We start from the raw sequence: 115343 nt of genomic DNA on the forward strand, positions 1-115343 counted from the left end.
GTCAGCCTTTCAGTCTTGCAGTCTGTCCGGGCTCAGTGCTGGTAGCCGTAGACGCCGCGGGCCTGGTCGCGGACGAGACGGCCCTTCTCGAGCTCGATGACGCGCTTGCGCATCTGGTCGACGATGTTCTGGTCGTGCGTCGCCATGATCACGGTGGTGCCGGTGCGGTTGATCCTGTCGAGCAGCTTCATGATGCCGACGGAGGTCTGCGGGTCGAGATTTCCCGTCGGCTCGTCCGCGATGAGCAGCATGGGGCGGTTGACGAAGGCCCGGGCGATCGCCACCCGCTGCTGCTCACCACCGGAGAGCTCGCCGGGCATCCGGTCCTCCTTGCCTCCGAGGCCGACGAGGTCGAGCACCTGGGGCACGGCCTTGCGGATCTCACCACGCGGCTTGCCGATGACCTCCTGGGCGAACGCCACGTTCTCGGCGACGGTCTTGTTGGGCAGGAGGCGGAAGTCCTGGAAGACGGTGCCCAGCTGGCGGCGCATCTGCGGCACCTTCCAGTTGGAGAGCCGGGCCAGGTCCTTGCCGAGGACATGGACCATGCCCTGGCTCGCGCGCTCCTCGCGCAGGACCAGCCGCAGGAACGTCGACTTGCCCGAACCGGACGAGCCCACGAGAAAGACGAACTCGCCCTTCTCGATCTCGAGGGAGACGTCGCGCAGGGCAGGACGGTTCTGCCTGGGGTAGGTCTTGGAGACGTTGTCGAATCGGATCACGGGTGCACCACGGTCGGCCGGGAGTAGGTGAGCGTGACCTTACGCGACTGCGCCTCGACCGCGCAGTCCCCGTCCTGGCTTGCGCATTTTGTCCGTTCGCCAACCATGGGCAAATCCGGCGGCCCGCGCCGAAAAGCGCGCGAGCTGGCACAGTGGTAGGGGAACAGTCGCGTTTCCCTGGGCGTTGTCGGGAGAGAAATGTGCTTGCGGTCCGCGTACTCTGCGGCCCCGGCGCGCGGGAGGAGGAGAGCGCATGACCTATGACCGATTGGTGTGCGCCAGCTGCGCGGCACCCGTCGCCGAGGGCCGCTGCCCGGTCTGCCGGGCCAATCGTGAGCGGCTTCAGCAGGAGGGCCCGCTGGCCGGCCTGAGCCCGGCGGCGCTGCTGGTCCTCCTGGTGGCGCTGGTGGCCGCGGTGGCCCTCCTGGCGGCCTAGGCGCCGCAGGCGCGTTCCCGCGCGCGGGAACGTGGAAAAGCCCGGGGCCTCGAGGGCCCCGGGCTCTTCCTGTGTCAGTCCGTCACCGCACGTGTCGCCTAGGCGACGGTGCGGCCACCGCCCACGAGGCGCGGCAGCATACGGAAGCCGATGCCACCGGCGATCATCGTGGCGGCACCGACCAGCAGGAACGTGGTCTCGGCGGCGCCGGTCTCGGCCAGCTCACCGCCCTTGCCCGCACCGGCGTCGCCGGTCCCGGCCAGCTCTTCCTTGCCCTGGCCCTGCTCGACGGGCCGCGTGCCGGCGTTGTCGGTGTCGGTTCCGTCACCGTCACCGTCGATCACGCCGTCGTCGCCACCGTCGGTGTCGTTGTCGTTACCGCCGGCGCCGTTGCCGCCCGAGTCGCCGTTACCGCCCGAGTTGCCGTTGCCGCCCGAGTTGCCGTTGCCGCCAGTGGAGTCGTCGCCGCCGTTGCCACCGGTCTGCTCACCAGAGGTGCCCGTGCTGGTCTCGCCCGACGTACCGGTCGAGGTGCCCGTGCTGGTCTCACCGGACGTACCGGTCGAGGTGCCCGTGCTGGTCTCACCGGACGTACCGGTCGAGGTGCCCGTGCTGGTCTCACCGGACGTACCGGTCGAGGTGCCCGTGCTGGTCTCACCGGACGTACCGGTCGAGGTGCCCGTGCTGGTCTCACCGGACGTACCGGTCGAGGTGCCCGTGCTGGTCTCACCGGACGTACCGGTCGAGGTGCCCGTGCTGGTCTCACCGGACGTACCGGTCGAGGTGCCCGTGCTGGTCTCGCCCGACGTGCCCGTGCTCGTACCACCGGACTCGCAGAGCGTCGGAATGACCTCGCAGTCATCGTCGTCGTTGTTGATGCCGACCTCGGCCTCGACACCGATGCCGGCGACCTCGGCCCCACCGGTCAGGTCGAAGGCCTGAGCCGCGCCGGCGGCCGTCAGTGACGCACCCGCGGCGATCACTGCGCCGGCGGCGATACGCGCGACACGAACCCGCGTCTTCTTCGTCATGTACTTGCTACCCCCAGTAGCTCTCGTCATTGGAGCAGCGCCAGGGGCAGCGGACGAGGAGCCGTTACGCCGTGCCCCCGTTCACACGCGCCCCAGAAACACGCATGCCGCGCGCCACACTTCCCAGTTTTCGAAAGCGCGTCAAGGTCGTTAGCGGACGCGATGTCCGAAATACCGTCAGTTGCCTGACCTGCGGGCATGCAACTGTGACATAAAAGGGAACTGCCGCCCCATGGACGGCAGTTCCCTTGTCGACAAAACGCTTCGCTACTTCTCCTGCTGCTTGCGCCAGCGAATTCCCGCCTCCAGGAACCCGTCGATCTCACCGTCGAGCACGGACTGCGGGTTGCCCACCTCGAACTCGGTGCGCAGGTCCTTGACCATCTGGTACGGGTGCAGGACGTACGAACGCATCTGGTTTCCCCAGGAGTTGCCGCCGTCGCCCTTGAGGGCGTCCATCTTGGCCTGCTCCTCCTGGCGGCGGCGCTCGAGGAGCTTCGCCTGGAGGACGTTCATCGCGCTCGCCTTGTTCTGGATCTGGGAGCGCTCGTTCTGGCAGGAGACGACGATGCCCGTCGGGACGTGCGTGATGCGGACGGCGGAGTCCGTGGTGTTGACGCCCTGGCCGCCGGGGCCCGAGGCGCGGTAGACGTCGACGCGCAGCTCGGACTCGTCGATCTCCACGTGGTCGGACTGCTCGACGACCGGCAGCACCTCGACGCCCGCGAACGACGTCTGGCGGCGGCCCTGGTTGTCGAAGGGCGAGATGCGCACCAGCCGGTGCGTGCCCTGCTCGACGGAGAGCGTGCCGTACGCGTACGGCGCCTTGACGACGAAGGTGGTCGACTTGATGCCGGCCTCCTCCGCGTACGACGTCTCGTAGACCTCGGTGCCGTAGTTGTGCCGCTCGGCCCAGCGCAGGTACATGCGCTGGAGCTGCTCGGCGAAGTCGGCGGCGTCGACGCCGCCGGCCTCGGCGCGGATGTTGACGAGCGCCTCGCGCTCGTCGTACTCGCCGGACAGGAGGGTGCGGACCTCCATCTCGTCCAGCGCCTTCCGCACCGCTTCCAGCTCGGCCTCGGCCTCGACCCGGGTGTCCGGGTCGTCCTCGGCCTCGGCGAGCTCGAAGAGCACCTCGAGGTCGTCGATACGGGCCCGGAGCGCCTCGGTCTTGCGCACCTCGGCCTGCAGATGCGAAAGCTTGCTGGTGATCTTCTGCGCCGCGTCGGGGTCGTCCCACAGGGACGGTGCCGCCGCCTGCTCCTCGAGCACGGCGATGTCTGCCCTCATCCTGTCGAGGTCCAGAACGGCCTCGATCGACCCCATGGTCGAGGAAAGGGACTTCAGCTCTTCGGATACATCGACGACTGCCACGGGTCCAGCGTAACGGCTGAGCGGACGGACCAGTGCTGCCCCCGGCACCCGGGGTCCGGACGCCACCGGGCGGCGGCCTCCAGGGGCCGCCCCGCCCGGTTACGACGGCGCCGCGGGCCCTACGGCTCCGAGGGCGCCGACTGCTGGTTGTCCTGCGGCGGCGCCTGGCCGTCGTCGCCGCTGGTGGCCAGCCAGCCCCCGACGCCGACCGCCGCGGCCACGGCGAGAGCGACGACACCGACCGTGATGCGGCGCCTGCGCACCGCGGCGGCCCGGTTCCGGGCGGAGCCCGGCCTGCGCTGGCCGGGCGTGCGCGGGGCGCGCGCCGTGCCGTGGGCACCGCCCGCGAGCTCGTCGGGGGCGGGGACCCGCATCGAGGTGTGGGTGTCGCGGTTCGAGTCGGCCGGTGCGGCGCCCGGCACCAGCGGCACCGCGCCGCGGCGGCGCTGCTCGCCGGGTGCGGGCTGCGCGACGTCCTCGTACGGCTCGGCGGGTTGCTCCGCGTCGGGCTCGTCGACGTCGAGGGGCGGGATGCCCTCGAGCGTCGGCAGCAGGTCGTGCAGCCGGGACGCCACCTCGGAGGCGCGCAGCCGCGAGGCGGGCGCCTTCGCCAGGCACTGGACGACGAGCTGCCAGAGCTCGTCGGGGATGCCGGGCAGCGGCACCACGGTCTCGGTGACGTGGCGGCGCAGGACGGCGCCGGGGTGCCCGCCGCCGAAGGGGGTGAAGCCGGCCAGCAGCTCGTAGAGGACCGTGGCGAGGGCGTAGATGTCGACGGCCGCGCGGGGCGGCAGGCCCTCGACGATCTCGGGGGCGATGTAGTCGGGGGTGCCGATGATGCCCGAGGGGTTCGGCGCCGTGCCAACGGAGGGGCGCGGCGCCTTGGTGCGGCGCGGGGTGTCGATCAGCTTGGCGACACCGAAGTCGGTGAGGAGGGCGGGGTGGGAGCCGGCGGGCCCGAGAGGGCCTTCCATGTCGAGCAGGATGTTCTCCGGCTTGACGTCCCGGTGCACGACGCCCGACGCGTGGGCGGCCGCGAGGCCGTCGGCGACGTCCGCGATGATCGCGACCGCGGCCGCCGGTGCGAGCCGGCGCTCGCGCTCCAGGCGGGTGCGCAGATCGGTGCCGCGCACGAGCTGCATGACCAGGGCGAGGTCGTTGCCGTCGACGACGAGGTCGCGGACGCCGACGACCCTGGGGTGGTCGAGCCCGAGCAGGGCGGTGCGCTCCTGGACGAAGCGTCCGACCAGCTCCTGGTCGGAGGCCAGGTCCTCGCGAAGAAGCTTGATGGCGACGGGCCCTTCGGGTCCCTCGCCGAGCCACACCGTGCCGGCGCTGCCCCGCCCCAGGATCTGGTGGGCCGTGTACCGGCTGCCGATATTCCGTGCCAAGACTGCTCCCTCAGCGGCTGGCGTTGTCCCACAACGTACGCGGGCATCCGGGTGCTGTGTGGCCCGGATGGCGCCAACCTCCACTTCTGCGGGATAAGTCGGCCCACAGAAGTCGACAAAACGACAGGGTTACTGCTGGTTACCGACTTGGTCGGCGGTGTCCTTGGCCTCGCCGATCTGTGAGATCCAGTCCGTGACCGTCGACACGGTGTCACCGATCGCTTCCCAGTAGCCCTTGCCCTCCGCGACCCAGCCCTGGAGCGGGGTGAGCTCCCAGATCAGCCAGCCGGCCACGACGAACAGCAGCACCGTGAACAGGCAGCCCTTGAGGCAGCCCAGCCCCGGGATGCGCATCGGGTTCGCGCGCTGCCTCGGCTGCCGCGGCGGCCGCTGCGCGGGCGGCTGCGGGGGCGGCGGCGCCTGCGGAGGCGCGTACTGCTGCTGCTGGGGGGCGTACTGCTGGCGCTGCGGCTGGGGCGCCGGCGCGTACGGCTGCGGCTGGGGGCGCTGCGGCGATCGCTGCTGCTGCCGGTTCTGCGGCGGCTGCTGCGGTGCCTGGCGCTGCGGGCGGCGGCGCAGCGGGTCCTGGCTCGGGTCGAGGTACTGGACCTGCGTCTGCTCGTTGCGGTCCCGCGCGGCGCGGAGCTGGCTCTGCCAGGGGTGCGGCTCCTCCGGACCCGGCTGCCCCTGGGGCACGGGCGGCATGACGGCGGTCGGGTCGGCCGTACCGCCGGGCTGCCCCGTCTGCGGCATGACGCTGGTCGCGGCGGCGGGGTCGTACGCCGAGCTGCCGCTTCCGCCGCCGGTGTTCGGCAGGACCTGCGTCGGGTCGGAGGCTCCCGGCGTGCCGGGCACCGGCGCCGGCGCCGGGTCCGGCGCCAGCAGGGCGCCGACGCCGAGTGCGGCGTCGACCTGGGCGGCGTTCGCGTGCACGCCGATGCCGGCGGCGACCGTACGCAGACCACGGGCGAGGTTCTCGGCGCTGGGCCGCTCCGACGGCTCCTTGCGCAGACAGCGCTCTATGACGGTCCACAGGGGCTCGGGGACCGTGGTGGGCCGCCGGGGCTCCTCGCTGAGGTGGCGGTGCAGCACCTCGAGCGCAGTGCCGCCCGCGAACGGGGGGCGTCCGGTGACCAGCTCGTACAGCAGGATGCCCGCGCCGTAGATGTCGACCGCCGACGTCTGCGGGCGGCCCTCCGCGGACTCCGGCGCGACGTACGCGGGGGTGCCGACGAACTCGTGGGTCCTGGTCAGGCCCGGGGAGTCGGCGAGCCGCGCGATGCCGAAGTCGGTCAGCATCGGGTGCATCTGGCCGTCGGCATCCGTCTTGAGCAGCACGTTCGCCGGCTTCAGGTCGCGGTGGACGACGCCGTCGGCGTGGCTCGAGGCGAGCGCGTCCGCGATCTGGGCGGTCATCAGCGACGCCGCGACCGGGCTGAGCGGGCCGCTCTCGCGCAGGTAGCGGTGCAGGTCGGGGCCGTCGACCAGGTCCATCACCAGGGCGAGGAGATCGCCCTCGACGACGAGGTCGCGGGTGCGGACGATGTTCGGGTGGGTGAGACGGAGCAGGACGGAGCGTTCCCGGAGGAAACGCATCACCACGTCCGCGTCGTTCGCGAGCTCCTCCTTGAGGACCTTGATCGCGACGGTCTCACCGGGCTGTCCCGCGACGGCCGCCTCGGCGCCCGCGGTCTCCCGCTGGCGGGCTCGCCAGACGGTGCCCGTGGCGCCGCGCCCGAGGGGCTCCTCGAGCAGGTACTTGCTGCCTACCGGCCGCACGTCATGCGCTCCCTGCTGATCGTGGTCCTCACATGGCCCGGGTCCACCGGATGATTGTCGGTCCGCCGGGTTGCCCGACCCACTTTAGGGGGTCTCTTCACCGTCTCCCCTGTTCGAGAGACAGACGCGGGCATCGTACGGATGGTTGCCGGGTCCGCGTGCAGTGAACATCACGATCCCTTCCGTCCGTAGTTCCCACGATGACCTTTACGGGATACCACCAGGTGCTTTTCCGTCCGTATTCGTCCTCCGGGCCGACCGGTCAAGATCACTTACGGGTGGGCGGCGGGCGTGTTGTCGGCGACGGATGCGAGGATGCCTCCAGCACGGAGCCGTGGGAAGGGAGACCCCGGCCCGTGCCGACCTGCCGGGTGGGGGCGATCCGGGCGGCTTTGCCGTCGGGCACCCCGCGCAGAAGGGATGGCTGACGGCGATGCAGATCCGGCTGACTGTTCTCGCGCCGCGCGGCGGACAGTCCGCGCCCGCCGGACGTCCCTGCGACGTGATCGTTACCGCGCCCGCGGGCACGGCGCTCGCTGCCGTGGCCTCCGGCCTCGCCGCCGCCGTCTCCGGCCCGGACGTCTCCGGTACCGTCGTCCTCTACGCGGGCCAGGAGCGCCTCGACCTCCAGCGCCGCACCCTCGGCGAACCACCGCTGGTCGACGGCGCCGTGCTCGCCCTCCAGACACCGGCCGACGACGAGCCCCACGGGAGCGACGTCCCGGCCCAGCTGCAGGTCGTCGCCGGACCCGACGCGGGCGGCGTCCACCTCCTGCACGGCGGCCGGATCAGCATCGGCCGGTCCGCCGACGCCGATGTGCCGCTGGACGACCCCGACGTCTCCCGGCTGCACTGCGCGGTCACCGTCGAGGACGACGGCCGGGTCACGGTCACCGACCTCGGCTCCACGAACGGCACGACGGTCGACGGCGCGTCCGTGGGCAGCCGCCCGTTCCGCCTGCCGGCGGGCGCGCTGCTCCGCGTCGGCGAGTCGACTCTCCGGCTCTCCCCCGGGTCCCCGCCTCCGGCGCTCCCCACCACCCCTGACGGCGAGGGCCACCTCCGCGTCCCCGGCGGCGCGGCGGCCACGGACCCGGCTCCGGCCGCCGACGGCCGCGGCCTGCCGGATGCCGCCAGGTACCGGCCGATGACCGGCGCGTGCGGCGGCAGTCCGCCCGGACCCACGTGGGCGGATCCCGCCGCCGGTCCCCGGCCGGCCGGGGCCACGGGCGCCGGCGCCGCGCAGGACACGGCACGGTGGCCGGCCGCCGGGACGGGGGCCGGGTACGAGAGCGCGAACGGGACGGGACCGGGACCGGGGGACGGAAGCGCGAGCGCGGCCGAGACCGGGGCCGGGGCCGGTTACGGAAGCACGGGCGCGGCCGGGTCCGGGTACGGAAACGACAGAACGGCCGGCCCCGGCGGTGACGCCCGCGCGGCCACCCTCGGAGGGCCGGCGCCCGGCACGGGTGCGCAGGCCCACGGCGGGGCGCAGCCGCCCCCGCCCGGCGGTGACGCCTGGCCGCACGGGGCCACCGCCGCACAGGACGGCGTCCTGTCCGGCACCGCCGGCCGCCTCGCCCCCGGCAGGGTCAACGGGACCGGTACGGGGCGGACGCAGGACCGGTCCGAGCAGACGCATCACCTGCACGGCGCGGATGCCCGGGTGCCGGCGCAGGCTCCCGGCCGCGGAACGCCCGGCCCGGACACGGAACCAGGCACAGACACGGACGCAGACGCGCCGAGCCGGCGCAGGCGCGGCATAGGCGCCTGGGCGCGGCGGCTCGCCGGAGGGCGGGGCGGACCCGCACCGGAGGGGACCGGCACGACCGGGCCCGCGGCCGCCGCCGCGCCCGCCGTGGCGAGCTGGCCCGACCCCGCCGCCGTCCTGCTCACCGCGCTCGGCCCCGGCCCCAGGCTGTGGGAGCGGGGCCCGGACCATCCCGAGTCGCTCGTGCTGCGGCTCGGTACGGCCGACCGCGCCGAGCTGCCGTCCGTGGCCGTGACCGTCGCCCTGAAGGAAGCCGGTTCGCTCGGGCTCGCCGGCCCGCGCGCCCGCCTCGCGGGCCTCGCCCGGGCCGCGGTGGCCCAGCTCGCGGCGCTGCACTCCCCCGGCGACCTGGAGGTCGTCCTGATCAGCGCGGACCGCGCACGCACTCTCGAGGAGCGCAGGGCCGAGTGGGCCTGGCTGGGCTGGCTGCCGCATCTGCGCCCGGCGCACGGCCAGGACTGCCGGCTGCTGCTCGCGTACGACCGCGACCAGGCGACCGCCCGCGCCGCGGAGTTGACGCGCCGGCTGGACGACGGCCCTTTGGGCACCGGATGGCCGAGCGCCGACCTCCGGGCGGTCATGGAGGTGGCCGACCGGCACGACGGCCCGCGCACCGTGGTGATCGTCGACGGCGACCCCGGCTCCGCCGCGCTGCGGGAGACGACGGCCCGGCTCGCCGGTGCCGGCCGGGCCGCCGGTATCCATCTGATCTGTCTGGCGGAGACGGCCGCGGCCTCTCCGCTCTCCCCGGTGGCCGTGACCTACGAGTCGGCGTGCGCGGTGTCGCTGCCGTTCCGTGAATGCGGGGCCGTGGCGCTGCTGACCGGGGACGTGGCAACCGCACTGCGCCTGATGCGGGTGGCCGGCGGGCAGCCCGCGGGGCACGGCACCGTCGGTGTGGTGGACGCGGTGTCCGCCGCCTGGGCCGAACGCTTCGCCCGGGCGCTCGCCCCGCTGCGTACGGAGGGCGCCGGTGTGCACCCCGGCAGGGCGGCCGTGCTCCCGCAGTCCGCGCGCCTGCTGGACGAGCTGGAGCTGGCCCGGGCCACCCCCGCGTCGCTGATGGCACGCTGGGCGTCGGCCTGCGACGGCACCATGGTCCTCGGCGCCGGTCCGCGGGGGCCGCTGGCCGTCGACCTGGCGGAGGAGGGCCCGCACCTGCTGATCGACGGCCCGCCGGGCAGCGGCCGTACGGAGCTGCTCCGCTCGGTCGCCGCCTCCCTGGCGGCGGCGGGCCGTCCGGACCGGCTCGGGCTGCTGCTCGTCGACGGCGCGGGCGGGGAGCGCGGCGACGGGCTGACGGCCTGCACCGAACTGCCGCATGTGACCGAGCATCTGGTGGCGAGCGACCCGGTGCGGATGCGGGCGTTCGCGCAGGCTCTCGGCGCGGAGCTGAAGCGCCGTACGGCCGTGCTGGACGAGGCCGGCGTCGCGGACTTCGCCGAGTGGCGCACCCGGCGGGAGGTCGCCGAGCGGATGGTGGGCCAGCGCCCGCCGAGCGCCGCCGAGCAGCGCGGCAATCTGGACTCGCCCTCCTCCGGGACGCTCAGGCTCCGGCCCGGAGGGCGTACGAGGAGCCGGGAACCGGATCCGCTGCCGCGTCTGGTGGTGCTGGTGGACGACTTCGACGCGCTGGTGGCCCCGGCACTGGGCAGCCCCGGCCGGCCGGCGGCCGGTTCGGTCGTACGGGCGCTGGAGGCGGTGGCCAGGGACGGCGGGCGGCTCGGCATCCATCTCGTGGCCACGTCGTCGCGGCCCGACCGCACCGCGGACACGCAGCTGGCCGAAGGTGCGCGGCTGCGGGCCGTCCTGGAGGCGCCGCCGGTCTCCCCCGGTCCGGACGACCCGGCCCCCGGCCGGGGCAGGCTGGGGCATTCCGACGGGCGGGTGACCGCGTTCCAGAGCGGCCGGGTCACCGGACGCATACCGCGTACGGCGACGTCGCGGCCCACCGTGGTCCCGCTCGAGTGGGAGCGGATGGGCGATCCGCCCACCCGCCGTCCCCTCCGCGAGCTGGGCAACGGTCCGACCGACCTGGCGCTGCTGGCCAGTGCGCTGGAGCGGGCGGCGCGGTCGGTGGACGCGGCGCCCGTCCCTCCGCTGGCGCCGGCACATCCGTGACGGGCCGCGTTGCCGAGGCGCGCCGCCGCCATTTGACCTGACACCACGTCACGAGGCCATCACGAAAGAGTGTTAGTCGCCCAGGGCGGTATTGCGGCACCCGTAGTGCGGGCGTAGACCTGTCGCAAGGCTCGACTGGTCAGGAACAGGCAGCGCACAGGAGAGACGGGGCAGTGATGCGCAGAACTCTTCGTACGGGCAGGGCCGCAGTGGTGTTCGCCGCGATCGGCGCCCTCGCCCTCACCGGATGCGGCGGCGACGACGGCGGTGAGCCGGGGGACGCGGGTCCGACGCCGGGTGGGGCGTCTGACTCGTCGGTCACGCTGCCCAAGCTGAACGGCGAGAAGATCGAGGTCGCCGCGGTCTGGAGCGGCCCGGAGCAGGAGAACTTCACCAAGGTCCTCGACGAGTTCGAGAAGCGCACCGGCGCCACGGTCACCTTCGTCCCCGCGCAGGACCCGATCGTCAACTTCCTCGGTACGAAGATCGCCGGCGGCAGCCCGCCCGACGTGGCGATGCTGCCTCAGGTCGGCGCGATCCAGCAGGCGGTGGCCCGCAAGTGGGCCAAGCCCGTCGGACCGGAGGCCAGGGAGCAGCTGGCGAAGAACTACGCCAAGGGCTGGCAGGACCTCGGGGCCGTCGACGGCACGCAGTACGGCGTGTACTACAAGGCCGCCAACAAGTCCCTGATCTGGTACAACAACGCGGTCTTCGAGAACGCGGGAGCGAGCGAGCCGAAGACCTGGAAGGATTTCCTGTCCACGGCGGAGACGATCTCCGCGTCGGGTGTCACCCCGGTGTCCGTCGCGGGGGCCGACGGCTGGGTCCTCACCGACTGGTTCGAGAACGTCTACCTCTCACAGGCGGGTCCGGAGAAGTACGACCAGCTCGCCAAGCACGAGATCAAGTGGACCGACCCGTCCGTGAAGGACGCCCTGACCACGCTCGGCGAGCTGTTCGGCAAGCCGAACCTGATCGCGGGCGGCGCCGAGGGCGCGCTCCAGACCGAGTTCCCCGCGTCCGTGACCCAGACCTTCACCGGCGGTGACGCCCCCAAGAGCGCGATGGTGTTCGAGGGCGACTTCGTGACGGTCAACATCGCCCAGACCGACGCCGAGATCGGGACGGACGCGAAGGTGTTCCCGTTCCCGGCCGTCGGCGCCGAGTCGCCGGTGGTGACCGGCGGGGACGCGGCGGTGGCCCTGAAGGACAGCAAGGGCGCGCAGGCGCTGCTGACGTTCCTGGCGACCCCCGACGCCGCGGCGATCCAGGCGGCGGCCGGCGGTTTCATCTCGCCGAACAAGTCGCTGGACGTGGCCGCCTACCCGAACGACGTGCAGCGTGACATCGCGAAAGCACTGATCGCGGCGGGCGACGACTTCCGGTTCGACATGTCGGACCAGATGCCGCAGTCGTTCGGCGGGACGCCCGGCAAGGGCGAGTGGAAGATTCTCCAGGACTTCCTGAAGAACCCGAAGGATGTCGCGGGCACCCAGCAGAAGCTGGAGGCCGAGGCGGCCAAGGCGTTCAAGAGCTGACGCCGTGCCGCCCGTCACCGCGGGGGGCCCGGCCCGGCCGGTGCCCCCCGGCGACAAGCGCAAGGGCGTGACAGGCACACGTAAAATAGTCGCGGTCGGCTTTCTGCTGCCCGCGCTGGTGCTGCTGGGCGCGCTCGTGGTCTACCCGATCGGGTACTCCCTCTACCGGTCCTTCTTCGACCAGCCGGGCACCGGCTTCGCCGGCCTCGACAACTACGTGGAGATCTTCACCGACGACACGATCCTCACCGCGGTCAAGAACAACGCGATCTGGGTGGTCGTCGCGCCGACCGTGTCCACGGCACTGGGTCTGACCTTCGCGGTGCTCACCGAACGGGTCCGCTGGGGCACAGCGTTCAAGCTGATCGTCTTCATGCCGATGGCGATCTCGATGCTCGCGGCGGGCATCATCTTCCGTCTCGTGTACGAGCAGGACCCGGAGCGCGGAGTGGCCAACGCGGTCTGGGTGGGCGTGCACGACACGTTCGCCGAGTCGGCCGGTTTCCCCAGGGCCCGCCCGCTGCCCGTCCATCCGCTCGAGGCCGCCGGGGGCGGTGCGTTCGTCACCAAGGAGCCGGTCTCCGCCCAGGCTCCGGTGCAGGTGCCCCTGGTCGGTGTGGCCCCCGCGAAGATGCCGTCCGACGCCGAGCCGGCGAAGGCGGCGGAGCCCGGCGACGGGAAGATCCACGGCACGGCCTGGCTGGACTTCACCCGGGGCGGCGGCGGCAAGCCGAACGTCATCGACTCCGAGGAGCTCGGGCTCAAGGGCATCAAGGTGGAGGCGGTCAAGGACGGCAAGGTCGTGGCCGAGGCCCGGGCCGGGGCCGACGGCACGTTCACCCTCCCGGCATCCTCGGACGGCGCGCTGCTCAGGCTGCCGGCCGACAACTTCCGCGAGCCGTACAACGGCGTCAACTGGCTCGGCCCGAACCTGGTCACGCCCGCGATCATCGGCAGTTACGTGTGGATGTGGGCGGGCTTCGCGATGGTGCTGATCGCGGCCGGACTGGCGAGCGTGCCGCGCGAACTCCTGGAGGCGGCCCGCGTCGACGGGGCGAACGAGTGGCAGGTCTTCCGGCGGATCACGGTGCCGCTGCTGGCGCCGGTGCTCGCGGTCGTCCTGGTCACGCTGATGATCAATGTGCTGAAGATCTTCGACCTGGTCTTCATCATCGCGCCGGGCTCGTCCCAGGACGACGCGAACGTCCTCGCGCTCCAGCTGTACAGATCGTCGTTCGGCACGGACGCGGACCTCGGCCTCGGCAGTGCGATCGCGGTGCTGCTGCTTCTGCTGGTGCTGCCGGTGATGTTCTTCAACATCAGGCGGATGCGAAGGGAGACCCGGCGATGAGCTCCCGATGCCGCACGGCCGCCCCCTGCCGGGGGTCCGGGGGTCGCCCCACGGGCAGGCACAGCAACATCAGGCGGATGCGAAGGGAGACCCGGCGATGACCGCGACCGATGCCACAACGGGGGCCGGCGTCAAGGCCAAGCACTCCCTCGCGACGCGGATCGCAGCCCGCACCGGCGGCGGCGTGCTGCGTGTCTTCCTCATCCTCGCCGCCCTGTTCTGGCTGATGCCCACCATCGGCCTGCTGTTCTCGTCACTGCGCGACAGCGGTGACATCGCGGCGAGCGGCTGGTGGACGGTGTTCACGGCCCCGGCCCAGATCACCACGGAGAACTACTCACGGCTGCTGGAGAACGAGGCGATCACCGACTCCCTGTTCTCCACGGTGATGATCACCGTCCCGGCCACCGTGCTGGTCGTGGTCATCGGCGCGCTGGCCGGATATGCGTTCGCCTGGATGGAGTTCCCCGGCCGCGACTGGTGGTTCATGGTCGTCGTCGGTCTGCTGGTGGTCCCTGTGCAGGTCGCGCTCGTGCCCGTGTCCGAACTCTTCGGCATCGTCGGCATCTTCGAGACGACGATCGGTGTGGTCCTCTTCCACGTCGCTTTCGGTCTGCCCTTCGCGATCTTCCTGCTGCGGAACTTCTTCGCGGAGATCCCCCGCGAACTGCTGGAGGCGGCACGGCTCGACGGCGCGGGCGAGATCCGGCTCTTCACCCGGGTCGTCCTGCCGCTGGGCGGTCCGGCGATCGCCTCGCTGGGCATCTTCCAGTTCCTGTGGGTGTGGAACGACATGCTGGTCGCCCTGATCTTCGCCGACTCCGACAGCGCGCCGATCACCGTCGCGCTCCAGCGGCAGGTCAGGCAGTTCGGCAACAACATCGACGTGCTCGCGCCCGGCGCGTTCGTGTCGATGATCATTCCGCTGGCCGTGTTCTTCGCCTTCCAGCGGCAGTTCGTCTCGGGCGTGATGGCGGGTGCGGTCAAGTGACCACGACCAAGTGAGTACGGTCGAGTGACCGCCGTCGAGTGACCGACCGCGCGCCTGCCGGCAGGACGGGCGTGCGGACGCACGGGCGTACGGAAGGGCGGCCCTGGTTACCCGCGTAACCGGGCCGCCATTCCCTGTTGGTCCCCCGTATGCCACGTGCGGCGTAACCAAGTCACCCCTTTGGCCGTTCTCGGGCCATCCTGCCCGCGCGACCCATGGATGTGCCGTGCCCCGGTTCAGCGTCATCGTGCCCGCGTTCAAGGTCCAGGCCTATCTCCAGGAATGCCTGGATTCGGTGCTGACACAGACCTTCGCCGACTTCGAACTCATCGCGGTCGACGACTGCTCGCCCGACTCCTGCGGTGCGATCATCGACGAGTTCGCCGCGCGCGACCCGCGCGTGCGGGCCGTGCACCTCCCGAGGAACGCGGGTCTCGGCCAGGCGCGCAACGCCGGACTGGCCCGCGCGAGCGGCGAGTACATCCTCTTCCTGGACAGCGACGACAGCCTGGTCCCCGGCGCGCTGGAGGCCATCGCCGGACGGCTCGACGCGACCGGGGACCCCGACGTCCTCGTGTACGACTACGCCCGCACGTACTGGACCGGTGAGAGTGCCCGGAACAAGTTCGCCGCGCTGCTGAGCGAGCAGGGTCCGGCGCCGTTCGCCCTCCAGGACCGGCCCGGGCTGCTCAAGCTGCTGATGGTGGTCTGGAACAAGGCATACAAGCGGGAGTTCGTCGAACGGGAGGGCTTCACCTTCCCGCCCGGCTACTACGAGGACACCCCCTGGACCTATCCGGCGCTGCTGGCGGCCTCCACCATCGCCACGCTGGACCGGGTGTGCGTGCACTACCGCCAGCGCCGCCAGGGCGGCAACATCCTCGCCACCACCAGCCGCAAGCACTTCGACATCTTCGACCAGTACGACCGGGTGTTCACGTTCCTCGACGCCCGGCCGCCGCTCGCGCACTGGAAGCCGGTCATCTACCGGCGGATGGTCGACCACTTCTCGACGCTCGCCACCGCACGGGGGCGGCTGCCGCGCGGCAGCCGTGCCGAGTTCTTCCGCCGGGCCCGCGCGCACTGCCGCCGCTACCGCGCCCCCGGGGCGACGCCCGCCCTGCGCGGCCGGCTGCGCCATGCGCTGATCCGCAGTGGCGGCCACCGGGTCTACCGCGCGCTGTGGGCGGGCGACCGGCTGCGTTCACGCACCCGCGGCATCGCCGGGCGCGGCCGGCGCGTGCTGCGCGCCGTGGCCCTGCGGGTGCACTACCGCATCCAGCTGCGGCTGCCGGTCCGCTCCGACCTGGCGGTCTTCGCCGCGTACTGGAACCGCGGCTACTCCTGCAATCCGGCCGCCGTCGAGGAGAAGGTGCGCGAGCTCGCGCCGCACATCCGCACGGCGTGGATCGCGGACGAGGCGTACCACCACACGATCCCGGCCGGTACACGGCGGCTGCGGCCCGGGTCGTTCGCCCACTGGTCGGCGCTCGCCCGCGCCAAGTACCTCGTCAACAACGTCAATTTCGACCGCCGGTGGGTCAAGCGGCCCGGGCAGGTCATGCTCCAGACGCACCACGGCACGCCGCTGAAGACCATGGGCATCGATCTCCAGGAACGCCCGGCGGCCGCCCGCTCCATGGACTTCGCGCAGCTGCTCGCCAATGCCGACAAGTGGGACTACTCGCTCTCCGCCAATCGCCACTCCACCCTGGTGTGGGAACGGGCGTACCCGTCGGCGTGCACCGTGCTCGAGTACGGCCATCCCCGCAACGACGTCTACCAGCGCGCCGGCGCCGAGGACGTGGCCCGGCTGCGGGCCTCGCTCGGCATCCCGGAGGGCCGCGTCGCCGTCCTGTACGCGCCGACCCACCGCGACTACCGCCGCAGCCAGTCCCCGCCGATCGACGTCGAACGGTTCGCCGCGGCTCTCGGTCCCCGGTTCGTGCTGCTGACCCGCGCCCACTACTTCAGCGACGCCCCGCTGAGCGGCACCGCCGCGCACCGGATCATCGACGTCTCCGGCCACCCGTCGGTGGAGTCCCTGTGCCTGGCGTCCGACGCACTCGTCACGGACTACTCGTCGCTGATGTTCGACTACGCGGTCCTGGACCGGCCGATCGTCCTGCACACCGGCGACTGGGAGGCGTACCAGGCTGCCCGCGGCACGTACTTCGACGTACGGGAGTGCCCGCCGGGAGCGGTCGCCCGCACCGAGGAGGAGCTCGTCGACGTCTTCGTGACGGACCACTGGCGCGGCTCGCGCGCCGCGCGGCTGCGGGCCGCGTTCCGCGAGCGCTTCTGCCCGTACGACGACGGGCACGCGGCCGAACGCGTCGTGCGCCGCGTCTTCCTGGGCGAGAGCGGCGGCCTGCCGGTCGTCGTCCCGCAGGAGCAGCGCACCCCGGCGCCCGCGCCCGTCCCCTTCCCGGCACCGGTGGCCCACGCCGTGCCGGTGCCGCCGCAGCCGTCGGCCGGCCGGCTGCCCGCCCGGCAGAACCCCGGCAGCCTCGTGCCCAGCCGGCACGCCTGAGTCACAGAAGCCTGAGTCACAGAAGAACGCGAGAAAGAGTGTTCATGCCCCGTCTGAGCGTCGTCGTCCCCGTCCGTCGTGTGCGCGGAAGCCTGCGCGAGTGCCTGGAGTCGGTGCTTTCCCAGTCGTTCACCGACTTCGAGATCATCGGGGTCGCCGACGGCTGCCCGGACGGCTCCGGCCGGCTGCTCGACGAGATCGCGGGCGCCGACCCGCGGGTACGTGCCGTCCACCTCGCGGAACCGGCGGGCCCGGACGGCCGGCGCACGGCGGGGGCGGAGCACGCGAAGGGCGACTATCTGCTGTTCCTGGAGGGCACGCATGTGCTGCTGCCCGGTGCGCTGCGGCGCATCGCCGACCGGCTCACGGACGCGGCGGATCCGGACCTGCTGCTGTTCGGCCATCTCCGTACGCCGTTCCGCGGCGTCCCGCAGTCCAGCCGGTCCTTGTCGCTGCTGAAGGACATGGGCGGTACGGAGGTCTGTACGCTCGCGGACCGCCCGGAGCTGCTGGGTGTGGCCGCGGTGTGCTGGAACCGCGCGGTGCGCCGCGAGTTCCACGAGTCGGGGCCGATGTCGTTCGCGCCGGGTCAGTACGGCGACCGGCCGTACGCGCTGGGCACGCTCGCCGCCGCCGGCACGGTCGCCGCCCTGCCCGTGCCCTGCGTCGAGCACCGCCGGCAGCGTCATGTGCCGGGGCTCGCGGAGTCGCAGGACGCCGGCTCCCCCGGTGAACGGGCCGGGCAGAGCGAGCTCGTCGAGCAGTTCAGCGACCTGTTCTGCGCTCTGCGGGGCACACCGCGGTTCGACGCCGTGCACGGGCCACTGTTCGACCTGGCCTCCAGGGAGCTGCTGGAGACGTACGGCACGCTCCGGCGCCGCCGCCGTGCCTACGTCCGGGCGGTCGCGGCGTTCCACCGGGACCACCGGCCGGCCGGGCACCGCGCGGCGGATGGCCCGAGGGCGCTGCGCCTGCGGCTGCTGACCGGCGGCCGGTCCGGTGGGCTCCGGGCCCTCGACGGAGCCCTCGCCGTCCGCCGCGCGCTGCTCGCCGTCGCGCCCGCGGTGCGCAAGCGGATGGGGCGACGGCTCACGCCGCTGTACTACCGGCTCCAGCGGCTGCTGCCGCTGGACCGCGACCTCGCCGTCTACAGCGCGTACTGGAACCGCGGTGTGAGCTGCAACCCGGCGGCCGTGCACCGCAAGGCGGCGGAGCTGGCCCCCCGGGTGCGCGGGGTCTGGGTGGTGTCGCGGCAGGCCGCCGCTGGGCTGCCGCCCGGCATCGACCACGTCGTGCCCGGGTCACGGCGCTACTGGGCGGTGATGGCCCGTGCCACGTACTTCTTCAGCAACGTCAACTTCCCCAACCACGTGGTCAAGCGCCGGGGACAGGTGCACGTGATGACGCACCACGGCACACCGCTGAAGGTGATGGGCGTGGGCCAGGCCCGCTATCCGGCGGCGGCTCAGGGCATGAACTTCCCCGACCTGCTGCGCCGGGTGGACCGCTGGGACTTCAGCCTGTCGTCCAATCCGCACTCCACGGAGAGCTGGGCGAGCGCCTACCCGGGCGCCGTACGGCACCTGGAGACCGGCTACCCCCGCAACGACGTCCTCGTCGGCGCGGGCCCCGACCGGATCCGCGCCGTCCGGGAGTCGCTCGGCATCCGCCCCGGGCAGCGGGCCCTGCTGTACGCGCCGACGTTCCGCGACTACGAGCGGACCTTCACCTGCCGGCTCGATCTGGAACGGGTGGCGAAGGCGCTGGGCGAGGACACCGTGCTGCTGGTCCGGGCCCACTACTTCCACGAGGAGAGCGGTCTCGCCGAGCACCCCGGCATCGTCGACGTCTCAGGTCATCCCTGCGCCGAGGAGCTGTATCTGGCGGCGGACGCGCTCGTCACCGACTACTCGTCCGCGATGTTCGACTACGCCAACCTCGACCGGCCGATCGTGATCCACGCACCGGACTGGGAGACGTACCGGGCCGTGCGCGGCGTCTGCTTCGACCTGCTCTCGGGTGCGCCCGGTGACACGCCGGGGGCGGTGACCCGTACGACGGACGAACTGATCCGGGTCTTCTCCGACGGCACCTGGAACGGCGAGGCGGCACGCGTGTCGCGCGCCGCCTTCCGGGAGCGCTTCTGCGCCTTCGACGACGGACGGGCCGCGGAGCGCGTCGTACGCCATGTGCTGCTGGGCGAGCCCGGCCTGCTGCCCGTGACACCGCCCGCGGAGCGCCGCCCGGTGGCGGTGCCGCGCCAGGCACACGCCCCGGAGGGCGACGCGCTCAGCGCTGCTGGCCGGCCATCACGGTGATCAGACCGGCGATCACCATCAGGGAACCGGCCCAGGTCCACATCGAGGTCCGCTCGTGCAGCACCGTGGAACTGGCCAGCACGATCAGCAGATAGCCCAGCGCGTTGAACGGATAGGCGATGTTCAGCGGGACCTGGGCCAGGGTCGACATCCAGGCCACCGCGGAGACGCCGAAGACGACGAGGCCGACGACGACCCATGGGCTCGTCGCGGCCCGCACCAGCAGCGAACCTCCGCTGTGCTCCGCGACGGCGGCCGCGGAGCGCATGCCGTGCTTCAGCATGATCTGCCCGGCCGCCGACGAAAAAACCGCGAAGAGCAGCAGCAACAGGCTGGGCAGCGCCAAGGTGTTCCTCCTGGTGGGCGGTCGGTGCCGTGGGTCAGGTGCCGGCGCCCACGCGGCCGGCGAGGTCCGCCGGGACGTACTGGCGGCTGAGGATGTCCTGTACATCGACGTGCTCCCCCGCGATGATCGTCTGCGCCGCGTGCGGGGTGAGCACGGCGACGTACTGGTAGCCGAAGAGTGTCGGCCGCACACGGGTCAGGAGCCGGGAGACGCCGGCCAGAGCCTTGGCGGTGACGCCGGTGCCGAGTACGGCCCAGAAGGGGGCGCCGGTCGAGGTGAGTTCCAGCTGGTCGAAGCCGGCGGCCCGCACGGTGCGGCGCAGGCTGCCGCGGGTGAAGAAGCGCAGATGGGTCTCGTCGAGGATGCCGCGCCGGTCGTAGCCGAAGAGGCCGAGGGCGACGCGCAGGCGCGAGTACCAGTGGCCGAAGTTGGGGACGGACATCAGCATCCGGCCGCCGGGACGCAGCACGTCCCGCAGTTCCCGCAGCACCTGCTCGGGCCGGGACAGGTGCTCGATGACGTCACCGGCGACCACGTAGTCGTAGCCGTCGCCGGCCTCCGGCGGAAGGCCCTCCTCCAGGTCGGCCAGAAGGAACCGTGAGCAGCGCTCCCGTACGCCGGGAACCTCGACGAAATCCAGGCCGGTCACGGTGAACCCGAGCGCCTCGAGGCGCTCGGCGAACCGGCCGCCGGAGCAGCCGACGTCCAGCACGCGCCCCGGGGGAAGGGTGCGCATGATCTTCAGGATCGCGGAGTGCGAGGAACCGTCGCCCTCCTTGAAGGCGTACTCGACGGGTTTGGGGATCCAGGGGCAGGTGCCGAAGCCCTTGAGTGCGAGCCGGTATTCGAGGATGTCCTTGACGACGTCCTTGGCGTAGCGCAGGCCGTTGACGTAGCAGATCTCGTCGCCGTAGTAGGTCGGGACGGCGATCTCTTTGATGCGCATCCCGGCGTCGAGCAGCTGGACGATGATCTGGGTGTCGAAGTCGAAGGCGTCGGTGTTCCGTTCGATGGGGAGCCTGCGCAGCGCGGCGACGCTGTAGGCGCGGTAGCCGGAGTGGAACTCGGTCAGCTGCGATCCCAGTGACGCGTTCTCGAAGCGGGTGAGGATGCGGTTGCCCAGCCATTTGTAGAACGGCATGCCGCCGCCCAGCGCGCTGCCGGACTGCATCATCCGGGAGCCGAACACTGCTTCGCACTCGCCTCGTTCGATGGGCGCGACCATCTCGGGCAGCTGCTCGGGGGCGTACTGGCCGTCGCCGTGCAGCAGCACCACGATGTCCAGGCCACGCTCGGCGGCAAGTGCGTAACCCGCCTTCTGGTTGCCGCCGTAGCCGAGGTTCTTGGTGTGGCGCATGACGACGGTCGGCGGCATGCCCTCCAGTTGCGACCAGCGGCAGCCCGCGGTGAACGTCTCGTCGCTGCTCGCGTCGTCGAGGATGATGATCTCGGCGACGCGGGACCGGAAGCCCTTCGGGATGCGGTCGAGCGTCTTCTCCAGTGTGGACTCGGCGTTGTAGGCCACGACGAGAATGCCGATCCGCGGGCCGGGGCTTTCCTTCACTCGGTCTTCTCCGCTCTCCGTCGGTGGGGTCATCGGTGCGGTCGGTCGACGGGTGGTACGGGCGCGGCTCGGCGGCCGGTGCGCTGGGCCACCACCGGCAGGGGCACGCCCGGTGCGGGGCCGGGCCGGTCCGCGAGCGCCCTGCGGACGCCGGTCACGGTCGCGGCGGCGAGCAGCAGCCAGCCCGCCTCGCCGAGGTGCAGCGCCCAGTCGCTCCAGCGGGTGGCGGCGGCGCCCGAGTAGACGACAACGGTGAGGGCGCCGACGACGAGGCCGTAGCCGATGGCCTCCCGGGCACCGAGGACGCAGAGGGCGACGACGGGCCAGGCCAGGTACTGGACCGCGGAACCGGTGCTGAGCAGGAGCAGGAGCGTCAGGGACAGAGCGACGGCGCAGGCCGGGGCGGTCGGCCGCACCCACGCGAGCCAGGCGCCGGCGGCCATGCACAGCAGCACGAACACGAAGTGGAAGCCGCCCTGCAGGCTCGCGACGAACGAGTCGGACGCGCCGGCCAGGTCGGCGAACCGTACGACTCCCCAGAGCCGCCACCGTCCGCCCTCGTACTCGAGGACCTTCTCCCGCAGCGGCACCGGAACGGTCGCCAGCACCGGCCCCCACAGCGTCAGCAGCACGACTGCCAGGCCCGAGCAGAATCGGACGGCCGCCGGCCTGCCGGCCCGTACCGCGACCACCAGCAGGGCGGGCACGGCGACGACGGGGACGAGTTTGACGCTCACCGCGAGCGCGGCCGCGACGCCGGCGGCGAGCGGCGCACGGCGGTCGGAGAGCAGATACGCGGCCAGGAAGACGAACATGACGGCCGCCGAGTCCGTGTTCCCGTGATACGCCGAGGTGGCGAAAAGGACCGGACTGAAAGCGCAGGCGAGTGCACACGCCATGGCCGTCTTGAGCGAACGGCGGCGGCGGAGGATCTCGAACACCAGAAGGGCGGAGACGAAATCGGCGGCGCACGCGGGCAGCCGGATCAGGCTGGCGAACGGAATGCCCAGCGCTTGGAGTTCATGGAACGCGGACAGCATCCAGCTCGCGAGCGGCGGATGGTTGTAGACGGGCAGGCCCGGCATCGGATGTTCGTAGACGCGGACCGGCCCGACCCGGGCGATCGCAGTGGCGAAGGCGTCGAAGAAACGGACGTCCGCCGGTCCGCGCGACACGACCGCGAAAATCGTTTTGGCGGCGAAAGCGAGCGCGGAGGCGCCGATGACGAGAACCCTGGCTCGTCGCACGTCGAGCGTCCCCGTCGCGGTTCGCCTTCGCAGGTCCATGGCGGGCGAACGTAGCAATCGGAAACGTCAATATCCCGCATCCGATGAACATACTTAGGCCGGTGCACTGCACTGCGCTGCGGACTTCGGCGCCTCCCGGCGCGGGAATCACCCGTACGGCCGGGTCAGCCGATCGCCTCCAGCATCCGGTCGACGACCGCGGCCGCCGCTCCCGCGTCGTCGAGATCGCAGAACAGCCGGCGGAACGCCTCGTACGCCTCGGCGTACCGCGCCGTGGCGCCGGCCGGGTCGCGCAGCGCCTCGACGAGGAGCGCGCCGTCCGGGATCAGCGGCCCGGGGGCCCGCGTCTCGAAGTCGAAGTAGAAGCCGCGCAGGGTGTCGCGGTAGTGCTCCAGGTCGTACGTGTGGAACAGCATCGGGCGGCCGGTCTGGGCGAAGTCGAACATCAGCGACGAATAGTCGGTGACGAGTGCGTCGGCGACGAGCATCAGCTCGGCCACGTCCGGGTAGCGCGACACGTCCAGCGCGAAGCCGCCGGTGTCCGGTAGCCGGTCGCCGACGAGATAGTGCCTGCGGACCAGCAGGACATGGCTGTCCCCGAGCCGCGTCCGGGCGGCCTCGATATCGAGCCGCAGGTCCATGGCGTAGCGACCGCCGCCCATGGGACGGTCCTCGCGCCATGTCGGCGCGTACAGCACGACCTGCCTGCCGTCGGGGATGCCGAGGTGTTCACGGACGGCGGCGGCGACCTTGGCACGGTCCGGCGCGTGGAGCAGGGAGTTGCGCGGGTAGCCCGACTGGATCACCTCGCCCTCGTACCCGAAGGCGCGGCGCATGATCGGCGTGGAGAAGCGGTTGGGCGAGACCAGCAGGCTCCACTGGGCGGCGCGCATCGGCAGTGACTCGATGTACGGGCGGTTGGCCTGTGCGGTGCCGAGCAGGTCGCGGCCGATGCGCTTGAGGGGTGTGCCGTGCCAGGTCTGCACCACGAACTGGTCCGTGCCGCGCCGGAACCAGTCGGGCAGCTGGGTGTTGGTCACCACGGCCCGGCTGGTCGCCAGCGCCTCGTGCCATTCGGCGCCGCCGTACGCGACGGGCCGCACCCCCTCGGGCAGCCGCGCCTGCTGGTCGCGGACCACCCACAGCATCTCGAACGGGACGTCGCGGCGGAGCAGTTCCTCGTGGACGGCGCGCGGCGAGTCGGAGAACTGCCGGCCGTCGAAGCTGCTGAACAGCACGGCGTCCCGGCGCGGTCCGGTGCGCAGGCCGGCGGCCCGCTCGCGCATCAGCCGCTCGTTGAAGCCGCCGCGTTCGCGCGGCGGCAGCACCGGGCCGGATTCGAGGACCAGCTGGTCGTGGTAGCGGCGGTCGAGCGTGAAGTCCCTGCCGCCGGCGCGGCGCACGGCTGGTACGGAGGCGTGCCCGGCGAACGCCAGCCGGACGGGCGCGTACGCTTCCGGGTCGCTCACGCCGCGTTCGCGGAAGAACGGGAACCAGCGGCCTTCGGCGAGCGGCAGTTCGCCCCCGGGCCCTTCGACGGCCGCGGGTGTGACCGCGGCGCGGAAGCGGCCCTCGCCGTGCGTCTCGTGGGCGACGACGGTCTCCTCGTGCGTGGCGCTGTGCCGCAGCACCAGCTCGGCTCGGCAAAGCGCCTCCCCGGGCAGCCGCCCCTCGATCGTGAGCTCGCCCGAGTCGGCCCACGCGAAGGTGTCCACCAGAGGCTGCACGGGCCGGTCGGTGAGGACGAGGTTGCCGGACGCGTCGGCGGTCACAGCGATCTCGCGGGCGGCACCTCCGCTGCCGTCGAGCGGATGCGGATGCGGATGCGGATGCCCGCCGGTGGGTGCGTCGCCGCGTACGGCGAGGGGCACGCGGCTGCCGTCGGCACGCAGGAGGCGCACCCGCCACGACGCGCCGTCGAGCAGGGCCGCGTCCACCTCCGCGCCGAAGGCGCTGCCCCGCACCGTCACCGGGAGCCGGTGCCGGTCCTCGGTGCGCCGGTTCTCCAGCGAGAGCGCCTCGGGTGCCGGCCCGCCGGCACCGCCCAGCACGGCGCCCTCGATGCGCAGCAGCCCGTCGGGCGTGGCCGTGTGCCCGGTGAACAGCGCGGCGACGCGCTCCATCCGCAGGCGCAGCTTGTCACCGGCGAGCACCGGAACGGCCCGCAGGTCGTCGCGGACGTCGTGCACGGTGGGCGCGGTGCGGTTGCCGAGCATCCGCAGCGGGCCGCGGCGCAGAGCGCCGCCGCCGACGACCCCGACCTCCAGGTTCCAGGTGGTACCCGGCCCGCCGAGCCGCGCCGGGTCGACCACGGTCTCGAAACCGGCCCGGTCGTAACTGTGCAGTCCCTGCCGTGAGCCGGCGGTCGCCTCCGGCGCCTCGGCGGCCCGCATCCGCAGCGGCAGCACCCGCCGCCGGCCGGCCCTCAGCCAGCCCAGGGTCAGGGGCCGCCGCTCGCCCGCCGGGCAGTTGCGGATGTACGCGTAGCCCTTGAGGTGCAGCTTGCCGTCCCGCCACACCGCCTCGGTGATGTCGGACATCACCGGCAGGTCGGCGGGCGCCGGACGGTCGGCACCACGCGGCAGGGGTGCGGTGAGCGCGGGGTACTCGGCGCGACGTCCCCGGAGGCCCCGCAGAATGAACGCGTCACGGCCGTGCTTCTTCTCGAAGGCGAGCAGGTCGAGGAGTTCGGTCAGCCGACGCTCGCGAACGAGGTGCCACTTGACGCGGAAGTGCAGCGCCAGCCCTTCGAGGACGTCCGGTCCGACGGAGTCCGCGAACGCGCCGGCGTGCTCCAGGAAGGCCGCCTGGTACGCGTCGTCGCCGTCCGGCAGTGCCTCCATGAAAAGCCAGAGGTCGCTGCTGAGAACGCTGCTCTCGTAACGCCGCCTGCCCTCGGCCCACTCGGGCCGGGCGGCGAGGAAGTCCCGGGCGGCGGTGACCGATCCGGTACGGTCCCGCACCGCGTTCGGCCGCGCCCTGCGGGTGGTGATGGAACCGTCGCGGTCGCGCCACAGATAGACCGTGTCGTGCAGGACGTCCACGGAGCCGGCGAGGAAGTGGGCGGGCAGGATCACCGGAATGTCCTCGAACAGGACCCCTTCGGGAAACGCGAGCCCGTGCCGGTCCCAGAACGCCCTGCGGAACACCTTGTTGCACGCGATCCGGTCGTACAGCAGCGGCCAGTGCCGGGTCACGTGCGTGGCCGTACGGGACTTGGCCATCGGCTCGCGGAACATCGGCGACTGCTGGACCTTGCCGCCGGCCCGCAGCCGGCTCACGTTCCCGCTGACGAAGTCGGAACCGGACGCGTCGATCGACGCCAGCATCTTCTCGTACGCCTCGGGCGGCACGACGTCGTCACTGTCGACGAACGCCAGGAACTCGCCGCACGCTTCACGGGTCCCGGCGTTGCGGGCGGCGCCGAGGCCGGCGTTGGCCTGCGTGACGAGCCTGAACCGCTCGTCCCGCTCGGCGAATCGCCGGGCGATCGCGCCGCTTCCGTCCGTCGACCCGTCGTCCACCATGACGACCTCGAGGTCGCGCAGGCTCTGCTCGGCGAGTGAGCACAGGCAGGCGTCGAGAAAGTCCTCCACGTTGTGGACGGGAACGACGATGCTGAGCCGAAGCGCCATGGTGGCCACGTCCATTCTTCAAGCGCGGGTCGCTGCGGAGAACAACCCGCTGCCCCCTCTCGGGTCACCCCCATTCCCCCATCCGAGTGACGCCTGCCCCCTGCCCTCCCCACACCCTTCCGGCTTGGCGGCGTGGGGGGCAGACCGGCCCGGCAGCCGCGCGGAGCCCGGGGTGCGGGGGCGGGCGCGGACCGGCACATTTCAGCCGGCCCGGCGTGAGGGTCGGGGCGCAGGGCCCAGACGGACCGGCAGATTTCAGCCGGCCCGGCGCTTGAAGCCACCGCGCGGAGCGCGGTACGAGGGCCGAGGGTGGAGCCCCGGGAACGCCGCGCGGAGCGCGGTACGGGGGCCGGGGGCGGAGCCCCGACGGGACTGGCGGGTCGCCGCGCCCCGGGCATGGGAAGTCGGGCACAACCCCGGCAGGAGCCGAAGGCCCAGCCCCACCTCCGGCCTTGGGGCACGGGCTCGGGGCGGAGCCCCGACGCGACCGGCAGGTTCCAGCCCGGCCGGCGCTTGAGGTCACCACGCGCAGCACGGTACCGGGGGCCGGGGGCGGAGCCCCGCGAACGCCGCGCGGAGCGCGGTGGGCGGGTCCGGGCGGAGCCCGGTTTCGGAAAGGGGCGGGGTCGGGGAACGTCACGCCCGCAGCGCCGCCACCGCCCCCCTCGCCACCTCGTCCAGGTACCCCTCCGGCAGCCCGCCCCGCACCACCACCAGCCGCCAGTACAGCGGCCCCACGATCACGTCGAGCGCCCTGTCCGGGTCCGTCGATTCCGGCAGTTCGCCCCGCGCCACCGCCTCGCGCACGATCAGCGCCGCCACCCCCCGCTGCCCGTCCAGCAGCGCCGCCTTGATTGCGTCCGAGATCTCGGGGTTGCGCGCCGACTCGACCAGCAGGTCGGGGATGACCTGCGAGGCGACAGGGTGGCGCAGCGCACGCGCGGCGACCTCCAGCAGCGCCCGGACGTCCCCGTACAGGGATCCCGTCGCCGGCGCGGGCAGCCCTTGCGCCGCGAAGGCGGAGACCAGGTCCAGCACCAGGGACAGCTTGGACTTCCAGCGCCGGTAGACGGCCGTCTTCCCGACACCCGCCCGCCGCGCGATGCCCTCGATCGACATCCGGGCGAAGCCCACGGCCGCGAGTTCCTCGAAGACGGCGGCCCGGATGGCGTCGGTCACGTCCTCCCGGAGCACGGCGGCTCCTGCGGGTGCCCGGCGGGGGCTTCTGGGGTCCGTCGTCATGCACAGGAGCATACGCGGCGACGACGGAACGGTTGCGTTCCGACGTCGCACGACCTTACTCTCCCCGTAGCGACGAAACGGTACCGTTCCGTCGCACTTGCGCCCTGGCCCTTGCCCCCGCGCCCCACCGGAAAGCGAGCCCGCGTGACCACAGCCACCTCCACGTCCCCGCCGCCCACCGATCTCGCGGCGCTCGCCGCCCGCCACGGGCTGACGGTCAGCGGCGCGCGTCCCACCCTCCCCGCGTACCTCCGGCAGCTCTGGTCGCGCCGCGACTTCATCACCGCGTTCGCGACCGCCAAGCTCACCGCCCAGTACAGCCAGGCCCGCCTGGGCCAGCTGTGGCAGCTGATGACCCCGCTGCTCAACGCCGCGGTCTACTTCCTGATCTTCGGCGTGCTGCTCGGCACCGCCGACCATGTCCCGGACTTCGTCCCGTTCCTGGTCACGGGTGTGTTCATCTGGACCTTCACCGCGAACTCGATCATGTCCGGGACCCGCGCGATCTCCGGCAACATCGGCCTGGTCAGGGCCCTGCACTTCCCGCGCGCCGCGCTGCCCGTCGCCCTCGCCCTGCAGCAGCTCCAGCACCTGCTCTTCTCGCTCGGCGCGCTGATCGTGATCCTCGTCGGTTTCGGCCAGCTCCCCACCGCGTCCTGGCTGCTCGCGGTGCCCGCGCTCCTGCTGCAGGCCGTCTTCAACACCGGCCTGTCGATGGCCATGGCCCGTATCGCCGCCCGTACACCCGACGTCTCGCAGCTGATGCCGTTCCTGCTGCGCACCTGGATGTACGCGTCGGGCGTGATGTGGTCCATCGACAAGGTGATCGGCGACCGGGAGCTGCCTGGACCGGCGGCTCTCGCGCTCCAGTACAACCCGGCCGTGCTCTACATCGACCTGGTGCGCTTCGCGTTCATCGACTCGTTCACGGCGGACCGGCTGCCGCCGCACGTCTGGGCGGCGGCCCTGGCGTGGGCCGTGCTCTGCGGAGCCGGCGGATTCCTGTACTTCTGGAAGGCGGAGGAGCGGTACGGCCGTGGCTGAGAACAGGACCCGTGCGTCCGCGGAACCGACTCCGACCGTCGTCGTCGACGGCGTCCACATCACCTACAAGGTCAACGGCGCGCGCTCCGGCCGGGGCAGTGCCACGTCCGCCCTCAGCCGCATCGTCTCCCGCAGGGCCGCCCCCGGCGTGCGCGAGGTGCACGCCGTCAAGGGCGTCAGCTTCGCCGCGTACCGGGGCGAGGCGATCGGCCTGATCGGCTCCAACGGCTCGGGCAAGTCCACCCTGCTCAAGGCCGTCGCCGGCCTGCTGCCGACCGCACGGGGCCGGATCTACACCCAGGGGCAGCCCGCGCTCCTCGGCGTCAACGCGGCCCTGATGTCCGACCTGACCGGCGAACGCAACGTCGTTCTCGGCGGCCTGGCGATGGGCATGACCCGCGCGGAGATCCGCGACCGCTACGACGCCATCGTCGACTTCTCCGGCATCAACGAGAAGGGCGACTTCATCTCTCTGCCGATGCGTACGTACTCCTCCGGCATGGGGGCCCGGCTGCGGTTCTCCATCGCCGCCGCCAAGAGCCATGACGTACTGCTCATCGACGAGGCCCTCTCCACCGGCGACGCCCGCTTCCGCCGCCGCAGCCGCGAACGCATCGACGAGCTGCGGCAGGAGGCCGGCACCGTCTTCCTGGTCAGCCACAGCAACTCCACCATCACGGAGAGCTGCGACCGCGCACTCTGGCTGGAGGCGGGCACACTACGGATGGACGGGCCGGCAAAGGAAGTCGTCGCGGCCTACGAGGAGTTCACCAGGGCCGGGACCGGAGCCGGGACCGGCGGACGGACCGCGCGGTAGGCTCCCCTGCCGCGCGGCCGAGGGGGGTGGTCGGGATGAACGGTCGGGGGCCGGAACCGCTGCGGGACGACGATCCGCGCGAAATCGCCGGGTACACGCTGCGGGCGCGCATCGGCGAGGGCGGCATGGGAACCGTCTTCCTCACCCGCAGCCACGACGGCGCGCTGCCCGTCGCGCTGAAGCTGATCCGCCGCGAGCACGCGCGGAACGAGAACTTCCGCCGGCGGTTCGCCCGCGAGGTCGAGGCCGCGCGGCGGGTGAGCGGCGCCCACCTGGTGCAGGTCGTCGACCACGACGCCGACGCGGAACTGCCGTGGCTCGCCACCCGCTACGTACCGGGCCTGCCGCTCGGCGACGCGCTCGGCGGCCACGGGCCGCTGCCCCTGCCGTGCGTGCTGATGCTGACGGCCGGCGCGGCGCGCGCGCTGGACGCCGTGCACACCGCCGGACTGATCCACCGGGACGTGAAGCCCGGGAACCTGCTGCTGACCGCCGAGGGGCCTTGGCTGCTCGACTTCGGGATCGCCCGCGCCGCGGACGGCACCTCGGTGCTGACCACCGTCGGGCGCATGGTCGGCACACCGAAGTACATGTCGCCCGAGCACGCACTGGGCCGGCAACTGACGCCCGCGTCCGACGTGTTCACGCTGGGACTCGTGGCCGCGGAGGCGGCCGCCGGGCACCATCCGTACGGCGAGGGCGGTGGTCTCGTCGTAGCGACCCGTATCGCCGGCACCGACCGCGAGCCGCCGGACCTGTCCGCCCATCCGCCGGCCCTCCGCCGGATACTGGCCGCCACCCTGGCGGCCCGCCCGGAGGACCGCCCGACCGCGGCGGAGGTCGCGGAGCTGTGCGGTACTCCCGATTTCACGGCCTGGCTGCCGAAGCGCGTCGCGTCGGCCGTCGCCGAGACCGCCCGCGCGTCGGCGAAGGTCTCGGGTGGCGCCCAGGACCCGCGCACCGCAGGCTGGCTCACCCGCCTCCGCCGCTCGCCCTGACCACCCGTCCCAGCGGCGCCCCTGACCACCCGCACGCCGGAGTCACCGGCCGCTGAAGGCTCCGGCCGCCGGGCAACCCGCACGCCGGAGGACCCGCACGCCCCACACGCCGGAGGACCCGGCCGCGCGTGCGCGCGGCCGGGTCCTCCTGGTCCGGTCCATGGCCCGCCGGACAGTGGCCCGGCGGGGGCCGTCAGCTGTGGGTGCGCAGCAGCTGGCGCATCGTCCGCATCGCGACCGACAGGTTCGCCAGGTCGAACGTGTCCGAGCTCTGGATCTCCTCCAGCGTCGACCGGGCCCGCCCCAGGATCGCCGCGTTCTTCTGCTCCCAGGCCTTGAACCGCTCCTCCGGCGTCGAGGTCCCGTTGCCCACGGACAGCACGTCGGCCGTGAGCATGGCGTGCGCCGCGTACAGGTCCTCGCGGATGGACGCGCGGGCCATCGACTGCCAGCGGTCGGCCCGCGGCAGTTCGATGATCCGGTCCATCAGCTGCGTGATGGAGAGCCGGTCCGCCAGGTCGTAGTACACGTCGGCGACCGCCAGCGGGTCCTGGCCGTTGCGGTCCGAGATCGCGACGATGTCGAGCGTCGGGAACGCCGACGAGAAGCCGGCCACCCGCAGCGCCAGTGCCTCCGGGACACCCGCCCCGGTGAGCTCGTCGAGGATGCCCTGGTACCACTCCAGGTCCGCGCCGCGCAGCATCTTCGGCAGCGCCGCCCACACCTGCTCGACACGCTCGGCGAAGAACTCGATGGTCCCCTCGAGCTCCAGCGGCTGCGGCCGGTTGCCCAGCAGCCAGCGCGTGCCGCGCTCGACGAGCCGGCGCGAGTGCAGCCGGACGCGGGTCTGGACGTCCGCGGCGACCTCGTTGTCGAGCGCCTCGACGGCGTCCCACACCGCGCTGAGGCCGAAGATCTCGCGCGCGGCGGTCTGCGCCCGGACGATCTCCTCGATCGTCGCCCCGGTCTCCTCGCGCAGCCGGTGCAGGAAGGTCGAACCACCGGTGTTGACCGTGTCGTTGACCAGCACCGTGGTCACGATCTCGCGGCGCAGCGCGTGCGCGTCGATCGCGTCGCCGAACTTCTCCCGCAGGGGCTTGGGGAAGTAGGCGTGCAGCAGCCGGCGCAGGTACGGGTCGTCCGGCAGGTCCGTCCTGATCAGGTCCTCCGCCACCGTGATCTTCGTGTAGGCGAGGAGCACGGCCAGCTCGGGCTGGCTCAGGCCCTTGCCCGTGGCGAGCAGTTCCCGGATCTGGCGGTCGCTGGGCAGGAACTCCAGCGCCCGGTCCAGGTGGCCGTCCCGTCCGAGGCGCCGCATGAAGCGCTGGTGGGCGTGGAGCAGGGAGGGCGACTGGGCGACCGCGTTGGCGAGGGCCGTGTTCTGCGCGTAGTTGTTGCGCAGGACCAGCGCGCCGACCTCCTCGGTCATCTGCGCGAGCAGCTGGTTGCGCTGCTTGACGGTCATGTCGCCGTCGGCGACGAGACCGTTGAGCAGGATCTTGATGTTGACCTCGTGGTCGGAGGTGTCGACGCCGGCGCTGTTGTCGATGGCGTCGGTGTTGATCTTTCCGCCGTTGCGGTCGAACTCGATACGGCCGAGCTGGGTGCAGCCCAGGTTGCCGCCCTCGCCCACGACGCGGACCCGCAGATCGGCGCCGTTGACGCGGATGGCGTCGTTGGCCTTGTCGCCGACGTCGGCGTTCGACTCGGTGGCCGCCTTGACGTAGGTGCCGATGCCACCGTTCCACAGCAGGTCGACCGGTGCCTTGAGGATGGTCTGCATCAGCTCGGCCGGGGTCATCTTCGTGATGCCCGCCTCGATGCCGAGGGCCTCGCGCACCGCCGCGTTGACGGGGATCGACTTGGCGCTGCGCGGGTGGATGCCGCCGCCCTGGGACAGCAGTGCCTTGTTGTAGTCGGCCCAGGAGGAGCGGGACAGTTCGAAGAGCCTGCGGCGCTCGGCGTACGAGACGGCCGCGTCCGGGTTCGGGTCGATGAAGATGTGCCGGTGGTCGAAGGCCGCGACGAGACGGATGTGCTCGCTGAGCAGCATGCCGTTGCCGAACACGTCGCCGGACATGTCGCCGACGCCGACGACCGTGAAGTCCTCGGTCTGCGTGTCGTGTCCGAGCTCGCGGAAGTGCCGCTTGACCGACTCCCAGGCGCCGCGGGCCGTGATGCCCATGCCCTTGTGGTCGTAGCCGGCGGAGCCGCCGGACGCGAAGGCGTCGCCGAGCCAGAAGTTGTACGAGACCGCGACCTCGTTGGCGATGTCGGAGAACGACGCGGTGCCCTTGTCGGCGGCTACGACGAGGTAGGTGTCGTCCTCGTCGTGACGGACCACCTGGGCCGGCGGGACGACCTCACCCGCGACCATGTTGTCGGTGATGTCGAGCAGCGCCGAGATGAAGATCCGGTAGCAGGCGATGCCTTCGGCCAGCCAGGCGTCGCGGTCCGCGGACGGGTCCGGGAGCTGCTTGGCGACGAACCCGCCCTTCGCGCCGACGGGCACGATCACCGTGTTCTTGACCATCTGCGCCTTGACCAGGCCGAGGATCTCCGTACGGAAGTCCTCACGCCGGTCGGACCAGCGCAGACCGCCTCGGGCGACCTTGCCGAAGCGCAGGTGGACGCCCTCGACGCGCGGCGAGTACACCCAGATCTCGAACGCCGGGCGCGGTGCCGGCAGGTCCGGGATGGCCTGCGGGTCGAACTTCATCGACACATAGCCGTGCCGGACGCCGCCCGTGGCCTCCTGGAAGAAATTGGTCCGCAGCGTGGCCTTGATGACGGTGAGGAAGGCGCGCAGGATGCGGTCCTCGTCGAGGCTGGCGACCTGGTCGAGGGCGCCGTCGACCTCCTCGAGGAGCCCGTCGATCAGCTCGGTGCCCGCGCGCTGGCGGTCCGGGGACATCCGGGCCTCGAAGAGGGAGACCAGCAGCCGGGTGGTGTGGACGTTGTTGCGGAGGGTGTCCTCCATGTAGTCCTGGCTGAAGGTCGAACCGGCCTGGCGCAGGTACTTCGCGTACGCGCGCAGCACCATCGCCTCGCGCCAGTTGAGACCGGCGCCGAGGACCAGCGCGTTGAAGCCGTCGTTCTCTGCCTCGCCGGTCCACACGGCGGCGAAGGCGTCCTGGAAGCGTTCGCGGGCGTCGTCGGCGAGGTAGTCGCCGCCCGGACCGTTCTTCGGCATGCGCAGCCCGAAGTCGTAGATCCAGGCATGCGTACGGTCGGCGCAGCGGAGCTCGTACGGCCGCTCGTCGACGACCTCGCAGCCGAGGCGCTGCAGCACGGGCAGCACGGCGGACAGGGAGACCTGCTCACCGCTCCGGTAGATCTTGAAGCGCCGCTCGCCCGGGCCGGCGCCGACCGGCTCGTACAGCGAGAGGGCGAAGTCCTTCTCGGCGTGGCTGAGCTCTTCGAGGCGCACCAGGTCGGCCACGGCGGAGCGCGGCGAGTGGTCGGCCTTGTAGCCCTCGGGGAAGGCGCCCGCGTAGCGGCGGAGCAGCTCCGCGGCGCGCTCCTCGCCGAACTCGGCGTTCAGCGCCTCGCCGAAGCCGTCGGCCCAGGAGCGCGCGGCCTCCACCAGCCGGGCCTCGATCCGCTCGGTGTCGGCGTCGGTGAGGTGCGGCAGCTCCGTGCCGGACGGGACGCGCACCACGAAGTGGATACGGGAGAGGATCGACTCGGTGTTCCAGGCGGTGAAGTCGACGCTGGTGCCGCCGAGCTCCTCCTTGAGGATGTCGATCAGCCGCAGCCGCACCCCGGTGGTGTAGCGGTCGCGCGGCAGGTAGACGAGCGCGGAGTAGTAGCGCCCGTACTCGTCCTGGCGCAGGTACAGCCGCAGCCGGCGGCGCTCCTGCAGGTACAGGACGCTGGTGACGATCGCGCGCAGCTGGTCGGCGGGCGTCTGGAACAGTTCGTCGCGCGGGTACGTCTCGAGGATCTGCAGCAGGTCGCGGCCGTCGTGGCTGTTGGGCGAGAAGCCCGCGCCCTGCAGCACCTCGGCGACCTTGCGGCGCACGACGGGCACCCGGCGCACGGACTCGGTGTAGGCGGCGGACGAGAACAGTCCGAGGAAGCGGCGCTCACCGACGACGTTGCCCTCGGCGTCGAACTTCTTGACGCCGACGTAGTCCAGGTAGCTCGGGCGGTGCACGGTGGCGCGGCTGTTGGCCTTCGTCAGGACGAGCAGCCGGTGCTCGCGCGCCTTGGCGCGGGCGTCGGCGGGCAGCCTGCTGAACGACGGGCTGACCGGGTGGTCCTCGTCCTCGTCGTGCGGCGGGTCGGAGCGCAGGATTCCGAGGCCGGTGCCGGGCACCGCGGCCAGGGCGTCGGACGGGGTGAGCTCGTACTCCCGGTAGCCGAGGAAGGTGAAGTGGTCGCTCGCGAGCCAGCGCAGCAGCTCACGGGCCTCCTCCACCTCCTGCTCGGGCAGGTCGTCGGCCTTGGGCTCGGCCGGCAGGTTCTCCGCGATCCGCAGCGCGGCGTCGCGCATCTTCTCCCAGTCCTCGACGGCCTCACGGACGTCGGACAGGACGCGCAGCAGATCGGCGGTGATCTGCTTGAGGTCGGCGCGGTCGGTCTCGCGGTCGATCTCGACGTGGATCCAGGACTCGACGAGGGCGTCGTGCGGCAGGTCCTTGGCGTTCGCCCGGGCCGGCAGCACCTCGATGAGCCTGCCGGTCAGATCGCGGCGGGCGACGACCTGCGGGTGGATCACGACGTGGATGCCGCGGCCCTGGCGGGAGAGCTCGTTGGTGACCGAGTCGACGAGGAAGGGCATGTCGTCGGTGACGACTTCCACCACGGAGTGGCTGCAGGTCCAGCCGTTCTCCTCGACGGTCGGCGTGTGGACCCGGACGTTCGCCGTGCCCTGCGGTCGGTTCTCCGCGAGCCGGTAGTGGGAGAGTGCCGCGCCGAAGACGTCGACCGGGTCGCGGTCGGCGAGGTCCTCCGGAGCTGTGTGCAGGTAGTAGCGCTGGAGGTACGTGAGCAGGGTGTCCCGGTCAGGGCGCTTCCCCTGTTCTGTCCCAGTCGGAAGGTGCCCCCCGGCCGGGCTGTTCTCAGCTACCCGGGCGGCCCGTGCGAGCAGCTCGGCCTTGGCTTCGTCCAGCTTGGTCTGCATGTCCTCTGGCTCCTGTCGCGCGCCGTTGCGTGACGTAGGTGAAGGGTGCGACGCATCGCCGCGGCCCGGGGTGTCCGGCCGCAGTCGACGTTATGCCGCGATGAGAGTCGTCCGAGCCGTTGTCGGCCAATTCTGTCTGGCGGAGACAGTCCGGACGGGAGGGGTCAGCGATCGCCCGGACGCTGTGGCGCTCCGGGCGCAGGCCGGGGGCTTCGCTGCCCCCACGGCATATCGCGCTGATCACGCCCCCAGGCTATCCCGCCGCACCCCCGAACCGTCATGAGCCGTATGTGTACAAAAGCGGGGCCCGAAGTTTGACACTCTGGACAGCGACACAGGCCCTCTTGGCAACCAAGCAACCGGGAGCAGCCATGACCACGAAGATTCTCATCGTCACCGGGGACGCCGCGGAGTCCCTGGAAGTCCTCTACCCGTACCAGCGGCTGCTGGAGGAGGGGTACGAGGTGCACATCGCGGCCCCTGCGCGCAAGAAGCTGCAGTTCGTCGTGCACGACTTCGAGCCGGGCTTCGACACGTACACCGAGAAGCCGGGCTACACCTGGCAGGCCGACCTGGCCTTCTCGGAGGTGGACCCGGGGGCGTACGCCGCCATTGTGATCCCCGGCGGTCGCGCACCCGAGTATCTGCGCAACGACCTCGAGCTCCGCAAGATTCTCAAGGCGTTCTTCGACTCCGACAAACCCGTGGCACAAATCTGCCACGGACCGCTGCTGACGGCGGCGATCGGTGGCCTGGCGGGACGCCGCGTCACCTCCTACCCGGCGCTGGAGCTGGACATCCAGGCGGCCGGTGCGTCGTTTCAGGACGTGGAGGCGGTCGTCGACGGGCTGCTGGTCTCCTCACGGGCCTGGCCGGACCATCCGGCGTGGATGCGTGAGTTCCTCAAGGTGCTGCGGGCGACGGCACCGGCCACGTAGGGGCGGTGGCTCGGGGCGGGGCGCAGGCACGCAGGGCCGGCCTTGTCGGGCACCACCGGCCTTGCCTCGTCAGGAGGCGAGGCGCAGCGCCTCCCCCACCGCCTCGCCGAGGGTGTCCACCACGGGGACGCCCACCGACTCCAGGCTGGACCTGCTGTGCGAGCCGCCGGTGAACAGCACCGCCCGTGCGCCGACGTGCGCGGCCGCCAGCGCGTCGTCCACGGCGTCGCCGATGACCACGGTGCGCTCGGGGACGACCGACGCCGACAGCGCCCGGAGGTGGCGCTCCATGTGCAGGGCCTTGGTGCCCCCGGACGGCCCGGTCCGCCCGTCGACGCGGACGAACCGGCTCTCTATGCCGTACCCGCGGACCACGGGGACCAGCTGCTCGTGTCCGTACATGCTCAGCAGGGACTGGCTCCGGCCGGCGAGCTGCCACTCGCGCAGCAGCTCTTCGACGCCTTCGGTGAGCCCGCAGCCGACGCGGTGCTCGACATAGTGCCGGTGGAACGCCTCGTCCATGACGGTCCACTCGGCGTCCGACGGGAGGCGGCCCATCAGCCGCTCGTAGAAGCGCGGGATCGGGATGCAGTACAGCTCGCGGTAGCGGGCGAGGGTGATCGGCTCCAGGCCGATCTCCGCGAACGCGGCGTTCGTCGCCTCGACGACCGCGCTGATGTCGTCGAGCAGTGTGCCGTTCCAGTCCCAGACCAGATGTGCCTGTGTCCCCTGCTTCCCCATGCCGAGAACCGTACAGCCGGGTACGACACCGAGACGGGGGCCCGGAGGCGGCGGGGGCCGGTCAGCCGACGATGTTGGGGATCTCCTGCACACCGAACCAGAGCAGCTCGTGGTCGTCTGCTCCGTCGACGGTGAACTGCGCGTCGTCGTCGCCGTGGTCCGCCGCGCCGAGCGCCGTCACCGCGGCGGATACGTCGGCCTCCGCGTCGTCGGCGTCCACATGGACGGCCGCCGCCTTGCTCATCGGGACGGCGGCGGCGATCCGCACCTCGCCGAGCGAGTTCGCGTCGAGCACCCGGTCGGGATCGGCGACGGCGTCCTGGTCGGGCACGTCGACGGCCACCACGACCCGGCGCCGGGCCGCGTCGGGCGTGCCGGCCAGCAGGCGCAGGGACGCCGAGGCGGCGCGGCTCAGCGCGGCGTACTCCAGCTCCTCGATGTCGTCGGAGACGTACCACTCACGCAGACCGGGCGTGACGGCGTACGCGGCGAGCGGGCCGGGACCGAGTTCGCCCGCCTTGTGCGCCGCTGCGAGACCGGGGAGGGTCAGGGGGACGTACACGCGCATGACAGGCCGCTTTCGTAGTCGGAGAACGCCCTCAGGATACGTGCGGCGTACCCCTTCGGGGTGCCCTCGTGGACGTGCCCGCCGTCCATCCCGTACCCCCTCGACGCCGTCCGTGCCCCGCGCGGGCGCGGCCTCATCACCCTGATAGGTGACTTTCACGGGCGGGGCCGCCGGGGCACGGGTCCCTTTGCGGTGCAGGTCCGGACCCCCTAGAAGTTCCTCCGTCGAGGCTACTTCCCGGTACTGAGGCCGGGACCAGCGCATCGGGGGCGTTCCGTATGGACAGGACCAGGCCCGCAGGCCGGCACGACCAGCGCAGGCCCGCCGCACACGCGGCGGCGGCACTGACCCGCGCACGCGGCAGGCAGCACAAACCGCACTACTGGTTCGCCGACCGCCTGCTCGCGGTCCTGAGCGGCCGGCGACCCGTGCACTGGATGCTCGGGCACACGATCGGCGAGGCGTACGAACAGCTCGTCCGCCTCGCACCGGGCGCGCCGCTGCGCCCGGCGGACCGGATGATGCCGGTCGTACGCCACTGCGGCGAGTTCCAGCCGGGGCCGGGCGTGATCGAGGCGTTCGCCCGCATCGGCTCCGGGGACCGCGTGAGCGCGATGGCGTTCCGCCTGGAACAGGGCGCGGACCTCCGCTGGCGCTGCGCGGCGGTCGAACTCGGCGGCGAACGCAGCCGCCCCGAACCCCGATGAGTCCGCCTGGTGCCCGGTGGGGCCGTCGGGCAGGGAGCCGAGGGTGGTCGCCCTTCGGACCCGGCTGGACGGGCCGCAGGAGGCCGCCCAGCGGCCCGGTGGGACGCTTTCCCGCGACGGATCAGCCGGGCCAGGCGGCGCTGGGTGGTGAGTTCGCCGTACGCGGACCGTGCGTCCGCGTACGGTCGCCCCGTCCGCTGCGAGGAGTGGCACCACGGAGCTACCGGGCGGCGCTCGGTCGCCCGCCTGGATGCGCGGCGAGGGCTCCGCCGGCTGCCGAGCGGGCGGCTGACGACCACGGCAGCGGGTGAGGCGGGCCCGGGGCCGCCTGGCGGCGCAGTGGGACGCCCGCGCCGCCAGGCGGACCTCGGGCGGCACCCGTCGTCCCCGGGACCGATGGCCCGAGGGCGCCCGGACATGCGGCGGTGGCCCTGCTCCGCGCGGCCCGGGGACGCATGACCCGACGCAGACGCCGCCGGGCCGGACACCCCACGGTGTCCGGCCCGGCGGCCTCGGATACGACGTACCCGGTTACTTCTTGCGGCGACGCCCCGCGGTCTTCTGCGCCTTGCGGCGCTCCGCCCGCGTCATCCCGTCCGACTGCGACCGCGCCTGCCCGTCGCCGTTGTCGAAGTCTCCTTCGACGACGCCGCCCTCGCCGTCCACCGTGGGGGCGGAGAAGTGCAGGCGGTCGGGGCGCTGTGGTGCCTCGAGCCCCTTCGCGCGGATCTCGGGACGGCCCGCGCCCGCGGGCACGGCCTCTTCCTTGGCCAGCGAGGGCTTCTCGGCCGCCTCGACCGGGACCTCCTCGACCTGCTGCTCGACCTGGACCTCCAGGTTGAACAGGTAACCGACGGACTCCTCCTTGATGCCCTCCATCATGGCGGTGAACATGTCGAAGCCCTCGCGCTGGTACTCGACCAGGGGGTCCTTCTGGGCCATCGCGCGCAGGCCGATGCCCTCCTGGAGGTAGTCCATCTCGTAGAGGTGCTCGCGCCACTTGCGGTCGAGGACGGACAGCACCACGCGCCGCTCGAGCTCACGCATGATGTCCGAGCCGAGCTGCTTCTCGCGCTCGTCGTACTGCTCGTGGATGTCGTCCTTGATCGAGTCGGCGATGAACTCGGCGGTGATCCCGGCACGGTCGCCGGCCGCTTCCTCCAGCTCCTCGACCGTGATCTTCACGGGGTAGAGCTGCTTGAACGCGCCCCAGAGACGGTCCAGGTCCCACTCCTCGGCGAAGCCCTCGACGGTCTCCGCCTGAATGTAGGCGTCGATGGTGTCGTCCATGAAGTGGCGCACCTGCTCGTGCAGGTCCTCGCCCTCCAGGACGCGGCGGCGCTCGCCGTAGATGACCTCGCGCTGCCGGTTGAGCACCTCGTCGTACTTGAGGACGTTCTTACGGGTCTCGAAGTTCTGCTGCTCGACCTGGGACTGCGCCGAGGCGATCGCGCGCGTCACCATCTTGTTCTCGATCGGGACGTCGTCGGGCACGTTGGCCATCGACATGACGCGCTCGACCATCTGGGCCTTGAACAGCCGCATCAGGTCGTCGCCGAGCGAGAGGTAGAACCGGGACTCGCCCGGGTCACCCTGACGGCCGCTGCGGCCGCGCAGCTGGTTGTCGATACGGCGGGACTCGTGCCGCTCGGTGCCCAGCACGTAGAGGCCGCCGAGCTCCTTGACCTCGTCGTGCTCGGCCTTCACGGCCGCCTCGGCGCGCTCGAGCGCGGCGGGCAGGGCCGCGGCCCACTCCTCGACGTGCTCGACGGGGTCGAGGCCGCGCTGGCGCAGCTCCGCCTCCGCGAGGTCGTCGGGGTTGCCGCCGAGCTTGATGTCCGTACCGCGGCCGGCCATGTTGGTCGCGACCGTCACGGCACCCTTGCGGCCTGCCTGGGCGACGATCGTCGCCTCACGGTCGTGCTGCTTGGCGTTGAGGACCTCGTGCTGGATACCGCGCTTGTTCAGCTGCTGCGAGAGGTACTCGGACTTCTCGACCGAGGTGGTGCCGACCAGGATCGGCTGGCCCTTCTCGTGCTTCTCGGCGATGTCGTCGACGACGGCGGCGAACTTGGCGACCTCGGTCCGGTAGATCAGGTCGGACTGGTCGAGGCGGACCATGGGCCGGTTCGTCGGGATCGGGACGACGCCGAGCTTGTAGATCTGGTGGAACTCGGCGGCCTCGGTCATGGCCGTACCGGTCATGCCGGAGAGCTTGTCGTAGAGGCGGAAGAAGTTCTGGAGGGTGATGGTGGCGAGCGTCTGGTTCTCGTCCTTGATGTCCACCCCTTCCTTCGCCTCGATCGCCTGGTGCATGCCCTCGTTGTAGCGGCGGCCCGCGAGGATACGGCCGGTGTGCTCGTCGACGATCATGACTTCGCCGTCGATGACGACGTAGTCCTTGTCCTTCTTGAACAGTTCCTTGGCCTTGATGGCGTTGTTCAGATAACCGACGAGCGGGGTGTTCACCGACTCGTAGAGGTTGTCGATGCCCAGCCAGTCCTCGACCTTGGCGACGCCGGCCTCGTGGATCGCGACGGTGCGCTTCTTCTCGTCGACCTCGTAGTCGCCGGTCTCCTCGATGCCCTTGAGCTGGTTTCCGGCCTCGCCCTTCGTCAGGCGGGTGACCAGCTTGGCGAAGTCGCCGTACCACTTGGTGGCCTGGTCGGCCGGACCGGAGATGATCAGCGGCGTACGCGCCTCGTCGACGAGGATCGAGTCGACCTCGTCGACACAGGCGTAGTTGTGGCCGCGCTGGACGAGCTCTTCCTTGGACCACGCCATGTTGTCGCGCAGGTAGTCGAAGCCGAACTCGTTGTTCGTGCCGTACGTGATGTCGCGGTTGTACATCTCACGGCGCTGGGACGGCGACATGTTGGCCAGGATGCAGCCGACCTCGAGGCCCAGGAACTTGTGGACCCGGCCCATCATCTCGGAGTCGCGCTCGGCCAGGTAGTCGTTGACCGTGATGATGTGGACGCCCTTGCCGGACAGGGCGTTGAGATAGGCGGGGAGCGTGCCGACGAGGGTCTTGCCCTCACCGGTCTTCATCTCGGCGACGTAGCCGAGGTGCAGCGCGGCGCCGCCCATCAGCTGAACGTCGTAGTGGCGCTGGCCGAGCACCCGCTTGGCCGCCTCACGGACGGTCGCGAACGCCTCGGGCATCAGGTCGTCCAGGCTCTCACCGTCTCGGTACCGCTGCTTGTACTCGTCGGTGAGCGCCCGCAACTCGGCGTCGGAGAGGTTGACGAAGTCCTCTTCGATGGAGTTGACCTGGTCCGCGATGCGGTGCAGTTTGCGCAGGATCTTGCCTTCGCCTGCACGCATGAGCTTGTTGAAGACGGACACTGAGGTTGGTCTCCTTGCCGGTCGGGCCTGGCACTGGGTCTGTGATGGACACTGGCGCGGGCACGGCAGGTGGGCCCCACCGCATCGGCCATCGTAAGCGAGGACCCCGCCGCGTCGGGAGGTCCATGGCCACTGAGGCCTGCTGTCCGCCACCAGATGAACGCGCGGGAGGCGCGGAAGGTGCCGGGAACGCGGCAAAAGTACTCGCATCGGCCTGCCGCGCTGACCAGAATCCCTGTATGGAGCCGATCACACTCACCACCGGACGCCTGCTGCTGCGGACCTTCACCCCCGAGGACACGGAGGCGGTCCACCAGGCCTGCCAGGATCCGGACATCCAGCGGTGGACCACGGTTCCTTCTCCGTACGGGTGGCAGCACGCGGCCGAGTTCACCGAGCGCATGGTCCCGGACGGCTGGCGCAACGGCACCATGTGCACCTTCGCCGTGCTGCCGCGCGAGGGCGGCCCGCTGATGGCCTCGGTCGCCGTGACCATGCGCACCTTCTCGGGTACGTGGGAGATCGGCTTCTGGACTGGCAAGGAGCACCGGGGCCGGGGCGTGATGGCGGAGAGCATCACCGCCGTGTCCCACTGGGCCTTCGCCAGGCTGGGTGCCACCCGCATGGAATGGCGGGCGGAGGTCGGCAACACCGCCTCCCGGGCCGTCGCGGAGAAAGCCGGTTTCCGTATGGAGGGGGAGCTTCGGGCGGCGCTGCTCAACAAGGACACCCTGCGTGACGCGTGGATCGGCGGGCTGCTCCCGTCCGATCTGGGCCTGCCGTGCGACGTCGCCTATCTCCCCGCCCGCTCCTGACGACGGCGGACCGCACCGGCGGTGTCCCCGCCGCCGGGGAGCCGGACGGGCCGGCCGCAACGGCTGCGTTGGCCGCATTGTCAGTGACCCCCTCTATCGTGCGGGACATGACGACGCCGCCGCCGACTCTCGAACTCTCCGCCGACGAGGCCCGCCGCATCGCGCTGCGCGCCCAGGGATTCCTGGGCGCGCCGGACCGGCGCGCCGGAGTCCGGGGTGTCCTGCGCCACCTCGGCGCCGTGCAGCTGGACACGATCTCGGTGCTGGCGCGTTCGCACGAGCTGATTCCCTACGCGCGGCTCGGCGCCGTCGGCCGCCGCACGGTCGAGGACGCGTACTGGACGGAGGGACACAGCTTCGAGTACTGGTCCCACGCGGCGTGCATACTGCCCGTCGAGGAGTGGCCGCACTTCGCCTTCCGGCGCCGCGCGTACCGCTCCCGCCCCCACTGGTACCACGACCTGCCGGACGGCGCGTACGACGCGGTGATCAAGCAGCTGCGCGCGGAGGGCCCGCTGACCGCGACCGGTCTGGGTGGTGCGAACAACGGCGGCGAGTGGTGGGACTGGTCCGCCTCCAAGGTCGCCGTCGAGCGCGCGCTGATGTACGGCGAGGTGGTGTGCACCGAGCGGCGCAGCTGGAAGCGGGTGTACGACCTCGCGGAACGGGCGATCCCCGACGCCCTCCTCCACGACGACCTGGACGACACCGAGTGCCTGCGCCGTCTCGTCCGGCTGGCAGGTCAGTCGCTCGGCGTCGGCACCCGTGCCGACATCGCCGACTACCACCGCATCAAGGGCGAGCAGTTCGACGCGGTGGTCGCGGACTCGGGACTGGTGCCGGTGTCGGTCGAGGGCTGGGCCAAACCCGCCTGGGCCGATCCGGCGGCGCTCGCCTCCCCGCCGCGCGGTCGCCATCGGACGACCCTCCTCTCACCATTCGACTCGCTCATCTGGGAGCGTGCGCGCACCGAGCGGATCTTCGGCTTCACCCACCGGCTGGAGGCCTACGTGCCCAAGCCCAAGCGTTTGCACGGCTATTTCGCGATGCCGCTGCTCGCGGGCGGCAAGCTGCTGGGCCGCGTCGATCCGGCGCGCGAGGGTACGACGCTGGTGGCCCGCCAGGTGTCGCTGGACACACCGAAGGCCGTGGCCCCGATGGCCCGGGCGCTGCGCGAGGCCGCCGAGTGGGTGGGCTGCGACTACGTTCGCGTCGAACGGGTCGACCGGCCGGAGCTCACCGCGGACCTGGTCAAGGCCCTGGACTGAGCGGTCCGGCCCCCGCTCCCGATGCTCCGGCGCCCGACGCCGGTACGGGGAGCCACGGTCCCGGACGTCGGCTACCGGATCTCGAGGATCTTCTCCCGCATCGCGTAGACCACGGCCTCCATCCTGGAGTGCAGCTGCAACTTCTCCAGGATGTTGCGCACATGGTTCTTGACGGTGTTCTCCGAGATGAACAACTCCTTGGCGATGTCGCGGTTGTTCATTCCCGTGGCCACGAGCTTGAGCACCTCCAGCTCCCGGTCGGTCAGCCGGGGCGCCGGCACGAGCCTGCGCTCGTCGGTGCGCTGGATCATCGACTTGAACTCGGTGAGCAGCTTGGACGCCATGGAAGGGCTGATCTGCGACTGTCCGTCCGCCACCGCGCGGATGGCCGTCGCGACCTCGTCCGTGGAGATCTCCTTGAGGAGGTACCCCGTGGCCCCGGCCTTGATCGCGTCGTAGAGGTCGGCCTCCTCGTCACTGATCGTCAACATGATGATCTTCGCACTGGGGGCCACCTCCTTGATGCTGGTGCACGCCTCGATGCCGCCGCGCTTGGGCATCCGGACGTCCATCAGCACGATGTCCGGCAACAGGTCCGCGGCCTTGTCCACGGCCTCTGCCCCGTCGCCGGCCTCGCCGACGACCTCGATGCCCTCCTCGTGCGCGAGGACGATCTCGAGCCCTCGCCGGAACAGCGCGTGGTCGTCCACGACGAGAACCCGGATCGGCTCCTTTCCGCAGCCTGCGGCCCCGTCGTCGGAGTGCGCTTCCGTCTGCGCGTGCGTCTCACCGGGGTGGCCTGCGCCGCCGTGCACCGGACCGAATCCGTCCGCCATCGTTCCTCCCCCTGAAGGCCGTGGCCCGAAGTCATGTGTGGTCCGCCAACGTCAGTACGGGGCGCACCGGTTGCTTGCGACGTCATGCTTTCATGCCCGGACGACGGAGTGCTGACCCCGCGGTCGCACAAGGTGCCCCTGGGGGCGCGGCAACGCGCTCCAGGGGCACCTGTTTCGTCATCGACAGACCTGGGATTTCGGCGTCAGCCGCCGAGCGCACCTCCGGCGCCGCCTGCCTCCGACCCGGCCAAGGGATCGGTCTCCAGGTGGATGACGCCGTAGTCGTAGGCGTGCCGCCGGTAGACGACACTGGGCTGCTTCGTCTCGGAGTCGACGAAGAGATAGAAGTCGTGGCCGACCAGCTCCATCTCGTAGAGAGCCTGGTCGAGCGTCATCGGTGCCGCGGTGTGCATTTTCTCGCGGACCACCAGTGGCCCTTCGCCCCGCACCTCGATCGATCCGATCTTGGTGGTGGGAATGGATTCTGTCGCCTCTTCGGCGAGGGGTCGGCCGTTGGTGGCGCTCAACTCTGCGACGCCGGGCACGGAATCGGCCACTGCGGCCGCGGACAGACGGCCGTTGCCACGACGGTTGTGGCGCTTGTCGTGCTGCTTGCGAAGCCGTGCCTCCAGCTTGCCGGTTGCGAGGTCCAGCGCTGCGTACGGGTCGGCTGCCGCTGCCTCGGCCCGGATCACCGGGCCTCGCGAGCGGAGAGTGATCTCCACACGGTCGGAACGGTCGGCCTGCCGCGGGTTGTGCTCCTTGGACACCTCGACGTCGAGGCTGATCACCTTGGCATCGAGCTTCTGGATCTTGTCCAGCTTCAGCTTCTCGGCCACGTGCTTGCGGAACCGCTCGGGCACCTCGGTCTTGCGGCCCTTGACGACGATGTCCACGCAGAACTCCGTTCCCGGATTCGCTCCGCCCGCTCATCGGCTGCGGAGCATCTCCCTCTTGCACCAGACTCCGGTGGTCTCCGGAGCCTCGGACTTGGCGACTTTCACCTCCTCCTCCCCAGTCGACAAGATCTCCACCCACCCCAATTCCGGAGAGTCGCCGCCGCACGTTTCCCAGCCGGGAAAACCGGCAGCCCATTCGGTGAGTCGGGCTCTCGCCTTTCCTCACACCCGAACATAGCTCTCTCGGACGGGTGTCGGCACCCGCTACCCGGAGGTACCTCCGATCAGGGGTTTTTGCCTACCTACTACCTGCAACGATGCAAGTTCCCCTTCAGTTCCGGTTTAATTCGAAGGACAGCGGTGGAACTGCGACGACCGCGGCGCTCGGCCGCTCGTGCCACTGCGGACCGGGCTCCGTCACGGCACTCAGTGCCCGCGCCGCCTCCACCAGCGTCGCTCCGGTCGTCATCAGGTCGTCCACGAGCACCGTCCTGCCGCCCGCGAGGAGCCGCGCACCACCGGCACGTACCTCCAGCGCCCCTGCCGCGTTGGCGAGCCTCTGGCGGGCCGTGAGCCCCGCCTGGTCGGCCATGCGGCGCCGCTGCCGCAGCACCGGCAGGACCTTCGCGGCCGTGCCCGTACGCCTCAGCTCCCCCGCCGCCGCGAGCGCGATCCGCCGCGTGGCGTCCTGACCCCGCGCCCTGACGGCACTCGGCGCCGACGGCACCGGCACCAGGCACAGCGGGCCGCCCGGCGGACCGGCCGAGAACGCCGCCGCCGCACGCACCGCTCCGGCCAGCGCCACGCCAAGCGGCCGCGCCAGCCCCAGCGCGCCCCGTTCCTTGTGCGCCAGGATCACGGCGCGGACCGAGTCCGTGTAGGCCGCGGCGGCATGCACCACGGGAAGTCCCGCCGGCTCGGGCACCGGCCTCGCCCTGCGCGCCGTGCGCCCGTGCAGCACGTGGGCGCATGCCGCGCACAGCTGTGTACGGGGCGCACCGCAGCCGCCGCAGACGGCCGGGAGCACCAAGCCGGAGATCTCGCGCCACCACGCCTTCATGGAGCCACTGTGGTCCAGGCGGCGAGCCGCCCGCCACCCCTGTGGACAACCGCGGCCGGGGGCACCGGACGGGCGAGATCCCACCCGTCGAGTGCCCCTGTCCGGGCGGGCCCTGCCCCGGGTCGGAGCCGGGTCCTACCCCGGGTAGACCGGTGAGGTCCCCTCCTTGACCAGCGTCTGCCAGTTGGCGCCGGCGGGCAGCCGTACGATGCCGTCCTCCTGCGAGTACGCCACCAGCGGCTGGCTCTCGTCGTCGGAGGCGGCGACCGCCTTCACCTGATTGAGGCCCGGCAGGATCCCCTTCGGAACGGTCGAGCCGTCCGTCTGGATGTAGCGCACCTGCTGCACGCCACCGGCTTCCTTGCCGACGACCACGAGCCGGCTCGGACCCGCCCACGAAACAGCAGTCACGGTCTCCATCTGCGGCGCGGCGGGCCTCAGTTCCGTGACGGTCACCACGGGGTCGTCATCGCCTCCGTGCCGTTCCACCCGCCCGATCTTCAGCGTCGTGCTGCCGTCCTTCGTCAGCAGCAGCGCGATCCGTACGCCGTCCGCCGACACCCGCACCGCCTCGATGCGCGCCCCGCCCAGGCCCGGAACGATCTTGACCGGTTCCGCAGTGTCCGCGCCGCGCGCGAGGCGCTTGAGCTCCGGCCGGGCCGGATCGCGGTCGGCCACCCAGAGATCGCCACGGCCGTCCCAGCTGGGCGCGGACAGGCGGTTGTCGACCTCCTTGCCGGAACTGATGACAACGGGCGCGTCCAGTTCGCTGTTGGAGACGATCGACGCCACGAACAGTCTGCTGCGGTCCTCGGAAACAGCCGCGGCCCTGTGTTCGTCCCTGGCCACACCGACGGCACCCAGCCGGACACGGCCGTCGCCGAACGGTCCCACCACGTTCTGCGGCTCGTCCGCCTCCGCGGTGCCGGCCGCGATCAACGCCAGCCGGTGCTCGCTGTCGACGAAGTACTGGTGGTCGGGCCGGCCGGAGGTGTGGTCCGGCGCGTAGCCCTCGGCCTGCCCGGCGCTCATCACACACAGCTGCGAGCCGTTCGCGCGCAGCAGCTCCACGTGCTCGAGCCGGGCCGACGACAGGTCCTTGATCGTGAACAGGATCTGCGCGGCCATCTTCAGGCACTGCGTCCGCCCCACATGGGAGGCCTTCTCGTCGAGGGGGACCTGCAGCCCGTTGCGGTCGTCGAAGGCCAGTGACGTGGTGCCGTCCTTGAGCTTCATCCCGGTGCCGCTCGGGAACCGGGACTCGACGACCGGCTTCAGCCAGTTCGTCGGCCCCTCCAGCAGCGCCTTGACCGCCTGCGTCACCGGGTCCATACGGGTCACCGGATCCTGTCGCTGCCGTATGAAGACGGGGTCGGCGACCATGACGTCCCGCCCGGAGGCGAAGTAGTACTTGTTGACCGAACGGTAGTTGCGCTCGAAGTCGGACGCGCCCAGCAGCAGCCCCGCGGGCAGGCTGTCGATACGCCACTGCTTGCCGTCGGGACCGGCCTTCTGCGACAGATGGATCGTCCTGCGGTACTCGCTCGGCGTCACCGGCTGATAGGCGTGCTGCGCGTCGACCGTGGCGATGTGCCGGCCAAGCAGCGGATAGCTCATCCCCGGGTTGTCGCGCCGCCCGGGCACCGGCACACCCGGATCAGGAGCCGCCGCCAGTACCGTCGTGCTCTCCTCCGGCCGCCACTTCTTCGACGCCTCCGGCGTCAGATACGAGCGGGCCGTGTCGAAATTGGTGTCGTCACTGGTCATCGCCTCCAGGAAGCCCGTGACGATCTCGTCGGGGGACGCGTCCTTCCTCGGGGGCACCGCGTACACCCGCACCTGCGAATCGGCCCGCTGCGACGCCTTCACGGCACGGACATCACCGGAGTCCGGCATCGAGGCGCACCCGGCCAGCAGTACACCGCTCAGACCGAGCAGCGCCGACGGGCGCCGCAGGCCCGGCCCGTTACGACGGCGGTCAGCGCCCACGAGTCGTGTCCTCCCACTCCGCTGAACTCCTTGCGGCGGGGGAATCGCCCCGCTCTCCTGACGGTCGTGCCACCACCCGCGACCCGTTGCCCGGCAGCGCCGTCGGGTCGACCTCGGGGGGTGCCGTGCGCGGCGGCAGCGGCGACCGGTCCGACACGGTCTGGACGGGTACGGACGTCAGCCGGTGCCCGTTCGCCTCGGGCTCTCCCGAGGCACCGGCACGTTCCCGGTTCTGTCGCGAGTCCTCCGGCTCCAGCGGTATCGGGGAGCCGCGCAGCGGCTCATCCGCGGTGCGCGGCAGGGTCAGACGGAACTGCGAACCACCGCCCGGCTCGCCCCACGCCTGCAGCCAGCCGCCGTGGAGCCGAGCGTCCTCGACCGCGATGGACAGGCCGAGGCCGGTGCCTCCCGTGGTCCTCGCCCGCGCCGGGTCGGCCCGCCAGAACCGGTTGAAGACGCGGGTCGCCTCGCCCGGCTTCAGTCCCACCCCGTAGTCCCGCACCGCGACGGCCACCGCGCCGCCGGCCGCTGCCATGCGGACCACGACATCCTTGCCGTCGCCGTGCTCGACGGCGTTGACCACCAGATTGCGCAGCACCCGCTCGACGCGGCGCGCGTCGGCCTCGGCGACGACCGGCTGCCCGTCACCGACGACCCGTATCCGGCTGCCCTTGCGCTCCGCCAGCGGCTCGGCGCCGCCGATGACGCGGCGTACGACCTCACGCAGGTCTATCGGCTCGGCCTCGAGGGCAGCCGCTCCCGCGTCGAAGCGGCTGATCTCCAGCAGGTCGGACAGCAGGGACTCGAAGCGGTCGAGCTGGTCACCGAGCAGCTCCGCGGAGCGCGCCGTCACCGGATCGAAGTCGCTGCGCGCCTCATGGATCACGTCGGCGGCCATCCGCACGGTCGTCAGCGGCGTACGCAGCTCGTGCGACACGTCGGAGACGAAACGGCGCTGCATCCTGGAGAGCTCCTCCAGCTGCTGGATCTTCAGCTGGAGGTTCTGCGCCATCTTGTTGAACGCTTCACCGAGCCGGGCGATGTCGTCCTCGCCGGTGACCTTCATCCGCTCCTGGAGCCGGCCCGCCGCGAGCCGCTCCGCGATACCGGCCGCCATTCGGACCGGGGTGACGATCTGCCGCACCACCAGCCAGGCGATCGCCCCCAGCAGCACGACGACGAAGAGCCCGGCGGTCGCCAGGGTGCCTCTGACCAGGTTGAGCGACTGCTCCTCCTGCGCCAGCGGAAAGACGTAGTACAGCTCGTACGGATTGCCCTCGATGTCGTTCAGCTGCGTGCCGACGACGAGCCCGGGCTCCGGTTCGAGCCCGTTGTCCGTGTACCGGATGCTTAGGTACGTCTCGAACGTCCCCGTTTCCTGCCTGACGGACTCTCTCAGGTCCAGGGGGATGCTCGCCGGGTCCACCGCCCCGGACGTACGCGGCGCGCGGCTGGTGCCGGCGCCCTGCTCGGCGCTGAGGGCGACCACGTTGAAAGCGCCCTGGCCTCCACTGGACAGCTGCACCACGAGATCGGAACGCCACGTGCGTGCGTTTCCGCCGTCGGCGTTGCCGTCCCCGCCGGGACCGATCGGAGCGTTCGCCTTCTCCCGGGCGACGGCGAAACCACCGGCCGCCTGGCTCTGCGACGCCCTGCTCTTGGCGTCGAGCAGGCCGTTGCGGACCTGGCCGATGACGACGAATCCCAGCAGCACCACCACGCCGAGTGACATCAGCAGGGTGCTCACGACCACCCGGAGCTGGATGTTCCGCCGCCACAGCCGCACCGCGGGCAGCAGCGGACGCCTCACCCAGCGCATGACGAGCCGCGGCACCGGCCCATTGGGGGCGCCTTCCTGGAGCAGCCGTCCGCCGTGCAGCAGACGGCCGCCGAGTCGCCTCGGCCCACGACCCGGTCCGGCAGCCCGCCCCTTGCGGGGCGCCTGCTCGCCGTGCCCCGGAGCAACGCTGCCGCCGGGCATGTCAGCTCGGCCCTGCCTTGTAACCGACACCACGGACGGTCACCACGATCTCCGGGCGCTCCGGGTCCTTCTCGACCTTCGAGCGCAGCCGCTGCACATGCACATTGACCAGGCGGGTGTCGGCGGCGTGGCGATAACCCCACACCTGCTCCAGCAGCACCTCGCGGGTGAACACCTGCCAGGGCTTGCGTGCGAGCGCGACCAGCAGGTCGAACTCCAGCGGAGTCAGCGCTATGGACTGCCCGTCCCGCTTGACGGAGTGGCCGGCCACGTCGATGACCAGGTCGCCGATCGTCAGCTGCTCCGGCGCCGGCTCCTCCGACCGCCGCAGCCTCGCCCGGATCCGGGCGACCAGCTCCTTCGGCTTGAACGGCTTGACGATGTAGTCGTCGGCCCCGGACTCGAGGCCCACCACGACGTCGACCGTGTCGCTCTTGGCGGTCAGCATCACGATCGGAACACCCGACTCGGCACGGATGAGCCGGCACACCTCGATGCCGTCCCGTCCGGGCAGCATGAGGTCCAGCAGCACCAGGTCCGGTTTGGCCTCCCGGAAAGCGGCAAGCGCCTTGTCACCGTCCGCTACGAACGACGGCTCGAAACCTTCACCACGCAGCACAATGCCGAGCATCTCGGCCAGTGCGGTGTCGTCGTCGACGACAAGGACTCGTCCCTTCATAAACGCAATCATCCCATTAGCTAATCGTTACCTGGCGTGACCTGGCACACAGCTCCGCGATCCCGACGCCGGTGACAGGCGACAACGCCCCTTCCTCGGTGACGATCGCGGTCACCAGTTCCGGCGGTGTGACATCGAACGCGGGGTTGTACGCCTGGGTTCCCAGGGGGGCCACGGACTGCCCGCCGCTTCCGGCACCGGCCACTGCGGACTGCGGGGATGTTACCTCCGTCACCTCGCGCCCCGGACGCTGCTCCACCTCGATCGCCGCGCCGTCCGCCGTAGCCAGGTCCACCGTCGTCGTCGGCGCGACCACGACGAACGGCACATGGTGGTACCTGGCCAGGACCGCCAGCGGATAACTGCCGATCTTGTTGGCCACCGAGCCGTCCGCGGCGATCCGGTCCGCGCCGATCAGTACCGCGTCCACCTCTCCGGCCGCGAAGAGCGACCCCGCCGCGTTGTCGGTCAGCAGCGTGTACGGCAGGCCGTTGCGCGCCGCCTCGTAGGCGGTCAGCCGCGAGCCCTGCAGCAGCGGCCTCGTCTCGTCCACCCACAGCCGTTGCAGCCGGCCCGCTCGGTGCGCGGAGAGCGCCACGGCGAACGCCGTGCCCTCGCCGCCCGACACCAGTGCCCCGGTGTTGCAGTGCGTCAGAATCCGGTGACCACCGCCGGGCAGCAGCTCGTCCAGCAGCGCCAGTCCGTGCGCGGCCATCCGGGCACTGGCCTCGGCGTCAAGACGGTGCAGCTCCCGGGCCGCGGTGAGCGCCGCCCTGGCCGCCCGCTCGGCGTCCGCGCCCTGGTCGACGGCAGCCCGGTGCGCGGACGCGGCCAGCCGCACTCCGTACCCGAGGTTCACCGCGGTGGGCCGCGCGCCGGCCAGCAGCTCGGCGGCCTCCTCCACGTCGAAGCCCCGCAGTGCGGCGAGGGCCACGCCGTAGGCACCGGCGATACCGAGAACAGGCGCCCCGCGCACCGCGAGCGTCTGGATCGCCCGCACCAGGGCGGGAACGTCGGTACAGACCAGCTCGACCTCCTCCAGGGGCAGCCGGGTCTGGTCGAGAAGCACCAGTACGGGCCCTTCGGGCGGCTCGTCCCAACGCAGCACCGGAAGCTTTGAGGGCCCGGTAGCCACCGGGTTTTGTACCTGCTGATCAGCCATCCGCCCAGTCTGCCCGGTGACGCTCCGACAATGAAGGTACGAAGGTGACCCGGGCGCCGGTCCGCGGAGCGCCCACGCGTGGCACGATGGCAGCCAACCAGCTGTCCCCAGCGGCGGCGCGGCACCGTGAACGTGCCGGCTCGACGAGCCGGCCCCGACACCAATCCATGAGGTGGACGACCGTGAACGACACTCCGGGCTGGGCATCGCCCGGATCGGCTCCCTCCGAAGGCCAGAACGCCGGCGTGCCGCACCCCGCCCCGCCCGCCGACGGAAACGGCCCCGCCTCGAAATGGTCCAAGGAGCAGCCCGCTCCGGGACAGTGGTCGGCGCCCACCGGGGCCGGCAGGCCCCCCGGGCCGCCGCAGCCGGGATGGGGCGGCGGCCGGCACGACGGCGGCTGGGGCCGGCCCCCGGCCGCCAAGCCCGGGGTCATCCCGCTGCGCCCCCTGGGCGTCGGTGAGATCCTCGACGGCGCCGTGTCGACGCTGCGCGCGCACTGGCGCACCGTCCTCGGCGTGACGATCACGGTCTCGGTCGTCTCCCAGATCTGCAGCATTCTCGTGGAGCGTTACCTGCTTCCCGAGGCGCCGGCCGTCGATCCCGACGCGACGCCCGAGGAAGCTCTGGAGCAGTCGGTCGACTCCCTCCAGGCAAGCCTGCTGGCCATGGGTCCTGCCCTGCTGATCATGCTGATCGGCACCCTGCTGACGACCGCCCTGCTCACCGTGGTGATCAGCCGCTCCGTCCTGGGCCGACCGGTGACCCTCGCCGAGGCGTGGCGCGAGGCCCGGCCGCGGCTGCCGCATCTGCTGGGTCTCACCCTGCTCCTGCCGCTGGGCAGCGCCACGATCATGACGGTGGGCGTGCTGCCCGGTGCGCTGATCGGTGGCGCGGGGGTCCTGCTCTCCGTACTCGGCGGGCTTGCCGCGATCACCGTCATCATCTGGCTCGTGGTCCGCTTCTCCCTGGCGTCCCCGGCACTGGTGCTGGAACGGCAGGGTGTCATCGCCTCCCTGCGCCGCTCCGCAAAGCTCGTCCAGGGCACCTGGTGGCGCATCTTCGGCATCACGCTGCTGACCCTGCTGCTCGCCTTCCTCGTGAACATGGTCATCGCCATCCCGTTCACGATCATCGCCTTCGCGGTGGACGGGGTCGGGGTGAGCGACCTGTTCACCGGGGGCGCTCCGGACTTCGGCTGGGCCTTCCTGATCATCACGGGCATCGGCTCCGTGATCGCCTCGTCGATCACCTACCCGATCACCGCCGGCGTGACGGTCCTCCTCTACGTGGACCAGCGCATCCGCCGGGAAGCTCTCGACCTCGAACTCGCCCGCGCAGCCGGTCTCCCCGGCTACGGGTCGGCGCCGCCCGGCACCGACACCACCGGGGGCTGATGCGGTGTTGGGCACGGGGGGCACAACGGCAGCACCGCTGATCCTGGCGGGCGACGACGTACCGGTGGACGTTCCGCGCGTCCCCGCCCGCGAGGCGGCGGAGCGGGAGCTGTCCGGGCCGATGTACCACGAGAACGACCCGAATCTTCTCCAGCGCGCCCTCAACCGCTTCTGGGAGTGGGTCAACGACCTCTTCGACTCCGCATCGGGCGGGACGCCGGGAGGCACGCTCGGCCTGCTTGTCATCGTCCTCGTCGTCATCGCCCTGGTGGCCGCGCTCTGGTGGCGGCTCGGTAAGCCCCAGCGGACCGCGGACAGTTCCGACTCGCTCTTCGACGACCGTCCGCGCAGCGCCTCCGCGCACCGCGCAGCGGCAGAGAAGCACGCCGCCGCGGACCGCTGGAACCAGGCGGTGCAGGAACGGATGCGCGCCGTCGTCCGATCCCTGGAGGAACGTGCCCTCCTCGACCCACGGCCGGGTCGCACCGCCGACGAGGCCGCCGCCGAGGCGGGCCGCCAGCTCCCCGAGCACGCCGACGAACTACGGGCGGCGGCCCGGGCGTTCGACGACGTCACATACGGCGGTCGCACCGCGGACCGGAGTGCGTACGAACGGCTGCGGAAGCTGGACCTCGCACTGGAGCGCACCAAACCTCTGACCGCCGGTGCTGCCCAGGGAGCGGCCGAATGACCGGGCTCACCGACAGCCCCACCTCCATGTCGCCCTCGACACGCCAGGTGTGGATCCGGGTCCGCGGCCTGCTCCTCGCACTCGCGCTCCTCATCGTGGCCGGCATCGCCCTGGCGGCTCTGCGCTCCGGCGACCATCACGGCCTGCTCGACCCTCGCTCCCCGGACCCGTACGGCAGTCGTGCCGTCGCCGAGCTGCTCGAGGACCGCGGTGTCTCGACCCGAGTCGTCACCAGGCTCGACGACGCCACCGGTGCGGCCGGCCCGGACACCACCGTCCTCGTCACCGAACCCGACATGCTGACGGATGCCCAACAGCAGGCTCTTTGGTCCGCGACATCCGCCTCCGGCGGACGTACGGTACTGATCGCGCCCGGTCCTGCCTCCGTCGGAACGCTGGCGCCCGGCGTCGGCCTCGAGCTCCCGACCGACGTCTCCGTCCGCAGCCCCCAGTGCCGGCTGCCTGCCGCCCGCAGCGCCGGCACCGCCGAAGTCGGCGGTGAGCGGTACACGACCGACGCCCCTGGTACCGACGGCTGCTACCCGAGCGAGGGAGTGCCCTCCCTGGTCAGGATCGACGCCCAGGATGCCGGCGACACCGTCCTCATGGGGTCCCCCGACATCCTCTTCAACGATCGTCTCGACGAACACGGCAATGCCTCCCTCGCCCTGAACCTCCTCGGGTCCCGGCCCGAGCTGGTCTGGTACATCCCTTCGCTCGACGATCCCTCCGCGGCGGAACCCGCCGACGGAGAAAGCGACGACGACAACAACAGGCGCGATGCCGAGAGCGAGGGCGAGGACACGTTCCTCGACCTGATCCCCGGGGGCTGGCTGTGGGGCACGCTGCAACTCGCCGTGGCCGCCGTCCTCGCCGCCGTCTGGCGTGCGCGCCGGCTCGGCCCTCTGGTCACCGAACGGCTGCCGGTCGCCATCCGCGCCTCGGAAGCCACCGAAGGACGCGCCCGCCTCTATCGCAGGGTGAACGCCCGCGACCGTGCCGCCGCCTCGCTCCGTGCCGCCACCAGAACCCGCCTCGCCCCGCTCCTCGGTGTCTCCGCGGCCGACACCCACTCCCCCGAAGCTCTGCTCCCCGCAGTCTCGGCACACCTCCCCGACGGGGAGCACGACGCCCGCGAGCTGCTCTTCGGCGCGCCCCCGGCCGACGACGCAGCCCTTGTCCGACTCGCAGACCAACTCGACGCCCTCGAAAGAGAGGTACGCACCTCATGAGCGCCCCGACCCCCGAGACAGCCGAGAACTCGGACCGCGCACGCTCCTCCCTGGAGGCACTGCGCACCGAGATCGCCAAGGCCGTGGTCGGCCAGGACCCCGCTGTCACCGGTCTCGTCGTGGCCCTGCTCTGCCGCGGCCATGTGCTGCTCGAGGGAGTACCCGGCGTCGCCAAGACCCTGCTGGTACGGGCTCTGGCCGCGTCTCTCGAGCTCGACACGAAGCGCGTCCAGTTCACGCCCGACCTGATGCCCAGCGATGTCACCGGCTCCCTGGTCTACGACACGCACACCTCCGAGTTCTCCTTCCAGCCCGGGCCGGTGTTCACCAACCTCCTGCTCGCGGACGAGATCAACCGCACCCCGCCCAAGACCCAGTCGTCGCTCCTGGAAGCGATGGAGGAGCGCCAGGTCACGGTCGACGGCACACCGCGCCCCCTGCCCGATCCCTTCCTCGTGGCAGCGACGCAGAACCCCGTCGAGTACGAAGGCACATACCCCCTTCCTGAAGCGCAGTTGGACCGGTTTCTTCTCAAGCTGACCGTGCCTCTTCCCTCCCGCGAAGACGAGATCAATGTCCTGACCCGGCACGCCGACGGTTTCGATCCGCGTGACCTGGATGCGGCGGGGGTGCGTCCCGTCGCCGGCCCTGGCGACCTGGAAGCGGCGCGTGCCGCCGTCGCCAAGACCTCTGTCTCTGCCGAGATCGCCGCCTATGTCGTCGATATCTGCCGTGCCACCCGTGAATCCCCCTCGCTCACGCTGGGCGCCTCGCCTCGAGGTGCCACAGCCCTGCTGTCCACCGCCCGTGCCTGGGCCTGGCTCTCCGGACGCGACTACGTCATCCCGGACGACGTAAAAGCCCTGGCCCTGCCCACCCTCCGGCACCGGCTCCAGCTCCGGCCCGAGGCGGAGATGGAAGGAGTCACCGCCGACTCCGTCATCACCGCGATCCTCGCCAACGTCCCCGTCCCCCGCTGAGGCGACCCATGGCCCTCACTGGACGAACAGCGCTCCTCGCCGCTCTCGGCTCTCTCCCCGTGGGCATCCTCGCCCCGAGCTGGACGGGGATGCTCGCTGTCAACGCGCCGCTCTCACTCGCAATCCTGTGCGACTACGCCCTCGCCGCGCCAGTGCGAACGCTCCGATTCACCCGAAGCGGTGACACATCCGTTCGACTCGGTGACGCTGCCAGGGTCGAGCTGACCGTCTCCAACCCGTCCGGACGCCCTCTGCGGGCGCAGATCCGTGATGCCTGGCCGCCCAGCAGCTGGCAACCGGGCACGGAGCAAGCCGGCTCCCGTCACAGGCTGCGCATCCCGGCGGGCGAGCGCCGCCGCCTCACCACGGTCCTGCAGCCCACACGACGCGGCGACCGCCAGGCCGAACGCGTCACGGTGCGCTCCTACGGCCCTCTGGGCCTGGCGGCCCGGCAGGGGAACCACAGGGTCCCGTGGACGGTCCGCGTCCTCCCGCCGTTCACCAGCCGGAAGCACCTGCCCGCACGGCTGGCGCGCCTGCGCGAACTCGACGGCCGCACAAGCGTCCTCGTCCGCGGGCAAGGAACGGAGTTCGACAGTCTGCGCGACTACGTGCCCGGGGACGACACACGCTCCATCGACTGGCGGGCCACCGCACGCCGCACCACGGTCGCGGTCCGCACCTGGCGTCCGGAGCGCGACCGTCACATCCTCATCGTCCTCGACACCGGGCGGACTTCGGCGGGACGTGTGGGAGACGTGCCACGCCTGGACGCCGCCATGGACTCCGCACTGCTCCTCAGCGCACTCGCTTCCCGTGCCGGCGACCGGGTCGGCCTGCTGGCCTACGATCGCCGCGTCCGCGCCCAGGTCCTCGGGCGTTCCGCCGGAGACATCCTTCCTGCGCTCGTCAACGCCTTCGCAACGCTGGAGCCGGAGCTGGTCGAGACCGACGCCCGTGGTCTCAGCGCGGCCGCCCTGCAGAACGCCCCCCGCAGGTCCCTGATCGTCCTGCTCACCAGCCTCGACGCCGCTCCGGTCGAAGGGGGCCTGCTCCCCGTGCTTCCGCAGCTCACGCAGCGGCACACGGTGCTGGTGGCGTCCGTGGCTGACCCGCACATCGAGCACATGACCGGTGGCCGGGGCTCCGCGGAGGGCGTCTATGACGCTGCTGCGGGGACTCAGGCCCAGCTCCAGCGCCGCCGAGCGGCGGAACAGTTGCAGCGCCACGGTGTCACCGTCGTGGACGCGACACCGGAGAAGCTCGCCCCTGCCCTTGCCGATGCCTATCTCGCACTCAAGGCCGCCGGACGTCTCTGAGTCCGGCGGGGCCGGTTGGGGCCTGCGGGTCCTGTCCTGCCCGGTGCCTGCCGGGCCTTGAACGCGGAAAAGCCCCGCACCACAAGGGTGCGGGGCTTCCCCACAAAGATTGTTCGGCGGCGTCCTACTCTCCCACAGGGTCCCCCCTGCAGTACCATCGGCGCTGAAAGGCTTAGCTTCCGGGTTCGGAATGTAACCGGGCGTTTCCCTAACGCAATGACCACCGAAACACTATGAAGATGTCCGAACTACCAGCCGGCAACCCCGCAACAGGGGTCGGGCGAGTTCGTTACTTCAGAACTAACACAGTGGACGCGAGCAACTGAGGACAAGCCCTCGGCCTATTAGTACCGGTCAACTCCACCCCTTACAGGGCTTCCATATCCGGCCTATCAACCCAGTCGTCTACTGGGAGCCTTACCCTCTCAAGGAGGTGGGAGTCCTCATCTCGAAGCAGGCTTCCCGCTTAGATGCTTTCAGCGGTTATCCTTTCCGAACGTAGCCAACCAGCCATGCCCTTGGCAGGACAACTGGCACACCAGAGGTTCGTCCGTCCCGGTCCTCTCGTACTAGGGACAGCCCTTCTCAAGACTCCTACGCGCACAGCGGATAGGGACCGAACTGTCTCACGACGTTCTAAACCCAGCTCGCGTACCGCTTTAATGGGCGAACAGCCCAACCCTTGGGACCGACTCCAGCCCCAGGATGCGACGAGCCGACATCGAGGTGCCAAACCATCCCGTCGATATGGACTCTTGGGGAAGATCAGCCTGTTATCCCCGGGGTACCTTTTATCCGTTGAGCGACGGCGCTTCCACAAGCCACCGCCGGATCACTAGTCCCGACTTTCGTCCCTGCTCGACCCGTCGGTCTCACAGTCAAGCTCCCTTGTGCACTTACACTCAACACCTGATTGCCAACCAGGCTGAGGGAACCTTTGGGCGCCTCCGTTACCCTTTGGGAGGCAACCGCCCCAGTTAAACTACCCATCAGACACTGTCCCTGATCCGGATCACGGACCCAGGTTAGACATCCAGCACGACCAGAGTGGTATTTCAACGACGACTCCACCTGAACTGGCGTCCAAGCTTCACAGTCTCCCACCTATCCTACACAAGCCGAACCGAACACCAATATCAAACTGTAGTAAAGGTCCCGGGGTCTTTCCGTCCTGCTGCGCGAAACGAGCATCTTTACTCGTAGTGCAATTTCACCGGGCCTATGGTTGAGACAGTCGAGAAGTCGTTACGCCATTCGTGCAGGTCGGAACTTACCCGACAAGGAATTTCGCTACCTTAGGATGGTTATAGTTACCACCGCCGTTTACTGGCGCTTAAGTTCTCAGCTTCGCCCCACCGAAATGGAGCTAACCGGTCCCCTTAACGTTCCAGCACCGGGCAGGCGTCAGTCCGTATACATCGCCTTACGGCTTCGCACGGACCTGTGTTTTTAGTAAACAGTCGCTTCTCGCTGGTCTCTGCGGCCACCCCCAGCTCAAGCAGCAAGTGCTATCACCAGGAATGGCCCCCCTTCTCCCGAAGTTACGGGGGCATTTTGCCGAGTTCCTTAACCATAGTTCACCCGAACGCCTCGGTATTCTCTACCTGACCACCTGAGTCGGTTTAGGGTACGGGCCGCCATGAAACTCGCTAGAGGCTTTTCTCGACAGCATAGGATCATCCACTTCACCACAATCGGCTCGGCATCAGGTCTCAGCCTCAATGTGTGACGGATTTGCCTATCACACGGCCTACACCCTTACCCCGGGACAACCACCGCCCGGGCTGGACTACCTTCCTGCGTCACCCCATCGCTTACCTACTACAAGTCTGGTTCGTCGGCTCCACCACTCCGACCTCGTCCGAAGACTCAGCCGGCGGCTTCACGGACTTAGCATCGCCTGATTCGATATTGGGCGTTTCAAAGCGGGTACCGGAATATCAACCGGTTGTCCATCGACTACGCCTGTCGGCCTCGCCTTAGGTCCCGACTTACCCTGGGCAGATCAGCTTGACCCAGGAACCCTTAGTCAATCGGCGCACACGTTTCTCACGTGTGTATCGCTACTCATGCCTGCATTCTCACTCGTGAACCGTCCACAACTCGCTTCCGCGGCTGCTTCACCCGGCACACGACGCTCCCCTACCCATCCCAGCGGGCGTTGGCCCTCATGCTGGAATGACACGACTTCGGCGGTACGCTTGAGCCCCGCTACATTGTCGGCGCGGAATCACTTGACCAGTGAGCTATTACGCACTCTTTCAAGGGTGGCTGCTTCTAAGCCAACCTCCTGGTTGTCTCTGCGACTCCACATCCTTTCCCACTTAGCGTACGCTTAGGGGCCTTAGTCGATGCTCTGGGCTGTTTCCCTCTCGACCATGGAGCTTATCCCCCACAGTCTCACTGCCGCGCTCTCACTTACCGGCATTCGGAGTTTGGCTAAGGTCAGTAACCCGGTAGGGCCCATCGCCTATCCAGTGCTCTACCTCCGGCAAGAAACACACGACGCTGCACCTAAATGCATTTCGGGGAGAACCAGCTATCACGGAGTTTGATTGGCCTTTCACCCCTAACCACAGGTCATCCCCCAGGTTTTCAACCCTGGTGGGTTCGGTCCTCCACGAAGTCTTACCTCCGCTTCAACCTGCCCATGGCTAGATCACTCCGCTTCGGGTCTAGAGCGTGCAACTCAAACGCCCTGTTCGGACTCGCTTTCGCTACGGCTTCCCCACACGGGTTAACCTCGCTACACACCGCTAACTCGCAGGCTCATTCTTCAAAAGGCACGCAGTCACGACTGACAGCACAAGTGCTGCCAGCGACGCTCCCACGGCTTGTAGGCACACGGTTTCAGGTACTATTTCACTCCGCTCCCGCGGTACTTTTCACCATTCCCTCACGGTACTATCCGCTATCGGTCACCAGGGAATATTTAGGCTTAACGGGTGGTCCCGCCAGATTCACACGGGATTTCTCGGGCCCCGTGCTACTTGGGTGTCTCTCAAACGAGCCGTATGAATTTCAGCTACGGGGGTCTTACCCTCTACGCCGGACCTTTCGCATGTCCTTCGCCTACCCATACGGTTTCTGACTCGTCGACCAGCCGGCAGACTGATCAAGAGAGATCCCACAACCCCGTATGCGCAACCCCTGCCGGGTATCACACGCATACGGTTTGGCCTCATCCGGTTTCGCTCGCCACTACTCCCGGAATCACGGTTGTTTTCTCTTCCTGAGGGTACTGAGATGTTTCACTTCCCCTCGTTCCCTCCACACTGCCTATGTGTTCAGCAGCGGGTGACAGCCCATGACGACTGCCGGGTTTCCCCATTCGGAAACCCCCGGATCAAAGCCTGGTTGACGACTCCCCGGGGACTATCGTGGCCTCCCACGTCCTTCATCGGTTCCTGGTGCCAAGGCATCCACCGTGCGCCCTTAAAAACTTGGCCACAGATGCTCGCGTCCACTGTGTAGTTCTCAAGCAACGACCAGCCACCCACCACCCCGCCGCAACCGCGACGAGTTCACTGGGGCCGGCATCCCGAAGGACGAGCAACGCTCGCACCCTCAGACACCCAACAGTGTGCCCGGCAGAATCTCCCACCAGCCGCCTCGTTCCACGCTCCGAAGAGCAGTACTGGAAGCAGCAGGCGAGCAAGTCCCTGCCGAATAATCAACGTTCCACCCATGAGCAACCGTGCGAGTCATTCGCTCGCAGTCGGCCATGTGCTCCTTAGAAAGGAGGTGATCCAGCCGCACCTTCCGGTACGGCTACCTTGTTACGACTTCGTCCCAATCGCCAGTCCCACCTTCGACAGCTCCCTCCCACAAGGGGTTGGGCCACCGGCTTCGGGTGTTACCGACTTTCGTGACGTGACGGGCGGTGTGTACAAGGCCCGGGAACGTATTCACCGCAGCAATGCTGATCTGCGATTACTAGCAACTCCGACTTCATGGGGTCGAGTTGCAGACCCCAATCCGAACTGAGACCGGCTTTTTGAGATTCGCTCCGCCTCGCGGCTTCGCAGCTCTTTGTACCGGCCATTGTAGCACGTGTGCAGCCCAAGACATAAGGGGCATGATGACTTGACGTCGTCCCCACCTTCCTCCGAGTTGACCCCGGCAGTCTCCTGTGAGTCCCCATCACCCCGAAGGGCATGCTGGCAACACAGAACAAGGGTTGCGCTCGTTGCGGGACTTAACCCAACATCTCACGACACGAGCTGACGACAGCCATGCACCACCTGTATACCGACCACAAGGGGGGCACCATCTCTGATGCTTTCCGGTATATGTCAAGCCTTGGTAAGGTTCTTCGCGTTGCGTCGAATTAAGCCACATGCTCCGCTGCTTGTGCGGGCCCCCGTCAATTCCTTTGAGTTTTAGCCTTGCGGCCGTACTCCCCAGGCGGGGAACTTAATGCGTTAGCTGCGGCACCGACGACGTGGAATGTCGCCAACACCTAGTTCCCAACGTTTACGGCGTGGACTACCAGGGTATCTAATCCTGTTCGCTCCCCACGCTTTCGCTCCTCAGCGTCAGTAATGGCCCAGAGATCCGCCTTCGCCACCGGTGTTCCTCCTGATATCTGCGCATTTCACCGCTACACCAGGAATTCCGATCTCCCCTACCACACTCTAGCCTGCCCGTATCGAATGCAGACCCGGGGTTAAGCCCCGGGCTTTCACATCCGACGCGACAAGCCGCCTACGAGCTCTTTACGCCCAATAATTCCGGACAACGCTTGCGCCCTACGTATTACCGCGGCTGCTGGCACGTAGTTAGCCGGCGCTTCTTCTGCAGGTACCGTCACTTTCGCTTCTTCCCTGCTGAAAGAGGTTTACAACCCGAAGGCCGTCATCCCTCACGCGGCGTCGCTGCATCAGGCTTTCGCCCATTGTGCAATATTCCCCACTGCTGCCTCCCGTAGGAGTCTGGGCCGTGTCTCAGTCCCAGTGTGGCCGGTCGCCCTCTCAGGCCGGCTACCCGTCGTCGCCTTGGTAGGCCATCACCCCACCAACAAGCTGATAGGCCGCGGGCTCATCCTTCACCGCCGGAGCTTTCAACCGCAGACCATGCGATCCGCAGTGTTATCCGGTATTAGACCCCGTTTCCAGGGCTTGTCCCAGAGTGAAGGGCAGATTGCCCACGTGTTACTCACCCGTTCGCCACTAATCCCCTCCCGAAGGAGGTTCATCGTTCGACTTGCATGTGTTAAGCACGCCGCCAGCGTTCGTCCTGAGCCAGGATCAAACTCTCCATGAATGTTTACCCGTGATCGGGTGCACATCCGAAGAGCGGAACAACCGGTCGGAATAGGACCGGTCGTTCACAGCGTCCTCGCTGTGATTGCCGCCCCGCAAGCGGGACGGACTTTTTCAAAGGAACCTCGACCATCCGAAGATGGACGGGGTATCAACATATCTGGCGTTGATTTTTGGCACACTGTTGAGTTCTCAAGGAACGGACGCTTCCTTTGTACTCACCCCAGATTCCTCTGAGGCTTTCCTCCGGGCGCTTCCCTTCGGTCTTGCGTTTCCAACTCTACCAGATCCGTTTTCCGTTCCGTTTCCGGTTCGGAATTCACTCTGGTGGCCGTTGGGGGCCTTTGCCTTTCGACTGGTCCGACTTTATCAGAAGCATTTCGGCCGACCTAATCGGCTTGGTGGTCCTGAATGAATCGGGAATCGGCTTCGCGGAAGTCGCTCCCAGCGAAAGCCAGACAGACTTTAAAGGTTCACGCTCGGACTTGTCCAGTCCGACGCAACCGTTAAAATCTACCTCCCTACACACCCTGTGTCAACAGGGTGGGCGAGGCGAAGAGGAGACTAGCAGCTCGCGGGGCCGCTCCGCACATCACGCCGCTGTGGGCAGCTCCGCGCTGCGGTCGGGCTCCTCCACGTCGCCCAAGTCTCCGGCTCGGGCGGCGCGGCCGCCCAGGATGTAGACGTACGCCAGGAACGCCGCCTCGGCGACGACGCCGATGGTGATGCGGGCCCAGGTCGGAAGACCCGAAGGCGTCACGAAGCCCTCGATCAGGCCTGACACGAACAGCACCAGCGCCAGCCCGATGGCCATGCCGAGCGCCGCCCGTCCTCGCTCGGCGAGCGCCGAGCGGCGGGTCTGCGGGCCGGGGTCGATGACCGTCCAGCCGAGCCGCAGGCCCGTGCCGGCAGCAACGAAGACAGCCGTGAGTTCGAGCAGGCCGTGCGGCAGCACCAGTCCGAGGAAGACGTCGAGGCGTCCCGCCGAGGACATGAGACCGATGCCGACGCCCAGATTCAGCATGTTCAGGAAGAGGATCCAGATGACCGGGACGCACAGGAACGCGCCCAGGGTCAGACACATGGCCGCTGCCTGGGCGTTGTTCGTCCAGACCTGCGCCGCGAAGGAGGCGGCGGGGTGGCTCGAGTAGTAGGTCTCGTACTCACCGCCGGGCCGGGTCAGGCGGCGGAGTTCCTCAGGTGCCCCGATCGCCGACTGGACCTCCGGGTGAGCGCCTATCCACCAGCCGATGAGAGCGGCGACGAGAGTGGAGAGGACGGCGGTCGGTATCCACCAGTGGCGGGAGCGGTACACCGCTGCGGGAAATCCGGCGGTGAGGAAGTTGACGGCATCCCTCCAGCCGGCCCTCCTGGTGCCGGTGACGACAGCGCGTGCCCGTGCCACCAACTGCGTCAGCCTGGCCGTGAGCGCAGGGTCCGGAGCGCTGGACTGGACAAGGGAGAGATGCGTCGCCGTCCGCTGGTAGAGGGCGACGAGCTCGTCGGCCTCCGCGCCGGTCAGATGGCGACCACGACGAAGAAGATGGTCCAGGCGGTCCCACTCGGCGCGGTGGGCTGTGACGAAGACATCGAGGTCCATGGTCGGCTGCTGCTCCAGGCACTGGGTGCGTTGCGTACTGTCCGTACTACTTCTCTGCTGCACTGCTGCGACGCGCTGCGGGTCAGCTTGGCAGACTGAGAGATCAGGGGGCAGGGAAGGCCGGAGATCACGAAGGGGGCAGCAGTGAGCGGGCTAGTGACGGGCGATGCGGTCGTATTGGGGCTGCAGCCGGCAAGACTGCCGAGCCGGGCCCTTGCCCTCGTGATCGACCTCGTCGTCGTGTGGACGGTCTATCTGTTCGTGTCGATCGGGCTGGCCGTGGCGACGGCCTCCCTGGACGAGGCCGCTGTCATGGCGATGTCCATCGCTTCGTTCCTGCTCGTCCTCGTCGGTGCGCCGATCGCCGTGGAGACCCTCAGTCATGGGCGGTCGCTCGGAAAGCTCGCCTGCGGGCTGCGGGTGGTCAGGGACGACGGAGGCCCTATCCGGTTCCGGCACGCTCTGGTACGCGGCGCGATGGGAGTCGTCGAGGTCCTCTTCTCGTTCGGGGTCATCGCGTGCATCGCCTCGCTGGTGTCGGCACGGGGCCGGCGCATTGGGGATGTCTTCGCCGGAACCCTCGTCGTGCGCGAGCGGGTGCCCGCGGCCCGCGCTCCGATGGTGCCTCCCCCTCCGCCGCCGTGGCTGGTCGGCAAGTTCGCCGGCCTCGACCTGTCTGGCGTGCCGGACGCGTTGTGGCTGGCGATACGCCAGTACCTGACGCGTATGCGGCAACTGGACCCGGCGGTGAGCTGGTCCATGGCGCAGCGGCTGGCCGGTGACCTCGCCGCACATACGGGAACGCCTGCACCGGTCGGCGTTCCTCCGGCGGCGTATCTCGCGGCTGTCGTGAACGAACGGCAGGCCCGCGAGGCCCGGCGGGCCTTCGTCTCCGCCGCGCCGGGACCGGTGGCCGGGCCCGCGTCGGTCGCGGAGGCGGTCATGCCGGTCGACCGGCCGGTGGCCGGCGCTGGGACCGGGCCCGGGACGGGGACGGGGACGGGGACGGGGCCCGGGACGGGGATTGGGCCCGGGGCTGGGACCGGGGCGACAGGCCACGGGGCTGCCCGGCCGCCGCAGGTCGAACGCCCTGCTGACGTTCGACCGCCGGCATCGCCGGGTGGGTTCGCCCCTCCTGCGTAGCTGCCGGGATTTCCGCGGAGGTCCCGCACCGGCGGCGTCCCCTTCGCTTCCGCCCTCGTCCCTGCGCGATGTCCCTGCGCGATGTCCCTGCGATGCAGGCCTCGAAACGGCGGCGCACCGAGGCGCTGGGAAGCCTGGGCGGGCGTCCGGAGCGCACGGCCGCGCGGTGCCGAGGTCGCCGGGTCAGCGGAAGGTCGAGGGTGGGCTCTCGAGGTCCTCGAGTTCGATGCCGGGAGCCGCGAGGACCACGTCCCCGGCGATGTGAACGGCATGCTGCTCGCCCGTGTCCAAGGCGCTGACCTGGTATTCGTCCACTGTGAGAAGGCCGTTGTCAGTGGTGTGCGCTTCACTGTTGATCAGCGCCCACGACTGGTCGACGGTCAGGGGCGCGAGTACGGGATCGGTGAAGGCGACTAGGCGGACGCGGGTGGCGGGAGCGCCGGGTGCGAGGCGCAGCAGACGGGCAGTTGCGACGAGGAAGGCCGGGGAGGTGCCGGTGAAGGCGTGGGCGGGGGCGTTGCCTTCTCGGGCGTCGATGCCGGTGGGGTCGGTGCGGACCCAGGTGACGCCGTCGATCGCCGCACCGCGGATCTGCCAGTCGAATGCGTGGAGTTCGAGCCGGACGGGGCGGCCCAGTTCGTCGAGGGCCAGGTCGAGGGAGCCGGCGTCGACGCCGGAGGGCGTGGTGGTTCGGGAGACGTAACGCCAGCCTGAAGGGCCGGGGGCGCACTGGAAGTGTTCTTCGCCGAGGGGGGTGCGATCGTGCGGATCGTGGAGCGAATAGCGGCCGCGGGGCATGGGGGCGTAGGTGTCCTTGTGCGGTGAGGCGTCAGCCGAAGCCGTTCGAGGAGGGTACGGGGCAGGCCCCCGACACGGGGGTGCGGGGGCCTGCCTGGTACTGCTCGGGTGCACACCTTGCTCGGTGTGACCGCCCAGAGCCCGCTCAGGCCCTGGACTGCCCGGTGCCTGCTCGGGCTCGGACCTGCCGGCGCCTGCTCGGACGCCGGGCCGTGGCGATCAGTAGCGGTAGTGGTCGGGCTTGTACGGGCCGTCGACCTCGACACCGATGTAGGAGGCCTGCTCCGGACGCAGGGTGGTGAGCTTGACACCGAGTGCGTCGAGGTGGAGGCGGGCGACCTTCTCGTCCAGGTGCTTGGGGAGCACGTAGACGTCGGTGGGGTACTCCTGCGGCTTCGTGAACAGCTCGATCTGGGCCAGGGTCTGGTCCGCGAAGGAGTTGGACATCACGAACGAGGGGTGGCCGGTGGCGTTGCCCAGGTTGAGCAGGCGGCCCTCGGACAGGACGATCAGGACCTTGCCGTCGGCGAATGTCCAGGTGTGGACCTGCGGCTTGACCTCGTCCTTGACGATGCCGGGAATCTGGGCGAGGCCGGCCATGTCGATCTCGTTGTCGAAGTGGCCGATGTTCCCCACGATGGCCTGGTGCTTCATCCTGGCCATGTCCGAGGCCATGATGATGTCCTTGTTGCCAGTCGTCGTGATGAAGATGTCGGCCGTCTCCACCACCTCGTCCAGCGTGGTGACCTGGTAGCCGTCCATCGCCGCCTGCAGCGCGCAGATCGGGTCGATCTCCGTGACGATCACCCGGGCGCCCTGGCCGCGCAGCGACTCCGCGCAGCCCTTGCCGACGTCGCCGTAGCCGCACACGACCGCGGTCTTGCCGCCGATCAGGACGTCGGTGGCGCGGTTGATGCCGTCGATCAGCGAGTGGCGGCAGCCGTACTTGTTGTCGAACTTCGACTTCGTCACCGCGTCGTTCACATTGATCGCCGGGAACAGCAGCGTCCCGTCGCGGTGCATCTCGTACAGACGGTGGACACCGGTGGTGGTCTCCTCCGTGACGCCGCGGATCTCGGACGACAGCTGCGTCCACTTCTGCGGGTCCTCGGTCAGCGTGCGGTTCAGCAGCTGCAGGATGTAGCCGTACTCCTCGCTGTCCGCGGTCGAGGGGTCGGGGGCCGCACCCGCCTTCTCGAACTCGACGCCCTTGTGGACCAGGAGGGTGGCGTCACCACCGTCGTCCAGGATCATGTTGGGGCCGCCGGTGGCGGTGTTCGGCCAGGTCAGCGCCTGCTCGGTGCACCACCAGTACTCCTCCAGCGTCTCGCCCTTCCAGGCGAACACCGGAACGCCCTGCGGGTTCTCGGGAGTGCCGTTCGGGCCGACGGCGATGGCCGCGGCGGCGTGGTCCTGGGTGGAGAAGATGTTGCAGGAGGCCCAGCGGACCTCGGCGCCCAGCGCGACGAGGGTCTCGATGAGGACGGCGGTCTGCACCGTCATGTGCAGGGAGCCGGTGATGCGCGCGCCGGCGAGGGGCTGCGCGGCGGCGTACTCCTTGCGGATCGACATCAGGCCGGGCATCTCGTGCTCGGCCAGAGTGATCTCTTTGCGGCCGAAGGGGGCGAGGGAAAGGTCGGCGACCTTGAAGTCCTGGCCATTGGCGACAGTCGGCATGCGAGCTGCTCCTCGTGGTTCGGGTCGAGGTGGTTACGGCTGGCTCTGCGGCGGCCTGGACGTACACCTCCGCGTCGCACCGCACAGGCGATGCGGCACGGAACACGGCATACGAATGCCCGGGAGCCCGCAGGACAGTCCGTCGGAGGCCCTCTCTCCCTCGGTCGGCCCGCGCGGGACCGCCCGACCGCCATCAGCAGCGACGTCTGACTGGTGACGAATCTACACCGATCGGCCCAGCCGACCCCAGCCCGCCCGGGCTCTCATTCGAGCCAGTCTGCCGAGGCCGTCCTGACGGCGCGTCGCGGCAGGTCGGCGGGGGTACGGGCGTTGGACATGGCCGGAATCTGTTGGCACGATGCTGCGACATCCTGCCGAGGGGTCGGGGCACCTGCACGATCTGCGGGACGAACGTCAGGAGAACCACGTGACGAGTCCGGAGAGCGGGCAGCGGAAGGTGAAGTTGCTCGCGGTGACGGCCTGTCCGACAGGCATCGCCCATACGTATATGGCCGCGGAGAAGCTGACGCAGGCCGCGGAGGCGCTCGGTGTCGAGATGAAGGTGGAGACCCAAGGATCCATCGGCGTCGAGAACATGCTCTCTGACAACGATGTCAGCGACGCTGACGGCATCATCATCGCCGCCGACAAGGACGTCGACCGCAGCCGCTTCGAGGGGAAGAAGGTGCTGGCCGTCGGTGTCGCCGAGGGCATCCGCCATCCCGAGCAGCTGATCGAGCGGGTGCGGAACGCACTGGTGCACCTCGCGGAAGGCGGCAGTGGCGACGGCACGGCCGGACCGGCGCGGGGCGCGAAGGGCGTGAGCGGAGGCAGCGGCGGAAGCGGCGGCAAGGAACGCAGCGTCACGTACAAGGCCCTGATGAACGGCGTCTCGTACATGATCCCCTTCGTGGTCGTGGGCGGGCTGCTCATCGCCGTCTCGCTGGCACTGGGCGGGGAGGCGACGGCCACGGGCTACGCCATACCGGAATGGTCGTTCTGGGAGGACGTCTTCAAGATCGGCGAGATCGGCTTCCAGCTCATGATCCCGATCCTGTCCGGCTACATCGCCTACGCGATCGCGGACCGCCCGGCCCTGGTGCCCGGCATGATCGGTGGCTGGATCGCCAACAACGGCGCGTTGTACGGCTCCGAGGCGGGTGCCGGCTTCATCGGTGCCATCGTCACCGGTTTCCTGGCCGGTTATCTGGTGCTGTGGATCAAGAAGGTCAAGGTCCCCAGGTTCGCCCAGCCGATCATGCCGATCATCGTCATTCCGATCGTGGCCACGACGGCGCTCGGACTCTTCTTCATACTCGTCATCGGCAAGCCGATCTCATGGGTGTTCACCCACCTCACCGACTGGCTCAGCGGTATGACGGGCACGAGTGCGATCCTGCTCGGCGCGCTCCTCGGCCTGATGATCGCCTTCGACATGGGCGGCCCCGTCAACAAGACGGCGTTCCTGTTCGGCGCGGGTCTCATCGCGACCGGCAACCAGACGGTGATGGGCATGTGCGCCGCCGCCATCCCGGTCATGCCGCTGGGGCAGGGCCTCGCCACGCTGATGCGCCGCAAGCTGTACTCCGAGCAGGAGCGCGAGACGGGTATGGCCGCGCTCTTCATGGGCATGTTCGGCATCTCCGAGGGCGCTATCCCGTTCGCGGCCGCCCGGCCCGCACAGGTCATCCCGGCGAACATGCTCGGCGGTGCCGTCGCCGGCGCGATCGCGGGCATGGCCGGTGTCGAGGACGCGGTTCCGCACGGCGGGCCCGTCGTGGCGGTACTGGGCGCGGTCGGCGGGGTGCCCATGTTCTTCCTGGCGGTCGCCGCCGGCACCGTGGTCACCGCGATCACCACCAATGCGCTGATCGGCATCAGGGGGCGGGGCAGCGACGCGCTCACGCCTGTCCGCGAGCCGGTGCTCGTGGGAGCGGGGGCAGCAGGACCGGCAGCAGCAGGACCCGACGCGGAAGACACCCGAAACGTACGGGAGGCGGGCGCGGGCCAGGCCCCCGCCGCCCCGACCGCTCCGGCCGCGCCGACCGCGCCGACCGCGCCGACCGAAGAGGAGACCCTCGACGAGGAGGTCCTCTCCGGCTACCTGACCGCGCAGACCGTGAAGGTGCGGCTCGAGGCCGACGACAAGGACGCCGCCATCCGCGAGATGGCGGCGATGCTCGCCACCACCGGCAAGGTCGCGGACCCCGAGGCACTGGTGCGGGCCGCGCTCGCGCGCGAGGAGCAGGGCACCACGGGACTCGGCGAGGAGATCGCCGTCCCCCATGCCAAGTCCGATGCCGTCACGTCGCCGGTCGTCGGTTTCGCCCGGTCCGCGCAGGGCGTGGAGTGGGGTTCCCCGGACGGCACCAGGGCCAGGCTGATCTTCATGATCACGGTGCCGGAGGCGGCCGCGGGCGACGAGCACCTGCGGATCCTCGCCATGCTGTCGCGCAAGCTCATGGACACGGAGTTCCGGGAGCGCCTGATGGCGGCGCCGGACGAGACCGCGGTCCTCTCCGTGCTGCGCGAGGTCCGGTAGTCGGATCCGCAAGAACCGGCAGCAGCCCCGCGAGAACCGGTGGCCGGACCCGCGAAATTGGGCAGCAGCCCCGCGAGGACCGGCGGCAGCCCGTCGCGCGGCATCCGGTGACGGTCGGCAGGGGCGGGCGGTCGGTCCACGCCCGCCCCGGTCCCTTAGGGTGCGGGCGCCGCACATCGCATGTGTGCGGCGCCCGCACGGCCTTCCTCCCGTGCGGACCGGGTACGTAAGGGGTGGCAATGGGATCAGGCAGACCGGAGCGTGGGCTGCGGATCGCGGGGTGGGTGCTCACACCGCCGGGTGTCCTGCTGTTCGCGGGGGCACTGCTGATGTTCCTGTCCGGGTACGGCGGCGTGACGACGCGCTCCGACTCTATGCAGCCGGCCTACGGCGCCGGCGACAGGATCGTCTTCGAGAAGCTCGACGACGGCCGTGTGCGGCGCGGGGACGTCGTGCTCTACCGCATGACGGGCCGTTACGACGGGCATCCGGTGGTGCAGCGCGTCATCGGTGTCGGCGGGGACCATGTGGTGGGCAGTGCGCAAGGCGGCCCGCTCCTTCTCAACGGCAAGCCGCTGCCGGAGCCGTACGTGCGGCGGGGCGACGCGGTCGGCGGGATGCCGTTCGACATCACCGTGCCGCAGGGCCGGCTGCTCCTGCTCGGGGACGATCGCGGCAACTCCCGGGACTCACGCTTCTTCCAGGACGAGTACGGCGGGGGGACGGTGGCCGCGACGTCCGTGTACGGCCGGATCCTCGACGACGTCACGGTGCCGGTGGTGCTCGGCCTCACCGCCGCGTTGGGGGGCGTCGCCGGCCTGACCGGGGCGGGGCTCTGGCTCGCCGGTGGGCTGGCGGGGCGCCGGCGCCCGGTTCCGCCTCCCGTTCCCGTTCCGCCCCCGGTTCCGTACCCCTGACCGGGCGGTCCGCGGCGGCGTAACGGGAAAGAGGCTCCGTAGGCAACGAGGAAGGCCCCGGACCGACATGGTCCGGGGCCTTCCCTCAGTCGTTGCGCGCTCAGTGACCCGAGCCGCCCGGGGAGGGCTTCGCCGGATCCGTCCCGGGCGTCACTTCCGCCTCGTTGTAGATGTCCGGCTCCAGGTAGATGACGCGTGCGATCGGCACGGCCGCGCGGATGCGGTCCTCCGCGGCGTTGATCGCCTGCGCGACCTCGTCGGCCGTCTCGTGCCGCTCGACGGCGATCTTCGCCGCGACCAGCAGCTCCTCCGGCCCGAGGTGGAGCGTGCGCATGTGGATGATGCGCGTGACCGTCTCACCGTCGACGGTGGCTGCCTGGATCTTCTCGATGTCCTCCGTGCCTGCGGCCTCGCCGAGCAGCAGCGACTTGGTCTCGGCGGCGAGCACGATCGCGATCAGGATCAGCAGGACGCCGATGCAGAGGGTGCCGATGCCGTCCCAGACGCCGTTGCCGGTGACCAGCGCCAGGCTGACGCCGACGAGCGCGAGGATCAGACCGACCAGCGCGCCGAGGTCCTCGAGGAGCACGACCGGCAGCTCGGGGGCCTTCGCCCGGCGCACGAACTGCGTCCAGGTCAGCTTGCCGCGGACCGCGTTGGACTCCTTGATGGCGGTACGGAACGAGAAGGTCTCGGCGATGATCGCGAAGACGAGGACGCCGACGGGCCAGTACCAGGCCTCGATCTCGTGCGGGTGCTTGATCTTCTCGTAGCCCTCGTAGATGGCGAACATGCCACCGACGGAGAAGAGCACGATGGAGACGAGGAACGCGTAGATGTAGCGCTCGCGCCCGTATCCGAAGGGGTGTTGCGGCGTCGCCTCGCGCTTGGCCTTCTTGCCGCCCACGAGGAGCAGGCCCTGGTTGCCCGAGTCCGCCAGCGAGTGGACGCTCTCCGCAAGCATCGACGACGAACCGCTGAACAGGAACGCCACGAATTTGGCCACCGCGATTGCGAGGTTGGCGGCGAGTGCCGCCACGATCGCCTTGGTACCGCCTGACGCGCTCATGCTTGCCGGATGTCCCTTCCTACGTACGCCGGCCGGTCCTGTGCCCGGCCTCTGCGGTGCGCCATTGTTGCAGCACCCCGTGCGGTGCGTCTCGGACCACCGGACTCAGGCGACCACTGTTGCGCGGAAGACGGTACCGGCGCCGCCGCCCGCGTCCGAGATCTGCGCGCTCTCACCGGCGGGAACGAACGCCGACTCGCCCGGTGCCAGGGTCAGTTCACCGGCGGTGACGCTGCCCGCCGTGCACAGCAGGATCTGCGGCGTGGACGCCGTCACGTCGCGCGGCTCGGCGTCGGGTGCGAGGACGTAGCGCGACAGCCGGAACTCGTCGATCGGGGTGTCGTAGATTTCCTCGCCGGAGGGTGACACCTCAGGGCGCAAGATGCCGGGTTCCGTCGCCTCGAACCGCACGATGCGCAGGAGTTCGGGCACGTCCACATGCTTGGGCGTCAGACCGCAGCGCAGCACGTTGTCCGAGTTGGCCATGATCTCGACCCCGAGGCCGTCGAGGTAGGCGTGCGGAACGCCGGCGCCGAGGAACAGCGCCTCACCGGGCTGCAGTTGTACGTGGTTGAGCAGCATGGCCGCGATGACGCCCGGGTCGCCGGGGTAGTGGTGCGCGATCGCCGCGTACGGGGCGTAGTCGCCGCCAAGCCGTTCGGCGGCCGCCGCGGCCTCCGAGACGGTGGCGGCCATGTCCTGCGGGTCGGCGGTCAGTACGGCGGTGAGCACCTCGCGGAGCGCGGCCTCCTCCGGCCGGGCGTGCAGGAGGTCGACGTACGGCTTGAGGGAGTCGACGTCGAGGCCGGCGAGCAGTTCGGCCGCCGCGTCGGCGGAACGGAAGCCGCACAGCCCGTCGAAGGGGGTGAGGGCGCAGATCAGTTCCGGCTTGTGGTTGGCGTCCTTGTAGTTGCGGTGCGGCGCGTCGAGGGGGACGCCGGCGTTCTCCTCGGCTCCGTAGCCGTCCCTCGCCTGGGTGAGGTCGGGGTGGACCTGGAGGGAGAGGGGTGCGCCTGCCGCGAGGAGCTTGAGGAGGAAGGGCAGTCGCGGCCCGAACTTGGCGACGGCCGCCTCGCCCAGTTCCCGTTCGGGCGCGGCGGAGATGACCTCGGAGAGGGGCCGGTCCGCTTCGGCGCCACGGGTGATGCGGGAGGGCGCCACGGGGTGGGCGCCCATCCACATCTCGGCCTGCGGCTCGCCGGTGGGGGCGACGCCGAGGAGCTCCGGAATGGCGGTCGTGGACCCCCAGGCGTAGGGGCGCACGGTATTGGCGAGGCGGTCCATGATCTTCCTTGGTCCTTCGTCGGTGCGTACGACGGCGGGTGCGTCTAGACGGGATGATCGCCCGACGCCGCGATGGCCAGGTAAACGGCGGCGAAATCGGTGATGGCCAGCAGTTCGGCGATCGACTCGATCTCCGAGCCGTCCTCCGGTTCGAGTTCGCTGACGGGTGTGTCGTGGCTGAGTGCCAGCTCGCGGGCGGCGGGGGCCGCCGAGAGACCGCCGGCCGGGCGGTCGCGCAGCAGTACGACGCGGGCCCGCAGCGCCTGGGGGTCGTCGACCCGGTCGCGGAAGAAGTCGTCCGGGTCGGCGCCGGCGGCGAAGTCGCCGGCGAGGAGAACGCCGTGGGCGGGCAGTGCTTCCGGCAGTTCGGCGGAGAGCGCGGGCAGGCCGGCGATTTCCGCCAGGACCGCGGCGAAGCGGCGTCCCGCGGGGGCGGCTCCGGCGCCCTCGGTCCAGATCAGGGGCAGGCTGTCGGCGAGGTCCGCGGCCAGTGTCTTGGCCGGGTTGCTGTACGTGGCAACTGCGGGGCCGCAGCGCTCGGCGGTGCTGTCGAGGCGGTCGGCGACCTTGGCCAGTGTCTCCGGCGGGGCGTCGAGCAGCCCGACGCGGTCGAGGAGCACCAGCAGCGGGGTGAACAGCGCCCACAGCGCACCGGGGGCGGCTGCCTGGGCCTCCTCGTACGCCTCCTCGTACGGCGCGGTGGCCATGGGCACGACCAGGCCGTGGACGCCGTCGACCGCCTCGGCGAGGGGCGAGCGCCGCGGTGCGACGGCGACGACGGTGCAACCGCGCCGGTACGCCTGCTCGGCGAGCACGGCGAGGCCCGGTTCGCTGCCGTCGGTGGTCACGAGGAGCAGCAGGTCGACCGAGCCTGCCCAGCCGGGCAGGGCCCAGCGCAGGGCTCCGGCCGCGTGAGCGACGCCGGTGGGACGGAGCGGGATGACGGGCGCGGAGGCGCCGGCGAGGGCGCCGACCAGGTCCGCGACGCCGAGAGCGGCGGTGCCGGGGCCGGCGACGAGAACGGCCCGCGGCCGTCCCTCGGGGCTGAGTCCGGCGATACCGGCTTCGTCGGCGTGCCTGGCCGCCGCGCGTACACGGGCCCCGGCCTCGGCCGCGCCGCGCAACAGGCCTCGGCGGTCGGCACGGGCCAGGGCGTCCGGGGCGTCGAGGAGCGACTCGTCGAGCATGGGGGTGGGCCTCCGATCGCCGAACCCGGGCGGGGGTGTGGTGCGGTTGTCAGGGGACGCGGTCGTGCCGGTCACGATCGGCCGGGGAGACGCGCGCCGGATGCTTCGTCCGTCGCACGGCTCTCCCGCCGTCCCGCCTCACGCCGGGCGGCGTGCCTCGTCGACGAGCAGGACGGGGATGCCGTCCCTGACCGGGTAGGCGAGGCCGCAGCCCTTGCCGGTGCAGATCAGCTCGGGCGTGTCGGCTGCCGTGCGGTCGTCGAGCGGGGCGTGGCAGGCCGGGCAGGCGAGGATCTCCAGGAGGCCGGCTTCGAGCGGCATAACAGCGGTGTCCCTTCGGGCATGCCGCAGGCCGACGGAGCGATGGCGATCGCGTCGGACATACGGTCACGGTCTGGCGGATCAGGCTTCGTCAGCCTACCGCCGGGGGGCGGGATGCGGCTCGTTCTGGTGCGGCGTGGACCTGCGGCGCCGAACGGCGCGCGGTGCGGCGCGGACGGGGCCCGGGCAGCCCCGCCCGGTGCGCGGACGGGGCCGCCCAGCACCGCGGGGCGCGTTACGGGGGCACGGACACGCGTACGGGCGGGGAGGTGGTCCGCCCCGCCCGGTACGTCGGGCTCAGGCCCGTACGAGCGCCAGTACCTCGTCGCGGATCTTCGCCATGGTGGCCTCGTCGCGCGCCTCCACGTTCAGTCGCAGCAGCGGCTCCGTGTTCGAGGCGCGCAGGTTGAACCACCAGTCGGCGGCCGTCACCGTCAGCCCGTCGAGCTCGTCGGCCTCCACGCCCTCGCGGGTGGCGAACGCGGCCTTCACCGCCGCCGCGCTGCCCGCCTGGTCCGCGACCTTGGAGTTGATCTCGCCGGAGGCCGCGTACCGGTCGTACTGCGCGACCAGGTCGGACAGGGTGCCCTCCTGGGAGCCCAGCGCCGCAAGGACGTGGAGGGCGGCGAGCATGCCCGTGTCGGCGTTCCAGAAGTCGCGGAAGTAGTAGTGCGCCGAGTGCTCACCGCCGAAGATCGCGCCGGTGCGGGCCATCTCCTCCTTGATGAAGGAGTGCCCGACCCGGGTGCGCACCGGGGTGCCGCCGTTCTCGCGGACGACCTCCGGGACCGACCACGAGGTGATCAGGTTGTGGATGACCGTGCCGCCGGAGTGCTTGGCGAGTTCGCGGGAGGCCACGAGGGCGGTGATCGCCGAGGGGGAGACGCCTTCGCCCCGCTCGTCCACGACGAAGCAGCGGTCCGCGTCGCCGTCGAAGGCCAGGCCCAGGTCGGCCCCCTCGGCACGCACACGGGCCTGCAGGTCGACGATGTTGGCCGGGTCGAGCGGGTTGGCCTCGTGGTTGGGGAAGGTGCCGTCCAGCTCGAAGTACATCGGGACGAGGGTCAGCGGCAGGGACTCGAACACGGTGGGGACCGTGTGCCCGCCCATACCGTTGCCCGCGTCGACGACGACCTTCAGGCGCCGCATGCCGGACAGGTCGACGAGGGAGAGCAGATGGGCCGCGTAGTCGGTGAGCGTGTCGCGCTCGGTCACGCTGCCCGGCGTCGCCGCCGGGGCGGGCGCGCCCTGCTCGGACCAGGTCTCGACGAGCTCGCGGATCTCCGCAAGGCCGGTGTCCTGGCCGACGGGCGCCGCGCCTGCCCGGCACATCTTGATGCCGTTGTACTGCGCCGGGTTGTGCGAGGCCGTGAACATGGCCCCCGGCAGCCCGAGGTGTCCCGAGGCGAAGTACAGCTGGTCCGTCGAGCACAGCCCGATGAGGGTGACGTCGGCGCCACGTGCCGCGGCGCCACGAGCGAACGCGCCCGACAGGCCGGGCGAGGACGGCCGCATGTCGTGGCCGACCACGACCGCGTCCGCGGCGGTCACCTCGACGAAGGCCGCACCGAACAGTTCCGCGAGCGACTCGTCCCACTGATCCGGCACCACCCCGCGGACGTCGTACGCCTTCACGATCTGCGACAGATCAGCAGCCACGGCCCAACCCTTCTGAAGTCCATGTGGTCACCACAAACTACCCGCACGGCGGCGCCCCGGGGGAGGCACCCTGCCTGTGACGTCCCACGCCCGAGCGAGCCGAGGGCAGAGCCAGTGGACCGTGTCCGGGAGCCGGGGAACGGAGGTCAGAAGCGTGAACGGAGGTCAGGAGCGTGGGGGACGGCAGTTCAGGAGTCGGGGGACCGCAGCACCCGCAGATGGCCGCGGCGCGCGACCTCCATCGGGTCCGCGGAGCGCCGGCCGCCCGGGCCGCCCGCTTCCGCCGTACGCCCCTGGGGCCGTGCCGCCTCGCGCACCGCGTTCGCCAGCGCTTCGAGGTCGTCGCCGCTGGGGCGGGCGGGGGCCGAGCCGTCGGTGAGCCGTACGACCTCCCAGCCGCGCGGCGCCGTCAGCCGCTCGCTGTGTTCGGCACACAGGTCATAGCAGTGGGGCTCGGCGTAGGTGGCGAGCGGACCGAGGACCGCAGTCGAGTCGGCATAGACGTACGTCAGTGTCGCGACGGCAGGGCGGCCGCACGCGGTGCGCGAACAGCGACGTACAGGGCTCACGACGTTGGACGGTACCGCACTCTTGAGCGGGCTGCGACGACTCTCCACCCGGTCACTCCCCCGTGTCGTCGTGTGACATCGGACATATCGGCAGTTCGAGCAACTGGCCTGACCTGCAGGGAAAGAGAACCACACGGGCGACGGCCACACGCCGTGCGGTCATGAGTTGGAGTCAATCAGGTCAATCGCGTCGAGAACGCCGATCGCGAGAGCCGTTGAATCGAGCCCAACGTTGGCCGGAATGTTCAATTAGCGACATACCTCCGGCCGGCGACCGCGGGTCGATCGCCGTCGGCCCCGGAGAGCTACCCTGCGTCAGTGATGGACAGTCCTGTACCCCCCCGACCGGCAGAGCCGAGGCCCCGCCGCCGTGACCGGCACGGACGAGGTATGCGCGGGCCGGTGGCCCCGCCTCAGGTACCGCTCTCGGCCAGCCGCGCCGAGACCTTCCGTGACCTGGTCCAGGACTCGGTGGAGCGGCTGGAGCGGCGCTGGCCACAGCTGGCGGACGTGGACTTCATGGTGCTGGAGGTGCCTGTTACGCCGGACGAGTCGGTGCCTCTGGGCAGCGCCGTCCCCGCCGCCAAGGACCGGCCCGCGCGGATCATGATTTATCGCCGGCCCGTCGAGATTCGGACAAAGAGCCGCGACGAACGAGCACTCCTCGTTCACGAAGTGGTCGTCGAGCAGGTCGCGGAGCTGCTCGGGCTGGCTCCGGAATCGGTCGATCCGCGGTACGGGCAGGACTGACGCACAGCGCGTGGCGGCCCTGGCCGACCCCCCGGACGCGTCCCGCCCGCCGTCCGGTACCGGCCGGCCCGGTCGTCCGGCACCCGTCGGTCTCAGCCGTCCAGAGCCCGTCGGCCCTCCGTCGTCCCGTACCCGCCGACCCTCAGTCGTCCAGCACCGAGAGGTCCTGCTCCGCCTCCGGCACCGCGACCGTTCCCCGGTCGTCCGGGAGCGTCTGCACCGTGAACATCGGGATGCCGTCCTCCGGGATCTCCAGCATCCGCGACGCGTGGACGGGCCCGCCCGACACCGTCTCCACCGTGAGCGCGTACGAGCCCTTGAGGCCGGCCGGTACGGGCGCGGGGACCGCGGTCGTCGTGCCGGCCTTCACGGTGTACTCCTTGACGACCGGGGTGCCGCCCTCCGTGCCCGCCGACGCGGTCACCTTCACCTTCGCGTCCTTGCCCGCTGCCGTCAGTGACAGCCGGGTCCCCTTGGCCCGGTTGTCGGCGACCGTGGCGCGCTCGCCCACCGGGGCGGCGGCCGGGAGGAAGGCGATCTCCTTCTCGTCGCCCTTGCCGCGCGTCACGCGCAGGGCGGCCACCACGGGAGTGGCCGTGCCGCCCTCCGCGGGGCTGAGGATCAGCGACCCCGCCTCGCCCCGGGTGACGTCCTTCAGATCGACACTCGCCGTCATTCCGGACTTGACGTGCAGCGTCTCGTGACCGGCCGGGGTGATGGTGCCGGTGGCGCCCGCCAGCTGAAGCTTCAGCTCCGCGTCGTCGTCCCCGGGGGCGAAGGCCACGAGCTGGACCGAGGTCGCGTCGGCCGGGATGCCCGGGAGGACGGTGGTGCCTGACGGGTCGGCCGAGGCCGTGAGCCAGTCGCTGCCCGTGTTCTCCTCGACGGACCGTACGACGGCGCCGACCCGGCCCGTCCGAGTGGTGACGTGCACGGTCACGTCCTCGGCCGGGTCCCCCGTCAGCGTCGACAGCAGAACCGGGAGGCCGGCTCCGCCGGGGACGGGGATGCCCTCGGCCACGGTGCTCTTGAGGACGCCGTCCTTGCCGTAGAGCTCGACGTCGACGACGGCGGTGGCCTCGTCCGGGTTGGTCAGGTGCACGTAGTCCTGGCGCTTGTCGGCCAGTGAGGCACCGGGGAACCAGAAGTCGGTGTCCGGAGCGGTGCAGCTGACACCGAGGAGGCCGCGGCCGCTGCCCGCGGACACCATCGTGGTCTGCTGCGTCGTCCAGCCGGGGGCGAGGCTGCCGGTGGCCGTGCCGACGAGCGCCGGGGCCTGCCCGCCGCTCTCCTCGGCCGAAACGGGCTTGCCGGGCTCCTTGAGCGCCAGGAAGGGCTTGTCGGACGCGGGCTTCTTCGCGTCGTCCTCGTCCTTCCCCTTCTCGTCCTTGGCCTTCTCGTCCTTGGCCTTGTCCTTGTCGGCCAGCGCGGCCGCGGACAGCCGGAGTTCGGCCGAGTCCTCATCGGTGCCTTCGTCGACGGACCCCTGGCCCGCGCCGCTCTTCGCGGCAGGCGTGAAGGACGTGTACTGCGTCTCTGCCAGGTCCGAGTTGCTCGGCGCCGGGCACAGCAGGCTCGAACGCTCGACGGGCAGGCGTACCGGGGCCTCGGCCGCCGGCGCGCCCTCACCGTCGGGGGCCGTGAGCGATGCGAAGCCGGTGACCGCGGCAAGGGCCGTGGTGACCGCGATCAGGGAGATGGTCGTGCGCTTCACTCTGACTCGCCTCGCGTCGTGCCGGGGGCTTGCGCCGGGGGTTCTGGGTACGGGCCACCGTTCGGGTCGCCGTAGTAGGGGTCGTACTGCCCCTCCTGCGGATACTGGCCGTCCTGCTGCTGGTACTGGCCGTCGCCGTAGGCCCCTGCCTGGTACGGCTGCTGGTACTGGCCGTCGCCGTACTGCTGTCCGTCGGCGTACTGCTGTCCGTCGGCGTACTGCTGTCCCTCGGGGTAGCCCTGGCCGTCGCCGTACTGGTACCAGTCCTGCCGGCCGTACGAGGTCCCGTAGCCGGCGTCGGTGTACGTCTGCGCGTCCCACTCGCCCTGCTGCTGCGGCACGGTCGTCGCATACGGCGCCGGCTGCTCCGCCTCCTGCGGGCCCGGCACCGGCTCCGGCTGGACGGGCTCGTTCACGGGGCCTTCCGCCTCCGTGGCGGCCTCGGACTCCGCCTGGGCCCGCAGCCTGCGCGCCCGGCGGCCCTCGCCCGACACCGGCTGGTCCGGTACCGCGACCGGCTCGTCCGGGAGATCGTCGTCGATCTCCCGGCGCCGCCCGGGGAGAGCGAGCACCACCAGCACCAGTGCGAGGAACGCCTGGATCCAGATCCAGGCCGTGTGAGTGGCCGGGGCCTCGTGCGTCAGCTCGAGGCGGCCGCCCTCTGCGGGCAGCTCGAAGCCCTGGGCCCAGCCGTCGACCGTGGTCTTCTTGAGCGGCTGCCCGTCGAGCGTGGCCTGCCAGCCCTCGTCCGCGCGGTCCGCGATGCGCAGGATGCGGCCGGAGCCGCCCACGGGGATCTCGGCGCGGGCCTCCACGGCGTCGGAGGCCACCGGCAGCGGTTCCTCCTTGCCGCTCACGATCGTGGCGCGGGCGACCTGTCGGTCCACCCGCCACAGTGCGCTGCCGTCGAGCTGGCTGAGCCGGCTCAGACCGGGCGTGGCGTCGAGGACGTTACGGGTTTCGCGGGGGGCGCCGTCGCGCACCAGTACGTAGCGGATCGCATAGCCGCTGAGCTGGCTGGTCTGGTCCGCGCCGGAGCCCGCGACGAGGTTGGCGACGATCTTGTCGAGGCGGCTGTCGCTGTCGGCCGCCTCAGTGAGTTCCGCGTCGCCGAGGCGGCTGCCGGAGCCGCGTACGAGGGTGTACGAGACCTTGGCCGACGACGTGCCGCCGAGCACCAGGGTGCGCGGCTGGTCCTGCGTGTCGCTCTCCTCGGCGACGAACGCGGGTACCTGGACCGGGTCGCGCCGCTCGAGCGGGCCGCCCGCGCCGCTGACCATCCAGTTGACCGCGGCAATGGCGGGAGCCAGGCCGGCGGCCAGCGCGACCAGGGCGGCGACCGGTTGCCGCCAGCCGAAGCTCTGGGCGGCGACGCGGCTGCGGCCACCCTCGGCGCCGAGCACGGCGGCCGCGAGCAGTGCGATGCCGTAGACAAGGGTCGCGGGTCCCGCCCAGCCGGTGCCGCCGTCACCGGAGCCGTTGACGAGGGCGGCGAGGACCAGGCCGACGAGCGCGACCGCCCAGGCGCTGCGGATGGCGAACTGCCGCTCCTCGCGCAGCAGGGCGCCCAGCGCGGCGAGGACGATGCCGATCATCAGGATGCCGCCGACCGTTCCGGGCCCGCCGGGGCTGATGCCGAGGAGGTCGACGGCGCTCGCCGCGCCGCCGTCGTAGTCGACCCCGGCCTCACGGAAGAAGGCGGTGGGGTCGGTCAGCAGGGAGAGCGACCAGGGGGCGAGGACGAGCACGGGGGTGCCGACGGCCGCGACGAAACGCAGCCCGTAGGCGGTGATGTCACCGCGTCGCAGGACCAGGACGGCGATGCCGAGGATCACGGCGATCGGCCACACGACGGGCGTGAAGGCCATGGCGAAGGTGAGCAGCAGTGCGTATGCCCAGGTGGCCCGCCAGCTGCCGCGGCCGCCGCCCTGCAGGCGCAGCCCGTGGGCGGCGACGGCCGCCCGGGCGATGAGCGGCAGCACGACGGCGAGGACGGCGGTGCCCAGGCGTCCGGTGGCCAGCGCGCCGGTGGCGGCGGGCAGGAAGGCGTAGGCGACGCTCGCCCAGGCCCGCAGCAGCCGGGACTCGACGATGGGGCGGGAGGCGAAGTACGCGGTGAGGCCGGCGAGCGGGACCGAGCAGACGAGCAGCACGGTCAGTGCGAGACCGGTGGAGCCGAGGAACAGCGCGGAGAGCACCGCGAGGACGGCGAGGTAGGGCGGCGCCGTCTGGGTGCCGCCGGTGCCGATGGGGTGCCAGCCGTCCGCGTACCGGCCCCACAGGTCGGAGATGTCCGCGGGGGCGGGCAGCAGTGCGCCGCCGGCCAGTGCGCCGCCCGCGAAGAGTCCGCGGCAGGCCACGAGGGAGACGACGAGCAGCACGGCGAAGAGGAGCGGGCCCGGCTTGCGGGCGATCTTCTTCAGCCTGGCGAACTGTTCGATCTCCAGGAAGTCGGCGTCGTCGCCGCCGGGTCCGGACTCCGCGGCGCCGTGGCGGGAACCGCCGGAGTCCGCGTCCGAGCCCCCGAAGTTGGAGACGACCTGCTCGATCGTGGCACGGACCGTCGCGCCGGGCGGCGGGAACAGGGGCCGCAGTTCACCGGACTCGACCGACCGACCGGAGCGTCTGCGGCGCCCGGCCAGGATGCGCTCGGGGCGCAGCAGGACGCCGAAGAGGCCCATCACCTCGTCGACGGCCTGACCGGGCACCTTGCCGACCAGATAGGCGAGGGTGCGCAGCAGGGTGCCGAAGACGATGCGCAGCAGGACGTACGGCAGTGCGATGCCACGGGTGTTGGTGAGCAGTGTGTAGACCGCGCCCGCCTTGTCGACGCGGTGCGGGCTGGCGACGGACCGGCCGGCGCAGTCGACGGTGCGGCGCTCGCGGGCGGCGGCCTCCGCGTGCCGCAGCACGGCGTCGGGGGCGATCAGGACGCGGTGACCGGCCGAGTGGGCGCGCCAGCACAGGTCGACGTCGTCGCGCATGAGCGGCAGCCGCCGGTCGAAGCCGCCCAGTTCCTCGAAGACGTCCCGGCGGATGAGCATTCCGGCGGAGGACACGGACAGGACGGAGCGGACCTGGTCGTGCTGGCCCTGGTCCTGTTCACGGCGGTCGAGGCCGGTCCAGCGGCGTCCGCTGTTGGCGATGGAGACACCGGTCTCGAGGAGCTGTCTGCGGTCGTACCAGCCACGCAGTTTGGGGCCGACGATCGCGGCGTATGCGTCGGAGTCGGCGACGCGCAGCAGTTCGGCGAGGGCGTCGGGCTCGGGCGCGCAGTCGTCGTGGAGCAGCCACAGCCACTGGACGGGTTCGCCGTGCGGAAGCTCCGGCATGTCGTACGCGTCGTCGCGCCAGGTCCTGCTGACCGGGTCCCAGCCGCTGGGCCGCTTCAGATACGGCAGGTCCTCGGTGGTGAGTACGCCGACGGTGCGGACGGCCTCCTCGACGGCGGTGCCGAAGCCGGTGCGGCGGGCGAGATGCAGTACGCGGTCGGCGCCGAGGGCGTCGGTGAGCAGCCCGGCGGACTCGTCGGCGCTGCCGGTGTCGGCCGCGACGACGTTCTGCACGGGGCGTTCCTGGCTGGTCAGTCCGGCGAGGGCGTCGGGGAGCCAGCGCGCACCGTCGTGGGAGACGAGCACGGCGGTGACGACGTGCCGCGGGAACTCGGGGGCGACTGCCGGAACAAACGCGGCTGTGGTGGCGGACATTGAGGTACGGGCCCTCCGGCCGGGGTCACCCCGTAGGGGCTCTGGTGCGTCACGGACGGGGCCCCACACTAACGGCTGACATGTCGACGGTCCGCAGCCTGTGGACAACCCAGAGACGGCGGACCGTTCGTTACGTACTCACTTGGCACGGTTGTACCGTTTGGCCGGACGAGCGGGCGGCCGGTCGGACGGTGGTTCAGACGGCGGCCTTCTTGAGCCGCCGGCGTTCGCGCTCGGAAAGTCCGCCCCAGATTCCGAATCTCTCGTCGTTGTTCAGGGCGTATTCGAGACACTCGGAGCGGACCTCGCAGGCAAGGCATACCTTCTTTGCCTCCCGGGTGGAGCCGCCCTTCTCGGGGAAGAAGGACTCGGGATCGGTCTGTGCGCACAACGCGCGCTCCTGCCAGCCGAGTTCCTCGTCCGCGTCCTCGACCAGCAGTTGTTCGAACAGCTCGGTCATGTGCGCCCCTCGTCTGTCTTTTTGCGTCCCCGTGATGTTGCCGCGATCGATTTCGGCCGAACGACACGAGTGAAATTACAAGTGTGTAGCTCCGGGCCAGTCAAGCCGGGATCTGCTATTGGGCCCGGTATTCACTCTGCGGAACCAAGGCTATGCGGAAAGTGTTCAAATCACCAAAAAGGTGACACATGCCAGCGGCCTGCTCCGCGCCCCGCCCCCTCGGAGAGGAAGACGCCGCAGACATCGATCTTGTTTCGATCGAGCCCCCGAAGCGATCCGGATCACAGTCCGATCACTTCGGGCCACGGTGACGTTTACAAGCGGAGTTGCTGCCGCATGTCTCCGGACCCTCTGCTGCACAAACCTTTCTCCGTCCCCAGTTACCGGAAAAGGTGAAACATTGCCGCCAAATCGGTCATTGGGTTGACAGCGGACGAGCGGACCAGTCACCTTTGGTCTCATGCCAGCGACCACAGCGCCCCTTGCGACCCGCCACCGCGGGTTCCGCAGCGCTGTCCAGACGCGCTGTTGCTGTTGCTGTTCCAGCTGTTGATGCCTTCGAGCTCCGGCTTCTCGCACCCTGCGTCACCTTTCCGTTCTGCGACACCCCATGCACTTCTGCTGAGGAACCCCCGCACCCATGAACAGCGACAGCGACCTCCAGATCGCCGGCGACATCCTCGCCGTACAGCACCTGCTCCAGCCCGCCCGTGAGCACCCGGTCACCGTGGCCGAGTTCGCGGGTCTCGCCCGCTCCATCGCCGCCGACCGCGCCCAGTGGGAGCACCTCGTCGAGTACGACGCCACCTCCCGCTGGTACCACCGGCTGCGCACCGGCCCCGGCTACGAGGTGTGGCTGCTCAGCTGGGTCCCCGGCCAGGGCAGCGGCCTGCACGACCACGGCCCCTCCTCCGGCGTGCTCACCGTCCTCCAGGGTGAGCTGACCGAACGGACCGAGCGCGGCGAGCGGTCGCTGGCGGCGGGCTCCCAGCGGGTCTTCGCACCGGGTTACGCGCACGAGGTCGTCAACGACGCCCTCGAACCTGCCGTGAGCCTGCACGTCTACTACCCGGGCCTGACCGAGATGCCGATGCACACGGCCGCCAACTGCACGACGGAGACGGTGCCCGTCTGACGCCTCCAGGGGACCTGCGAGGATGGCGGCATGCGCATTGTGGTTCTGGCCGGCGGTATCGGCGGCGCCCGTTTCCTCCGCGGTCTCCAGCAGGCCGCGCCCGAAGCGGACGTCACGGTGATCGGCAACACCGGTGACGACATCCATCTCTTCGGCCTGAAGGTCTGCCCCGACCTCGACACCGTGATGTACACCCTCGGCGGTGGCATCAACGAGGAGCAGGGCTGGGGCCGCCAGGACGAGACCTTCCAGGTCAAGAGTGAACTCGCGGCCTACGGCGTGGGCCCCGACTGGTTCGGCCTCGGCGATCGCGACTTCGCCACCCACATCGTCCGTACACAGATGCTGAGCGCCGGCTATCCGCTCAGCGCCGTCACCGAGGCGCTGTGCGACCGGTGGCAGCCGGGCGTACGGCTGCTGCCGATGTCGGACGACCGGGTGGAGACCCATGTCGCCGTGACGATCGACGGCGAGCGCAAGGTCATCCACTTCCAGGAGTACTGGGTCCGGCTGCGGGCGTCCGTCGCCGCGGAGGCCGTCGTACCGGTCGGCGCGGAGCAGGCCAAGCCCGCGCCCGGAGTGCTGGAGGCCGTCGCCTCCGCCGACGTGATCCTCTTCCCGCCGTCCAACCCCGTCGTCAGCGTCGGCACGATCCTCGCCGTACCCGGCATCCGCGAGGCCATCGCGGAGGCGGGCGTACCGGTCGTCGGCCTCTCCCCCATCGTCGGCGACGCACCGGTGCGGGGCATGGCCGACAAGGTCCTCGCGGCGGTGGGCGTCGAGGCGACCGCGGCGGCCGTCGCCCGGCACTACGGCTCCGGACTGCTCGACGGCTGGCTCGTCGACACCGTCGACGAGGCCGCCGTCCCGGCCGTCGAGGAGGCGGGCATCGTCTGCAGGGCCGTGCCGCTGATGATGACCGACGTGGCCGCGGCCGCGGAGATGGCGCGCGCCGCGCTGGCCCTGGCCGAGGAGGTACGGGCGTGAGCCCGGCCTCGTACCGGGTCTGGGCGCTGCCCGGACTCGGCGAGGTCCGGCCCGGCGACAACCTGGCCAAGCTGATCGCCGCCACGTCCCCCGGACTGGCCGACGGGGACGTCCTCCTCGTCACGTCGAAGATCGTCAGCAAGGCGGAGGGCCGGATCGTCGAAGCAACGGACCGTGAGGCCGCGATCGACGCCGAGACCGTCCGGGTGGTGGCCCGGCGCGGTGCCCTGCGCATCGTCGAGAACCGGCAGGGTCTGGTGATGGCGGCGGCCGGGGTCGACGCGTCCAACACCCCTGCCGGGACAGTGCTGTTGCTGCCGGAGGACCCCGACGCCTCCGCCCTGGCGATCCGCGAAGGGCTGCGCGACGAGCTCGGCGTCGACGTCGGCGTGATCGTCACCGACACCTTCGGCCGGCCGTGGCGGACCGGGCTCACCGACGTCGCGATCGGCGCGGCGGGCGTGCGGGTCCTGGACGACCTGCGCGGCGGCACCGACACCCATGGCAATCCGCTCGGCGCGACCGTGGTCGCCACCGCCGACGAACTCGCCGCCGCCGGCGACCTGGTGAAGGGCAAGACCAGCGGGCTGCCGGTGGCGGTCGTCCGCGGCCTGCCGCACATCGTCGAGGACGCGGCCGGGGGCGCGGGCGCGCTCGTCCGCGGCGCGGCCGACGACATGTTCCGGCTGGGGACCTCCGAGGCCGTACGGGAGGCGGTGACCCTGCGCCGCACGGTCCGGGAGTTCACCGACGAACCGGTGGACGGCGGCGCGGTCCGGCGCGCGGTCGCGGCCGCGGTGACGGCACCGGCGCCGCACCACACGACGCCGTGGCGCTTCGTCCTGCTCGAATCGGCCGAGTCGCGGCTGCGGCTCCTCGACGCGATGCGCGACGCGTGGATCGCGGACCTGCGGCGCGACGGCAAGTCGGAGGAGTCCGTCGCCAGGCGCGTCCGCCGCGGTGACGTTCTGCGCAACGCGCCCTACCTGGCCGTGCCGTGCCTGGTGGTGGACGGTTCGCACACGTACGGCGACGAGCGCCGTGACGCCGCCGAACGCGAGATGTTCGTCGTCGCGGCGGGCGCGGGCGTCCAGAACTTCCTGGTGGCGCTGGCGGGTGAGCGGCTGGGGTCGGCGTGGGTGTCGTCGACGATGTTCTGCCGGGACGTGGTGCGCGAGGTGCTGGCGCTGCCGGAGACGTGGGACCCGATGGGGGCGGTCGCCATCGGCCACGCGGCGGGCGCGCCGAAGGCGCGGGCGGCACGGGCGGCGTCGGCGTTCATCGAGGTCCGGTAGGGGACAGGCCCCGCGCCGGGGGGCTACCACTGGGCGATGTCGACCCGGCGCATCTTCGGCTCGCGGCGCGGCGGCGTGCGGCCCGAGAGGAGGATCAGGCGGGCCGCGCGGTGGCGTTGGCCCTCGTAGGGGGACAGCAGTTCCAGCATGGCCGCGTCGTCGGTGTTGCGCTCGCCCGCGAGCGCGTAGCCGACGATCCTCGGCAGGTGCAGGTCACCTACGGTGACCGCGTCGGCCGCCCCGTTGCTGCGCTGGATGACCTCCGCCGACGTCCACGGGCCGATACCCGGGATCAACTCCAGCCTGGCCATGGCCTGTTCGGGGGCCATCGCCGACGCTTCCTCCAGCCTGCGGGCCACCTTCACCGCGCGCAGGATCGTCGACGCACGCTTGTGGTCGACGCCGGCGCGGTGCCACTCCCAGGAGGGGACGAGCGCCCAGGTGCGCGGCTCCGGCATGACGTACATGCCGGTGTCGGGGCCGGGCGCCGGTTCGCCGTACGTGCGGACCAGCAGCCACCACGCCCGGTACGCCTCGTCCGTGGTGATCTTCTGTTCGAGGATCGAGGGGATCAGGGACTCCAGCACCAGGCCCGTACGCAACAGCCGCAGTCCGGGCCGGCGGTGCTGCGCGGCGGCGACCAGCCGGTGCCGCGGGGTGAACGCCTCGGGATCGTCCGCCGCCCCGAGCAGGTCGGGCAGCCCGTCGAGCAGCCACTCCGCACCCGGCCCCCATGCCTCGGCCTCGACGGCGCCGGCCCGCATCGCGACCCGGAGCGTGCCCGGGCCGGCGGGTGTGCGGCTGGCCCGCCAGGCCGAGCCGTCGGGTGTCGTACGGAAGGTGGGGTCGGCCGGGCCTCGCCGCAGCGGGCCGAGGACCAGGCCGAGGTCGAGCGGACCCGGCGGCACCCACCGCCGGGTGCGAGGCGCCGCTGCGGGAGCAGCCTGACGCGGTATCGCAGGCGTCGCCGGGGTCGCGCGCGTCGCGCCACCGCGCACGGTGGTGCGGCTCGTACCCGGTTGGAAGCGCCCTGCCATGCGGCCAGGCTACTGGTCGCCGGCTACTGGTCGGAGGAGAACCGGACCGCGCCCGCCGGGAGCACCGCGTCGCACCACACCCGCGCGCCGTCCCTGAGTTCGTTGTCCTCGCCGACGACCGCGCCGTCCCCGACGACCGCGCCGGCCAGCACCGTACGCGCCCCGATGCGCGCGCCCGCGCCGACGAGTGAGTCGGAGATCACGGCGCCGGCCTCGACGACGGCGCCGGCCAGGATTGTGCTGCCGTCGATCCTCGCGTCCTCGCCGACGCGAGCGCCCTCGCAGACCACCGTGCCGCCGGTCAGCTTCACGCCGGGCGCCACCGTCGCGGACGGCAGCACCAGCCGGTCGCCGCGCCTGCCGGGCACGGCGGGGGACGGCGCACGGCCGAGGACGAGATCGGCGGAGCCGCGTACGAAGGCGTGCGGGGTGCCGAGGTCGAGCCAGTACGTGGAGTCGACCATGCCCTGCAGGTGCGCTCCGGAGCTCAGCAGTTCGGGGAAGGTCTCCCGCTCGACGGAGACGGGCCGGCCCTCCGGGATCGTGTCGATGACGGAGCGCCGGAACACGTACGCGCCTGCGTTGATCTGGTCGGTGACGATCTCCTCGGGTGTCTGCGGCTTCTCCAGGAACGCCGTGACGCGCCCGCTCGCGTCCGTCGGCACCAGGCCGAAGGCGCGCGGGTCGTCGACGCGGGTGAGGTGGAGACAGACGTCGGCGCCGGAGGAACCGTGGGTGGCGACGAGGGCCTCGATGTCGAGTCCCGTGAGGATGTCCCCGTTGAAGACGAGAACCGGGTCGTCGGGGCCGGACCGCAGCCGGGAGGCCACGTTGCGGATGGCCCCGCCGGTGCCGAGCGGCTCCTCCTCCGTCACGTACTCCAGGTGCAGCCCCAGGGAGGAGCCGTCACCGAAGTACGGTTCGAAGACCTCGGCGAGGTAGGAGGTGGCGAGCACGATGTGCTCGACGCCCGCTGCCCGTGCCCGTGCGAGCTGGTGGGTGAGGAAGGGCACACCGGCCGCCGGGACCATCGGCTTCGGGGTGCGGACGGTGAGCGGACGCAGCCGGGTGCCCTTGCCTCCGACCAGGAGAATCGCTTCTGGGGCCAGGTTCAATGCGTTCTCTGCTTCCTGCTGGGGCCGGGCACGGTCGCGGTTTTGACCGGCCAGTTTACGAGTCGCGCCGATGGGCCCGGCCCGTCCCCGGTCAGCGGCCCTGGAACTTGGCCGAAGCCGTTCTGGCAGATCCGAGCTTCCCGTAGAGACGGTTTCCCGGACAGTCCGTGAAGAATCCGTCGCGGTGTCCGGAGATGGCGTTGAGCTCGACCTTCACGCCCTCGGCGTACTTGCCGCTGCCGGCCGAGGTGAGTGTCACCTTGCCCTTCGGATTGATCCCGTGCAGGCCCAGCTTCCACGCGGTCAGCTTGGCCACGGCTGTCACCGCCGCCTGCGGCGGATTGGAGGAACTGTACGTGCCGAGCACGGCGATTCCCGTGCTGTTCGTGTTGAAACCCAGGGTGTGCGCGCCCCGCACCGGCTTGGCCACGCCTCCTGCCCGGCCTTCGTAGATGTTTCCGCACTTGTCGACGGCGAAGTTGTAGCCGATGTCCCGCCAGCCGCTGCTCTTGGTGTGGTAGCGGTAGATACTGCGGACAACGGAGGGGGCCTGAGCGCAGGTGTAGTGGTTGCCCGTGGCGCTGTGATGCACGAACGCGGCCTTCACCGAGTCGGTGTAGACGAATTTCTTCTCCCGCCACGACTCGTCGGCTCCCCACCCCTTGCGGGTGACGATGGCCGGCCTCGGCCCGATGTACGGCTTGGCGCCTGCTGCGAGGTCGCCCATGAGCAGATCGCCGGCCGCCGCTGCCTCGGCCTCCGTGTCGGCCTGGTTGAGGGCGGGGATGAGGGTGCCGCCGAGCGGACCGCGGCCTGCGGCGGGTTCGATGCCGGGTTCTTGAGGGCTCTCGGGGCTTTCGGGGTCCTCGGGGCTCTCTGGGTTCTCGGGGCTCTCTGGGTTCTCCGGGTTCTGATTGACCGGGTCGGGGCCCGCGGCCCCGGTCTGCGTCGTGCCGGTGGACTGCCCGGTGCCCGCGGGGTCGTCACCGGGGTCGACGAGTTCGAGGCGCAGCCCCTCGGGGAGTCCGCTCGACGTGCCGTCGGCCGCGCGTACGCGTACCTCCACGCCGTCCGACGGGCCCACCCACAGCGGGGCGGTGGAGCCGCGCACCGTGCGGGCCTCGCTCTCGGCGGTGCCCGGGTCGGCCGCGTGCTCCGAGTTGTGGGTCTCGACCTGCTGCCAGTCCGACCACGTGCCGGAGCCGATGGCCCGGGTACGCACCTCGACGGTGCCTTCGAGTTCGGTGAGCGGGTCCTCCCAGACCACGCCGACGAGGGAGAACGGGTCGACTTCCTGTTCTGGGAGACCCTGTTCGCGAAGTCCTTGACCGGTGGTGCCGTGGGAGCGTTCCGACGTGTGGCGGAGCGGCTCCAGTGGCAGGGACTGGGTCGATCCGGGCACGTCCGGTGCCTGTGCGACGGCCGTGGCCGGCAGGGGCGCGGCGAGCGCGCCGGAAGCGAGCGGGAGCGGGATGACGAGCACGGTCGCGCACGCCACTCCGACGGAAGAAGCCAGGTATCCACGCATGGGATGGATCCTGGGCGGGGACGGCGGGCCGCGCTCGGCGGGAAACCTCCGAGAAACTGACGGGCCATCGGCCCGACCGGAGCACACCGTCACCCGAGCGGCCGCTCCGGCGACGGGCGTCGGCGTACGCTTGCGCGGATGAACGCCAGCGACCGTACCCCTGCCGACCTGCTGCGATCCGCGCTCGCCGCGGACCCCGCGCGCCCCTTGGTCACCTTCTACGACGATGCCACCGGTGAACGGGTCGAATTGTCCGTCGCCACCTTCGCCAATTGGGTGGCGAAGACGGCGAATCTGCTCCAGGGCGACCTCTCCGCCGCGCCCGGCGACCGGCTCGCACTGCTGCTGCCGGCGCACTGGCAGAGTGCCGTGTGGCTGCTGGCCTGCTTCTCCGTCGGGGTCGTCGCGGACGTCGGCGGTGACGCGACACGCGCGGACCTCGTGGTGGCCGGGCCCGGGCAGTTCGACGCGGGGCTCGCCTGCGGCGGCGAACGGATCGCCCTGTCCCTCGCGCCGCTGGGCCGCCGTTTCCCCACCCCGCCGGCCGGCTACGCCGACTACGCGGTCGAAGTCCCCGGCCAGGGCGACCGGTTCGCCGCCTACGCGCCGGTCGACCCGGACGAGCCCGCGCTGGTCGTCGGTGACGTGGAACTGACCGGTGCCGAACTGGTGGAGCGGGCACGGGCGGATGCGGACCGGCTCGGCCTCGGGCCGGGGTCGCGGCTGCTGTCGGGGAAGCCGTACGACTCCTGGGACGGACTGTCCGCCGGGCTGTTCGCACCGCTGGCGTCCGGCGGGTCGGTGGTCCTGTGCCGAGACCTGGGCGAGCTGTCCGAGGACGCACTGGCGAAGCGGGTCGAAAGCGAACGGGTCACCGACACGGCGGTATGACAAGCCTCGGACCTGCACTCGTGTGGCCCACAAGCGGGCCGAGCCCTACCGGCCCCGCAGCCTCGTGCGGTGGATGATCGGCGGCAAGCGTGTTTCAACGCACAACCAAGCGCCGGGTTCAGCCGTCTAGACCAGCGATCGGCGGCCCAGCGCGCCGCCGACGCCATGAAGGATGGACGCACAGGTGACGGACAAGGCCGGCACGCCGTCCGCGGGGTCCGCCGCGGCGGACAAGAACGCGGACCTCGAGCGCCCGGCCACCACCGGGCCCGCAGGGCCCGCTGCCGCAGACAAGAGCGAGGACGGAACGCCCCACGCCGTCGCGCAGGGGCCCGCGGGCACCGCTGCCGCGGACGAGGTCGGCGACACGGCCGACCCCGTCGCGCAGGGGCCCGCAGGGCCCGCTGCCGCAGACGAGAGCGAGGACGGAACGCCCGACGCCGTCGCGCAGGGGCCTGCGGGCGCAGCGCCCGCCCCCCGGACCGCCGGACCGGCCGGCACCAACCGCCCCCGCGGCAAGGGCCGTAAGGCGCGCACCGGCAAGCCCCCGCCGGGCAAGGACGACACCAGTGCGGGCCCGGGACCGGAGCGGGGCGTCCACGCCCCGAGCGCCGAACCCGACGCGCACGACGCCGACACCGACGCAGCCACCGGAGCCTACGGTGGGAGCCCCGCCGCCGAAGCCTCCGGAAAGGGCGGGCCCTCGGCACGCGAAGCCCGTGCAGTCGAGCACGAGGGCGGCGAATCCGACGGCGGCACAGGCAGCGACGGCACCGGCAGTGGCGGAGGCGTCGCCGCCGACCGAGCCGACGCAACCGGCCCCGCCGGCGAAGGACCCAGCAGCGGCGACGGAGGCACCGGTGGCAGCGCCGGCGCCGGCGCTCCCACCGCCCGAGTCCCCGGTGGCGGACGCGGCCCAGACCGCCCCGGCAGCAGCGGCCCCGGCAGGCGCGAACCCGGCGGCGGGGGCCCCGGAGCGGGCAGCCCCGGTGACACAGGCGGCCCCCGCTGGGGCGGACCCGGCAGAGGCGGGCCCGGTGGCACAGGCGGGCCCGGTGACGGCGCCGACAGGCGCCCACGGCGTCCACGGCGGTGGATGCGGTGGGCCGCGCTCGGCCTGTCGGTCGTGCTGCTCGCCGCCGCCGGTGCCGGCTGGTGGTTCTACCGCAAGCTCGACTCCAACATCACCACCGACATCAACGCCGCCGCCGAACTCAGGGCGTACGAGAAGGAACGCCCCGTCCCCGTCGCCACCGACGCGCAGAACATCCTGCTTCTCGGCTCCGACACCCGCGCCGGGGAGGGCAACAGCAAGTACGGCCGTGACGAGGGCGGCGGCGGCAGTCAGCGCTCCGACACCACGATCCTGTTGCACATCGCGGCAGACCGTAAGAGCGCCACGGCCATGTCGATCCCCCGCGACCTGGTGGTCACGATCCCGAGCTGCGGCAAGGGTGACGGCAGCCGTACCAAGGAGCGGGTCGCGCAGTTCAACTGGGCCTTCCAGTTCGGCGGGGCGGCCTGCACGATCCGTACTGTCGAGAAGTTCACCGGGATCCGCATCGACCATCACATGGTGATCGACTTCCGGGGTTTCAAGGACATGGTCGACGCCGTCGACGGCGTAGAAGTGTGTCTGAAGGAGCCGATCGACGACAAGGACGCGCGCCTGAAGCTGCCGGCCGGGCCGCAGACGCTCCATGGCGAACAGGCTCTCGGCTTCGTCCGGGCGCGCAAGACCCTGGGCAACGGCAGCGACACCGCGCGCATGGAGCGCCAGCAGCGGTTCCTGGGAGCGCTCGTCAAGAAGGTGCAGAGCAACGGCGTACTGCTCAATCCGACGCGGCTCTATCCGGTGCTCGACGCGGCGACCAAGTCGATCACCACCGATCCGGGTCTGGACTCACTCCGGGACCTTTACGACCTGACACGATCGATTCGCAGCATTCCGACGGAAAAGGTCCAATTCCTCACCGTTCCACGGCAACCTCACTCCTCGAATCCGAACCGGGACGAGCTTGTCCAGCCCGAAGCCGGCCAGTTGTTCAAGAGCCTGCGCGAGGACGCCCCGGTGACCGTCGTGCCGACCGACGAAGAGGCCACTGGGAAGCCAGAGGCGGAGGGGACCACGGGACCGAGTCCGACACCCACATTTCCCGGCACCAATGCCGCCGAAGGGATGTGTGAGTAAAGCGATGGCCAAACGGAAGCAGAGAGTGCACACGGAATGGGCGTATTGCCCGCTTATAAGGAGCGTGGAATTTGTCACGGGCGTCGCTCGACGCTGAACTGGGCGGATAGTGTGACGCGACCCGGTGCTCCCGACCCCGTGTCGCGCACTGCTGGATCGAAGACCGAGCGCCTGCCGGGGGAGGCGCCTCGCGTGGCACCGACGGAGGACTCAAGCAACCGTGGATGCGCAAAGCCGTGGGCGGGCGGACGAGATCGACCCCGCCGACCAGTGGGTACTCAACCCGCAGACGGGCAACTACGAACTGCGACTGGACCAATCCGCACCGCAGTCGGTCCCCTCGGCAAGAGGTCCGGAGTCCGGAGGAGCGGGCGCCCGCAGAGCGGGTGGGCCCGACGGCGGTCGCGTCGCCACGCAGCAGGCGACGGCCGGCTCGGGCAGCCGGCGCCGTTCGGCCGCTCCGGCCACGGAGGTCCCCAGCCAGCGCAGCCGCCGTGCCGGCGACGCGTCCGGCGGCCGTGCCGCCCAGCAGCAGGCGGGCCGGCGCAAGCGCAAGCAGGCCAAGTCGCGCAAGAAGAAGGTGCTGCTGTGGACGGGTGGCACCCTCGCGCTCGCGATGGTCGGCACCGCGACCGCCGGCTATCTCTACCTCGAGCATCTGAACTCGAACATCACGTCCGTCTCGGACGACGGCGCAGGCACCGGCGGCTTCAGCAAGGACCGGGCGATCAACATCCTGCTGATCGGCACGGACAAGCGGACCGGCGACGGCAACGAAGGCTACGGCGACAAGAACAGCGCCGGTCACGCGGACACGACCGTGCTGCTGCACGTGTCCAAGGACCGGACCAACGCGACGGCGTTGAGCATCCCGCGCGACCTGATCACCGACATCCCGGACTGCCCCACCACGCAGGAGGACGGGTCGACGAAGACCATCCCGGGCGAGGAGGACGTACGGTTCAACATCAGCCTCGGCCAGTCGGGCCGCACGCCGAGCTGCACCATGCGTACGGTCACCGAGCTCACCGGCATCAAGCCGGACCACTTCATGGTGGCCGACTTCAACGCGGTCAAGACGCTGAGCTCCGCCGTCGGCGGCGTGCCGATCTGCCTCGCCAAGGACATAAAGGACGAGAAGTCCAAACTCAACCTGCCGGCAGGTGAGTACACGCTCGAGGGCGAGGAGGCCCTCGCGTTCGTCCGCACCCGCCACGCGGTCGGTTTCGGCGGCGACCTGGACCGCATCAAGCTCCAGCAGCAGTTCCTCAGTTCGCTGATGCGCAAGCTGAAGTCGAACGACACCCTCACCAGCCCCACGAAGCTGGTGAAGCTGGCGGAGGCCGGTACGAAGGCGCTGACCGTCGACTCCAAGATCGACGACGTCTTCAAGCTCCGCGACCTCGGTCTGGAGCTGGGCAAGTTCGACATGAAGAACCTGACCTTCGCCACCGTGCCGGTCGTCGACAACCCGACGGAAAAGGTGAAGGCAACGGTCGTCCTCAACGAGGCCAAGGCCGAGCAGCTGTTCGCGATGGTCCGCGAGGACATCTCCCTCACCGAGGTCGAGGAGAAGAAGAAGGACGCCAAGAACAAGCAGAACGCCCTGCTGAAGGGCACCAGGGCCGAGGCCGCCGACGTCCGCGTCGACGTCCTCAACGGCGGTGGCCCGGACGGCGCGGCACAGAAGACTCTCAACTGGCTGCAGAACACCGAGGGCGTGCTGAAGTCCGCCAACAAGGGCAACGCGACGGCGGACGTCACCAGGACGACGCTGGAGTACGCGCCCAACCAGGCCGACCAGGCCCGCAAGCTCGCGGACCTGATGGGCCTGCCCGCTGCCGCGTTGAAGCCCGGCACCGAGGACGCGGAGGGCCTGGAGGCGATGACGCTGACGTTGGGGCCCGATTTCAAGGGCGCAGGGGTGCCCATAACGGGTCCGGCGAAGCTGCCGGACGACGTACCGCGAGTAGAAGCCGACAAAAAGATCTGCGCCGAGTGACGTCACGACGACGGCTCTCGGCGCGGGCCTGAACACAGGGGGGACCCAGGGGTGGGACGGAACGGCGTGCGTGGGGAGGGGACCCGGGAGTACGCGGCGGAACCCGGCGGTCTCGGCCGGGACGACGGACTGCGCGACGACGGAGTACACAGTGAGGCAACGGTTCGCGTCCCTCGCAGCCGCAGGGCTCCGGACGACGAGCGGAGCGCGCCGGAGGCGGCCGGCGGCGGTCACCGCCGCGGCGGCACGGGACGGCGTGCGAAGCGCGGCAAACACCGGATACTGCGCGGCATCGCGATCACGACGTCGGTGCTGGTGCTCGGCACCGCGGGTGCGGGCTATCTGTACTACGAGTACCTGAACAGCAAGCTGAAGAAGGACGACTTGACGCTCGGCAGCGCGATGCCCGACCACAAGGCGAACGCCGCCGGTCAGACGCCGCTGAACATCCTGCTGATCGGCTCGGACGCGCGGGACTCCAAGGAGAACCAGAAGCTCGGCGGGGCCAAGAAGACATTCGGCGCACCACCGCTCGCCGACGTCCAGATGCTGGTGCATCTGTCCGCGGACCGCAGCAACATCTCGGTCATCAGCATGCCCCGGGACACGCTCGTGAAGATCCCGGAGTGCACCGACCCGGACAAGCCCGAGAAGACCTATCCCGCCTCCGAAATCGCCCTCACCAACGAGTCGCTCGGCCGCGGCGGGCCGGGATGCACGGTGGCCACCTGGTACGAACTCACCGGCATCACGATCGACCACTTCATGATGATCGACTTCGCGGGTGTGGTCTCGATGGCCGACGCGATAGGCGGCGTCCCGGTCTGCGTCGAGGAGAACATCCACTCCCGCACCCGGGACGGCAAGGGCTCCGGCCTGAAGCTGGAGGCAGGCACCACCGACATCAAGGGCGAGCAGGCCCTGCAGTGGCTGCGCACCCGCTACGGCTTCGACGACGGCACCGACCTCGCCCGGGCCCACGGCCAGCACATGTACATGAACTCGATGGTCCGTACGCTGCGCAAGAACACCAAGCTCACCGACCCGAACAAGCTGCGCAAGCTCGCCGGGGCGGCCATCGACGCGCTCACCGTCGACAAGGGCATCGACACGGTCAAGGGCCTCTTCGACCTCGGCACTCAGCTCAAGAGCGTCCCGACCGCCCGCATCACGATGACCACCATGCCGAACGTCTACAGCGAGCGCCCCGGTTACAAGGGCAAGGTGGAGCCCATGCCGGGTGATGCCGAGAAGCTCTTCCGCATGGTCCGCGAGGACATCCCGCTGGACGGCAAGGGGCCGAAGAAGCCTCCGGCCAAGCCCGTCGCGTCCAAGGATCCCGCGGACGCCCCCGCGGAGATCGCGGTCATGGTGCGCAACGGCACCGGCGGCGACGGGCAGTACGCCGAACAGGGCCGTGCGACGGCCGTCACCGAGCTGCTGGCCGACAAGGGCTTCGCCCTGGCCAAGGCCGACACCACGCTCGACCCTCAGCAGACGACGGTCGTGCTGTACTCCAACGCCGAACTGGAGGGCGACGCGCAGGCGGTCGCCAAGTCCCTCGGGATTCCGGTGAGTTCGGTGAAGAGGTCCACCGACGCCACGGGTATCCAGCTGATCGTCGGAGCGGACTGGCGGCAGGGCGACACCTACCCGAAGACCTCAGCCAAGCCCGACAACAAGACCCCGGAGACCGCGAACGTCCTGCGGGGCGACAACGAGGACGAGTGCATGCCGGTGCAGCCGGGCTTCACCTGGTCGTAGCACTGACAAACGCGTCGTGGCACGCACGGACATGAGGAAGGGCCCGGTCGCCGTGACCGGGCCCTTCCTCATGTCCCTTGCCGGATGTCCCTTGCCGGATGTCCCTTGCCGGTGTCAGGCGGCAGTGGCCTTGACCGAGGGCCGACGGCTCGCGATGACCTTCTTCGCCAGCGAGCGCGGGCTGGTCAGGAAGCCGTACCCCCACGACATGTGCATCGTCGCCAGGGCCACCGGGATCTGCAGCCGCGCCTTCAGCGAGAGGCCCTTGCCCGCCGGGAGCGAGCCGGCGGTGATCGCCGCCAGGTAGCCGCCGGGGACGACGAACGCCCACGGGGTCAGCGCCACACCGGCGACGACGCCCGCGGCGATGGCGCACACGGCGGTCGGCGGGGCCAGGTAGCGCAGGTTGATCGAGCCCTGGTGGTAGCGGGCCACGACATGGCGCCAGCGGCCGTAGTCCTTGTACTGCTTGGCGAGCGCCCGCACGGACGGCCTGGGGCGGTACTGGACCTTCAGCTCCGGCGAGAACCAGATCAGTCCGCCGGCCTCACGGATACGGAAGTTCAGCTCCCAGTCCTGGGCGCGGATGAACTCCTCGTTGTAGCCGCCCTGCTGCTCCAGCGCCTCGCGGCGGAACACCCCGAGGTAGACGGTCTCCGCCGGCCCGGCCCGGCCGCCGGTGTGGAAGGCGGCGTTGCCGACGCCGATCTTCGAGGTCATCGCGGCGGCGACCGCGTCCTCCCAGGTGTTCTCGCCCTCGGCGTGCATGATGCCGCCGACGTTCTGCGCGCCGGTCTCGTCCAGCAGACGGACCGCGGTCGCGATGTAGTTCGGCGAGAGCATGCCGTGGCCGTCGACCCGCACCACGACGGGGTGGCGCGAGGCCTTGATCGCGGCGTTCAGCGCGGCGGGGGTGCGGCCGGTCGGGTTCGGCACGGTGTGGACGCGGGGGTCCTCCCGTACGAGCTCGGCGGCGATCTCGTCGGTGCGGTCCGTGGACGGTCCGAGGGCGATCACCACCTCCATCTCTCCGTCGTACTCCTGCTCGAGGATGTGGCGGACGGAGTTGCGCAGATGCCGCTCCTCGTTGAGGACCGGCATGATCACGGAGACAGCGGGCGTGGCGTTCATCGCCCGCCACGTTACCGCGAACGGGGGACCTCCCAGGCGCGGCGGCCGGTGTCGCAGATCGTATGGGCCTACGGTGCGGTGAATCCCCTGTCGTCCGCGGAGGTGTCCTCTTGCCCCCACCGCCCCGCCCACGTCCCCGCCCGCGTCCCCGCCCACGCCCGGCCCCGCAGCGCGGCGCCACCGGGCGGCCCGCCGCACGTCGGACGGCAGGGCAGGCGGGCGGGAGCGGGCGGCCGGGGCGCCGGGACGGGCGCGGCTCGCGGCCGCGCTGGGGCACGCGAATCGTGACATCCCTCTCGGTGCTGGTGCTGGGGGTCGGCGGCATCGGGCACGCCGTGGTGACCAGCCTCGACACGGGCATCAGCCGGGTCGACCCGTTCCGCGACATGAAGAACCGTCCGGAGGGCGGCCGCGGCACGAACATCCTGATCGTCGGCACCGACGGCCGGGACAAGATCACTGCGGAGGAGCGGAAGAAGTACCGCCTCGGCGGCGCGCCCTGCAACTGCACGGACACGATCATGCTGGTGCACGTCTCGCAGGACCGGGAGCGGGCCAGCGTCGTCAGTCTCCCGCGCGACAGTTACGCGGAGATCCCCGAGCACGTCGACAGCACCACCCGCGAGCGCCATGAACCGCACCCGGTGAAACTGAACGCCGCCTACGCGGAGGGCGGTCCCGCCCTGACCGTGCGGACGGTCGAGAACATGACCAAGGTGAAGATCCACCACTACCTCGAGGTCGACTTCACCAGCTTCATGAAGACGGTGGACGTCGTTGGCGGCGTGGAGGTCTGCACCGCGCGCCCCATGAAGGACTCGTACACCGGCCTCGACCTGCCGGTCGGCACTCACAAGCTGGGCGGCGGCGAGGCGCTCCAGTATGTGCGCTCACGCCATATCGACGGCGCTGCCGACCTGGGGCGGATGCAACGCCAGCAGCGCTTCCTGGCCGCTCTCGTCGACCGTGCGACCAGCGGCGGTGTGCTGCTCAACCCGGTGAAGTTCCGGAAGGTCACATCGACCGTGCTCGGCTCGGTCCGCGCCGACAAGGGCTTCGGCACCCGGGAGATGCTCGCGCTCGGCAAGGCCATGCGGGGCTTCTCGGCTGCCTCGTCCGAGTTCACGTCCGTGCCGGTCGGCGACGTCGACTTCCAGGTCAAAGGCATCGGCTCCACCGTGAAGTGGGACGACGCCAAGTCGAAGAAGCTCTTCCGGCTGCTGCGCGAGGACAAGCCCCTCACACCGCAGCGTCCAAAGCGCCCCAAGGCCACCACGGCCGCCGAGGTCGACGTCGACCCGAAGCAGATCCGGGTGCAGGTCTACAACGGGACACACATCACGGGCCTCGGCGACAAGGTCGACAAAGCGCTGCACGGCGTGGGCTTCGACACGACCCGCGTCCCGCGCAACGGCGGCAGCGGCCAGGTGAAGCACACCTATGTGACGTACGACCCACGCTGGGACCGCTCGGCGAAGTCGCTCCGGGCCGCGCTGCCGGGCGCGGAACTGCGCCCGGTGAAGGGCCAGGGCGCCACGCTGAAGGTGATGGCCGGGGAGGACTACAAGGGCGTCACAGCGGTACGGGTCCGCAAGCCGCACCGCGGGGAGTTCGGCGCGGTGACGGGGGACCAGGTCGTCTGCCCCTGACGCCGGTGCGGGGTCTCAGTGACCCCGTGCGGGGTGTCAGTCCTCCATGCCCTCGGCGGCGCGCTTCTCGCGCAGCTCCCGGATCGCCCGGCGCCTCGCCAGCCGGTGCGTACGCCGGATCTGCGCCTCCTGGTAGCGCCGCCGGTCCCGCTCCGTCTCGGGCTCGACCGGCGGTACGGCCCGGGGCTTGCCGTCCGCGTCCACTGCCGCGAAGACCAGGTACGCGCTGCCGACCTGCGTCGCCGGTGTCGACTCGTTCCAGCGCTCGGCCATGACCCGTACGCCGACCTCCATCGACGACCGGCCCGTCCAGTTGACCTGCGCCTTCACATGGACCAGGTCGCCCACCCTGACCGGCTCGAGGAACACCATCTCGTCCATCGACGCGGTGACGGCGGGCCCGCCCGAGTGCCGGCCGGCGACCGCTCCGGCGGCGTCGTCCACCAGTTTCATGATCACGCCGCCGTGCACGGTGCCGAGGAGATTCGTGTCACTGCCGGTCATGATGTGGCTCAGGGTGGTACGGGACGCCGAAGTGGGCTTGCCCGGAATTTCATCCTCCGGGCGCGGGGCCTGATCTGTCATGCCGTCCACCATATGCCTGGCCACAAATGCATCAGCTTCGCTACAGCCCTGGTGCGATTCCCCACCCACCCTGTCTGGGCGGCCGCCCTGCCCTGCACACTGTTCCGCATGAATGACTGGCCCGAGGGACGGACCGCCGACGGCGGCAACGGCGACGTACGCGGCTACGGGCGCGGCAGCGCCGGTGCACAGCCGGAGGGCGCGCGCGTGATGCGCCACGTCCAGCGACCGGCGGCGCCCCCGCGCGGCGGCGTCCCCCCGCAGCAGCGCGGTTACGACCAGGGTGGGTACGCGGAGCCCGGGTACGACAGCGGCTACAACACCGGTCAGGTCTACGGCCGCCCCGGCGGTGGCGGTGGCATCCCTCCGCAGGGCCCTCCGCACGGCGGCCCGTACCGGCAGCCCGGCCCGGCGCCCGACTGGCGGCGCAGGCTCAAGGTCGGCTCCATCGTGGTGCTCGTGGCCGTGCTCGGCACGACCATCGGCACGTACTTCTGGGCCGACTCCAAGGTGCGGCGCGAGGTCGACCTCTCCAAGGTCATCGAACGGCCGGCCGAGGGCGACTGCACCACGTATCTGATCGTCGGCTCGGACAGCCGCGAGGGCATGACCGCCGAGGACAAGAAGCGGCTCCACACCGGCAGCGCCGAAGGCAAGCGCACCGACTCGATGATGATCCTCGCGGCCTGCTCCAGCGGGAACACCATGGTGTCGCTGCCGCGTGACTCGGAGGTCGAGATACCGACGTTCGTCGGCTCCGAGTCGGGCAAGACGTTCCCGGGCAAGGGCCGCCGGGTCAAGCTCAACGCCGCGTACGCGGAGGACGGACCGGAGCTGCTGGTCCGCACGGTCGAGCACAACACGGGCCTGCGCATCGACCACTACGCCGAGATCGGCTTCGCCGGCTTCGCCGGCATCGTCGACGCGCTCGGCGGTGTCGAGATGAACATCGAGAAGGGCTTCAAGGACAAGAAGTCCGGCGCCGACTTCCAGGCCGGCAAGCAGACCCTCGACGGCGAGCAGGCGCTGGCCTTCGTCCGCACCCGCTACGCCTTCGCCGAGTCCGACCTGGCCCGCACCAAGAACCAGCAGAAGTTCCTGTCGGCGATGGCGAGCCAGGCGGCGACGCCGGGCACGATCCTCAACCCGTTCAAGCTGTACCCGGTGATGGGCGCCGGCCTGGACACCCTGATCGTCGACAAGGACATGTCCCTGTTCGACCTGGGCGAGATGTTCTTCGCCATGAAGGGCGTCACGGACGGCGAGGGCACGTCGATGAACATGCCGACCTCGGGCAGCAACGGCGGCAACCTCGTCTGGGACAAGGCGAAGGTGCAGCAGTTGGTGAAGCAGATTCAGAACGACGAGAAGGTCACCGTCTCCGACAAGTGACGGCCCGACTGCGGTACGCGCGCCCCGACTGTTCGCGGGGCGCGCGTACTCGGTTCGGCTCCCGGACCGGACACGTTTTTGCGTCGCAGAGCGCGCCGGCCCGAGCGTGTGGGTCAGTGAGCGATGCTGTCGATCACATCTCGGGCGCCCTGCCGGAGAAGGGCGACAGCGACTGATGTGCCGAGCGTCGCCGGGTCGAGGCGACCCGCCCATTCGTGGGCGTTGAGCACGGTCTTGCCGTCCGCGGAGAACACGCAGGCCCTCAGCGACAGTTCCCCGCCACGCTCGACGCGTGCGAATCCGGCGATGGGGCTGTTGCAGTGGCCCTGAAGGACGTGGAGGAGCATCCGCTCGGCCTGGGTCTCGCGATACGCGTCAGGGTCGCCGAGCGGGCTGACGGTGTCGATCAGCTCCGTGTCGCCCTCACGGCACTGGAGGGCGAGGACGCCGGCGCCGATGGGCGGCATCATCGTCTCGGTCGAAAGGATCTCGGTGATGACGTCGGTACGGCCGATGCGCTCCAGCCCGGCGACGGCAAGAAGCAGCGCGTCGGCATCGCCGTTCGCCAGCTTCTCCATACGCCGGTTCGCGTTGCCCCGGATCGGGACGCACTCCAGATGGGGATGCGAGGCCGCGAGTTGGGCGATCCGGCGTACGGACGAGGTTCCGATCCGCGTACCGGCAGGCAGCTGGTCGAGGGTGAGCCCGCCAGGGTGGATGAGGGCGTCGCGGATGTCGTCGCGCTTGAGGAAGGCTGCGAACATCGTGCCGGCCGGAAGGGGCCGGTCGGCGGGAATGTCCTTGACGCAGTGGACGGCGAGGTCGGCCTCTCCGGCGAGGAGGGCGGCGTCGACCTCCTTGGTGAACGCGCCTTTCCCCTCGACCTGGGAAAGGTCGCCCATCCACTTGTCGCCGGTCGTCTTGACAGGCAGCACGGTGGTCTCCGTGCCGGGGTGGAGCGTGGCCAGCTCGGCGCGGACACGTTCCACCTGCGCGAGAGCCATCGGCGAGTCTCTGGAGACGATACGAATCAGATCAACCGGCATGGGGGCACGATAGTCCCTCAGATACGTGCGGCCACCACCAGCCCGGAGGCCCAGTTCATCGGCGTGGCATGCCAGTTGGGCACGTCGGGCAGTCGTTCGAGGAACGCGTCGACCCTCGGGCGGTGGTCCTCGGGCCATGTGACCTGCGGGAGCATGTCGTCGACGACATAGAGCGCGCCGGGCCTGAGGAGGGCGAGGAGATCGGGGGTCGGCGCTTCCCGCTCAGTGAGGATGGTCATGCGGACGAGTAGATACCGACATGACGTCGGTAACCAGAGGCGCGAGGGGACTCGCGGGGCGCGAACACCGAAACTGTCCGCCGGGCGCAACACCGGCGCCCCAGCCCCTGCGGTACGCGCGGGGGCCGGGGCCGCGTACCGCAGGTCAGCTGCCGGACGCGTACGTCACGAAGTCCGCCCATGCGGTGGGGGTGAAGCCGAGCTCGGGACCGGGCACGTTCTTGGAGTCGCGCACGTGGAGCGCGCCGGGTGCGACCGCGACCTCGACGCACTCGGGCCCGTCGTTGCTGCTGTAGCTGCTCTTGAACCAGTCCAGCGCGGAACCGTCTCCGTCTGACATCTTGCGGATCATCTCTCTCCCAGCACCTTTTCGACGAAGGCCAGAGACTCCCGTGGGGTGAGAGCCTGAGCCCGGATGATTCCGTACCGCAGCTCGATGATCCGGACCTCCTTGGGATCGGAGATCAAGCGATTCGACAGCTGGCCTTCCCAGTGTGCCACCGCCGTACCGTCGTCGAACTTCAGCAGTTGGAACTGGCCGCCCATCCCCGCATGGTCCTCCCGGTCGGTCGGCATCACCTGGATCTCCACATGCCTCAATCGGCCGACTTCCAGGAGGTGTTCGAGCTGGCGGCGCGCAACCATTCTGCCCCCGAGAGGGCGCGTGACCGTCACCTCTTCCAGGACGAACGTCAGCATCGTGAGCGGCTCCCGCTCGAAGATCTACTGCCGCCCCACCCGGCCTGCCACATGCCGGTCGATCTGGTCGGCGCTGTACGACGGCCGTCGCATCTCGTACAGCGCGCGGGCGTACTCCTCCGTCTGCAACAGCCCATGCAGGTTGTGATTGCTGTACGCGCCGAGCTCGACCGCGTCACGCTCCAGCTTCGCCAGGTCACGGACCTTCTTCGGGTACCTCGCCTCCGCGACGTCCTTCTTCATCGCGGCCAGCTTGCCGCCCGCGCCCAGCACTTCGTCCGCCCTGTCCAGGAACTCCGGCTTGGGGATGCGCTTGCCCGCCTCGACCTTGTAGACCTGGTTCTCGCCGTAGCCGATCGCCGCGCCCAGCTCCGCCGCGCGCATGCCCGCCGCCTCGCGCCACAGGCGGACCTGCCTGCCGACGGCCGCGATGACCGCGCCCGAGTCGTCGTCCTCCAGGTCGATGTCCTGGTCCGGTTCCTCCGTGCCCTCCGCCATACGAAACCCGCCCTTCCGCCCATACCTGTACCGCGACTTGCCGACGTCGTACCGGATGGACAGGTCCGTACACCGCAAGGGACAGTCACTGTCCGTACATGCGTCGCTCTGTTCAGCGTAAGCGTGAACCGGCCACGCTGAGTGACGTGAATCAGGAAATCACTCGAACTGAACCTTCCGCTCCTGCTCGCCAATTCACCGTGCTGCTCTCCCCCACGCGCCGGGGTGCCAGACTCGCGCGGCTGCTCACAGCCGCCCAACTGGGCTCCTGGGGGCTGCCGTCGGAGTCGGCCGCGCAGATCGTCGCCGAGCTGGCGACCAACGCGGCGGTCCACGGCCGCGTACCCGGCAGGGACTTCCGGCTGGAACTCGCCGTCGAGGACGGCGGCAAGCGGCTACGGATCGCGGTCACCGACACCCGTGGTGACCGCCTGCCGCGCGCCGCCGCCCACCCCACCGCCGACTCCGAGTCGGGGCGCGGTCTCTTGATCGTCGAAGCACTCGCCGACCGGTGGGGCGTGGCGCTCGGGCCGGTGCCCCGGAAGACCGTCTGGGCCGAGCTGGATCTCGCGTAGTGACTGGTGGGACCGGATCGTGGAGGTACGCGACCCGGGTGTGTGCGACGCGGTCCCCTGCGATGCATAAGCCTTAAAGAACTCTTGAAAGAAACGGGCAATACCACCCGCCCACCCGTCCATGACGCCCGTCACTCGCGCGGGTGACATTGCCCAATCGGGCTGGATTTCAGGCGGGTTGGCGAGCATATGCTCGCCGCGACAACCCCAGACATGCGACGGCCCCCGGCCGGGACTGGCATCCCGGTCGAGGGCCTGACCACCGAGGAAGTTAGGCCCTTCCCGATGGACACCCAGCAGATTAGCGCGCCCTCGCGCGCCTCGTACCGCGTTCCCGGTCGCGCCACCGCTTTCGGTGTGATCCATGTGAACTCGATCCACACCACGCGCTTCACGATCGTCGGCAACCACCTGGCCCAGCACGGGCAGTTGTCGCTGACGGCGATCGGGCTGGCCGTGCACATCCAGTCGCTGCCCGACGGGGCGAAGGTCGGCATCAAGGTGCTCGCCGACCGCTTCCCGGAGAGCGAGGCCCGCATCGCCGCCGCGCTGCGCGAGTTGGAGGAGCACAGCTACCTGGCGCGCATGATGGAGCGCCTGCCCGGCGGCAAGCTCGTGACGCGCACGATCTCGTACAACCACCCGGAAGCAGCGGCCGCCACCCCGGCGCCGGCGCCGTGCCCGCCTCCCGTACGGGAACCGGAGCCGGAGCCCGTACCGGAACCGGCCCCCGCACCCACGCCCCCGCCCACGCGTCCGCCGCTCCCCCAGCCGCAGGCCCCCGACCTCGAACGCCACCGCGTCGCCACCGACCTCCTCGCCGGCCTGCGCCGCGACGAGCCGCGGCTGCTCCTCGGCGAGCACGACGTGCACCGCCTGGCCCCGGCCGTCGCCGCCTGGCTGGAGCGCGACGCCGCCCCCGACGCCGTACGCCACGCTCTCACCGCCAACCTGCCCGACCCTCTGAAACAGCCCGCGGCCCTCCTGGCCCACCGTCTCACCGCGCTCCTGCCACCACCGCTCCCGGCCCAGGCGCCGCCCTCACCTCCCAGGGCCCCGCTCCAGAACTGCGACAAGTGCGACCGCGCCTTCCGCGCCCCGGCCCCGGGTGAGTGCCGCGAGTGCAGAACCGACGACCTCGCGACGGCCGCCTAGCATGAAGGGGACGACCCCTGCCGCCGGGTACGGACGACAAGGAGCGAGCCCCATGACCATCGCCCCGGACGACGCACAGCACGACGCCCGCCAGTACCAGGTCATGCGCGAGTTCGTGTCGTCGATGGACGACACCCTTCCCGGCAAGTTCGAGATCACCAAGGAAGGGATCGTCCACGACATGATGTCGCCCGCCAGACCGCATGAGCTCACCGTGCTGCGGCTGCGCAAGCGCCTCGAAAGGGTCCTGCCGGACGACCTGGTCGCCCACACAGGGACCCCGGATGTCGAGTACGTGCCGGAGGGCATCATGCGGCACCCAGACGTGATGGTGATTGCCGAAGCAGACATGGAGGGCGAGGGTCCGTTCGATCCCCGCACCCTGTTCGCCGCGATCGAAGTCGTTTCAAGCTCGAACCCGGACAACGACTGGGTGAGCAAGATGCGGGACTACCCACTCCTCGGCATCCCCGTCTACGCCCTCTTCGACCCGCGTACCGCCTCCGGGGCCGTGCTCAGCGACATCCACAGCACTCCTTCCGGTCCTCGCTACGCCACCCGCAAGGAGTTCGTGTACGGCGAGGACGTCACCATCGGCGACTGGGCCATCGCCACCACCGACCTCCCCCGATACGCGTAGGCACCCGTCGCGCGGACGACCCGCTCGGCGACGCGCAAGCCGTGCGGCCCGGCCGGGCGTCACCTGCTCCCGCGGTCCTCCACATAGGTGTCGATCAGGTCGAGCAGGGCGTCGGCGCGGCACAGCACCGCGCCTGTCCGCCAGGAACCGAAGGCCCTTGTACGAGGGATGTGCGTGGCGGGCAATGGCTACCGGCTTCGGTCGGTTGCGGAGCGACGAAACTCCTCCCAGGCTCCACGCACAGCGGTTCGGAGTTCGTCGTCGTCGAGATCGCCGGGTTCTGCGAGGCCGGGCTCGATCGAGTAGTCCTCGAGAATCATGAACACCTGGTCGAGGAGAGCGCCGAGCGCCCCCAGAACTCTTTCGCCGTTCGTCTGGGACGTGCGTCGGGCCTGCCACCAGCCGTGCGCGAAGTCGGAGGCGCTGCAGGTCCCGTCGTCGAACGCGTTCAGCAGCGCCAGTTGCCGCGCTGCCGCACTGGTCGGGGCGACATCGTCGGGGTGGGACCAGGCCGGCGGCTGAGACCCGTGGCGGTCACCGTCGGCCGTCATCAGCTCCCGTAGTCCTCCACATAGGTGGCGATCAGTTCGAGCAGGGCGTCGGCCCGACGTCGGTCCTCGCGCTGGGCGCGCAGGGTCTCGTCGGCGGCCCGGAGGCGGGCGATGGCGGCTGGCTCACCGTCCACGAGGTCGTCGACCACCGGCGCGGTGACCAGGTCCAGGCACTCGGTGAGCAGCCGACGCGTGGCAGGCGAGGGGGGGGGTGTGTCGGGGTCGGCGTACGTGGCGGTCAGATACCGCGCCGGGTCGGTCAGGCTCCAGCCGACGACGGTGCCGTGCTGGACGAGGAGCGCCACGTCGGGGGCGATGCCGATGCGGGCCTCCAGCGGCTCGTTCAGGACGTCGAGGTCGCGCAGACACGTCAGCACGGCATCGCCGGGAGCGCGGCACAGCACCGTGCACATCTCATGCCGGAAGTCTTTGACCTCGTCCGCGCGGAGCCCGCCCGGGCGTACTTCGGGCGCGACGAGAAGGCGGGCCGAGTCCTCGACAGAGGCGGACTCTTCCGGAATCCGGAATTCAGCCCCGACCAGCCGTCGGCCGCTCGGGGCGAAGCGGAAGACGTCAGGGAGATCCCACAGCCAGTCCTGGCTGCCGAACGTGTGCGCGAGGAACTTCTCCCGTTCCACCCTGTCCGCATAGGGGGAAACGATCAGGAAGGTACCGCGGAGACGGGGAACGAGGTCGAGCGGTTCGCCCGTCACCGTCGCGGACCAGCCGCCATCGAACTTCAGTTTCGTCGTCGTCATCACTGCCTCATCTGATCTGTACTGCCGGAGGCTGGAAGCGGCCGTCCTTGGCGGGAATCCTGCCGTTCACGATGTCCTCGTGCGTCACCGGAGCGCCGGGGTCCGTGGGTTTACCGCCGAGCGCCGTGGCCCCGGACTCTCCCTTGATGCCCGACGATCCGTACGCCGTGATGGCCTGGCCCTGGGTGCTGCCGGGGCCGTCGATCACCACGATGTCGTCACCCTGTCTGAAGGTGAACGTCCCGGCCGTGCCTGTCGAGTGGTACACGGCGTCCGGGTTCTTGAGGATTTCGACGACCCGTTCGTCGCTGAAGGCGTGCCGGGTGTCCCCGTGGTAGTCGTGGCGCTTCTTGAACCCGCCGTCCTGTGCTTTCTCGACGATGTCGTCCACGATCTTGTTGATCCGCTTCTGGGCCCGCTCCTCCTTCGTGTACTTGGGCATCAGCCCCAGCGGGTCGCACCCGCTGTACGGGTTGCCGACGTACGCGACCGGGTTCGGCGCGGGAGCGAGGCCGAGGGGGTCCGGGGAGGTGTAGCGGCCGGTTTCGGGGTCGTAGTGGCGGAAGTAGTTGTAGTGGAGGCCCGTCTCGGGGTCGTAGTACTGGCCGGGGAAGCGCAGCGGCGTGTACGCGCTGCTGTCGCGGGCCCAGGCGGTGGTGCCCCACAGGGTGGAACGGGACCGCCAGGCGATGTCGCCGGATTCGTCGATCAGTTCGGTGGGCGTGCCGATGAGGTCCGTGGCGATGGCGAAGAACCGGCGGTCGATCTCCTCCTGGCGGCTGCCGGCGTCGAGGATGCGCTCGGTCTGGGTGAGGGGGACGACGTCGCGGTGGTCCCAGGTGAGGGCGACCGTGTTCGGCTGATCGGGCCGGTGGCTGGTCTGCTCGCAGAGGGTGAGGCCGTCCCAGGTGAACCGGATCTCCTCGACCACGCCCTCGCCGTCGGAGGCCAGGCGCAGTTTCGCGGTGCGGCGGCCCAGGGGGTCGTAGCGGTACTTCCACCGCGTTCCGTCGGGGGTGGTCACGGAGGTGAGGCGGTTCTCGGTGTCCCACTCGTAGCGCCAGGTGTCGGGCTTGCGGGAGAGACGGGTCTTCTGCCGCAGGGTGATCCGGCCCAGGGCGTCGTGTTCGAAGCGCACCGCTCCGGCGCGGGTGATCGTGGTGCCGGTGTAGGCGCGTTCTCCGGTGGCCTCGTTGCCCGGGTGCCGGGGCGGCCAGGATGCCGACGTCTGGTTGCCGGCGGCGTCGTAGGCGTACCGCTCCGTCCAGCCCTGGGCGTGGACGGCGGTGACCCTGCCCGTCCGGTCGAGATCGAAGGTGCGGGTGCCCGACAGCCGGTCCGTCACGGAGGCCAGGTGACCGTCGGCGCGGTAGGAGTAGGCGCGGCTGTTGACGGCGCGCGACCCGGCGGTGATGTGCTGCTCGGCCAGCCGTCCGGCGTCGTCCCAGGCGGAGGTCATGGTGATCGCGTCGCCGAGGACGCGGGCGAGTTCCCGTCCGGCGGCGTCGTGGGTGAAGTCGACGCGGTGACCGCCGGTGGTCAGGCGCTCGGGCCGGCCGCCGGCGTCGTAGGCGTAGGAGGTGACATGGCCGGTGGGTGTGGTGCGGCGCTTGCGGCGGCCCAGGGCGTCGTAGGCGTAGACGGTGGCACGGCCGTCGACCAGTTCGGTCTTGACCTTGCCCCGGCGGTCGTACTGGTACCGGAGTTCGCTGTCCGGCCCGGTTGCCTCCAGCAGGCGTCCGGCCCGGTCGTAGGCGTAGGTCGTCACCCGTCCGTCGACGTCCTTGCGGATCACCTGGCCGAGCGGGTCGCGCTCGAACGCGATGGTGCCGCCGAGCGCGTCGGTGCGCGCGGCGAGCCGGCCCGCGGCGTCCACCCGGTAGGTGAGGGTGCGGCCGTCGAAGTCGCTCTCGGAGACGATGTTGCCGGCGGCGTCGTACTCGTAGTCCCAGGTCAGCCCCTGCGGGTTGGTGACACGGGTGAGGCGCAGGTCGGCGTCGTGCTCGAACTCGTGGCGGACGCCGTCGGGCCCGGTGCGCGCGAGTGGCAGGTCGAAGTGGGTGTACTCGAAGCGGGTGACGCCGCCGGATGCGTCGGTGTGGGTGAGGCAGTTGCCCTCGCCGTCGTAGGTCCATGCTTCCGTCGCGCCGTCGGGGCCGGTGCGGCGGGCGAGCTGCCCGTCGGCGTCCCACTCGAAGCACGTGACCCCTCCCACCGGGTCGGTCGTCCGGACCGGGCGGCCGAGGGCGTCGCGTTCCGTGCGGGTGACGCCGCCGGACGGGCCGGTCACCTCCACAGGCAGCCCCGCCGCGTCGCACATCACCCGGGTCGTGGCGCCAAGGGCGTCGGTGACGGAGGTGAGCCGGCCGGCGTGGTCGTAGGTGTGGCGGGTGGTGGAACCGGCCTGATCGGTGACGGCCGTGCGGTTGCCGCGTTCGTCGTACTCGTGGAGCACACGGGTCCCGTCCGGCCCGACGACCTCCACCGGCAGACCGAACGCGCCGCGCACGGTGCGCAGCTCGCTGCCGTCGGGGCGGACGGCCGAGACGAGCCGGCCGTCCTCGTCGTAGGTGAAGGATGTGGTGAGGCCCAGCGGGTCGGTGCGGGTCAGCAGGTTGCCGCGCGGGTCGTAGGTGAACCGGGTGGTGTGGCCCAGCGGATCGGTGAGCGCCAGCAGACGGCAGTGGGCGCCGAACAGATGGCGGGTCACGTGACCGTCGGCGGTGGTGAGCGTGGTGGTGCGGTGGCCCGTCTCGGGATCCGGTTCGGTGTAGGCGAGGGTGATCTGGACGTGGCCGGCCTCGCCGCCCTCGGCGACGACGCGGTCGCGGTCGTCGTAGACGTAGTCGTAGCGGCTGTTGTTGGAGTCGATCCAGGCGGTGACCCGGCGGCGGTCGTCGTAGACGAAGGTGGTGGTGGCCCCGGACGGCTTGGTGACGGTGGTGAGGTTCCCGTCCTCGTAGCCGTAGCTCATCAGGAGAAGGTCCGCACCGCCCTCGCCGGCGCCGGCCAGGGACAGGGCGGTGACCAGGCCGTCGGCGACGGACAGCTTCATGTGGTGGCCCGCCGAGTGGACCAGGGCCGTCGGCACACCGTCGTCGGTGCGGTCGACGGTGATGGAGTGGCCGCCTCGTTCGGTGATGCCGGACAGCCAGGCGCGGCCGTCACCACCCGGTTCGCTGCCGGACGGGGCGGTGAAGTGGAAGGTCAGGCCGCTGTCGGGGTCGGTGACCGTGTAGTTGCCGTCCGCGTCGCGGGCCAGCTCGGTACGGGCTCTGCCTGTCTCCGGCCGGGTGGGCGCGTCGGGCACGGGGTGCGGGTACGCGACCAGGAGCCCCTCGGCGGTGACGTGGAGGACGCCGACCGCGTCGATCTCCAGCCGTTCGTCGACGGTGGACGTCCAGGCGGGACCCAGGAAGCGGCCGACGGCGCAACCCGACTCGGTGCGGCGGGTGAAGACGAGCGGCAGGATGCCCGGCAGTTCGACGTCGGTCTGGGGGAGGAACATCCGGCCCGTGGCGAGGTCCACCGGGTCGCCGCCCGCCTTGCGGTCGCCGTCCGGGGTGTTGTGGGTGCCGTCCGGGGTGTCGTCGACCAGCTTGCGCGCGTTCGCGACGTCGGCGGCGTTCTCGGCGATGCGTACGGCCTTGACGGCGGCGCCGCCACCGCCGGTGGCCGCGGTCAGGGCGGCGTCGGGGATCAGACGGCCGAGGCCCTCGTACGGGTCCTTCATGAAGTCGCTGACCATCTGCTTGCCCGTGCCGATGGGGTCGTTGGCGGCGACCACCAGCCCTGCGGCCAGGCTGTTGAGGTTGGTCGCGTATTCGGCCGGGTGCGTGAGGTTGTACGGGTCCAGGGGGTTGATCCCGCGGACGAAGTTCAGCAGTCCCGCGGTGCCCTTGACGATGCCGCCGCCGACGTGGTCGCCCATGATCTGCAGCTCCTGGAGCCCGTCGCCCAACTGCTCGGCGTACGAAGGCTTCTCGGGAGCCTTGTCGCGGGCGGCGCGGACCGCGGTGCGTGCCGTCTCGGCGGCTGTGTTCCGCTGCTTGCGGGCTTCGGCGAGGATGTCCTGCGCCTCTTGCATCAGCTTCTTGCCGGGGTCGTCGAACGTCGGGGCGGGGCAGGGCGGGAGCGTGGACGGGTTGCGCTGGTCGGCGGGCTGGGCGTTGTAGTGGTCGACCGCCTTGTTGTAGTCGTCGACCTTCTTGCGGTGGGCGTCGGCGGCGTCCTGGGAGGCTTTCGTGCCTTCCTTCCACTTGTCGATCGCCGTCTGGGCCCGGCCCTGTGCCCAGGTGACCGTGCCGGCGAACGCCTCCATCGCGCCCGCCGCCTTCTCGCAGGCGTCGGCACCGCTGAACCACTTGGGCGGCTGGGTGCTCACCGCGGTCCGCAGCGCGTCGGCCGCCTCGCCCTTGAGCTCGGAGGAGTTGAGGCCCTTGAGACCTTCGCCGGCGTTGTCGAACGCCGTCTGGAAGCCGCGGAGCTTCTTGGCCGTGGAGCGGATCTTGTCAGGGCTGCCGTAGATCAGTTTGGTCTTGTCCTCGGTCTGCCCGAGGTCCATCTCGTCGACCTCGGCGCCCATCCGGTTGGCGACCGAACGGGACTGCTCGCGCACCCAGTCGGCACCGGACTCCCAGCCGACGTAGTCCAGCCGGTCGGCGGTCCAGTTCCCGGCGTCCTCGACCCGGTTGCCGGCCCACTCGACGCCGTCCTCGACGACTTTCTCCACCGAGTCGGGCGTGATGTCACTGACGAAGTCACCGATGCCCACGGTCAGTTCCCCCCGGACTCGCCCTGTTGCTGTCCCTGCTGTGCCTGCTGAGCGCGTTCCTCGGGTGACGGGCCGAAGGTGTCGTCCAGCGCCTGGTTCCACTGGTCGTCGGAGATGCCGAGCGCGTCGTTGAGCATCTCCGACTGCTGGCCGCCCCGGCCCTCGGTGAGGACGGTGCGCCCGGTGTCCTTCCAGGTCTGCTCCATCTCCTGACCTGCCCGGTCCCACGACTCGGCGCTCCAGTCGGGGTCCAGGTAGTCCGGCGTGAACACGTCGCCCCAGTCCTGCTTCGTGATCTCCTCCTCGGTGGCGTGCGGGTTGCCGCCCATCACGGAGTTGACGCCCACCTTGATCGCGCCCTCGACGTACTGGTCGTGCTGCCACTGGGTGCCGGCGGCCAGGCCGAGGCGGTTGGCGAGCGCGCTGGCGTCGTGCACCAGGGTCCGCACACCCCACTCCCAGCGCTCGCAGAAGTCCTCGAAGTCGACGGACAGGCCGTGGTGTCCGGCCTCCATCCCGGTCATCGACAGCTCGGAGAAGCCCTTTCCCATCACCGAACCGGTGGCTCCGCCCAGGTCACCGAGCTGGTCGATGGTCGCGCCGACGCCCTTGGTGAACTTCGCGACAGACGCCTTGTCGAAGTTCAGGTCCGCACCGTCACCGCCCATGGCCACGTCCCTCCCCGGCCTTGTCGGTGTCGACGGCGACACCGTCCGGAACGATGCCGACCACCGGTGGGAAGAACATCGGCCCGTCCTCGGTCGCGATGTCCACGGCGAGGCCGGCGGGCTCGTCCAGGGACGGCACGACCTCGTCGACGATGCGCGCGCCCAGCAGCGCCGCGTAATCCATGGGCCGGTCACCGGCTGAGTGAAGCAGCGCGAACCGGGCCAGCGCGGCCTCGTCGGTGAACCCGCACACCCATCGCACCCCGCCCGAACGGGCCGACCAGAGACCTCCACCGGCCGTCGGCACCAGAAGGACGGAGCGGCGCATCTCGCCCACCAGCGCGCGAGGGTCGCCGACGCCTCTTCTCCGCTCGGCGATCCGCTCGGCCA

The 115343-nt window shown here is 70.6% G+C and carries 81 protein-coding genes, 3 rRNA genes and 1 pseudogene (1 of these 85 cut by a window edge); 35 read left to right on the top strand and 50 right to left on the bottom strand.

All coding sequences use genetic code 11. The features are described 5' to 3' along the window. Positions 1–32: 32 nt before the first annotated feature. On the bottom strand, positions 33–722 hold the full coding sequence (ftsE, locus tag OGH68_RS13515) for a cell division ATP-binding protein FtsE (RefSeq protein ID WP_005316903.1): 690 nt from the start codon (positions 720–722) through the stop codon (positions 33–35). 253 nt (positions 723–975) lie between these two features. On the opposite strand from ftsE, the gene OGH68_RS13520 reads away from it, so the two are divergent. Next, positions 976–1158, top strand: coding sequence for a hypothetical protein (locus tag OGH68_RS13520; protein ID WP_264243829.1), 183 nt, complete (start codon positions 976–978; stop codon positions 1156–1158). A 98-nt stretch (positions 1159–1256) separates the two neighbouring features. Here the strand turns inward: OGH68_RS13520 and OGH68_RS13525 are convergent, their stop codons facing one another. The 4 genes from OGH68_RS13525 to OGH68_RS13540 form a co-directional block, all read right to left on the bottom strand. Beyond that, positions 1257–2189: a hypothetical protein gene (locus tag OGH68_RS13525; RefSeq protein ID WP_264243830.1), complete on the bottom strand. Its 933-nt coding sequence runs from the start codon at positions 2187–2189 to the stop codon at positions 1257–1259. Between the two features lie 267 nt (positions 2190–2456). Continuing rightward, complete coding sequence (gene prfB, locus OGH68_RS13530) at positions 2457–3563, bottom strand: peptide chain release factor 2 (protein WP_264243831.1); 1107 nt, start codon at positions 3561–3563, stop codon at positions 2457–2459. Between the two features lie 119 nt (positions 3564–3682). Next, positions 3683–4954 carry a serine/threonine-protein kinase gene (locus tag OGH68_RS13535; RefSeq protein ID WP_264243832.1) on the bottom strand — a complete coding sequence of 424 codons (1272 nt, stop codon included), beginning with the start codon at positions 4952–4954 and terminating at the stop codon, positions 3683–3685. Between the two features lie 129 nt (positions 4955–5083). Next, on the bottom strand, positions 5084–6733 hold the full coding sequence (locus OGH68_RS13540; RefSeq protein ID WP_264243833.1) for a serine/threonine-protein kinase: 1650 nt from the start codon (positions 6731–6733) through the stop codon (positions 5084–5086). Positions 6734–7166: 433 nt separating this feature from the next. Here OGH68_RS13540 and OGH68_RS13545 point away from each other — a divergent pair, with 433 nt between their 5' ends. From OGH68_RS13545 to OGH68_RS13570, 6 genes are all read left to right on the top strand, one after another. Continuing rightward, positions 7167–10625: an FtsK/SpoIIIE domain-containing protein gene (locus OGH68_RS13545; RefSeq protein ID WP_264250061.1), complete on the top strand. Its 3459-nt coding sequence runs from the start codon at positions 7167–7169 to the stop codon at positions 10623–10625. Between the two features lie 176 nt (positions 10626–10801). Continuing rightward, positions 10802–12163 (top strand): ABC transporter substrate-binding protein, encoded by a 1362-nt coding sequence (locus OGH68_RS13550; protein ID WP_264243834.1) that lies wholly within the window; start codon positions 10802–10804, stop codon positions 12161–12163. A gap of 67 nt (positions 12164–12230) precedes the next feature. Next, positions 12231–13514 carry a carbohydrate ABC transporter permease gene (locus OGH68_RS13555; RefSeq protein ID WP_413470979.1) on the top strand — a complete coding sequence of 428 codons (1284 nt, stop codon included), beginning with the start codon at positions 12231–12233 and terminating at the stop codon, positions 13512–13514. 97 nt (positions 13515–13611) lie between these two features. After that, on the top strand, positions 13612–14505 hold the full coding sequence (locus tag OGH68_RS13560; RefSeq protein WP_264243835.1) for a carbohydrate ABC transporter permease: 894 nt from the start codon (positions 13612–13614) through the stop codon (positions 14503–14505). A gap of 226 nt (positions 14506–14731) precedes the next feature. After that, positions 14732–17038, top strand: a complete 2307-nt coding sequence (locus OGH68_RS13565; protein ID WP_264243836.1) for a bifunctional glycosyltransferase family 2 protein/CDP-glycerol:glycerophosphate glycerophosphotransferase — start codon at positions 14732–14734, stop codon at positions 17036–17038. Between the two features lie 44 nt (positions 17039–17082). Further along, a complete protein-coding gene (locus OGH68_RS13570) occupies positions 17083–19356 on the top strand; it encodes a bifunctional glycosyltransferase family 2 protein/CDP-glycerol:glycerophosphate glycerophosphotransferase (RefSeq protein WP_264243837.1) in 2274 nt (757 codons plus the stop codon). On the opposite strand, the gene OGH68_RS13575 is transcribed toward OGH68_RS13570, so the two are convergent. The 5 genes from OGH68_RS13575 to OGH68_RS13595 all read right to left on the bottom strand — a co-directional run bounded on the left by OGH68_RS13575 (position 19328) and on the right by OGH68_RS13595 (position 27402). Further along, positions 19328–19702, bottom strand: coding sequence for a hypothetical protein (locus tag OGH68_RS13575; RefSeq protein ID WP_264243838.1), 375 nt, complete (start codon positions 19700–19702; stop codon positions 19328–19330). The two genes, OGH68_RS13570 and OGH68_RS13575, sit on opposite strands and share 29 nt — an antisense overlap. Positions 19703–19736: 34 nt before the next feature. Continuing rightward, positions 19737–21266, bottom strand: coding sequence for a bifunctional glycosyltransferase/class I SAM-dependent methyltransferase (locus OGH68_RS13580; RefSeq protein WP_264243839.1), 1530 nt, complete (start codon positions 21264–21266; stop codon positions 19737–19739). A 29-nt stretch (positions 21267–21295) separates the two neighbouring features. Continuing rightward, positions 21296–22552 carry a glycosyltransferase family 39 protein gene (locus OGH68_RS13585; RefSeq protein ID WP_264243840.1) on the bottom strand — a complete coding sequence of 419 codons (1257 nt, stop codon included), beginning with the start codon at positions 22550–22552 and terminating at the stop codon, positions 21296–21298. A gap of 125 nt (positions 22553–22677) precedes the next feature. Further along, positions 22678–26148, bottom strand: coding sequence for a bifunctional glycosyltransferase/CDP-glycerol:glycerophosphate glycerophosphotransferase (locus OGH68_RS13590; RefSeq protein WP_264250063.1), 3471 nt, complete (start codon positions 26146–26148; stop codon positions 22678–22680). Between the two features lie 636 nt (positions 26149–26784). Next, a complete protein-coding gene (locus OGH68_RS13595; protein WP_264243841.1) occupies positions 26785–27402 on the bottom strand; it encodes a TetR/AcrR family transcriptional regulator in 618 nt (205 codons plus the stop codon). Positions 27403–27534: 132 nt separating this feature from the next. On the opposite strand from OGH68_RS13595, the gene OGH68_RS13600 reads away from it, so the two are divergent. Genes OGH68_RS13600 through OGH68_RS13610 form a run of 3 tightly spaced genes read left to right on the top strand, consistent with a single transcriptional unit; the run spans position 27535 to position 30249 of the window. After that, the gene (locus tag OGH68_RS13600) at positions 27535–28434 is read left to right on the top strand and encodes an ABC transporter permease (protein WP_264243842.1); all 900 of its coding nucleotides are present in this window, start codon (positions 27535–27537) and stop codon (positions 28432–28434) included. After that, positions 28427–29251 carry an ABC transporter ATP-binding protein gene (locus OGH68_RS13605; protein ID WP_264243843.1) on the top strand — a complete coding sequence of 275 codons (825 nt, stop codon included), beginning with the start codon at positions 28427–28429 and terminating at the stop codon, positions 29249–29251. Before OGH68_RS13600 ends, OGH68_RS13605 begins: the two co-directional genes overlap by 8 nt. Before the next feature lie 35 nt (positions 29252–29286). Continuing rightward, positions 29287–30249: a serine/threonine-protein kinase gene (locus OGH68_RS13610; protein WP_264243845.1), complete on the top strand. Its 963-nt coding sequence runs from the start codon at positions 29287–29289 to the stop codon at positions 30247–30249. 193 nt (positions 30250–30442) lie between these two features. On the opposite strand, the gene OGH68_RS13615 is transcribed toward OGH68_RS13610, so the two are convergent. Next, a complete protein-coding gene (locus OGH68_RS13615; protein WP_264243848.1) occupies positions 30443–35377 on the bottom strand; it encodes an NAD-glutamate dehydrogenase in 4935 nt (1644 codons plus the stop codon). 371 nt (positions 35378–35748) lie between these two features. On the opposite strand from OGH68_RS13615, the gene OGH68_RS13620 reads away from it, so the two are divergent. Next, the gene (locus tag OGH68_RS13620) at positions 35749–36315 is read left to right on the top strand and encodes a DJ-1/PfpI family protein (RefSeq protein WP_264243849.1); all 567 of its coding nucleotides are present in this window, start codon (positions 35749–35751) and stop codon (positions 36313–36315) included. A 69-nt stretch (positions 36316–36384) separates the two neighbouring features. Here OGH68_RS13620 and OGH68_RS13625 read toward each other — a convergent pair whose 3' ends face one another. Both OGH68_RS13625 and OGH68_RS13630 read right to left on the bottom strand, forming a co-directional pair. Further along, positions 36385–37056 (bottom strand): HAD family hydrolase, encoded by a 672-nt coding sequence (locus OGH68_RS13625; RefSeq protein WP_264243851.1) that lies wholly within the window; start codon positions 37054–37056, stop codon positions 36385–36387. A gap of 61 nt (positions 37057–37117) precedes the next feature. After that, positions 37118–37624, bottom strand: coding sequence for a DUF6912 family protein (locus tag OGH68_RS13630; RefSeq protein ID WP_264243853.1), 507 nt, complete (start codon positions 37622–37624; stop codon positions 37118–37120). Between the two features lie 278 nt (positions 37625–37902). On the opposite strand from OGH68_RS13630, the gene OGH68_RS13635 reads away from it, so the two are divergent. Further along, the gene (locus tag OGH68_RS13635; protein ID WP_264243856.1) at positions 37903–38331 is read left to right on the top strand and encodes an Rv3235 family protein; all 429 of its coding nucleotides are present in this window, start codon (positions 37903–37905) and stop codon (positions 38329–38331) included. 531 nt (positions 38332–38862) lie between these two features. Here OGH68_RS13635 and secA read toward each other — a convergent pair. Further along, the gene (gene secA, locus OGH68_RS13640) at positions 38863–41679 is read right to left on the bottom strand and encodes a preprotein translocase subunit SecA (RefSeq protein ID WP_264243858.1); all 2817 of its coding nucleotides are present in this window, start codon (positions 41677–41679) and stop codon (positions 38863–38865) included. Positions 41680–41918: 239 nt separating this feature from the next. On the opposite strand from secA, the gene OGH68_RS13645 reads away from it, so the two are divergent. Beyond that, the gene (locus OGH68_RS13645) at positions 41919–42494 is read left to right on the top strand and encodes a GNAT family N-acetyltransferase (protein WP_264243859.1); all 576 of its coding nucleotides are present in this window, start codon (positions 41919–41921) and stop codon (positions 42492–42494) included. Between the two features lie 107 nt (positions 42495–42601). Further along, positions 42602–43762 carry a winged helix-turn-helix domain-containing protein gene (locus tag OGH68_RS13650; RefSeq protein ID WP_264243861.1) on the top strand — a complete coding sequence of 387 codons (1161 nt, stop codon included), beginning with the start codon at positions 42602–42604 and terminating at the stop codon, positions 43760–43762. Between the two features lie 71 nt (positions 43763–43833). Here the strand turns inward: OGH68_RS13650 and OGH68_RS13655 are convergent, their stop codons facing one another. From OGH68_RS13655 to mtnA, 7 genes are all read right to left on the bottom strand, one after another. Next, positions 43834–44598 carry a response regulator gene (locus OGH68_RS13655; RefSeq protein WP_264243863.1) on the bottom strand — a complete coding sequence of 255 codons (765 nt, stop codon included), beginning with the start codon at positions 44596–44598 and terminating at the stop codon, positions 43834–43836. Positions 44599–44801: 203 nt separating this feature from the next. Further along, positions 44802–45494 (bottom strand): ribosome hibernation-promoting factor, HPF/YfiA family, encoded by a 693-nt coding sequence (gene hpf, locus OGH68_RS13660; protein WP_264243864.1) that lies wholly within the window; start codon positions 45492–45494, stop codon positions 44802–44804. 334 nt (positions 45495–45828) lie between these two features. Beyond that, positions 45829–46557, bottom strand: coding sequence for a ComF family protein (locus OGH68_RS13665; RefSeq protein WP_264243866.1), 729 nt, complete (start codon positions 46555–46557; stop codon positions 45829–45831). 135 nt (positions 46558–46692) lie between these two features. Further along, positions 46693–48546 (bottom strand): LpqB family beta-propeller domain-containing protein, encoded by a 1854-nt coding sequence (locus tag OGH68_RS13670; RefSeq protein ID WP_264243868.1) that lies wholly within the window; start codon positions 48544–48546, stop codon positions 46693–46695. Continuing rightward, complete coding sequence (gene mtrB / locus OGH68_RS13675) at positions 48536–50527, bottom strand: MtrAB system histidine kinase MtrB (RefSeq protein ID WP_264243870.1); 1992 nt, start codon at positions 50525–50527, stop codon at positions 48536–48538. The genes OGH68_RS13670 and mtrB overlap by 11 nt, the downstream gene beginning before the upstream one ends. 1 nt (position 50528) lies before the next feature. Continuing rightward, positions 50529–51218: a two-component system response regulator MtrA gene (mtrA, locus tag OGH68_RS13680; protein WP_319020203.1), complete on the bottom strand. Its 690-nt coding sequence runs from the start codon at positions 51216–51218 to the stop codon at positions 50529–50531. 4 nt (positions 51219–51222) lie between these two features. After that, positions 51223–52368, bottom strand: coding sequence for an S-methyl-5-thioribose-1-phosphate isomerase (mtnA, locus tag OGH68_RS13685; protein WP_264243872.1), 1146 nt, complete (start codon positions 52366–52368; stop codon positions 51223–51225). A 182-nt stretch (positions 52369–52550) separates the two neighbouring features. On the opposite strand from mtnA, the gene OGH68_RS13690 reads away from it, so the two are divergent. Genes OGH68_RS13690 through OGH68_RS13710 form a run of 5 tightly spaced genes read left to right on the top strand, consistent with a single transcriptional unit; the run spans position 52551 to position 57987 of the window. Next, positions 52551–53765 carry a hypothetical protein gene (locus tag OGH68_RS13690; RefSeq protein ID WP_264243874.1) on the top strand — a complete coding sequence of 405 codons (1215 nt, stop codon included), beginning with the start codon at positions 52551–52553 and terminating at the stop codon, positions 53763–53765. A 4-nt stretch (positions 53766–53769) separates the two neighbouring features. Continuing rightward, on the top strand, positions 53770–54456 hold the full coding sequence (locus tag OGH68_RS13695) for a DUF4129 domain-containing protein (protein WP_264243876.1): 687 nt from the start codon (positions 53770–53772) through the stop codon (positions 54454–54456). After that, complete coding sequence (locus tag OGH68_RS13700; RefSeq protein WP_264243879.1) at positions 54453–55688, top strand: DUF4350 domain-containing protein; 1236 nt, start codon at positions 54453–54455, stop codon at positions 55686–55688. Before OGH68_RS13695 ends, OGH68_RS13700 begins: the two co-directional genes overlap by 4 nt. Next, positions 55685–56668: an AAA family ATPase gene (locus OGH68_RS13705; RefSeq protein WP_264243882.1), complete on the top strand. Its 984-nt coding sequence runs from the start codon at positions 55685–55687 to the stop codon at positions 56666–56668. The genes OGH68_RS13700 and OGH68_RS13705 overlap by 4 nt, the downstream gene beginning before the upstream one ends. Before the next feature lie 8 nt (positions 56669–56676). Beyond that, entirely contained in the window at positions 56677–57987 is a 1311-nt protein-coding gene (locus OGH68_RS13710) for a DUF58 domain-containing protein (protein ID WP_264243884.1), read from the top strand. A 111-nt stretch (positions 57988–58098) separates the two neighbouring features. On the opposite strand, the gene rrf is transcribed toward OGH68_RS13710, so the two are convergent. The 4 genes from rrf to OGH68_RS13730 all read right to left on the bottom strand — a co-directional run bounded on the left by rrf (position 58099) and on the right by OGH68_RS13730 (position 64851). Continuing rightward, a 5S ribosomal RNA gene (rrf, locus tag OGH68_RS13715) occupies positions 58099–58215 on the bottom strand. 96 nt (positions 58216–58311) lie between these two features. Beyond that, a 23S ribosomal RNA gene (locus tag OGH68_RS13720) occupies positions 58312–61436 on the bottom strand. A 288-nt stretch (positions 61437–61724) separates the two neighbouring features. Then, a 16S ribosomal RNA gene (locus tag OGH68_RS13725) occupies positions 61725–63252 on the bottom strand. The 16S, 23S and 5S rRNA genes sit together here, the layout of an rRNA operon. A 591-nt stretch (positions 63253–63843) precedes the next feature. Continuing rightward, complete coding sequence (locus OGH68_RS13730) at positions 63844–64851, bottom strand: stage II sporulation protein M (RefSeq protein WP_264243887.1); 1008 nt, start codon at positions 64849–64851, stop codon at positions 63844–63846. A 144-nt stretch (positions 64852–64995) separates the two neighbouring features. Between OGH68_RS13730 and OGH68_RS13735 the strand changes: the two genes are divergently transcribed. After that, entirely contained in the window at positions 64996–65994 is a 999-nt protein-coding gene (locus tag OGH68_RS13735; protein WP_264243889.1) for an RDD family protein, read from the top strand. A gap of 183 nt (positions 65995–66177) precedes the next feature. Here the strand turns inward: OGH68_RS13735 and OGH68_RS13740 are convergent, their stop codons facing one another. After that, positions 66178–66792 carry a hypothetical protein gene (locus OGH68_RS13740; RefSeq protein WP_264243892.1) on the bottom strand — a complete coding sequence of 205 codons (615 nt, stop codon included), beginning with the start codon at positions 66790–66792 and terminating at the stop codon, positions 66178–66180. A 219-nt stretch (positions 66793–67011) separates the two neighbouring features. Beyond that, positions 67012–68469, bottom strand: coding sequence for an adenosylhomocysteinase (gene ahcY / locus OGH68_RS13745; protein ID WP_264243895.1), 1458 nt, complete (start codon positions 68467–68469; stop codon positions 67012–67014). 508 nt (positions 68470–68977) lie between these two features. On the opposite strand from ahcY, the gene OGH68_RS13750 reads away from it, so the two are divergent. Together OGH68_RS13750 and lepB are read left to right on the top strand one after the other, a co-directional pair. Next, positions 68978–71011 (top strand): fructose-specific PTS transporter subunit EIIC, encoded by a 2034-nt coding sequence (locus tag OGH68_RS13750; protein ID WP_319020273.1) that lies wholly within the window; start codon positions 68978–68980, stop codon positions 71009–71011. A 239-nt stretch (positions 71012–71250) separates the two neighbouring features. Beyond that, on the top strand, positions 71251–71928 hold the full coding sequence (gene lepB / locus OGH68_RS13755) for a signal peptidase I (protein ID WP_264243896.1): 678 nt from the start codon (positions 71251–71253) through the stop codon (positions 71926–71928). 100 nt (positions 71929–72028) lie between these two features. Here lepB and OGH68_RS13760 read toward each other — a convergent pair whose 3' ends face one another. The 6 genes from OGH68_RS13760 to OGH68_RS13785 form a co-directional block, all read right to left on the bottom strand. Continuing rightward, entirely contained in the window at positions 72029–72997 is a 969-nt protein-coding gene (locus OGH68_RS13760; RefSeq protein ID WP_264243898.1) for a cation diffusion facilitator family transporter, read from the bottom strand. 105 nt (positions 72998–73102) lie between these two features. Then, complete coding sequence (gene manA / locus OGH68_RS13765; RefSeq protein ID WP_264243900.1) at positions 73103–74281, bottom strand: mannose-6-phosphate isomerase, class I; 1179 nt, start codon at positions 74279–74281, stop codon at positions 73103–73105. Positions 74282–74325: 44 nt separating this feature from the next. Next, complete coding sequence (locus OGH68_RS13770) at positions 74326–75468, bottom strand: SIS domain-containing protein (RefSeq protein WP_264243903.1); 1143 nt, start codon at positions 75466–75468, stop codon at positions 74326–74328. Between the two features lie 138 nt (positions 75469–75606). Then, positions 75607–75789 (bottom strand): Trm112 family protein, encoded by a 183-nt coding sequence (locus tag OGH68_RS13775; protein ID WP_264243905.1) that lies wholly within the window; start codon positions 75787–75789, stop codon positions 75607–75609. A gap of 297 nt (positions 75790–76086) precedes the next feature. Continuing rightward, positions 76087–77448, bottom strand: a complete 1362-nt coding sequence (locus tag OGH68_RS13780) for a phosphomannomutase/phosphoglucomutase (RefSeq protein WP_264243907.1) — start codon at positions 77446–77448, stop codon at positions 76087–76089. A gap of 188 nt (positions 77449–77636) precedes the next feature. Further along, on the bottom strand, positions 77637–78065 hold the full coding sequence (locus OGH68_RS13785) for a DUF3499 domain-containing protein (RefSeq protein ID WP_264243910.1): 429 nt from the start codon (positions 78063–78065) through the stop codon (positions 77637–77639). Between the two features lie 273 nt (positions 78066–78338). On the opposite strand from OGH68_RS13785, the gene OGH68_RS13790 reads away from it, so the two are divergent. Beyond that, positions 78339–78767, top strand: a complete 429-nt coding sequence (locus tag OGH68_RS13790) for a metallopeptidase family protein (protein WP_264243911.1) — start codon at positions 78339–78341, stop codon at positions 78765–78767. Positions 78768–78909: 142 nt separating this feature from the next. On the opposite strand, the gene OGH68_RS13795 is transcribed toward OGH68_RS13790, so the two are convergent. The 3 genes from OGH68_RS13795 to OGH68_RS13805 form a co-directional block, all read right to left on the bottom strand. Beyond that, on the bottom strand, positions 78910–80481 hold the full coding sequence (locus OGH68_RS13795) for a DUF5719 family protein (protein ID WP_264243913.1): 1572 nt from the start codon (positions 80479–80481) through the stop codon (positions 78910–78912). Further along, positions 80478–84188 (bottom strand): glycosyltransferase family 2 protein, encoded by a 3711-nt coding sequence (locus OGH68_RS13800; protein ID WP_264243915.1) that lies wholly within the window; start codon positions 84186–84188, stop codon positions 80478–80480. Before OGH68_RS13800 ends, OGH68_RS13795 begins: the two co-directional genes overlap by 4 nt. A 196-nt stretch (positions 84189–84384) precedes the next feature. Continuing rightward, positions 84385–84648: a WhiB family transcriptional regulator gene (locus OGH68_RS13805; protein ID WP_053557226.1), complete on the bottom strand. Its 264-nt coding sequence runs from the start codon at positions 84646–84648 to the stop codon at positions 84385–84387. 640 nt (positions 84649–85288) lie between these two features. Between OGH68_RS13805 and OGH68_RS13810 the strand changes: the two genes are divergently transcribed. Genes OGH68_RS13810 through OGH68_RS13820 form a run of 3 tightly spaced genes read left to right on the top strand, consistent with a single transcriptional unit; the run spans position 85289 to position 88065 of the window. Next, positions 85289–85783, top strand: coding sequence for a cysteine dioxygenase (locus OGH68_RS13810; protein ID WP_264243918.1), 495 nt, complete (start codon positions 85289–85291; stop codon positions 85781–85783). Positions 85784–85813: 30 nt separating this feature from the next. Next, entirely contained in the window at positions 85814–86770 is a 957-nt protein-coding gene (cofD, locus tag OGH68_RS13815; RefSeq protein WP_264243921.1) for a 2-phospho-L-lactate transferase, read from the top strand. After that, positions 86767–88065, top strand: a complete 1299-nt coding sequence (locus tag OGH68_RS13820; RefSeq protein ID WP_264243922.1) for a coenzyme F420-0:L-glutamate ligase — start codon at positions 86767–86769, stop codon at positions 88063–88065. The genes cofD and OGH68_RS13820 overlap by 4 nt, the downstream gene beginning before the upstream one ends. Before the next feature lie 23 nt (positions 88066–88088). Here the strand turns inward: OGH68_RS13820 and OGH68_RS13825 are convergent, their stop codons facing one another. The 3 genes from OGH68_RS13825 to OGH68_RS13835 all read right to left on the bottom strand — a co-directional run bounded on the left by OGH68_RS13825 (position 88089) and on the right by OGH68_RS13835 (position 91745). Further along, the gene (locus tag OGH68_RS13825; protein ID WP_264243924.1) at positions 88089–89102 is read right to left on the bottom strand and encodes a DNA-3-methyladenine glycosylase family protein; all 1014 of its coding nucleotides are present in this window, start codon (positions 89100–89102) and stop codon (positions 88089–88091) included. Positions 89103–89125: 23 nt separating this feature from the next. After that, positions 89126–90217 carry a nucleotidyltransferase family protein gene (locus OGH68_RS13830; RefSeq protein ID WP_264243926.1) on the bottom strand — a complete coding sequence of 364 codons (1092 nt, stop codon included), beginning with the start codon at positions 90215–90217 and terminating at the stop codon, positions 89126–89128. A 91-nt stretch (positions 90218–90308) separates the two neighbouring features. Continuing rightward, entirely contained in the window at positions 90309–91745 is a 1437-nt protein-coding gene (locus OGH68_RS13835; protein WP_264243928.1) for a peptidoglycan recognition protein, read from the bottom strand. 138 nt (positions 91746–91883) lie between these two features. On the opposite strand from OGH68_RS13835, the gene OGH68_RS13840 reads away from it, so the two are divergent. From OGH68_RS13840 to OGH68_RS13855, 4 genes are all read left to right on the top strand, one after another. Next, positions 91884–92636 carry a TIGR03089 family protein gene (locus tag OGH68_RS13840; protein WP_264243931.1) on the top strand — a complete coding sequence of 251 codons (753 nt, stop codon included), beginning with the start codon at positions 91884–91886 and terminating at the stop codon, positions 92634–92636. 184 nt (positions 92637–92820) lie between these two features. Further along, positions 92821–94827 carry an LCP family protein gene (locus tag OGH68_RS13845; RefSeq protein WP_264243933.1) on the top strand — a complete coding sequence of 669 codons (2007 nt, stop codon included), beginning with the start codon at positions 92821–92823 and terminating at the stop codon, positions 94825–94827. Positions 94828–95047: 220 nt separating this feature from the next. Next, positions 95048–96829, top strand: a complete 1782-nt coding sequence (locus OGH68_RS13850) for an LCP family protein (protein ID WP_264243936.1) — start codon at positions 95048–95050, stop codon at positions 96827–96829. 51 nt (positions 96830–96880) lie between these two features. Continuing rightward, positions 96881–98593 (top strand): LCP family protein, encoded by a 1713-nt coding sequence (locus tag OGH68_RS13855; protein WP_413470980.1) that lies wholly within the window; start codon positions 96881–96883, stop codon positions 98591–98593. A gap of 114 nt (positions 98594–98707) precedes the next feature. On the opposite strand, the gene OGH68_RS13860 is transcribed toward OGH68_RS13855, so the two are convergent. After that, a complete protein-coding gene (locus OGH68_RS13860; protein WP_264243939.1) occupies positions 98708–99724 on the bottom strand; it encodes a glycosyltransferase family 2 protein in 1017 nt (338 codons plus the stop codon). A 62-nt stretch (positions 99725–99786) separates the two neighbouring features. Between OGH68_RS13860 and OGH68_RS13865 the strand changes: the two genes are divergently transcribed. After that, positions 99787–101373: an LCP family protein gene (locus tag OGH68_RS13865; RefSeq protein ID WP_264243940.1), complete on the top strand. Its 1587-nt coding sequence runs from the start codon at positions 99787–99789 to the stop codon at positions 101371–101373. A gap of 36 nt (positions 101374–101409) precedes the next feature. On the opposite strand, the gene OGH68_RS13870 is transcribed toward OGH68_RS13865, so the two are convergent. After that, positions 101410–101958 carry an acyl-CoA thioesterase gene (locus OGH68_RS13870; RefSeq protein ID WP_264243942.1) on the bottom strand — a complete coding sequence of 183 codons (549 nt, stop codon included), beginning with the start codon at positions 101956–101958 and terminating at the stop codon, positions 101410–101412. 108 nt (positions 101959–102066) lie between these two features. Here OGH68_RS13870 and OGH68_RS13875 point away from each other — a divergent pair, with 108 nt between their 5' ends. Continuing rightward, entirely contained in the window at positions 102067–103350 is a 1284-nt protein-coding gene (locus OGH68_RS13875; RefSeq protein ID WP_264243944.1) for an LCP family protein, read from the top strand. Between the two features lie 113 nt (positions 103351–103463). Here OGH68_RS13875 and hemC read toward each other — a convergent pair whose 3' ends face one another. The 4 genes and pseudogenes from hemC to OGH68_RS13895 form a co-directional block, all read right to left on the bottom strand. Then, entirely contained in the window at positions 103464–104396 is a 933-nt protein-coding gene (gene hemC, locus OGH68_RS13880) for a hydroxymethylbilane synthase (RefSeq protein WP_264243947.1), read from the bottom strand. A gap of 17 nt (positions 104397–104413) precedes the next feature. Beyond that, complete coding sequence (locus OGH68_RS13885) at positions 104414–104635, bottom strand: hypothetical protein (protein ID WP_264243949.1); 222 nt, start codon at positions 104633–104635, stop codon at positions 104414–104416. Positions 104636–104780: 145 nt separating this feature from the next. Then, positions 104781–104975 carry a DUF397 domain-containing protein gene (locus tag OGH68_RS13890; protein ID WP_264243952.1) on the bottom strand — a complete coding sequence of 65 codons (195 nt, stop codon included), beginning with the start codon at positions 104973–104975 and terminating at the stop codon, positions 104781–104783. 8 nt (positions 104976–104983) lie between these two features. Continuing rightward, positions 104984–105832, bottom strand: a pseudogene (locus tag OGH68_RS13895) (helix-turn-helix domain-containing protein). A gap of 146 nt (positions 105833–105978) precedes the next feature. Here OGH68_RS13895 and OGH68_RS13900 point away from each other — a divergent pair. The 3 genes from OGH68_RS13900 (at position 105979) to OGH68_RS13910 (ending at position 108202) form a co-directional block, all read left to right on the top strand. Continuing rightward, complete coding sequence (locus tag OGH68_RS13900) at positions 105979–106407, top strand: ATP-binding protein (protein WP_264243954.1); 429 nt, start codon at positions 105979–105981, stop codon at positions 106405–106407. Between the two features lie 285 nt (positions 106408–106692). Then, positions 106693–107562, top strand: a complete 870-nt coding sequence (locus OGH68_RS13905) for a helix-turn-helix domain-containing protein (RefSeq protein WP_264250065.1) — start codon at positions 106693–106695, stop codon at positions 107560–107562. Positions 107563–107614: 52 nt separating this feature from the next. Next, entirely contained in the window at positions 107615–108202 is a 588-nt protein-coding gene (locus OGH68_RS13910) for a Uma2 family endonuclease (protein ID WP_264243957.1), read from the top strand. 188 nt (positions 108203–108390) lie between these two features. Here OGH68_RS13910 and OGH68_RS13915 read toward each other — a convergent pair whose 3' ends face one another. The 5 genes in view from OGH68_RS13915 to OGH68_RS13935 are tightly spaced (at most 7 nt apart) and all read right to left on the bottom strand, a layout consistent with a single transcriptional unit that may run on beyond the window. Then, a complete protein-coding gene (locus tag OGH68_RS13915; RefSeq protein WP_264243959.1) occupies positions 108391–108753 on the bottom strand; it encodes a colicin immunity domain-containing protein in 363 nt (120 codons plus the stop codon). Next, the gene (locus tag OGH68_RS13920) at positions 108753–109511 is read right to left on the bottom strand and encodes a hypothetical protein (protein WP_264243961.1); all 759 of its coding nucleotides are present in this window, start codon (positions 109509–109511) and stop codon (positions 108753–108755) included. Before OGH68_RS13920 ends, OGH68_RS13915 begins: the two co-directional genes overlap by 1 nt. A gap of 7 nt (positions 109512–109518) precedes the next feature. Next, a complete protein-coding gene (locus OGH68_RS13925; protein ID WP_264243963.1) occupies positions 109519–114285 on the bottom strand; it encodes a putative T7SS-secreted protein in 4767 nt (1588 codons plus the stop codon). Positions 114286–114287: 2 nt separating this feature from the next. Beyond that, positions 114288–114953, bottom strand: a complete 666-nt coding sequence (locus tag OGH68_RS13930; RefSeq protein WP_264243965.1) for a hypothetical protein — start codon at positions 114951–114953, stop codon at positions 114288–114290. Next, on the bottom strand, positions 114943–115343 hold the 3' portion of the coding sequence (locus OGH68_RS13935; protein ID WP_264243967.1) for a hypothetical protein. Its footprint extends 22 nt past the window's final position; only the last 401 of its 423 coding nucleotides appear in the window; the start codon falls outside the window, past its right edge; it ends in the stop codon at positions 114943–114945. The genes OGH68_RS13930 and OGH68_RS13935 overlap by 11 nt, the downstream gene beginning before the upstream one ends.

Source organism: Streptomyces peucetius, assembly GCF_025854275.1.
Taxonomy (GTDB): domain Bacteria; phylum Actinomycetota; class Actinomycetes; order Streptomycetales; family Streptomycetaceae; genus Streptomyces; species Streptomyces peucetius_A.

Coding starts and splice junctions, on each gene's coding strand:
- OGH68_RS13520 (WP_264243829.1), top strand. CDS start 976: ATGACCTATGACCGATTGGTGTGCGCCAGCTGCGCGGCACCCGTCGCC.
- OGH68_RS13525 (WP_264243830.1), bottom strand. CDS start 2,189: ATGACGAAGAAGACGCGGGTTCGTGTCGCGCGTATCGCCGCCGGCGCA.
- OGH68_RS13545 (WP_264250061.1), top strand. CDS start 7,167: ATGCAGATCCGGCTGACTGTTCTCGCGCCGCGCGGCGGACAGTCCGCG.
- OGH68_RS13550 (WP_264243834.1), top strand. CDS start 10,802: ATGCGCAGAACTCTTCGTACGGGCAGGGCCGCAGTGGTGTTCGCCGCG.
- OGH68_RS13560 (WP_264243835.1), top strand. CDS start 13,612: ATGACCGCGACCGATGCCACAACGGGGGCCGGCGTCAAGGCCAAGCAC.
- OGH68_RS13570 (WP_264243837.1), top strand. CDS start 17,083: ATGCCCCGTCTGAGCGTCGTCGTCCCCGTCCGTCGTGTGCGCGGAAGC.
- OGH68_RS13585 (WP_264243840.1), bottom strand. CDS start 22,552: ATGGACCTGCGAAGGCGAACCGCGACGGGGACGCTCGACGTGCGACGA.
- OGH68_RS13590 (WP_264250063.1), bottom strand. CDS start 26,148: ATGGCGCTTCGGCTCAGCATCGTCGTTCCCGTCCACAACGTGGAGGAC.
- OGH68_RS13595 (WP_264243841.1), bottom strand. CDS start 27,402: ATGCTCCTGTGCATGACGACGGACCCCAGAAGCCCCCGCCGGGCACCC.
- OGH68_RS13610 (WP_264243845.1), top strand. CDS start 29,287: ATGAACGGTCGGGGGCCGGAACCGCTGCGGGACGACGATCCGCGCGAA.
- OGH68_RS13615 (WP_264243848.1), bottom strand. CDS start 35,377: ATGCAGACCAAGCTGGACGAAGCCAAGGCCGAGCTGCTCGCACGGGCC.
- OGH68_RS13620 (WP_264243849.1), top strand. CDS start 35,749: ATGACCACGAAGATTCTCATCGTCACCGGGGACGCCGCGGAGTCCCTG.
- OGH68_RS13625 (WP_264243851.1), bottom strand. CDS start 37,056: ATGGGGAAGCAGGGGACACAGGCACATCTGGTCTGGGACTGGAACGGC.
- OGH68_RS13630 (WP_264243853.1), bottom strand. CDS start 37,624: ATGCGCGTGTACGTCCCCCTGACCCTCCCCGGTCTCGCAGCGGCGCAC.
- OGH68_RS13635 (WP_264243856.1), top strand. CDS start 37,903: ATGGACAGGACCAGGCCCGCAGGCCGGCACGACCAGCGCAGGCCCGCC.
- OGH68_RS13645 (WP_264243859.1), top strand. CDS start 41,919: ATGGAGCCGATCACACTCACCACCGGACGCCTGCTGCTGCGGACCTTC.
- OGH68_RS13650 (WP_264243861.1), top strand. CDS start 42,602: ATGACGACGCCGCCGCCGACTCTCGAACTCTCCGCCGACGAGGCCCGC.
- OGH68_RS13655 (WP_264243863.1), bottom strand. CDS start 44,598: ATGGCGGACGGATTCGGTCCGGTGCACGGCGGCGCAGGCCACCCCGGT.
- OGH68_RS13665 (WP_264243866.1), bottom strand. CDS start 46,557: ATGAAGGCGTGGTGGCGCGAGATCTCCGGCTTGGTGCTCCCGGCCGTC.
- mtrB (WP_264243870.1), bottom strand. CDS start 50,527: ATGCCCGGCGGCAGCGTTGCTCCGGGGCACGGCGAGCAGGCGCCCCGC.
- mtrA (WP_319020203.1), bottom strand. CDS start 51,218: ATGATTGCGTTTATGAAGGGACGAGTCCTTGTCGTCGACGACGACACC.
- mtnA (WP_264243872.1), bottom strand. CDS start 52,368: ATGGCTGATCAGCAGGTACAAAACCCGGTGGCTACCGGGCCCTCAAAG.
- OGH68_RS13700 (WP_264243879.1), top strand. CDS start 54,453: ATGACCGGGCTCACCGACAGCCCCACCTCCATGTCGCCCTCGACACGC.
- OGH68_RS13705 (WP_264243882.1), top strand. CDS start 55,685: ATGAGCGCCCCGACCCCCGAGACAGCCGAGAACTCGGACCGCGCACGC.
- OGH68_RS13710 (WP_264243884.1), top strand. CDS start 56,677: ATGGCCCTCACTGGACGAACAGCGCTCCTCGCCGCTCTCGGCTCTCTC.
- OGH68_RS13730 (WP_264243887.1), bottom strand. CDS start 64,851: ATGGACCTCGATGTCTTCGTCACAGCCCACCGCGCCGAGTGGGACCGC.
- OGH68_RS13740 (WP_264243892.1), bottom strand. CDS start 66,792: ATGCCCCGCGGCCGCTATTCGCTCCACGATCCGCACGATCGCACCCCC.
- ahcY (WP_264243895.1), bottom strand. CDS start 68,469: ATGCCGACTGTCGCCAATGGCCAGGACTTCAAGGTCGCCGACCTTTCC.
- OGH68_RS13750 (WP_319020273.1), top strand. CDS start 68,978: ATGGCCGCGGAGAAGCTGACGCAGGCCGCGGAGGCGCTCGGTGTCGAG.
- lepB (WP_264243896.1), top strand. CDS start 71,251: ATGGGATCAGGCAGACCGGAGCGTGGGCTGCGGATCGCGGGGTGGGTG.
- OGH68_RS13760 (WP_264243898.1), bottom strand. CDS start 72,997: ATGAGCGCGTCAGGCGGTACCAAGGCGATCGTGGCGGCACTCGCCGCC.
- manA (WP_264243900.1), bottom strand. CDS start 74,281: ATGGACCGCCTCGCCAATACCGTGCGCCCCTACGCCTGGGGGTCCACG.
- OGH68_RS13770 (WP_264243903.1), bottom strand. CDS start 75,468: ATGCTCGACGAGTCGCTCCTCGACGCCCCGGACGCCCTGGCCCGTGCC.
- OGH68_RS13775 (WP_264243905.1), bottom strand. CDS start 75,789: ATGCCGCTCGAAGCCGGCCTCCTGGAGATCCTCGCCTGCCCGGCCTGC.
- OGH68_RS13790 (WP_264243911.1), top strand. CDS start 78,339: ATGGACAGTCCTGTACCCCCCCGACCGGCAGAGCCGAGGCCCCGCCGC.
- OGH68_RS13800 (WP_264243915.1), bottom strand. CDS start 84,188: ATGTCCGCCACCACAGCCGCGTTTGTTCCGGCAGTCGCCCCCGAGTTC.
- OGH68_RS13805 (WP_053557226.1), bottom strand. CDS start 84,648: ATGACCGAGCTGTTCGAACAACTGCTGGTCGAGGACGCGGACGAGGAA.
- OGH68_RS13810 (WP_264243918.1), top strand. CDS start 85,289: ATGAACAGCGACAGCGACCTCCAGATCGCCGGCGACATCCTCGCCGTA.
- cofD (WP_264243921.1), top strand. CDS start 85,814: ATGCGCATTGTGGTTCTGGCCGGCGGTATCGGCGGCGCCCGTTTCCTC.
- OGH68_RS13825 (WP_264243924.1), bottom strand. CDS start 89,102: ATGGCAGGGCGCTTCCAACCGGGTACGAGCCGCACCACCGTGCGCGGT.
- OGH68_RS13835 (WP_264243928.1), bottom strand. CDS start 91,745: ATGCGTGGATACCTGGCTTCTTCCGTCGGAGTGGCGTGCGCGACCGTG.
- OGH68_RS13840 (WP_264243931.1), top strand. CDS start 91,884: ATGAACGCCAGCGACCGTACCCCTGCCGACCTGCTGCGATCCGCGCTC.
- OGH68_RS13860 (WP_264243939.1), bottom strand. CDS start 99,724: ATGAACGCCACGCCCGCTGTCTCCGTGATCATGCCGGTCCTCAACGAG.
- OGH68_RS13865 (WP_264243940.1), top strand. CDS start 99,787: ATGGGCCTACGGTGCGGTGAATCCCCTGTCGTCCGCGGAGGTGTCCTC.
- OGH68_RS13870 (WP_264243942.1), bottom strand. CDS start 101,958: ATGACAGATCAGGCCCCGCGCCCGGAGGATGAAATTCCGGGCAAGCCC.
- OGH68_RS13875 (WP_264243944.1), top strand. CDS start 102,067: ATGAATGACTGGCCCGAGGGACGGACCGCCGACGGCGGCAACGGCGAC.
- hemC (WP_264243947.1), bottom strand. CDS start 104,396: ATGCCGGTTGATCTGATTCGTATCGTCTCCAGAGACTCGCCGATGGCT.
- OGH68_RS13885 (WP_264243949.1), bottom strand. CDS start 104,635: ATGACCATCCTCACTGAGCGGGAAGCGCCGACCCCCGATCTCCTCGCC.
- OGH68_RS13890 (WP_264243952.1), bottom strand. CDS start 104,975: ATGTCAGACGGAGACGGTTCCGCGCTGGACTGGTTCAAGAGCAGCTAC.
- OGH68_RS13905 (WP_264250065.1), top strand. CDS start 106,693: ATGGACACCCAGCAGATTAGCGCGCCCTCGCGCGCCTCGTACCGCGTT.
- OGH68_RS13910 (WP_264243957.1), top strand. CDS start 107,615: ATGACCATCGCCCCGGACGACGCACAGCACGACGCCCGCCAGTACCAG.
- OGH68_RS13915 (WP_264243959.1), bottom strand. CDS start 108,753: ATGACGGCCGACGGTGACCGCCACGGGTCTCAGCCGCCGGCCTGGTCC.
- OGH68_RS13920 (WP_264243961.1), bottom strand. CDS start 109,511: ATGACGACGACGAAACTGAAGTTCGATGGCGGCTGGTCCGCGACGGTG.
- OGH68_RS13930 (WP_264243965.1), bottom strand. CDS start 114,953: ATGGGCGGTGACGGTGCGGACCTGAACTTCGACAAGGCGTCTGTCGCG.